Below are 115,343 nucleotides of genomic sequence, written 5' to 3' on the forward strand. Positions count from 1 at the left end.
TAGCTGGGTCAAATTCGACGTTACTTACTTTTCCGACTTCATATGCATTTTTATCTAAAACAATAGTTCCTAAAAAATCTTTGATTTGCATAGTTATCACCCATATTTTTATGTTTAAGTATTAAAGCATTATAATATTTAAATATAACCATATCAATAAATTTAAATATTAAATGTCGAGGTAAAATAATGGAAAAAGCATGCCGAATTATAATCAATGATATTATTAATGGCAAAATATCCACAAGACGCGATCTTGAAGTTGAAAAAAGACAACTTTGCCGTGATTTAAAATTATCAAGATTCATGAGTAATGCTGACATTTTGGAATTTGCAAAGCCTGAAGAAAAGGAAATTGTCTCAGGAATTCTTAAAAAAAAGCCAACAAGAACAATGTCAGGTGTTGCGATTGTTGCTGTGATGTGTCATCCGCACAAATGCCCTCATGGAAGATGTTTCTACTGTCCTGAAAGTGATATTGCACCTCCAAGTTATACTGGTGAAGAGCCTGCTGCACTTAGAGGAAGAATGTATGAATTCCATCCATATATTCAATGTTTCAACAGATTAAAACAACTAAAAAAGATTGGCCACCCAATAGACAAAGTTGAATTAATTATTATGGGAGGAACATTCCCTTCAAGAGATTTATGCTATCAGGAATGGTTTGTATCACAATGTCTCAAAGCAATGACTGATTTTGGTTTAATAATTGAAAATAAACCAACAAACTATGAATATAATCTTGATTATGATGAGATAAGATCCTTTGAAGAAGGTGTTTTAAAAACATACTCTCCTAATGACTATGTTTTAATAGATGATGTTCAAAAGGCTAATGAAAATTCAAAGGTAAGATGTGTTGGAATGACCTTTGAAACACGCCCAGATTACTGTAAAAAAGACCATATCAACAGAATGCTTGATTTTGGTGTTACACGTGTTGAACTTGGCGTTCAGACATTATCCGATGAGTTATATACTAAAATAAAAAGAGGACACAAAATAGCTGACGTTATTGAGTCCAATCAGCTTTTAAGAGATTCTGCAATTAAAGTAGCAATGCATATGATGCCAGGATTATTTGCAGATGAAAAACAGGACTTGAAAATGTTTAAACAGTTATTTAGTGATGAAAACTTCAAGCCAGACATGCTAAAAATCTACCCATGTCTTGTTACTAAAGGAAGCGAACTTTATGATTTATGGGAAAATGGCGAGTATGCACCATATACTGACGAAGAAGCTGTTGAACTCATAGTTAAAATCAAAAAGATTCTTCCAAAATGGGTTAGAACCATGCGTATTCAAAGAGATATTCCATCCACATTAATTGAAGCAGGAGTTAAAAAATCCAATTTAGGAGAGCTTGTATACAACAGACTCGATGAAGAACACATTAACTGTCAGTGTATACGCTGCCGTGAGATTGGACACAAAAAAACAACTCAGGCATACGGATTGGAAGACTTTGAGCTATTTAATGAAAGTTACACCGCATGTGGTGGAGTAGAAAACTTCCTTTCTATTGAAGATTACAATGAAGAAAGTATTGCAGGATTTTTAAGATTACGTTTCCCATCCAAAAATCATTTTAGAGAAGAAATTAGTGATAAAACAGCACTTGTTCGTGAATTGCATGTTTATGGAAATATGATCCAGATTGGAAATAAAAATCCAAAAATCGGTCAGCACACCGGATTTGGAGAAAGACTTCTTATTGAAGCTGAGAATTTAGCTATTGACAATGGAAAAGAAGAAATTGCAATCATAAGTGGAATTGGAAGTAGAAATTACTACCGTAAATTTGGCTATGAAAAAGTTGGTCCATATATGGTTAAAAAAATCATTTAAATACAAATATTTAAATATAATGTTCGTATATATACTAACTAATTGTAGGGTGATATTATGGCATACAATATAAAAAATTCAAAAGAATTAGCAAGCTTAATAAATTACACTAATTTAAACAACATAATTACTGAAAGTGAAATGAAGGAATTTCTTAACAAAGCAAAAGAAATGAACTTCAATTCTGTTGTTGTTTCACCTACTTATGTTAGCTTAGCAAAAGAAATCCTCGAAGGCACTGATATAAAAGTTGGAAGTGTAATCGGATTCCCGTTAGGTTTTGAAGACACAGAAAGTAAAATTGCATCAGCTAAATCATTAAACGAAAAAGGCGTAGATGAATTTGAAGTTGTTCTTAACATAAGCTATCTGAAGGATGAAAAATATGACCTTCTTGAAAATGAAATCAGACAAATAAAAGAAGTCATTGGAGATAAAATTTTAAAAGTTGTAATTGAAACAAAAGCATTAGAAGACTATGAAAAGGCAAATGCTGCAAAAGTAGCTGAAAATTCTGGAGCAGATTATGTAAAAACTGCAACAGGATTTGTATCTCCAAATCATATCTTCGAAAACGTTAATGACATAAACATTATCCAAAAATATGCTCCTAAAATTAAAATTGAAATCTTTGGCGGAATTACAAACTACAAATTCGCTAACCAAATCTTAACTGGTGGAGCAGACATTATTGGCAGTGATCAAGGATACGAAATTGTCAAAAGATACAAAGATTTAAGAGAAAACACCCAAGTAACACCAAAACCTATTACTTTATAGGTTTAAAAAAAACCATCACCTTTTTTTAATATTTACCATAACTTATTTTTTAAAATAGCCTATTAAAACGAAATTATTTAAAAAAAATAGCTATTAAGTAATCTATAAAATGAAAATGTCTAAAAAAATAGTTATAAAAAGTAATGCCATGGGCCGGACTTGAACCAGCGACATCTAGATCTTCAGTCTAGCGTTCTCCCATCTGAACTACCATGGCATATGGACCGAACGAGATTCGAACTCGTGATCTCCTCCACGTCAAAGAGGAATCATACCCCTAGACCACCGGTCCTACACACATCATACTATACTCTGTTAAAAGCAATATATAAATGTTTTGCTTTTTGTAGGACAAGTAGTAAAAATTTTAAAAATAAAAAAAATTGACCAGAAAAATGGCCAATAGATTTTATTAAAAAAGCTCATTAAAAATAACAATTAGTAAATCTATTTGATTGCTAATTTGATATCTTCAGCTTTTACAGTTTTTCTACCAGCGTGGCGTGCGAAATTTACAGCTTTTTGTGCAATTTCGTTACCTTTTTCTTCTAATGCTTCAGCTAATGCAATTTTTGCATCATCACTAATTCTTTGTGCGCCAGCATTTTTTAAGATACGACCGACTGGTGCGATTGGTAATTCACTCATAATGACACCTCCAATTAAAAGATAGTACACAATACTATATAAAGGTATCGGTAATAATGCTTATTTATCGGCTAAATTATAACTTATCACCTATTAGAATAGACTTTTAAATTTAGGAAATAATTATCGGTACTATAAAAAAAATAAGGAAAAAATTAACACTAATATAAAAAATAAGATAAATAAAAAAATTTTAATTTATCAATTCACTTCTAAGATAAGTGGCAGTTGCCTGAGTTATTTTCACATCGACAAAAGATCCTAACTCAGCTTCATCAACAATAACTGGAATATATGAGTCGGTTTTTGCTATAAATCCACCTTTGGAACCTTTTTCAATAACTAAAACTTTTTGGCAAGAACCAACTAATTCTTTATTTTCATCTTCAGTTATTTGTGATTTAATCTCAGATAATAATTTTGATCTTTTTTTCATAACTGCATGAGGGATTTCCTTAAGTGATGAAGAAATTGCACCTTCCCTGTGCTGATATTTTGACAAGTGAATCAAACTAGGTTTTATTTCTTCAAGAAGTTTGACTGTTGCATCAAAATCATCATCATCTTCTGTTGGATATCCTACAATAATATCAACAGCCAAAGTCAAATCTGGAATCTCAGTTTTGAATTTTGATACAATATCAAGGTACTGTTCAACAGTGTGACCTCTTCTCATGTCAGATAAAACTTTGTCACTTCCACTTTGAATAGGTAAATGAATGAAATTATATACCTTAGGATGTTTCATTGCATCAATTATCTCATCAACATCATTTAAAATGTTTTTAGGATGCATCATTCCAACACGAACTCTAAAGTCACCATCTAAATTAGCCACTTCTTTGATTAAATCAGATAGTTTTTCTCCACTGTCACGGCCAAATGCTGCAGTATCCTGAGCAGTGAGTTGAATTTCACAAGCACCATTTTCAATAGCTCTTTTAGCTTCAGCCTTAATATCTTCAATAGGATAACTATTTAAAGGTCCACGAGCAAAACGAGTACAACAGAAAGTGCATGCACCTAAACAGCCTTCACAGATTTGAATAATATGAATTAAACTGTCATCCATTACTTTAGGAACATTGACTTTGGACTCTTTTGAAAATCCAACTTCACGAACAACATCTCCACAGTAAGTTGCTTCAACAACATCAAATGATTTGTTTAACTGATGAGGTCCAATCCATGAAGCTTCAGGAGCAACTTTATTAAGCTTTTCTGGATCAATTTCAACCATACATCCACCGACAATAATCTTTTTGTCAGGAAAATCTTTTTGAAGCTTTTGAATTCTGTATGTGACCTTGTTTTCAGTAGGAAGTTTAACATAACAGGTATTTACAATAACTACATCTGCCTCTTCAATTGAATCGACAAGATCAATACCGTTTTCTTTTAAGTTTCCTGCAATAATCTGACCATCGGCCTTGTTGAATGTGCAGCCATAAGATTCAATATAAACTTTCATTTTACTTCCACACTAGGATGATTTTTTGGTTTTCTTGAAAATATCTTTAGTCAAGTCATAATCAAAGTTGTTGAATCTGACAGGTTTAGAGTATACTCTTTTAATAACTCCTGCTTTTGCAAAACCAGAGGTTAATTTTCTGTCTTTGGTTTTGATAACGTGAACTTTAACAATATGTTTGTCAATTTTTACAACATCACCAGGAGCAATTTCAAAGTCCCTATCCAAATCAATTTTATATGAATCAACTTCACCATGTAAATCTACTGAAAATCCGATACGAGCAGGAATTTCTGTTGAATTAGCCCAGATAGTATTAATGTCAGCGATTTTTGATTTGTTGACTCTTTTATCTCCAACTTCAATACTGGTTACTTCAACCTGACCAAATTCAGAAAGCAACACATCTCCGCTTTTCAATTCGTCACCAGGTAACAAATCGATAGTGGTTTTGTGGGATTTGCCCTGTTCTGAGATGATTAATCTGTAGGTTTCAGGTTTTATGTTTGCTGAAAACATATCTCTAAAGACATGACTACATTCTTCACATCTTAATAAATATTCTTCTATGAGTTTTTTCTTGGATGATTTTTGTTTTGAATTTAAAATTTCAATTTCATCAGAACCACAAATTGGACATTCCATTGTTACACCCCTTATTCAGATTCCTTCATATGGTGATTTACTAATCCACCGTCTTCTAAAATACTTAACATGAAATCTTTGAATGGTTCAAAGGTTTCACTTTCTCCAGTTGTTTCATTAATTATTGTACCTTCAGACAAGTCAATGCTTATAACATCCCCGTCTTTAGCTTCAATATCACTAATAATTACAGGTAAACCTATATTAATTGAATTTCTATAGAAAATTCTTGCAAATGATTTTGCAATGATTGCACTTACACCTGCTGCTTGAATAGCTACTGGTGCTTGTTCTCTTGATGAACCGCAACCAAAATTTTCATCAGCTACTATAATATCTCCTTGTTGAACATTCTTTGTGAAATCTGGCCTTTCTCCTTCCAATACATGTTCAGCCAAATCTTTTGGATTGAATGTTCTTAAATATCTTCCAGGAATAATAATATCAGTATCGATATTTTCCCCGAAAGTCCATGTTTTTCCTTTAATAATATCCATAAATATCACGTAAAATTGAATTAAAAAAATAAGTACTTGGGAATTTACCCAAATACAAAATAAGTTAAGGCGATTGAAAAAAATTAAATTATTCTTCTTTTTTAAAAGGTTTTGCGAATTCTTGCTCAACACTTTGACGATACATTGAATTCATAGTACAGAATGGGATAATTCTACCATCTGGAGTTGCATAATGGATAACACATTTTTTAACTCTGTCTTCATCAAAGTTAAACGGATCCATAAAGTGCATACATGAAATAAGCATTGCATCTTTAGAAAAGTCTCCTAATGCACTGTAAGATCTTTTAGTGAACACATTTAACAAAATCTTTTTAATATCTAAGTGTTCAGGAGTTTTGGAAGTGTGGATTAATTTTGGAATATTTTTAGTAACACTTGCAATAACTTTCTTACGTGCTCCGAATTTACCTTCGCATAACTTATCAGCATATTCATTTAATTTAACAAATAATCCATCAACATCAATGAAATCTGTAATTGGGATTAAGTTATCTTTTCCAGGTCCTTCTGTTTTTTCTCTAAATACATAGGTACCTACACCACAGTGTTGGTGGCAGTTTAAGTTAACTTTAGGATTTTCTTCGCCGTCAAGAGCAGAAATGAATCTTGCAACTGGTTCAACAGCTGACGGAGGATAGAAATCATTAGCTTTAACCTGACCGTTGGTTTGTTCTTCAATAATACCAACAAAGTCGGGAATTGTAATTCTTTGAGCTTCCACTTGATCAGCAGGAGTTCTTCCTGAAAATGACACAGGCTGGAAGTTAACACCATAAATAATGTCATTGTTGTCAAATGCAAACTTGATAATTTCACCGATTTGGTGGTCATTGATTCCTTTAATTAATGTAGGAACAAGAACAACACCTAAACCTGCTTTTCTACAGTTTTCAATAGCTTCCAATTTGAAAGGAAGTAAATCTCTTCCTCTGTTGTTGATATATGGTTCAGGAGTTACGCCATCAAAAGCAAGATATACTGTGTTTAACCCTGCTGCTTTTAATTCTTTAGCCAAGTTTTCTCTTTTAGCTAATCTAATACCGTTAGTAGCTATTTGAACGTGAGTAAAACCTTCTTCTTTTGCCATTTCAACAAGTTCAACTAAATCCTTTCTAACTGTTGGTTCTCCACCAGCATATTGAATAGCAGGAGTTGGATTAGGTTTTAAGTTTCTTAAGTTTTTAAGCATTTGTCTTATTTCATCTTGAGTAGGTTCGTATAAATATCCTGCAACAGCCGCATTTGCAAAACAAACAGGACATCTTAAATTACATCTGTTAGTTACATCAATTAAACCTAAAACAGTTGAAGTTTCATGTTTTGAGCATAATCCGCAGTTACTAGGACAGCTAGCATTATCTTCCACACATGGATTTTCAACAGAACTGTTTGAAGGAATGTAATTATTAGCCCTATTATAAAACTCATCGTCACCCCAGTAAGTGTTAATAAACTCACCATGCTCATCACAGGTTTTTTTGATGAATACTTTGCCATCTTCATCATAAACTTCAGCACTAACAGGTTTACCACACTCTGGGCATAAACTTTTAGTATCTTTAATTTTCAATAAAATCACCTTAATATAATAATCTTATAAATTAATAAGTTAGACTATTATTATATTTAAATGATTGTAATATTTAAACTTAATTAATATATAGTAGTATTAACAAAAGATAAAATTGGAGACAATATAAATGACAATTAATATTCAAATATTGGCAATGACTTGTATTGCAATACTTTATTTTATACTTCCAGCATATTTCTCAAATGGTGCAGGATTAGTATTTGGTGGTGGAACACCAGTAGATTTTGGAAAATCCGATAAAAACGGTAACAGATGGATTGGAGATGGCGTAACCTGGAGAGGTTTAATCGCAGGAACAATCATTGGAACAATAACAGGTATTTTACAAGGATTTTTAGCTCCATACGTAATTGCAAATTTTGGACAATTTATTACAACACCAATCATAACTGACATTCAAAGTGGAATATTAATTGGATTTTTATTAGGTTTTGGAGCATTATTTGGTGATGCAATAGGCAGTTTCTTAAAAAGAAGAGCAAATATTGAACGTGGAAATTCTGCTCCAGTTTTAGATCAACTAGATTTCATAGTCGTTGCATTAATCTTAGTTTCATTAGTTGTAAAAATAGACTTAATGTTTATCATAACCACATGTATACTAACTTTAATTATGCATTTATTAGCAAATACCTGTGCATATTTACTTGGTATAAAAGATGTATGGTACTAATTTTTAAAAAAAGAGATTAAAAGAAGTAAATTCTTTTAATTTAAATATTTATTCATCATTACAGCTGTTCCAACAGCAGGTGCAACAACACATTCTTCATCAGTTAAAATATCTCCCATTGATTTGACATTTAAACCTAAGGATTCTGCTGCTTTTTTATCTAAAATATCTTTTCCAAGACCAGTTGTAACAATTAAATCTAATTCTTGAGTTTCAACAACCTGTTTTAAACCATCAGCAATCTGTTCAACCTGTTTTTTATGAATGTATTTTGACATCTCAACAATATCATCCATACTCAACATTTCCAAATCAGCACAGATTACACGTGCAATTCTCTTAGCACAGTCTGTTTTTGATTTACCTTCTCCGTCAAAGGTATCGCACACATAGTCATCTTGTGTGATTAAATCCAATACAGTGTAGACATCTGCAGTTTGTGCAAATAATTCACTAGCTACACGATATTCTTTTCCGTTTAATTCAACTTTATCAAGAAAACTAGCAAGATTGGTTCTTAAAGTACCAGTATATACCAATTCACCGGTTGCAGATCTGTCAAAGTCAGATTTACCAATTGCACATTCTTTTCCATCTTTAATTGGAATAATATCAGTAGTTGTACTTCCAGTATCAATGAAAATACAGTTATCAGAAATTAAGGTAGCAATTTGAGCTGTTGCAATCCAATTAGCAGCAGCTGCTTTTAGAGGTGTTTTTGTGATTTCTTCTAAAGACAACATTCCGTCAATACCCACATAAGCTATTGGGCAGTCAAATGTGTCTTCACATTTTTTAACAACATCTAAAACTCCGTCTTTTTTGGTATCATATGCATCAACAAGTTCTGCAGTCATTGAAATACCTACAGCATCAATTTCTGAAATTGGACAGATTTTTTCAATTAACTCAACTAAAACATCTGATAAGTCATCGTTGTTACTCCACATTGGAAGATAAGCAAAATCAACTTCAATGTTTTTAATTTCTCCACCATCAAAGTCAATAACTGCTAAATCAGTGTTTGCACCACCTATATCAAATCCTGCTATTTTCATAATTACATTCTCCTAATTTCTAATGAGTCACCAGATTTCTTAAATTCAACTTCACCATCTAAAGAAATCTCTAAATCATCAATACTCATATTATTATCAATTAAATCAATTATTGTTTTACCAATGTTAAAATTAGCTATTTTATTCAAACCAACATAAGGTGTTGTGAATCTGGAGTTGATTTCTAAAAGATAAACTGAGTAAATGTCCTTTTCATCACTGTTTATTAATAAGTCAACACCAACGAAACCTTTCATACCCTCAACAGATTCAACAGCTTTTTTAGCTATTTCAAATGCTTCCTGTTTAAATTCACTTTCGAAAGGCAACATTCCTCCAAGATAAGTTCCTTTATCATTTTTTAATTGAACATATTGTTTGTTTAAGCTTATTGGAACTGCATTGGTACCGTCTGAGATTAAACTAACACTTATATCTGTTCCTTCAATAAATTCCTGAACAATAACTCTTGAACCTGGTTTGAAAATCTTATCTAAATCCAAAGTTAAATCTTCAATTTTTTCAATAACAACTATGTCTTCACAGTCAACACCACTTAACGGTTTTATGATTAATTTAAGTGGAGTGAGTGGATCTTCAGCCTGCCATTTTTCATGCAAGTTTTCAATTGCTCTTTTCCAGTATCCTTTTGGATCTATTTTAAATTTAAATGACCTAGGTTGAGGAATGTCACTTGGAAGAGCTTCGTATGTTTCATATTTATCAGATGCAACTAAACAAGCCTCGGAAGATGAATTATATATTTTTACATCATTTTCTTCAAGGATTTTAGTAATCTTGTAGAGATTGTTATCATTTTCCGCAGAAATGAAAATAGCTTTGTTGAAGTTTCCTGCATTGTCTTTAAGCCATGATACTACATCCTGATTAATTGAAATAGCATTAACGTTATCATAGCCCTCTGCAATATTTTTGTAAGATTCATTGATTACTAAACTGACATCAAATTCTTTTAAATCATCTAAAAGAGAGATAATTAATGCTTCTGCTTCTGATATTATGCATTTGTCATTTTCACCAGATGCAGTGAAATATTCAAATACTAAAATAGAATTATTCTCTTTTGTCATAAGTAAACACCATACCGTTTAAATTAAGGTCATCTGCCGGAAATACCATTTTTTCACCATCATAAACCATGTGAACAAGTGCATTTTCATTTTCTTCAAATTCACTAACTGAAATGTCTTCAGACATTGTCATCATTTTTCTTGAAAATGAATCCATAATATGTTCAGGAGATTCAATATTTAATAGTCCTTTTGAATAATAATCTTCTATTGCATCAACAGTCAATTTTGCAGATTCCCCTTGACCATACGGATTAACAGCATTTCTCATTTTGTTTGCAAACTCTTCATCATCCAAGATTTTGCGAGCATTTTCTAAAATTGCATCCTTATCAGATCCAACGAGAATATTTCCACCTGCAGTTACTGTTTCAGGCCTTTCAGTGTTGTATCTTAAGGTTAAAGCAGGAACATCCAATGTTATTGCTTCTTCTTGAAGACCACCAGAATCTGTTAAGATTAATGTTGAAACAGAAGTTAAGTAAAGGAAATCCAAGTATCCTAACGGTTTTATAATGTGAACATGCTCTAAATTGTTTAATTCTTCAAACAATCCGAATTTTTCCAAAGTGTTTTTAGTTCTTGGATGAATAGGGAAAATAATGTTCATGTCATCCAATTGCTTTAAAGCATCAATAATATTGACTACTCTTTCTTTAACATCAACATTTTCCGCTCTGTGCATTGTTAAAGTTAAAATATTATCCATTTCATCAATATTCAATTCTTTAAGGGACTGTTCACTAATTCCTTTTTCTTTAGCCAATTCCAAATGTCTAAAACATGCATCAACAACAGTGTTTCCTGTTACAAACAAGTTTTTTCTTGAAACTCCTTCAGCTAAAAGATTAATTGCAGATTCAACAGTTGGTACAAAATACATTAAAGAAGATACGTCAGCTACACGACGATTTACCTCTTCAGGCATAGTCATATCAAAAGACCTAAGTCCCGCTTCAACATGACCTATTGGAATATGTAATTTAGACGCTACAAGTGCACCTGCTAAAACTGCATTGGTGTCACCCTGAACTAATACAATATCTGGTTTTTCCTCAAGAAGAACTTCCTCAATACGCTGCATCATCAAACCAGTTTGTTTACCGTGTGTTCCGGAACCAACATGAATATTATAATCTGGAGTTCTGATATCCAAGTCTTTAAAGAAGTTATCAGACATTTCCGCATCATAATGCTGACCTGTGTGTAAAACAATTTGATCAATATCTCTTTTTGAGATTTCATCAATGATAGGAGCCATTTTAATAATCTCAGGCCTGGTTCCTAAAATAGTTGCTATTTTCATAATTATTAATTTATGTCATTAATACTTAAAAAATTTTTTAATTTTTAGGCAAATATAAAATTTAAAAAAAAGATTGGATAAAATTTATTCATCCAAATTATGTAACTCATTTAAGCTTTTTATCATGGATTCTCTTACAGCATATCTTTTTTGTAAATCAGATAAAGAATCAACTAAATCACGCTTAAATCTCTCACATGCATAGTCATCATATCTGAATTTGATTCCATCATATTGAATATCCATTAAAATCAAATAATCAGCTTCCATGACTTTGATATTTGCTCTTGGCTCGCCTTCAGCAGGATTTAATAGCTTTTCTACTTCATCCAAACTCATTTTATCGGTTGCAACATCTACAAATACCCTCATCATTTTTCTTACCATATTCCATAAAAATGATTCTCCATAAATATCAACAAAAATTGGAGATAATGTATCGTGAAGATTTGGGAATTCTTTTTTGTGATAATCAGTTAAATCCGCTTTTGTGATTTTTATATCTTCAATAGTTCTTGTAGTGGTTTTTTGGAATCTTTTAGTGAAGTTAGTGAAATTGTGTGTTCCTTTAAAGACTTCTGCGCATTGTTTTAACTTATCAATATCCAAATCCTGGAAGAGAACATATCGGTATTGCCTCATTTGAGCATACCTTGGTTTAAATGCATATCTAACAGGAGCGCTTGCAAGAATTTGAATATCATCAGGAAGAGAATTATTAATTTCATTTATTCTAACGTCTTTTTCTGACTGAAAACTGATTACATTACCTAAACTGTGAACACCAGCATCAGTTCTGCCAGCTATTCTAAATCTGGACTTTTTTAAATCATCTATGTAATTTAGTTTACGTAAATGGTAAATCAATTCTTCTTCAACAGTCCTTAAATCCGGCTGGCGTTGAAAACCGTGAAAATTAGTTCCAATATATCCTATTTTTAGTGCTGTTCTTTTCATTAATATAATATTTTATAATCAAATAAAATAAATTTTTAGGAAAAAATTAAGCTTTATTAATTTTGATAAGTTTTTTGACAAGATAGTTTGCCCAAAGCATTGTAATATTATTTGAAATTATTTCACCCAATACAATTCCCATCCATGCTCCCCAGACACCATATCCAAGAACAACACCAAATAATACTGCAAAAAGTATTGTAAAACCTGTTTCTCTCATAATTGTTTGAAACATTGCAGTAATTCCTTTTCCAACTCCCTGGAATACATAGGTTGATGCAACTCCAACAGCCATTGTTGGATAATAAAGTACAATCCATGCTAAAAACATTGTAAGTTCACCAGCTATTCTTACACTGCTTGAAGAAGACGCAAATACTGATGCAATATCTCCTGCAAAAACGTTTGTTAGAATAGCTACAATAACTGCAATCACTATTGAGATTTTCATTGCATATCTGTGAGCTATTTGAATATTTTTATAGTTTCTAGCACCATAATTTGCTGCAATAACACTAATTAGTGCTGTTCCAATAGCTAGAAGTGGAGTTGTACCGATTGTTACTATTCTCCAGCCTGTTGAATAAACAGCAACTGAATCAGTAGTTCCGACATATGCAAGAAGAGCAGAAAAAACAGCTGCAAAAAATGCATTGTTTAGAAGCTGAATACTTGCAGGAATTCCTACACGAACAATATCAAGGGAAATATCCTTTTGGAAGTTGAAATTACTTAAATTAGGTTTTAAAAAAGTGTCTTTTTTAACATAAAACCAGAAAAGCAAAATCAAGATGACAAATACAGATGAGATAACTGTAGCTATTGCAGCTCCTTTAACTCCCAAATTTAAAGTATAGATAAAAATTGGATCTAAAATCATATTAATTATTGCAGATGCCCCCATTGCATACATTGGACGAGAAGCATCACCTTCACCTCTAAAAATACCATATAATGCATTAGAACAAATAATAAATACTGATCCAAGAACTATTACAATTCCATAGTCAAGTGCATATGAAATAGTTGCTCCTGCACCCATAATATTCAAGATAGGAGTTAATAACACCCAAAGCAAAACAGTTATGATTAATGAAACAACTATATTAATTAAAATTGAATGAACAGAAGCATTATGTGCTTTTTTAATGTTATTTTCACCAAGGTATTTGGATATTGCAAAAGTAGCACCTGAACCTAATCCATTTCCAAAACCAACTAAAATCATAAATATTGGAGTGAAAAAACCAACACCTGCAAGTGCATCTGCTCCAAGACCAGATACCCAAGCTGCATCAACTAAATTATAAAAACTAGTAATGAACAGTGAAATAATAAGAGGTATTGACATTCTTATTAATGCTCGTTTAGGATTTTCAAGCATCACGTCAAGATTATTCACTGAATCATTTTCTAACATATCTAAATATTAAACATTAATCAAATATAAAATTAATTATCAGAATAGTGAATCTTTCACCATTCCAATTCTAAATGAGTTTAAGATTACAAGCATTGTTAATCCTAAATCTCCAAAACCAACAGACATCATCAAAGTAATGACACCAAGGATTGCAAATATTACACATAACATTTTAACTGCAATAGCAATGGAAATGTCCTGTTTGATAATTCTCATTGTTTTATTGGATAATGAGAACAGATATGGGATTTTTGAGATATCATCCTGCATAAGTGCAATATCTGCTGTTTCAATAGCTACATCAGAACCTGCAGCACCCATTGCAATACCAATATCAGCGCATGCTAAAGCTGGAGCATCATTTACACCATCCCCAACCATTGCAACACTACCGAATTTGTTTCTAATTACTTCAAGGAGATTTAATTTGTCTTCAGGCATTAAATTAGAATAAACATAATCTATTCCAATTTCAGATGCAACACTTTTAGCTGCAATCTTGTTATCTCCTGTAAGCATTATAGTTTGAATATTTTGTTTTTTCAAATCAACAATGATTTCACGTGCATTATCTCTGATTTTATCAGCAACAGTGATAATTGCAAGTAATTTTTCACTATTACCAATAAATACAACTGTTTTACCTTCAGATGCATACTTATTGATTTCATCTCTTGATAAATCAAATGAACTGCCTTCAATTAAGGATTCATTAGCAGCATAATATTGATTTTGCTCAATATTAGCAATAATACCTTTTCCAGGGACATTTTTGAAATCATCAACTTCAACAAGTGAAATATCATTTTCATTTGCATAGTTTACAATAGCCTGAGCTATTGGGTGGGAAGACTTATTTTCGATTGATGCTGCGATTTTTATGATTTCTTCTTTTGAGTAGTTTTCATCTAAAACAACAACATCATTTAAAACCAATTTACCTTCTGTTAAAGTACCAGTTTTATCAAATATCACTGCTTTAACGCCACGCATCTGTTCAATATATGAACTACCTTTAATCAATACACCATTTCTAGTAGCTGAAGTAATAGCAGATACCATTCCTACAGGTGTTGAGATTAAAAATGCACAAGGACATGAAATTACCAAAAGAGAAAGTGCCTTATAAACCCAGTCAGTTAAGTCTTGACCAAAGAATACTGGTGGAATTAAAGCAACACAAAGTGCAGCAACCATCATTATTGGAGTATAGTACTTAGCAATTCTTTCAACCAAAGTTTCGGTTTGGGATTTGTTAACTTGGGAATTTTTAACAAACTCAACAATCTTTGATATGACAGAATCCTTAGCCTGTTTAGAAACCTTAATTTCCAAATACCCATCTTCATTTACAGTACCTGAAAATACTTCATCACCAATTTGCTTTAATACAGGAACACTCTCACCAGTAATAGAAGCTTGATTAATTGATGAAGAACCAAAAATAACTTCCCCGTCCAATGGAACTTTATCACCAGGTTTTACAATGACTACATCACCAATTTTAACATAATCAACATTTCTTATCTCTTCTAAGTCACCTACTTTAACTCTTGCAGTATCAGGAGCCATTTCAACTAATGATTTAATTGAACGTTTAGCACGATGCTCTGCATAATCTTCTAAAAATTCTGCAATAAAGTAAAGGAAAGTTACAGCAGCCCCCTCTTCAGGATGACCAATAATAAAAGATGCAATACAAGCAATAGTTACAAGCATTGCAGGACCAACAGTGTGTTTATTAATCAATGATTTAAATGCTAAAACAGCTATTTCATAACCTGCAAATAGAGCACCAAACATGAAAATTACAGTCACTGCAGTTGGACTAAAAGATAAATATTCCATAATTAAACCAGATACAAAACATAATCCACTTGCAGCAATGATTTGAACTGGCCTATTGTATATTAATGGTTCTCCTTCAGCAAATAATTCTTTATTTTCAGAATCATCACAATCAGAGCAATTACAAAGACTTATATCAACATCATTATGGTCGTGAGAGCAGCATTCATCATGCTCATGTTCATGACTATGAGAATGCTCATGACTATGATCATGAGAACAACAATCATCATGCTCATGTTCATGCTCGTGACTATGATCGTGTTCGTGTTCATGACCATGAGAGTGCTCATGAGCGTGATCATGAGAACAACAATCATCATGCTCATGTTCATGTTCATAAGCATCCAAATCCATATTTTTACGTAAATCTTTTAATAATTGTTTATTATAATGATTGGAATTTGTACATTTAATTTCGTCACAATTTGGATCAAAACATATATAATTATAATGTTTAGGATTAAAACAAGATGTTTGTAGACAATCTGCATCATAACATCTATTTTCCATATTACCACCAATTAAAAATTATTCTAATATATGTTCCAAACCTACTTTGTAAATCATTTCTATATGAAGATCAGTTAGAGAATATCTTGCCATTTTACCTTCTTTTTGATATTTAACAATATTATTTGCACGTAAAATCCTTAATTGATTTGAAACAGTTGTTTGATTCAAATCAAGTGCTTCACAAATATCACAAACACATAAATCCTCTAAACAAAGTAGGGAAATAATTTTTAATCTTGTTGGATTACCAAATATTTTAAAGAAATCTGATAATTGTGAAAATTCATCTTCATCAGGAATACGCCCTTTTATACGGTTTACAACATCCTCATGAGAGTCAAAAACTTCACAAACATCATCATTTTTATCATCAAGATTACAATTTTTCATATTCATCACATATATTATATATTTACATATTATGATATGTTTATGTATTTAAATGTTTTCATATCATGATATTATGATATGTTATTTTTAAATAAATTTATATAATGTAACATAAATAATATAGTTAAGATTTATTCTTAAGACTAAATCTAAACAAATTTAGGATTGTGAATACTATGAAAAGAAGCAAAAAATTAATTATTGCAATCCTTCTTGTAATACTCATTGGGTTATTAACATTTATTGCAGGCACATTATTTATGGGTCCAGATTTATCCCAAGAAAACAAGAACATCTTAGTATTAGCATCTGACAAAGAGGAGCAACCAAACGGTGGTGTAGACATGGCATTTATGGTACACTTAGAGAATGGTTCTCTTAAAAACTTTACTCCAGTTTACCCTGGTGAAATGTCACATCCTTCAAAATCCGCTCCAGGTGGATTATCCGGACCTATGATGCTTCACGACTGTCTTTGGGACGGTTTAAGTCAAGGTATGCAAAATGCAAAGGAAATTGTAGAAGCTCGTACTGGAATGAAAGCTGATGCAGTAGTTGTTGTTTATGATAAAGCTGTAGATAGTGTAATTCAGTCTGTAAGTCCACTTAAAATCAAAGGTGTTGAAACAAACCTTAGTGCAACAGACATCATACGTGAAAATGATGCATATAACGGATATAGTGGAAATGAAAATGTTCCTGGAACTATGTCCAGAGGAGATGCCGTGATGGTATTAGTAAAAGCACTTGCTAATGCTGCTAAAGACCCAGACAAAAAAGCTACTATGGTACAAACAGCAATTAATGAGTATTCCAATGGAAATATTGCAATGGAACCTCAAGGTGCATTTACAAGATTACTTGCAACCAAAGGATTTGAAAGCTTAGCTAAATAAATCTTTAAAGAAATTTTTATTCTTTAAAGATTCTTTTTTTTATTCAACGTCTTTTAACGCCTCAACCATATTCAAATCGCCAATTTTATCTGAAAACATTAAATTTACAAATATTGATATTGTAAATGTTATAAATGCAACTAAAATTATGTTTCCACTTGTCAATTGTGGGACATAATAGAAGGATTCGCTTGTTGCATCAAGCATTAATGTCATGAAATAATATCCTAATGGAATTCCTAAAATAAATCCAATAGATGTAAATATCAAGTTTTGAGTCAATAACAATCTTCTTAGGAAATTAGTTTTAAACCCTAAAACCTTTAAAGTCGCAACTTCCCTTTCCATTTCTGTAAATGACAATAATTGTAAGTTATAAAGAACTAAAAATGCCAATAAACCTGCAACAACAGTTACAACAGACACCATCATCAAAACAGACGAAGACATTTCATTCCAGCTCTCACGCATATCATCACGAGTTGAAACTGATTTAATTGAATTAATATTTTCACCAAACTTCTCCGAAGTCAAAATACTTGTTGGTGTAAAGTTTAATCCTTGGTCTTCTAAAGTATCCGGAGACATTATTAATCCCTGTGAAACAGGTTCTGTGTGGATTTGACCAATTGTAGAGTTAACCCACTTATCACTTCCTACAATGTGCCATTTAATTTTATCCCCAATTGATAAATTGAAGTTTTCAGCCATTTTAGCTGAAATAGAAACAACACCTTCCCCAATTTCAATTGGATTTTTATTGCTGTCAGTGTATGAAATCAAATCTGTATTGTTTGAAGCTAAAAGTAAGCCCGTTTTTTCAACATCACCTTTTCTCATTTCAATTGGCATTTGCATTATAAAACTACCGTTTGTTCCATTAATAGCATAATACAATTCCATTTCAGATGCATTATTAGCAATAGCTAGTTTTGATTCAAAATGAGAGATATTATCATATTCCCATGATTCCAAATCATCAATAGTGTCATGCATACCAAATGCTGCAATTAATAATGAAACACAACCCATAACACCAACAATAGCCATTAATGCTCTGAATTTGTTTCTTTTAGCATCACGCCAATTCCAGCGAACATTAAAACTTAAACGCTTCCAGATTTTAGATTTTTCCAACAATCCATTTGATGAAACACTTGGTGCTTTTGATCTTATAGCATCTGCAGGATTTTCATTGGAAATTTGTCTACAGGACAAATAGGTAACTCCCACTGAAGATATAACAAGCAATGCTGCAACAAATATGAAACTTATATCAAATCCAGGATGCCATGCAGGTAAGGTATACCTAGCAGACATTGCCGGATAAAACATTTGTGGAATAACCATAGGTCCAGTAATTAAACCTAAAACAGATCCAACTAATACTGGTAAAAATCCATAAGAAATGTAGTGTAATATAATCTTAGAATCTTTAAAACCAACAGCCTTTAAAATACCAATTTGTGTTCTTTGAGATGCAACAATCCTTGTCATTGTTGTTAAAAGAGTCAAAAAGGTAACCACCATAAAAAGAACCGGGAAAATGTTACCCATCATCTTGTGTTGAGCCATTTCATCATTGAAATTAGATACACTAACATGGTCATCTTTTTTAACAAAGGACAAATAGCTAATTGAATCATCTAATTTTTGTTTAAATTCTTTATCAGACTGATTGTATTTAACAAGCATCCTATTATACTCTATACTATCAGGATATGCTTTATAAGATAAATATGCAAATCCAATATCCTCAAAGTTTGGAGTAACTGATGTTGGTGAGGATTCATAAACATATTCTGGAGAATAACCAATTCCTTTAATTTCTTTAGTAATGGTCTTGCCATCAAATTCAAAAGAAATATTGTCCCCAACATTTAATTCATGGACATCAGCAAAACGCTTATCAAGCCAAACTCCAGATTCATCATTAATATCAAATTCTTTTCCCTGACTAATGGAGAATTTCGAAATATCTCCTTTTTCAACGAAATGCAGCGTAAAATCAGGATCATTATCAAGACCACCAACAGCCGAAATTACAGCCTGTCTTTCAACTTGTGAGGCAAACTCACTTACTTTATTAAAATCATTACTGTCAAAATTATCTTTATATATCCAGCCGTCAGCAAGATTTGTTTGATTATAAAAATCACCGCTGGTTTGTTCTAAACCATAATATTCACCACAAATACCACAATAAGCAAAAATACCTATAAAAGCCATTAAAAATATTGCAATAAATTGGGCTTTATTGATTTTTATATCTCTCAACATCTTTTTGGATAATGACATGATATAGTATATGAAATAAATATGATTTAAATATATTAGTATTGAAAAAAAGAATTTGGTATTTAACTAAATTTTGTTAAAACTACCATTCCAAATCATCAATCTTTTTTGGATTTTCATTAATTACAATGCTTTCAATTTGCCCATTTTTGATTCTAATTACTTTATCTGCAGCTTCTGCTAAAACTGCATTGTGAGTAACTATAACAACAGTAGTATTTTTATTATTACTCATATCCTGAAGAAGATTCAAAATCAAAACACCAGTATTTGAATCAAGAGCACCAGTTGGTTCATCACACAAAAGCATAGTTGGCTGTTTAGCTACTGCGCGTGCAATAGAAACCCTTTGCTGTTCTCCACCAGACAATTGAGCAGGAAATTGATTGGCACGTTTTTTAAGACCAACAGAATCCAAAACATCTTCACCTTCAATATCAACATCAACAATATCTTTCATAAGTTCAACATTTTCAAGTGCTGTTAAATTAGGAATAAGGTTATAGAATTGGAAGATGAACCCAACATTTTTAGCCCGGTATTCTGTTAGCTGATTATCATCAAAAGATTCAATATTTCTACCATCAACAATAATTTGGCCTGATGTAACAGTATCCATACCACCTAAAAGGTTTAGTAATGTTGATTTACCTGCACCGGACGGCCCAAGGATTATAACAAATTCTCCTTCATCAATTGTAAAACTAATATCATCAATAGCTTTTACAATGTGTTCCCCGGATTGATAGTGTTTATTGACATTTTTAAATTCAATTATTGTGTCCATAATATTTACTTCCAATCAATTAATAATCTCTACTTTAACATATCATTTATTAATTATATATACTATTAAGAAAAACATATAAAAGAACTCAAAACATAATTATATTATAATAAATTATTACAGGAAAAATTGTAAATGTCATTCAAAAAAGATGAAATGTTAATAATGCCCGCAGTTGATATTAAGAATGGAAAATGCGTGCAGCTTGTTCAAGGCGAACCTGGAAGTGAAATGGTTGAAATTGAAAATCCAGAACGTGTTGCAAAACATTGGGAGGATTTAGGAGCTAAAAATATCCACGTTATTGACTTAGATGGAACCATCAACGGAGTCGCTAGTTTCGATGTTATTAAAAAAATATTAGACGAAGTTATTGTACCAATCCAACTTGGTGGTGGAATTAGAAGCCTTGATTATGCTCGCCAATTATTGGATTTGGATATTGAAAGATTGATAATTGGAACCATGGGCATTCAACAACCAGAAACCATTACTCAATTATCCGAAGAATACGGATCTGAGAGAATAATGATTTCCCTTGACAGTAAAGACAACAAAGTAGTTATTAAAGGATGGCAGGAAAAGATTGACAAAAGCCCTGTTGAACTTTCAGCGGAATTTAAAGAACATGGTGCAGGAAGCATTCTTTTTACAAATGTTGATGTAGAAGGACTTCTTGGTGGATTTTACACCGACCCTGTAATTAATCTTAAAAAATCCGTAGACATCCCAATTGTTTATTCAGGTGGAATTACCACAATCGATGATATACAAAAATTAAATGAAAGTGGTGTGGAAGGTATTGTAATAGGTTCTGCACTTTATAAAAATAAAATCGATTTAACTGAAGCTTTAAAATATCAAAAGAGGTAATTTAATGAAAGTAATGGCAACAGGGACATTCGACATACTTCATCCAGGACACGTATTATTCCTTCAAAAAGCTAAGGAATTAGGTGGAGAGGATGCTGTTCTTGCAGTTGTAATAGCTAGGGATTCGACTGTTGAACAAAGAAAAAGAATACCCATAATACCTCAAGAACAAAGGCTTGAAATGATTAAAAGCCTTAAACCTGTTGATGAGGCATATCTTGGACATGATGGAGATATGTTTAAAATTGTCGAAGAAATAAACCCCGACATAATCGCAATAGGTTCAGATCAAGATCATGACGTTATAAAATTACAGTCCGCTCTCGATAAAAGAGGAATAAACGCAAAAGCTATGCGTGTTGAGGATTATATGTTTGGAGAGCTTGACAGTACTTGTAAAATTATTAGAAGAATAAAACATACTGACTTTAAAGATAAAACTGGAGAAATAGATTAGGAGACAATGAAATGAAGAGTGTAGCAATTATAGGAGCAAGTGGATATACTGGTGGAGAACTTTTAAGAATGCTTAGCGTACATCCTGATGTTGAAGTAGTAGAAGTCACATCAAGGAAATTAGACGGCCAGCCTGTTCATAAAACCCACCCACATATAAGAGACAGTGGACTTGTTTTTAAAGACAAAAAACCATCTGATTTAGATGTTGATTTGGTATTTACTGCAACACCTCATGGTGCTTCAATGAAGATTGTTCCTGAACTTTTAGAAACCGGAAATAAAGTAGTTGACTTAAGTGGAGATTACAGATACCGTGACACAGAAGTTTATGAAAAATGGTATGGAATGGAGCACACTGATAAAGAAAACAAAGGAGCATTTGGGCTTCCTGAATTATACAGAGATGAAATTAAAAAATCAGATTTAGTAGCAAATCCAGGATGTTTCCCAACCGGTGCAATCTTATCATCTTACCCATTAGTTAAAAATGATATTGTTGATAGAATAATCATTGATTCAAAAACTGGAGTAAGTGGAGCTGGAGTAAACCCATCTGCAGTTACACATTATCCAAATATTGCAGATAACTCAAATCCATATAAAATAACTACACACAGACACTCATCAGAAATCAAACAGGAATTACACGGTTTTGATGATGTAAAAGTTTCATTTACACCACATTTAGTACCAGTAATTAGAGGAATACAAACTACAAGCCACAGTTTCTTAAAAGAAGAACACGAAGACATTACTGGTGATGAAATTAAAAAATTATACGAAAAAGAATATGGAAAAGAATTCTTCATTAAGCTTATGGATGACGGAGAAATACCTCATTTAAGCTCAGTTAGAGGTTCTAACTTTGTACATATCGGAGGATATGAAATAGACGATACTGGTAGACTCGTAATGTTATCCTGTATTGACAACCTTGTTAAAGGTGCATCAGGTCAAGCTATTCAAAATATGAATATTTTACTTGGCCTTGAGGAAAATGCAGGATTAAGACACTTAGGACTCCATCCTTAAAAAAGAGGAGTGAATAAAATGGCTACATTAGTAATTTATTATTCCCAAACAGGAACAACAGAATTAGTGGCTCATACTTTGGCTAAAAACTTAAGAACCAGCGTATTGGAAGTAAAAGATTTAAAAAATCGTAACGGATTAAAAAATAAACTATTAGCATCAATTAGTGCTTTTAGAGAAAGTAAAACTAAAATATCTCCTGCAAGAGTTGATTTAACAGATTATGACACAATAGTATTTGGAACACCTACATGGTTAGGAAATCCAACACCTGCTATTTTAACAATGATTGACAACTGCAATTTAACCGGAAAGGACGTTATTTTATTTGCTACAATGGATTCCAATGCAGATTCAAATATCGAAAGACTTGAAGAAAAAGTTAAAATGCGTGGAGCAAGAGTAATTGAAAGCTTTACAATTTCAACTAAAAATAAATCAGCAGAAAAGTTAATCAGTGATACTGAAGCTATTATTGAGATGAAAGATTTAAAAATGTATACAAGGTAGATTAAATGGCTAATGACAAATCTGAATTAAAAATTAAAGCAATTGAAAACGGTACTGTAATTGACCACATTACTGCAAACAAAACATTGCACATTCTAAAGATTTTAGGATTACCTGACAATGAAACACAAAATATTACTGTGGCGATGAATGTATCTTCAAAAGAACTTGGTAGAAAAGACATTCTTAAAATTGAAAACAGAGAATTGGATCACGAAGAACTTAATCAGGTTGCTTTAATTGCTCCAAAAGCTACTATTAACATTATCCGTGATTATAAACCTGTTAAAAAGAATAAAATTGTACTACCTAATAAAATTACATCCATTATTAAGTGTACAAATCCAAAATGTATTACTAACTACGAAAATGAGCCAATAACTCCAATTTTTAATGTAGTTACTGAAAACCCACCTGTAGTTAGATGTCATTATTGTGAAAAATTAATAGAAACAGAAGATATTTACAAACAATTTGAATAATCTTCTATTTTTTTAAATAGTCTGCTAATCTTTTAGATAATGCAAGTATTGTTAATATTGGTGGTTTTCCAGGAGATATTGGCAATACACTTGCATCACAGACAAATAAATTTTCAATTTCTGTTTCTAAGTTACTGTCAACTATTTCACCGATTTTTGCAGTTCCACCAGGATGTGCTCCTCTGTAAACAGTTGAACAGATTGTATTTGGGTCAACACCTGCTTTTTGTAAAACAAAACCTGCTGTAGCAACTCCTTCTGCAAGATAGCGAATATCCTGAATTGTATTTATTTTAACAACATCCCCATCGTCAGTCACATACCCTTTACATTCATCAGAGGTTTTTACCATAATACTGAGAATGTCTTTTTCTGTAACTTCTTCATCATCAATGTTTCCTGGAATAAATGAGGAATAATGTGGTGCTAAAACAAAGTTTTTACCAACAATAAGACCAGCCATTTGAACTTCGGTGTTGTAGTTTATGTCTTTGATAAATCCTCCGACACTTACGAAAGGATCAAAGAATATTTCACGACCAGCTTCTTCAAATCCGGATTTTCTTAAAATTAAAGTAGAACCAATAGCTCCAGCAGACAATACAACTTTATCAGCAAATAATGTTTCTTCTTTGCCGTCTTTAATGTATTTAACACCTTTTACCTGACCATTTTCAGATATTACTTCAAAAACATCAGCATCACAGATTAATGTTGCACCATTTTCAACTGCTTCATCAACAAAATCTTTTCCGGTAAATTTAGCATCAACAGGACATCCAAATGCACACTTACCACATTGGATACACTCTTCTTCACGAATAGCTTTAGGCATTTTCATAGTCTGAAGACCAAGTTCATAACCTGCATCCAAAAATGCCTGGGTTCCTTTTCCAATATGAGAATCATCAAGTGGATGAACATTTATTAAATCTTCAACATAATCATATGCATCAGATAAATCAATATCATAATCTAACAACTCATCTGTGAGTGCACGCACCATATTGGACATTGATACTGCTGTTGCACCACCAATACAAGTGGTTGTAAGTAAATCTACATCTTCACTGTATTTATCATAATAGTTAAACGCATCTTTAGGATGTGTATAAGGTCCTTTTTCTAAAATAGTAACATCAATACCTTCCCTAGCAAGTTCACGAGCTAATATTGCTCCACCTGCACCGGTACCTACAATAATAATCATCATATCACCTATTATAAAAATATATCAATTGTTATATTTATATATTTTTTTAAATATAAAAAACTTTTATTTAATATGTAATTCATAACTAATAATGAATAATCTTTTTGAGTGATAAAATGGAAGAATATATCGATTTATTCGAAAAAGTCATTGCAAAAACAAGCTCACAGGTAGACTACATTGATATTAGAGCAGGAGCAGGAAATGCAACCTCAATTTTAATGAAAGATAGTAATGTAGACGAAATTAACACTGGAATGAGCCTTGCTGCAACAGTAAGAGTGTTAAATAATGGAGCATGGGGTTTTGCACATACTACAGATTTATCTAAATTAAATGAAATAACAGATACTGCAATCAAATTTTCAAACTCATTAAAAGGAGACGTTCAATTAAGTGAAACAGACATTATTAAGGACAAAGTAGCAGTTGATGTGAAAATTCCATTTAATGACATTTCTATTGAAGAAAAAAAGGACATAATGAAACAGGCAAATGATGCAGCACTTATTGATAAAGTCAACAGTACAACAGTAAGCTATTCTGACAGCGAAGTTGATTCTATATTTTTAAACAGTGAAGGCAGTGAAATTCAAGTCAAAACCAGTAGAGTAAGAATGGCTCTTAATGCATCTGCAACTGACGGTGAAATTATACAGTTCGGACATGGAAGTCTTGGTGGAGTAAAAGGATTTGAAGCAATAGCTGAAACTGACATAGAACAATTTGGAAGAACCATCGGTGAAAAAGCAGTCAGATTACTTGATGCTAAACCTGCACCATCTGGAAACTTCCCAGTAATAGCTGACCCTGAACTAACTGGTGTTTTAGTTCACGAAGCATTGGGACATGCCGTTGAAGGTGATTTGATTTTACAAAACGATTCTATTCTTAAAGACAAAATGGGATGTAAAATTGCATCAGATATCGTTAACATTTTTGATGATGCAAGTCTCAAAGAAGGATTTGGATACTATCCTTATGACGTAGAAGGAGTTAAAACAGCACCTAATCAATTAGTAAAAGATGGAGAGCTAGTATCACTTTTAAATTCAAGAGAAACAGCATCCAAATTAAATATGAAATCTTCCGGAAATGCAAGATCAGCAATTTCAGACCAACCCATTGTTAGAATGAGTAACACATACTTGCAGCCTGGAGACAACACCTTTGAAGAATTAATAGAAGATATTCCTGACGGAATCTATCTTAAAGGTTCAAGAGGAGGACAAGTGGACACAGGTAAAGGAATATTCCAGTTCAATGCTGCTGAAGGTTATTTAATCAAAGACGGAGAAATTACAACTCCTCTAAGAGACGTTTCATTATCTGGAAACATATTAGAAACATTAAAAAATATTGACGCTATTGGAAATGACTTCAAATTAAGCGTAGGATTTTGTGGAAAAGACGGCCAGACTGCACCAGTAGGTGACGGAGGACCTCACACTAGAATCTTAAATTCACTTGTTGGGGGAATGGGATAAATGATTAGTGACAAAGCAGGACAATATTTGGTTGATTTAGCAAAAGAAGCAATTAAACAATATTTAAAAACTGGTGAAAAAATAGCAAAAGGCGAAGATTATCCTATTGAATTAGATGAAAAATTAGGAGTCTTTGTAACTTTAAACAAAAATGAAGAACTAAGAGGATGTATTGGGTATGCAGAACCAATCATGAGTGCCATTGAAGCAACAATTGATGTAGCTATTGCTGCAAGTGTTAACGATCCAAGATTTCCGAAAGTTGCTTTAGATGAATTGGAAAACATTGATTTGGAAGTAACAGTTCTTACAAAACCAGAAATGATTATTGTTGCACACTACGAACAGTACTTTGATGAAATTGAAATTGGTGAAGATGGCCTAATAATCCAAAAAGGATACTCCAGAGGTTTATTATTACCTCAAGTAGCAACAGAAAACGGATTTAATGTGGAAAACTTTTTAGAACACACATGTATGAAAGCAGGAATAAGTGCAGACAGCTGGATGGATGAAAGTTGTGATGTATACAAATTCCAAGGCCAAATTTTTAAATAATTTAAAATAATAAAAATAAGATAAATTGGTGATTATATGGTAAAATGCAGCGAATGTAATACTGAATTAGAAGAAAAATGCTAAATTTTGTCCAGATTGTGGTGCAAAAGTAGAAATAATTGAAGCAGAAGTAGTAAACGAAGAAACACAAGCAATTAGAGGTACTAAGTTTTGTGAAAACTGTGGTAAAGAAATAGATTATAATGCAGTAATCTGTCCTAAATGTGGAGTTTAAATAGCAAAAACTGCTGAAGAAAAAAATCCATTTTTAGCTTTAATTTTATCATTCTTTATTCCAGGAGTAGGTCAATTCTATAATGGCCAACCAAAAAAAGGAATTATGATTATTATTGCAGGAGCAATATCCGTTTTCTTATGTCTCCTTTTAATCGGAGCACTTTTATACTTAATCGTGTAGTTATACTCATTATATGATGCATACACCACTGCAGAAGCACTCAATAGAGGAGAAATCCTTGAAGACAAACTCTTCTAAATTTTTTTAAAAAAATAGTTTAAATGAAGAAAAATATTAATTATAATATTTTTTTATTTTATTCTATTTCTCTATATTTTAAAACTTCCAAAGCCCTATTTTTTTACTAGAACATTTTTTCATACAAATAATTAATTCTAAAACAGTTTTAACTTCATAAATTTATAGCATTATCCACAAATTTAATTAACTATCCCAATCAAAAACTATTACATAAACGTTCTGAGAAAAACAACATAATTATATTTAAATAGTGATTAAAATGATGATTCCAACAATACCTACACCACAAGAATTACTTGATAAAGGATTTAGTAGGGGTAAAAAACAGGCAGACCTATTGAGAGGTCAAAAAATACCTAAACACTTAAAAGGTAAAAGAATTGAAGAAAGAAGAGTAGTAACCTCATGTCAGGTTATTAAAGATAAATTAAAATCCATTTTGGATGCAGTTCCGGAAATTGAAAGTCTCCACCCATTCTATCAAGACTACATTGATATTACAGTTGGTGTAGATGATATGAAACAGGCATTAGGTGCTCTTAACTGGGCATTTGGTATTATTACCCAGCTTGAAAAAGAATACGGAGCAAAAATTAGAAAAAATCCATCTGAAAGAGCAACCAGCATTCAAAAACAGGCATATGGAAGAATTGCATCTGTTGTAAATAAAATCGAAAAGGATTTAGATTTCCTCGATTTTGCAAAACAAAACTTAAGAAACATGCCAACAATTGATTTTGATGCAACAACTATTGTAATTGCAGGATTCCCGAATGTAGGTAAATCAACATTACTTAGACAAATTACCGGAGCAGATCCTCAAGTTGCAAACTATCCATTTACAACAAAAGGTATTCAAATCGGACATACTGAAAGACACTGGAAAAGCATACAGATTATCGACACTCCAGGTTTACTTGACAGACCTGTTTTAGATATGAATGATATTGAAATGAATGCGATTGTAGCTTTAGAACACTTGGCTGATGCAATTTTATTTATTTTTGATGCTTCAGAAACCTGTGGATTCCACTTGGAAAACCAATACAATCTCTTAAAACAAATCGAAAAGATCTTTTCAGAAATTCCAGTTGTTTACTTATTTAACAAAATGGACTTAATTGAAGATACTGAATATCTTAACGAATACATTGACGATGAAGAAAATTCCATTTTCATATCTGCAATTGAAGGAGAAGGTATTGACAAAATCAATAAAAAATTCGATAAAATTAAAAAAATAGACCGTAGCGTTAAAGAAGATGAAGATGACGACGAATATTATTAAATATTTGTCAAACACCACTTCTTTTAATCCATTACATTAATTTTTTTATAAAAACCATCTCACCACAGATTAAATAATAAATCATTATATATTTTTGATAAAATATTATTAATCAGTGATTATAATGAGAGTAAAATTAGCATTGTTTTTAATAATACTGCTTATTGCCATACCACATATATCTGCAGTCGATACAAGTGATTGGATAGAACTTACAGTAAATAATGTAGACTTTAAAATTCCAGACAAATATTTTAATGAAAGCAAAGGTAAAAATCATATCAAATCATATCGTTATAGTAATCAATTTGCCATTATTTCCTGTGTGGATTATAATACTTTAAAAAAAGAATATGGTTATGACTCAACATCTGAAGGACTTGTTGACATTACCCAAACTTCAGTTTCAGGCCATGATTTGATCCATATTTATGATAATTATAAATCCAGATGGGACTCTACAGGTTTTAATACATCTTATGTGTTTTTTTCAACCGGCACTAAAATATTTAAAATTTCATATAAAGGAGATAAAATAACAAATGAAATAAAAGAAATCATTAAAAATACTCCTAAATCAAATGTCTGAAGAAACATTTATAACTAAATTAGATAATGCTCAAAGAGATTATTTAACAGAAGAATATAATAAAAACCTAGAATTAGATCTAGAAGATTATTACAGAACATATAACGATGAACATGACCGTGGACACTTCTATTATTGGGGAACTAATGGATTTGGTGTTGGTGGAACTCATAGGTACTAACCTATGACCCAATACCCATCTATTTTTTTAAAATCATAATAACAATCAATTTAATCAATTTCGCATTAAAACCCATGAAATAAACTTTTAAATGAGGAAAAATTATGTATGGAACAATTATTATATTTCTTATTATTGCAATTTTTGTATGTTTAATAGCTATTTATTTGAATAGTGCAAAAAAAGAATAATAAAAATAAAAAAACCTTTTAATCACCATATAACATATACAAGTTATCTTAAAAGAGATTCACAATTAGGACATTTTAATTCATCAAACTTAGTATTAATTTCATTACCACAATCAGGACAACATACTTTTTCTAAAGAATATGATTCCGCATCAGATTTATCAATAATTAAATAAATTGAATTTACATATTTATAATAAATTTCCTCATAATGTTTTATTGATTCACCAATATCTCTATAAAATTTAGCTAGAATATATTCTGCTGTTTTTTCATTATTCAAATCAGAATCTGACAAATATAAATAAAATTCATCATAACCCGGAATATGATGATCCAAATTCATTTTTCTCAATTGAGTAATTAGGATTTTGCCTGATTTGTTTTAATTCATCAATTTTTCTTTGATATTTTTTAATATAATTTTTTATCCCTTCTCTAACAATATTACATGAATCAGAAATATTACATTCTTCAATAACATAGACTTTTAGATATTTTTTACATTCACTGCAATAAGTTTCACTAACCTTTCCTTTAATCTTTGATTCAGACCCCCCAATTTGCAGTTATAAAAGTAATAATGAAATCAACTGTCTGATTTAATTCCTCATCATAATAAAAACATCTTCCATCATCATAAAATTTCAAACCGCAATTAGTACATTTATATTCAGTTACAGAAACCATATTATCACACATTTAATATTATCATCAAAATAAAACAATGCACGAATATCTAAAACTTTTTGAATAGGTGAGGTTTTAAATTGGTGAATAAATAAGTTGTTAATAAAATGTTAGTACGTTATACTTTATAAATTTATCCAACATTATTTAAATAAGTATGATACAAAATATCTTTTAAAAAAAGCATTGAATCTTCCTTATTATACTCATATTCCTTTTCTATGCTTTCCAATAATCTATTTATTTCATTAGAATACTTATCTGTGTCCACTTCGTTTTGATAAGTGTCTAAAATATTGTATTTTTTAGCCCACACTTTAGTCCAGTTAACATCTTTATTTTCCATAATAATCCCCATTATATGAAATTATAATATCAACAAAATAATAAATATTTGCAAAATACAATTAGCAAATCCAAAAAACACCCTTTATTAACAAATCAAAATAAAATCCAAATTATCCAAAAATAACAATTTAAAATAGCTAATTTAAAAAAACAACAAAATTAATTCAAAAAATCATAAAATAAAGAATTTATCAAAAGAAAAATAAAATATTAAAGAAAATACTTTTTAATAACCTTTAGTAAATTTAATAGAAAACTTTAAATAGTAACAGAATATAAGCATATATACTCATAAAAAACAAAGGAGTGTGAAAAATATGGTAAACTCAGAAACTATTGAAGCGGAATTTAGCGAAACAAAAGAAAAAATTGAAGAAAAAAGAGAAGAAACCAAAGAAAAAATCGATGAGAAAGAAGAAACCAAAGAAAAGTTAAATGAACAAAAAGAGAAATTTAACGAAAGAAGAGAAAAAGGAAAAAACATTGCTGACAATGTAGTTAACGATTTGTATAAAACCATTGATGAGTTCAAAGAAAACCTCAAAAACATGCAAAAAAATGCAGATCAAAAATATGCAGAATACAAAAAATCAACCGTTCAAACTATTGATGTTGATTTAGTAGAAACCAAAGATACTTACTTCATTAAAGCAGCAGTTCCTGGTGCTAAAAAAGAAGAAATCTCCATTGAAGCAGGAGACAATGATATTACCATCGAAACTACCTTCAAACCATTTATTGAAGAATTCAATGAAGAAGATGAAGCTGAAGTAATTATTTCCGCAATTAAATCCGGAAGATGTGTTAAAACTGTAAGATTCTCCAACAGTATTGACATAGAACAAATTACTGCAAAATTCACAAACGGAATTATTAAAATAACTATTCCAAAATTAATTATACCAAAACATAAAGTAAATGTAGAATAATTTTTCTACATTTTTTCTCTTTTTTAAAAAAAAATTAAAATTTAATATCTGACCTTACCAATGTGTCTTGTTGCACCTGGATCTTCACCATTGAAATGAGCCAAATAATATACAAACCATTCTAATGGAACTACCAAGATGAATGGAGATAATAATTTATCTAGAGTTACATAATAATCCATATCATAGACCATGTAATTTAAATCTAGATTTTTAGAAAATTCAATAGCTTTATCAGTCATTTCATCTGATTCTAAGCCAGATTTTAAAAATATTGCAGGAACATCCTTTTCAGCACGTTCAATTAAACCATGTCTGAATTCAACAGAATATAATGGACAAGCATGTTTAACAGCACCTTCCATAAGCATGGTCATAGCCAATTTATATGCAAGACCGAAATTAGGACCGCTTCCTAAACAGTAGAAAATATCTTCATCTTTGAATTTTTCAGCTAAAGCCTTATTTTCCTCTTCAGTTGTAAGCAACAACTTTTCTAGAATTTCAGGCAAATCATATAATTCAGCTAATAATTCATTTTTATCTTCATAATCACTAGCTGCGAATAAAATTTGATAAAGACAAGCTAATTGTGTAATGTAAGTTTTAGTACCTAAAATTGCAGTTTCAGTTCCACATTGAGTTATAATCGGAGTAATAGCTTCCTTAGTCATGGAACTTTCAGGTTCATTTGAAATAGATACAGTATGAATTCCTAATTCATTACATCTTCTTAAAGATGCTAATGTATCTGCAGTTTCACCAGATTGAGAAGCAAATATTGCAATAGAATTCTCGTTTTCGATTAATTTTTTATTATAGCAGAATTCGTATCCAGTGAATACTTCAATATTAATATTAGTACTAGACATGCGTATTGCATCACGTACACTATAACAGGTTGAAATAGAACTACCGCAACCAATTAAATATACTTTATCCACATCCTCAACCAAATTAGAAACCATTTTTAATTTAGGCATCTCTGATTTGAATGTATTACTAAGAGACTCTGGTTGCTCCATCATTTCATCATACATTTTATAGTTCATAAGTAAACACCTTAAAAATAAATAATATTACTAATATATTGTTAATTAACATATAAATGTTTTATTAAAAAAATAACCGAATGATAGATATGCAAATAGATTTAGCATCAGTTGGAATGGAAAAAGGAAAGCAATATGAGACAATTATTACAACAACTAGCTGTGATGATATTAAAAATGCAGCTCCAATTGGAGTAATTTGTGCAGGCCAGGATAAAGTTTTAAACCGTATCTTTAAGGGAAGTCGAACTTTAGAAAATATCATATCAAAAAGAGAGTTTATTGTAAATATAACTCACAATCCTGAAGTTTTTACACTATCCACTGTTGGAAATCTTCCAGAAGACTATTTTAATGAAGATAATTCACTTAAATGTGCTGATGCTTATTTTAAATGTGAAGTAATAAGTCTTAAAGAGGCTGTAAAGCAAAGTGATCCTGTTAAAAGTAATGGTGAAGCTATTGTAATTAAATCAAAAGTTACTCAATTAGTCATTAATAAACAAACACGTCCAATCAACAGAGGCTTTGGATATGTTATTGAGTCATTATCTAATTTAACACGTGTTGATATTGTTGGTGAAGAGCAAAAAGAAGAGTATTTTGAAAGATTTAGAGAAGCAAATCGTATTGTGACAAAAGTAGGTTATAAACAGGATATTGAAGCTATGCAAAAAATAAAAAAAGAATTAATAAAAAAAGGTTTTAAACCTTAATTTTTAATTACATCAATAAATTCGAATGAATCTCCATCAAAAAGACCCATATCCGATATTTTAATAGATGGGATAACAAGTAGTGCCATAAATGCCATTGTCATAAATGGAGAGTCAAGTTCACATCCTAATTTTTTAGCGCTTTTATGTAAAACAGCTAATTTTTCAGATACTTCAAATGCATCTTCATTACTCATTAAACCTGCAATAGGTAATGATAATGATTCACAGGACTCATCATCAACTATTACGAATCCACCTTTGTTGTCAATGATTTTGTTTACTGCACGAGCCATCAACTCTTCATCACATCCAACAACAATAATGTTGTGTGAGTCATGAGCTACAGATGATGCAATAGCTCCTTTTTTAAGGCCAAATCCTTTAATAAATGCATTTGCAATGTTGTTTTTACCATACCTTTCAACAACAGATATTTTCAATATGTCATTATCCAAATCAGCTTTAACAACACCATCTTCAACTTTAAGATTTGCACTAGCTTTGGAAGTTATTAATTCACCGTTGTAACACTCAATTACATTAACTTCGCACTCATCACCATCATAGTTTATTTCAAAGTCTTTTGATGTCTTTTTGGTTGCATTAATTGAGTTTAACTCGCTGACTTGCGGTGCATCAAATAAGATATTTTCGCCGTCAAATACACATTGTCCGCCAACGTATGTTTTTTGAATATTAAAGTCAACTAAATTGTCAACTACGACAAAGTCTGCTTTTGCACCTCTTACAATAGCTCCTGTTTTCAAGTTATAGTGTGATGCAGGATTTAATGTAACAAGTTTAATAGCTTCAATAATGTCTACTCCCATATCTACAGCTTTTTTAATTGAGCTATTTAAATGGCCTTTAATTAAGTCATCAGGATGTTTATCATCACTTACGATAAAATCAAAGATCGGAGAGTGGATTCTTCTTTGCATGATTTCGCTAGGAACTAATCCAAAACCGTTTTGGTTTTCGAAGAACTTCTTACGTTCGGATAAATCAAAAATAGCTTCCATATTTTTAGCAGATGATCCGTCACGAACCATAATTTTTACACCTTTCCATTTTTTAACAACAGCTTCTGTAAAACTACTGCATTCATGGTCGGTAAATACATACTGCTCGACATATTTATCCAATTCCTTACCAGAAATCAATGGAGCATGACCGTCAATCGGTTTGTTGTATTTTCTGGCAAGTTCAAGTTTTCTTAAAACTTCTTCATCTCCGTTAATAACACCTGGGAAATTCATCATCTCAGCAAGTGCAACGATTTCATCTTTTTTAAGTAAAAATTCTACATCATTTGAATCTAAAATAGCACCAGATGTTTCAAATGGAGTAGCAGGAACACATGAAGGAGCAGCAAAGTAAAAATTAAAAGGAACTTTACTTGCGTTTTCCATCATAAAGTCAATTCCTTCAATTCCACATACATTAGCAATTTCATGAGGATCACATACAACAGAAGTTGTACCGTGCATTACTGCCATTCTTGCAAATTGAGCTGGAGTAAGCATTGAACTTTCAATGTGAATGTGAGCATCAATAAAACCTGGAACCAACAAGCCTTCAATATCTAATTTAGTATCCTTTTCAACTTTAATAGGTTCTATTTCTTTAAATACTCCATCTTCAATTTTAATTCTTGCACCGTAAACTGAATCAGTTAATACATCAAGAATTTGAGCTGTAAATTCCATTTTATTCCTCATGTAAAGCATTATAAAGAAGTGGTAAGAATGTACCGATATCAGTTACAATTCCAACAACCTGTGCACTTCCACGATCAGACAATTTAGTAACTGTTGATGGGTTGATATCTACACAGATACTTTTTACTCTTGAAGGAAGCAAGTTACCTGTTGCAATTGAATGAAGCATAGTTGCAATCATGATTACCATATCAACTTCTTGAGCATAATGTCTCATTAGCTTTTGTGACTCTGCTGTGTCAGTTATTACATCAGGAAGAGGTCCGTCATCACGAATTGAACCTGCAAGAACATATGGAACATCATTTTTAATACATTCATACATAATTCCTCCGGTTAAAGTTCCGTCTTCTACTGCGTTTTTAATTGAACCTGACTGGTTAATTCTGTTGATTGTTCTCATGTGGTGAGTGTGTCCGTGAGCTACAATCTTACCTGTGTCAACTTCAATACCTAAAGAAGTACCATACAAATTGGATTCAATATCGTGAGTTGCAAGTGCATTACCTGCCATAATAACGTCAATATATCCTTCTTTAATAAGTGCAGCCAAGTATTTTCCAGAACCAGTGTGAACAATAGCTGGTCCACCGACAATACCTATTTTTCCACCTTTTGCCTTAATTTCTTTCATTTCTTTTGCAATACCGTTAATTAAGTTCATTAAAGGTTTTTCTGATGATACTTCACTGTTCATGAATTCAAATACTTGTTGTTCGTCTCTTGATCTGTGTGGTGGAGTAACTTTAACTCCGTCAAGACCTACAACAATTTTGTCTCCAGCTTTAACATCAGCAATAGGTTTTACAAAAGCACGTTTTTCATCTTCATCAACAACTACCAAACAGTCCATTTCGATTTCTTCAACAGGAATCCAGTTCCCATCATAGAAAATGTGAGTAGTGTGATTGGATGATGAATAAAAACCTTCAGGAGCAACTTTATCCTTAACAGATGCAACGAGATTAACTTCTTTAATATCATCAATTGCTGCACCAAGTACAGATAATTCATCTAAGATTGATTCTAACAATTCAGGAGAATCTGCTGAAACTTCAATTTTTGCACGACTAACGTCTGATTTTTTACGTCCAACATCAATTTCCAATATATCAAATTCTCCGCCTTTGTCCATAATTATTCCCATTGTCTTAGTTAAAGTCAATGAATCAATAATATGGCCTGAAAGCTCAATAGTTCTTTTATTCATAACAATATGCTCCATTTTTTTAGTTAATATTATAAATTTAGTTTTGGTGATATTTAATGGTATTGTTATAATAAAAGATAATAAAAAAAAGTAATTAACATTATTCAATCAATGTTAAAAAGTCATATATTAATTTAGCAGCTACAACTGCAGTATTATCCCCTAATCTATCACTTGCAGTTTCAACAACATCAAAACCAACAATGTTTTTGTTAGATAATGTTTTAAGCAATGTTTCAACTTCAGAAATGAATAAACCACCAGGGGTTGGGTTTCCAACACTAGGTGCAATAGCTGGGTCAATAACATCCATATCTATGGAAATATAAATCGGACCGTCAATATTTATCAAATAGTATTCAATTGCATCCATATGCTTGTGAACATCATTAATTTTAAATGTCTGAATATTATAGGTTGATTTTACAAATTCCTCTTCTTCATAAGAAGAAGATCTGATTCCGATTTGAACTAAATCAACACCTGCTTCGTGTGCTCTTCTCATAACTGCAGCATGAGAATATTTTTCTCCGATAAATTCAAATGCCAAATCTCTGTGAGCATCAAAATGAACTACAGTTAGATTTTCATACTTTTTGGATAATGCATTGATTGCACCAATTGATGCTGAGTGTTCACCACCAATTATAAGTGGTTTAAGGTTCAAATCAATTAGTTCATTAACTGTATCTTCAATTATTTGACATGTCTTTTCACAGTTTCCAGGAACTACGTTAACATCCCCGAAATCATAAAAAGTAGCATTCAAATCTTTATTAAAATTAGTATTGTATTTTTCAAAACCAAATGAAGCTTCACGTACAACAATTGGTCCTAAACGTGCACCGGCATGATAAGAAGTAGTACTGTCAAATGGAACACCGATTATTCCAAATGAATTTTCACAAATTTCGTCATTTTCACTAGAAAATGCAAATTTCCATGGTTCGTAAGTATTTAAAAGCATAATTAATCTTTAAAAGGAAAAATAAATAAGAGAAAAGAATCTAGTTAGATCCTCTGGTTCTCATTATTTTCATATTTCCTAAAGCTACGATGTATTCTACTTCAACACCTTCAACGATAGAGTCTTTTAAGTCTTCAGGCATTGGTAAATCGATAGTATCGTAGTTTTCCATGTCCATTAATTGAACGTTAGCGCCTTGGATAGAGATAACTTGTCCTAATCTTTTGTCGATAATAGGGATATCTACTTTGTTATCTACAGGTTTAACTAAACTTCTTTTTTGGTTGTCGAAAACACCTACTGCTTCAATTCTTGCTTTTGCAGCTCCGTGTTTACCAGGAGATGAAGTAGTGTAACTGATAATTTTACAAGCTTCTCCACCTAAAACAATGTACTTTCCAACTTTTAATGTTTTAATTTCTACAACTTTTGTTGACATATAATTTTTCCTCCATAAATAAAAACCGGTTTTTAATCTATGTAATAGGAATATTACTAGATTAATATAAACTATCTTTTCCATTTTATATAAACTATTCGAAAAAATATGTAAAATCAACAAATAAAAATTTTTTAAAAAATAATTAACCTAAAAATTATAATCTGTTAATTTATTTAATATAAAATACAAATTTATGAAACAGTGATAAAATGAAAATAGCTATTGTATCTGGAAAAGATGAAGGACCAAGTAAATTAAACGCGTTTGATAATGCCTTAAGCGATGCTGGAATAGGCGACGTTAATCTAATAAAAGTATCAAGTATGCTTGCAGGCAATGCAGAGATTAACACACTACCTAAACTCAAACCAGGAGCTATGGTGAACTGTGTTTTATCAGAAGTAACTTCAGATAAACCAGGTGATGAAATAACTGCAGTTATTGCACTAGCTATTGGTGAAGAATTAGGATGCGTTGTTGAAACATCAGGTATTAACAGAAATCTAGACGAACTAATCGAAGAGGCAAAAATGATGGTCAACTATATGATGGACAAACGTGGAGTTGAAAAAAAACAAGACATTATTGTTGAATATGCAACCACCACTGTTCGTGAAATTGCATCTGTAGTTGCATCAGTTGTTTATTTGAAAGATGAAATCATAGAGTGATAACATGGATGCAAAAGACAAAAAAATCGCAACAGATTTGTCTTATAAGATAATTAGCGAAGTTTCAAGAGCTATTAGACCATATGTTGGAAAACCAGAATCCGGTGAAAAAGTAAAAATGGGTGCTGACGGAACTCCAACATCTCTAATTGATATAATTGCAGAAGAAAAATTAATCAATATTTTAAAAAATGCACCAGTACTCACATACCTTATTAGTGAAGAAATTGGTGAATTAAAACTTGGTCAGGGAACCAAAAGAAGCATAAAACTTACAGATGAACTTAGACGTGACGATTTAGAAGAAGATGAAATTCCAAAATTCATATTTTTAGTTGATCCAATCGACGGAACAAACAATGCAATTAAGGAAATTCCTGCTTTTGGAATTTCAATAGCAATAGCCAGTGTAAATCAGGGACGTCTTGCAACATTAAATGATGTTGAGTTAGGATTTGTAAGTAATTTTGCTAACGGAAACTTTTTTGAAGCTGAAAAAGGAAACGGTTGCTACTTAAACAACAAAAAGGTAAACCCTAGTAAAATTATAAACATAAGCAACATGACCCTTGGAGGTTTTACAAAAAGTGACACCTCACAGGCATCCAAATTAGTAGACAATGCACGTCGTATGAGAGTTTTGGGAAGTGTAGTTTTAGAACTATCTTATGTTGCTAGTGGAAGATATGATGCGTTTTTAGATCTTAGAGGAAGTAGAATCATCGATATTGCAGCATCCAAATTAATTCTCGAAGAAGCAGGATGTATAATTACCGATAAATTCGGCGGAAAACTAAACAACATTTTAAGCATCTATGAAAAGGCAATTATTGTTGCTGCAAACAATGAAATTCTCCACAAACAGATGATTGACATCTTAAACGACAATCAGACAGACTTTATAGGAAAAGTTGGAATAATTTCAAGAATTGATCAATCAAGACCAATATTGTTTTCTGCAAAAATAATTGATTATTTACTAACACAGGGAAGAGAAGTTCAAATTGAACAGTCCCTAGCTTATAAATTAACTGAATTAAAAGAAAATCCTAATTTAGACAATATAATCAAAGAAATCCATGAAAACTACCCTGAGATGAAAGAGGACTTTGAAGATATCAACTTAAATATTGATTTTAATCAGTTATCCAAAAACACATTTGATTTTGACTGTGATATGGCAATGATTCTTGGAGGAGACGGAACACTTCTAAGAGCTCAATCACAGCTAAACCCTGAAATTCCATTACTTGGAATAAATATGGGAACTGTAGGATTTTTAACTGAAATTGAAGCGCCAGACACATTTAAAGTGCTAAACACAATTCTTAAAGGAGATTACTACAAAGAAAAAAGAAGCAAACTTGTTGTTTCACACGAAAACAATAAACACTCCGTAATGAATGAAGTTGTCATAATGACTGACAAACCTGCAAAAATAATGCACTTTGAAATTCAAATTGACGGAGAAGTAATTGAAGAAGTTCGTGCTGACGGATTGATTATTTCAACACCTAGTGGTTCAACAGCTTATGCAATGTCTGCTGGAGGCCCAATTATTGATCCGAAAGTTGCAGGATTTTTAATTATCCCAATTTGCCCATACAAACTTGGAGCAAGACCGTTTGTAGTGTCTGATACTAGTGAAATTACAGTAAGACCTCTTAAAAAAGGTAAAAAAGCAGTGTTTGTTATTGATGGACAAATCAATGAAGAAGCAGAATATGAAGAGGAAATTAAATTTAAAAAATCCGATAAACATGCATACTTCATCCGTACATCAACAAAATACTTCTACAAAAAGGTTAAAGACAAATTGATTGAAGGCGGACTTCCTAAAAACTCAAGGTGCGAATAATGAACAATCTTGTAATTGATTTGACTCACGGCGGAGTTAAAATTGCAATCAGCCTTGCAAAAAAAGGAAAAAATGTTCTTGCATATGATATCTATAACACATTAAATGATATTGATGCAAAAATGCTTGCAATCTACAATGTGGACTTAATACAACTGGATGAACTTTCAGACTTTAGGGGAGATATGAATATTATCTACCCTATCCACATGCCTCTTGATTTTAGTGACATCACCAAAAACAACCCTGATTTAAACTACACATTCCAAACTCATCACGAAGCAATTAAAGAACTTTTAGATGATTGGGCAAGAGATATCCCAAAAATTGAAGTTACTGGTGTTAAAGGAAAAACATCAACTGTTTTTATGTTAAAAGAAATTTTAATTGATGAAAATCCTTTAATTTTATCAAGTCTTGGTGCGATGCTTTTTGAAGATGATAAAAAAATCATGCTTAAAAGAGATATTTCAATAGCACCATCAAACATTAAGGAAACTATTGATCTTGCATACAAAATAGCCAATCCTGTTTGTTTGATTGCTGATGGTGTTGTACAAAGTGAAAACCTAAGAAAATACAATTCAGCTATTTTTGAATCTTCTCTTGGAGTAAGTGGAATCGGAGATGTTGGAGTATTAACAAATATTATTGAAGACTACCCTATTGCAAAATCAAAAAGCAGTGCAAGCGAGGCTAAAAAACAGGTATTTAGATGCAATACTGTTGTATGTCAAAAGGAAGCATATGATAAATTTTACAGTGATATAACACATGATAAAGTCAATACATTCTCACTTACTGATAAATCTGCAAATTTATATCCTGGTGAAATTAATTACTCATTAGATGAAACTACCATTAATCTATCATTTAGAGATGTAAAAACAATTAATGATAATTTAGTTTCAGGAGATATGACATTAACTGTATTTACACCTGGAAAATACAATGTAAGTAATGTTCTTGGAATTGTATTAACTGCAATAAGTCTTGAAATTCCAAAAGAAAAAATCATCCAAGGACTTGAAAACTACAAAGGAATTCCTGGAAGAACAAACAAAAGAAAAATAGAAAACATTACAGTAATTGAAGAAATCAATCCAGGAATAAATACAAAAGCTATTGAAGAGTCAATTAACATGATAAGCAACATGGATGACTATTTAATAGCTATCGGCGGAGATTATGGAATAACCTGTGAAGAAATTGATGAGAAGAAAGTTAGCAAGTATTTGGACAATTTAGAAAGTGAAATCATATTAACAGGAGAAGTTGGAAGTTCAATAAATGAACAAATGAAAAACAAATGTAAAGTTATTGAAAACTACAACGATGTTTATGATATAGCTCTTAAAAACAATAAAAACCTTTTATTTATTTATAGGTCAGATTACCGTAAGTTAAAACAAAGATAACCTATATTAAACAAGTTTTAAAAATACTATATGTAAATTGATTATAAACATTTAATAATTATTACTTACAAAAATTCACAATGTAATAAAATAATATAAGTTATAACTTATAAAATGAACTGGAGATAACAAATGATTGTCGGAACACGTGGAAGTCAATTAGCATTAACCCAAACCAAACAGGTTTGCGGATGGTTAGAAAAAATAACTGGACAAAAAATTGACTTGGAAATAATTAAGACAAAAGGAGATAAAATTACAACATCACAATTGTACAATATGGATTCTAAGGGTTTATTTACTAAAGAATTAGATATTGCGCTTTTAGAAGAGGAAGTTGATTTTACAGTACATAGTTTTAAGGATTTGCCAACAGAACTAAATGAAGATTTAGAGATTGTTGCTGTACCAAAACGTGAATCCCCAAATGAAGTGTTAATCTCAAAAAAATCATGGGCAGAACTTGGACCTGGATCAAAGCTTGGAACAAGTAGCCTTAGAAGAGAAGCATTTTGCAATCATTATGAAAAAGAGTTTGAACTCAAACCAATCAGAGGAAACATTGAAACTAGAATTGACAAAGCACTCAACAGTGACTTGGATGCTACAATTATGGCAGAAGCGGGAATTAAAAGATTAAACCTTGCAAAATACATTAAAGAAGTATTTCCAGTTAATTATATTACCCCACCAGCAGGTCAAGGTGCTCTTGCAATCATTACAAGAAAAGACTCTGATAAAAAAGAAATCATTCAAAAGATAAATGATTACGTTTCAATGCAAGAAGTATTTGCTGAGAAAATGGTTCTAGAAGAACTTGGAGTAGGTTGTCAATGGCCTATCGGAGCTATTGCTCGTATGAATGATAAAGAATTTGAAATTTATTCAATATTATTAACTAAAGAGGGAGAAATCCTCAAAGAGGAAACCCAAAAAGGTTCTATCAGAAATGCAGTTGAACTTGGCAGACGCATTGGAGAACATTTTCAAGATTATGTTTAAATGGAGGAATTTAATTGAAAACTGTTAACGTAGGAGTTATAGGTGTAGGTGCAATGGGTGAAAACCACGTTCGTGTCTATCACAAAATAGAAGAAGCAAATTTGATGGCAGTAAGTGATGTAAGTGAAAAAGCACTTAAAAAAATCGAAAAGAAATATGGTGCTAAAGGATACACCGAATACAGTGCATTACTCGAAAACCCAGAAATTGAAGCTGTAAGTGTATGTGTTCCAACTACATTCCACCACGCAGTAGTAATGGAAGCAATCAAACATGGAAAACATGTTTTAGTTGAAAAACCAATTGCATTCACATTACAAGAAGCAGAAGAAATGATTGCAGCTGCTAAAGAAGCAGGAGTAATCCTTGCAACAGGACACGTTGAAAGATTCAACCCAGCTGTACAAAAAGCTAAAGAACTCGTTGAAGATGGAGTTATCGGAGATATTGTATCTGCATTTGCAAAAAGAGTAGGACCACTCCCACCAAGAATCAAAGACGTTGGTGTATCCATCGATTTAGCTATTCACGATTTAGACATTATGAATTACTTATTTGAAGAAGAAGTTACACAAGTTTACGGTACTATGAACAGTATCTTAGATGACTGTGACTTTGAAGACCATGCAGAAATTATGGTCAGCTTTGATAACGAATCAACCGGTATTATTGAAGTAAACTGGTTAACTCCATACAAACGTAGAGAATTAGAACTTACCGGTACTGCAGGAATCATCTCTGTAGATTACATGAAACAAAGTATCGAAGTTTACGGTAAATTTGCTAAAGATATTCAAATTAAACATGAAGAACCTTTAAAAGGAGAATTAATCTCATTTTTAAACTCAGTAGTCAATGGAACTGAACCAGAAATTACTGGTGAAGATGGATTAAAAGCTCTCAAAATGGTTATTGCTGCAAACAAATCCTCCAAAGAGCATAAACCAATTAGTTTTGATGAATTATACTAGGTGATAATGTGAAACAAAAACTCATCGAAAAAGCACAAGAATTAAGACACCATGGATTTACCACTGGAGAAATTGCTGATGAACTTAACGTAAGTATGGATACAGCAAGATGGTTAACACTTCAAAAAGCAGAAGTAAAAACCGATGCACCAGTAGACTTTGCTATCAACTGGAAAAGCATTGGTGGAAATTCCACTCGTTTAAGCTACGTTTCAGGTGCTTTAAGTGACATGGCATTATCCCATGGAGAAGCAGATACTGTTGTAGGTATTGCAGTTAGTGGAGTTCCATTTGCAACTGTAATGGCTGATTTCATTGAAGATATGACTGGAGTAGATACTTCCTTAGCTATTTTCCACCCAAACAAACACAGAAAAGATCACGATGAAACCGATGACGAAGGTGCAATAAGTACCAACTTCGGTAGTGTTGAAGGAAAAAGAGTTGTTATTGTAGACGACGTTATTACCAGTGGAAAAACAGTAAAAGAAGTAATTCATACAGTAAAAGATTTAGGTGGAGAACCTACCTGTGTTACTGTATTAATTGACAAAGCAGGACTTTCTGAAATTGAAGGAGTGCCTGTTGAATCCTTAATTAAAATTAGTAGATTATAAAAAATCTACTTCTAATCTTTTTTTTAAAAATATTATTGATATAATACATCAACATCATCAAGTGTTAATTTATCATCACAGGAATCTACTTTTTCAGCACAAACCCCTCCGATAACACCAATACTTTGAATATTATTTTTTAAAACAGTTGTAGAAATAATTCCATGACCTTTTGAAGATAAAACAAATAAATCAAGAAATGTTTCATCTTCCCCTACAATAAATGCAGGTTCAATAGACTCACAGGCATTGGTTTGGACTTTGATTAAAACATGTTTCATTTTATCATCATCCTCAATTCCAATTTCACGTCTGATATTCTCATCTAATTTTTTTACTTTTTTACTCCAGTTAATCTGATTGTTCATATTCTCACCTGTTTTTTATAAAATAAACTCAATAGTGTGGTTTTAAAAGAAAATAGCTATTTTAAATAAAAATACACCAAAAAAGTGTAATATATACTATGGATTAATTCATATTTGAAATTTTTGAGAATTAAAAAAAGTTAAAAAATGCAGATATGCAAATAAAAAAAGAAGAAAAAATGTAAAAACAAAAAAATTATTTAATCTTTGAAATACAAGTCAGATGGTCTTCCAATATATTCAAAATCATCTTTATTGTTTAAGTATTTAACACCAATAACTTTTTTGCTTGGGAATAGAGTTACAACACTCATTCCATCATCAACATCAATGTTAATAAATCTTGGATGTTTACCATATTCAGTTTTAATTTTAATTATTTTATCATTTTCAATAAGTTCAGCATGTTCAAATTCATCACTTATATCGGTAGAATACCAATGTTGAGGAAGTTTAACTCTAATATCTAACATATCTAATAACTCTTTAACATGCATTTAAATCACCATATTTAATCAAACTAAAAAATGAATTTTGTTTTTATCAATATCTCCAATATTATGAGGCTCCGGAATATCATCAGAATGACCAATAGCCAAAATGCCGACAATTCTATAATGAGAGTCGACTTTTAGGATATCACGTACAATTTCTTCTGAATTTTTACCATCACGATTTCTCAAATGGACCTGAACCCAACAGCTTCCCAAATCCAATTCTGTTGCCATTAGATGCATATATGTTAGTGCAATAGATGAATCTTCACACCATGTATCAGCAATCATTGTATCTGCTAGAACAACAATAGCTTTATTTGCATTTGCAATCAAATCAGCACCATGATCTTTGCATTTGGAAAGTTCTTCTAAAGTTTCTTTGCGATTGACAACCATAAAGTTACACGGCTTTCTGTTCATGCTTGTTGGAGCAAGAAGTGCTGCTTGTAATATTTTACCAAGCTCTTCTTTTGTAACAGGCTCGTCAGTAAATGTCCTTGTACTTCTTCTTTTAAGCATGGTGTCAATTAACCTCATAATTTAAAGTTTGTATTTCACATATAAAAAATATTTGATATAATTTTAGAAAAAATACTGGCGAAATATGTAAACATTTAATAGAAATATCATACATACATTATTACATTAGGTGAATTTTAATGGATTTAATAGTAGCAAAATTTGGTGGTACCTCTGTTGGAAATGGAGGAAGAATTAAAAAAGCTGCCGAATCAATAGCAAAAGAATATAAAAAAGGAAAACAAGTAGTTGTTGTTGTATCTGCAGTCAACAAAACAACAGATGACTTAATAAAGCTCGCTGATGATGCAATTACTTGTAACCTCACGGACAGACAACATGCTGAAATTGTTGGTATGGGTGAGAGAACCTGCGTTAGATTATTCTCTGCTACTTTAGAATCATTAGGAGTCAAATCAACATATATTGACCCATATTCAGATTTATGGCCAATTATTACCGATTCCAACTACCTTGAAGCAAAAATTGATTTTGATAAGACAAATGAAAAAGTAAATAAACTTAGAAACTTATTAGATCAAGGAATTGTTCCTGTTGTATGTGGATTTCTTGGAAAATCAGGCAATCACATGACCACATTAGGTCGTGGAGGAAGTGACATTACTGCATTTTTAATTGGAGAATGTTTAAATGCAAATGAAGTAATCATTGTAACTGATGTTGATGGAGTTTTATCAACTGATCCAAGAAAAATATCTGATGCAAAGCTTCTTGAAAGCATTACTGTTGATGAGATGAAAACTCTTGCAACACACGGAGCTCAGGTATTGCATCCTAATGCACTTGACTATAAACATCCAAAAATTGATGCTAAGATTATTAACTTTGAGCACGGTGATTTAAGTTCAAAAGGAACCAAAATTATTGGACCTAAAGACTACAAACCAATTGATTTGTATGAAAATCCTGTTGCATCAATAACAATTGTTGGAAAAAGTTTATTAAACAAAGTCGGAATTGTATCCACACTTTCAAATATTCTTTTGGAAAATGGAATCAATCTCTTTAAGATGAATCCTCACCATAACTCAATTACTGTTTTTATTGACAGTAAAGATGCAAATAAAGCATATGAGTTATACCACGATCATGTTATTGAAAATGAAGATTTAAGCTCAATTTCACGTGATAAGGATACTGCAATGTTTAGTATAACAACTCCTGAAATCAATGAAATTACTTTGACACATCTTTTAGTTGAAAATGACATTGAACCTGTCTTAATCAACTATACTAAAACTGAAATTTTATTATTTGTTGAGTGGGAATTCAAGTACGAAGTTTCCAAATTACTCAACACTTACAAAAATTAATTAATTGATGTAGATTACACAATTCTAAAAACTAATTTTTAAAATTTACATCAATATTCTTAACTTTTTAATTCAAATTCTTGAAGAAATAATCTTAAGTTTCATTTTAATTAACCGAAGAATTGATTTAATTAAATGAGAACTCATAGCAAAAAATAAGATAATCTATTTTTTAAAATTTCAAACAAAAAAAGACAGAATTATAAAAAGTTCTATAATGTTGCAGTTTGCAACAATATAGACTTGTACAAAAATTCAAAGTGCGGCAGGCACTTTGAATGGCATTTTTCACGACTTATTATTAGCCATCATTATTTATTAATTTTCTATAATATAAATTAAATGGTTTTGTTCTGAAGGTTTATGAAACCTATAATTTAAAACCAGTACCTACAAACTGAGCAACATCACGACCGACATCATCACTGACATCTACAATAATAATAGAGGATGTTCTTCCGTTTTTACGACAATAAGCCTCAGCAGTTAGTTTATTTCCTTTAGGTGCAGACAAATAATTAATGCTTACTTGTTGAGCAACAGTCGGTTGATGGAGCTGATTAGATAAAACAGCAAATGCAAAATCAGACAATGTGAAGATTACACCACCCATAACACCACCATAAGCATTTTTATGAATATCAGTTATCTCTAGAGAACAAATAGCTTTATCTTCGGTTAATTCATCTAGAGTAACACCAGTTTCAACTGCAAATTTATCCTTATAAAAAAATTCTCTTGCTTCTTCCAATGAATTAAAATTAGCCATAAAACTACCTCAATTTATAAATTAGTAATAGTATTAAATAAAGTATTGCCCAAATATTAACTAAGGAGAAATATTATGTCCAAATTAACATTTAAAATAGCTGAAAGAACAGATTCAAAATTAATTTTAGAATACATTAAAAAGCTTGCAGATTATGAAAAAAGATCAGATGAAGTAATTGCAACCGAAGAGTCTATTGAAAAATGGGTATTTGATGAAAAACAAGCAGAAGTAATATTTGCTCTTGAAGATGATATTCCAATTGGATTTGCATTATATTTCTTAAGTTTTTCAACATATCTCGGTAATGTAAATATGCATTTGGAAGACTTATTTATCGATCCAGAATACCGTGGAAACGGATACGGAAAAGCATTACTCAAAGAACTTGCAAAAATAGTGCTTGAGAGAGGTTACGGTCGTTTTGAATGGACCTGTCTTTCATGGAACCAACCAAGTATTGATTTTTATGAATCAATCGGAGCTAAACAAAAAGACTGGAATGTATTCCACTTTACCGGTGATGAACTTAGAAATTTTGTAGATGAATAAACCCATTTACTTTCTTTTTTTAAACAATTTAATAAAATAAAAAGATATTTAAATCCAGATTAATAAAATTGTTAAGTGAAAGATAATTCTTTCATGAAGAGATAAAATGTGATTTAAATATCTGAAAAATACCCAGATTTTATAACATATCCTAGACAGTTAAAAGGATACACATGGTATAAACCATTATTAACCATAATCCTTGCAGGAATCTTAACTAGTGTCCTTTACAATGATTCTTGTCATTGTTGTTTCAGGAGGAAGCACTTCTGCAATGGCAATGTTAAACGGAGGATATGATGGATTAAACACATACTCTTTCAGAGGTCTTGTATCATTGGCATGTACTGGAATGTTAGTACCTGCAACATTAATAGCTGCAAGACTTGTTGGAGGAAGACCAATTTCTTCATACTTACATTCTAGAGAAAGCTGGAACTGGAAATTGTTTATTTATCCATTGATAATAACAGTATTAGTTCTTATAATCCCGTCAATATATCTTATATACACACATAAGTTAACATTTGACAATCATTTTACAATTGTAACATTATTACTTACTTTGATTCTTGCACCACTACAAACCTGTGGTGAAGAACTCTTATACCGTGGAGTAATAATGCAGACCTTAGGATCCTGGTTTAAAATACCAATTTTAGCAATTATCATACAATCATTGCTTTTCGTAGTTATACACCCATATAACTTAATTGGAATGGTTGACATCTTATTCTATGCTCTTTTCTATGGTATTGTTTCCTGGAAAACAAAAGGTCTTGAAGCTTCAATGGCTATGCACACAGCAAATAACACTTTCTTATTTATCTTGCTTGGTGTAGGATTAAACTTCTTTGGAAAAGATACAAGTATGGAAATTTTCTTATTAAATGCAATATTTACTGGAATTATTACAGTAATTGTATTGTTCTTAAATAAGAAATATAACTGGTCAGAAAATTAAATAAAAGGAAAATATTTACTTTCCCAATTCTTTTTTTATTGAAAGAAACATGTTTTAAAAAATATTACAGGAGAAAACAATAATGGAACACCCAAGGATTTTACATGTTATCTTCAGCAACAATGCTAGAAAGTTTCAGTTATTTTGTATTCGCAGTGATACTAGTACTTTATATGACTGATGTATTGCATTTTACAGATTCATTTTCAACATATTTCTTTGGAATAGCTTATGGTATGACTTATTTATTCCAAATAGTTGGAGGATATCTAAGTGACAGATATTTAGGAAACAGAAAAGTAGTATTGATCGGAATAATTTTAATAGCAATTGCACAGTTGATTTTTACATATGATGCAAGTCCATATCACATATCAGCAAATATGGCAAATCATTCCACATTTTTATACACAAATCAAGAAATATTATTCCTCATTGCAGTAATTGTAATGTCAATTGGAGTGAGCTTTTTTACAGTAAGTATAACTTCATTTATTAGTTTATTTTACAAAGAAGACTCAAAACTTGTTGATTCAGCATTTTCAATATTCTACTTATTCAGAAATATTGGAGGATTTCTTGCACCAGTAGTTGTAAGCAGTGTTGTAGGTATTCACGACCCTAAATTATATCAGTATGGATTTTTATATGGCTTTATTGCAATAATCGCATGTTTAATTCTATTTTTAGCATTTAAAAACAAAACTTTTGTATCTGTTGATGGAAAACCACTTGGAGTTACACCATAATTTAAACTTCAAAAAGAAAATAAGCAAAAAAGTAGTGCTAAATTAAGCAAATCAGAAATCAGTAATTTAAAAGCAATTGCGTTAATATTAATGGCAGTTATTGTATTTTTAATGTTCAGCCAACAGATATTTACAACAATTATTCTTTTTGCAAAACAGCACGTAAACAATATACTTCCAATTATTAATTCACAAATATCCCATTCACTTTATGTATCTATAAATCCACTGTTTATCATAATCCTTACTCCAATTTATCTTAAATTATTCCATAAACTCAGTGAAAAGAATATGGCAGTTAATACATATACAAAAATAGGAATAGGATTGTTATTAACAGGAATTGCATTTTTAGTTCTATTTATTGCAACACATGATTTAAATGCAAATACAAAAATAAACATGGTTTGAATCATATTATTCAGTTTCTTTTTAGATAACGCAGAACTACTTATAATACCAGTTTCTTTAAGTTTAACTTCGAAATTAGCACCAAAAAAATATGCTTCATCAATAATGGGGATATTTTATGTTTCATTCAGTATTGCTTCAATAATTGGATGAGTTCTAGCATCAGCATTCCCGAATAATAGTGCAACAATGCTACTCAATACAATTCCAATTGCAAATATTCAAACATATTTCATGATATTTGCAATAATAGGGCTTCTTTGTGGAGCGTTATGGTTATTATTTAGAAAGAAAATTGAAAACCTTACCACAATATAATAATGGTTAAAGTCAGTGAAACTGGCTTTACAACCATTTCACCATTATAAAACTAAAAAAGAGCTATTCTAAATCAAATAGCTTATCTTCATAGTTTTCAACAAAATATCTTAAATTTTTTCTACCCCTTACAGTAAAAGTGTGGCCTTCTTTTTCAAGCATTTCTTTTTGATATTCTATTCCACCAGGAAACTTCGGATTTAATTCCCCATCTTTTTTAAGAGTTCTCCAGAAAGCTATTTTATTATCATCACGCTCTTCACTAGCTTTTGATGCTAATGATATAAATATTCCTGCGGTAAGTGGGCAAGTAAATTCTGCATTATACTTTTTAGCCAAGTATTCTCTTATTTCAACCATTGTAATTACTTTTCCTTCAGGAATTTTAGACATGATTTCATGATATTCAATTGGTGGTGCAAGAAGCATGTTTTCTCCACCATAACGTTTAATAGACTTTTCATCTTCAATTTTGATTACTTTTGGCATGTCCTTTGAATCATGCAATTTCTCATTAAAACTTTTAAGTGCAATAGTTTTAAATTTCACTTCAAAAGTATAAAATATTATTCTAATAATTGGAATAATGTTAAAAAAAGTAGTTTTAATTGAATGAAGATTATCTTGTTAATTGATAAGATTAAAAATTAGTGTATTTAAGAGGGTGAGAGAAAGATTTTCCCATCACAAAATGTGATGGAGAATTTATCTTCTCAATGATGTTTTCTCTATTTAATTTAAATATGGCTGAATCTATACGATTCCTTGAGCATTCATTGCGTCAACAACTTTTTTGAATCCAGCAATGTTTGCTCCTGCAACATAGTTTTTCTCCATGTCGTATTCTTTAGCAGCTGCGTCAACATTTGCAAAGATGTCTTCCATAATACCTTTGAGTTTTGCGTCAACTTCTTCAAAGGTCCAGGATAATCTTTGGGAGTTTTGAGACATTTCTAATGCGGAAGTAGCTACTCCACCAGCATTGGATGCTTTACCTGGTGCGAATAATACGCCATTTTCTTGTAAGTATTCAGTAGCTTCAATAGTGGTTGGCATGTTTGCTCCTTCAGCAACAGCAGTAACACCATTTTCAACTAAGATTTTTGCATCTTCTAAGAGTAATTCGTTTTGAGTAGCACATGGTAATGCGATGTCACATTTAATGGTCCATACACCTTTACCTTCGTGGTATTCTGCGCTTTCTCTTGCTTCTGCGTATGCAGTTAATCTTTCACGTCTTACTTCTTTTACTTCTTTGAGTAATTCTACATCGATTCCTTCTGGGTCGTAAATCCAACCGGTAGAATCGGAACAGGTTACTGGTTTACCGCCTAATTGTTGAGCTTTTTCAATAGCGTAAATTGCTACGTTTCCAGCTCCGGAAACTGCGATAGTTTTACCAGCAAGATCAATGTCATTTGCTTTTAACATAGCGTTAGTGAAGTATAATAATCCATAACCAGTAGCTTCAGTTCTTGCAAGGGAACCACCGAAGGTTAATCCTTTACCAGTTAATACTCCTTCGTATAAGTTTGTGAGTCTTTTGTATTGACCGAATAAGTATCCTACTTCACGAGCACCTACACCGATATCTCCAGCAGGTACATCAGTGTCAGCACCAATGTGTTTTGCTAATTCAGTCATGAAACTTTGACAGAAAGCCATAACTTCTCTATCAGATTTTCCTTTAGGATCAAAGTCAGATCCACCTTTTCCTCCACCAATTGGAAGTCCGGTTAAGGAGTTTTTGAAGATTTGTTCGAAACCTAAGAATTTAATAATACCAACGTTTACAGAAGGGTGGAAACGTAATCCGCCTTTATAAGGTCCAATAGCACTGTTGAATTGTACACGGTATCCAGTGTTTACTTGTACTTGTCCGTTGTCATCTACCCAAGGAACACGGAACTTGATTTGTCTTTCTGGGTTAGCTAATCTTTCAAGAAGTGCATTTTTTCTGTATTCGTCTTCATTTTCTTCAATTACAACTCTTAAAGATTCCATTACTTCACATAAAGCTTGGTGAAATTCTGGTTCTCCAGGGTTTTGTTCAATAATAGTTTCAATTACTTCATCTACGTATGACATAAATTATTCCTCCAAAATTAAATTTCTAATTTATTTGAGAATATTATTAAATTAAATTTTTTTGCTGACTTTGCAGCAGATTTAACAATATAATTAATTATATGGATGTTCTCATATTTAAATATTATTCAATTTTTAGTAAAATATTAAATCAAATCCCATATATTTTAATAATTATATTAAACAATGTACAATAAAATATAACAAATAATAATTAATTGAACATAACTTTTAAGATAAAAATTTAAAATGTCTAACTAAAATAATCAAAAAATGGACAAAGTCGGAAAATCATTGCCAACCAACAAATTCCGAAGTCATGAAAAATACAAAAACCACATTTTCAAACTAAAAAATCATGAAAATCCGAACAATATATAACAGTATTTTTAAAAAAAATAAACAAAAATATATAGAAAATAAAAAAGCACATTGCTTTATATACCATTATCGACAATATACAATATATCATACACTGAAAATTAAATTTTAGTGTACAAACTAGCAAGGTGATTTAATGAACGGGGACAAAGTAACAAAAACACAATATGATAAATTAAAAAACAGCTATCTTGCAAAAAACAGAACACTACACTCATTGTATGTAGAAATTAACGAGGAAACACCAGTAAACCAACAGTTATTTTTTAAATTAATCAACAAGATCCGCCAAGAAGAAGGATTAAGTGATTATTATACAATAGATAAAAAGAAAAAAAGAGAAGCAATATTATAGAAAAATTTGGAATTTATTCCAAAATTCTATAATTAGTATTCAACATAATATCTTAAAACAGCAGCAATACCACCAAATGCTCTGAAAAGTTGCATACCTTCTTCAGTTTCAGTGGAAATGAATTCTACAACAGTATTCATTTCTTCTGCTTTTTCAACAAATTCATCAGCTAAATCTTTAGACGCTACTTCTTTAAAAGTATCATTACAGTTAGGACATTTTTCATCGAATTTATCTGCTTCAGCCTGAGTTTTAACAGTTGCTTCAATTTGAGTACCACAGTTGGTACATTCAAATGTTTTACGCATGCTGGATAAATCTTCAGAGATAAGTAAAGTGTCTACAGCACCCATAATCAAGTTAGTTCTAACCTGATTTTCACCGTAGGAACATAATCCTTTGTCTTTGGTTAATTCTTTTAAGAATCTTTGAACTTGTTTTTTCTCATGCATTACATCTAAGTTATCTAAGATGTCTGCAGATTTATCAATAACTTCACGAATACCCGGTTCTCCAGTATATGAAGTATCTACTGTTGCAATTATTTTGTCTTTAAGTTCATATTGGAGGTAATCTCCTTGAATGAATTCTTCTTTGGTAAAACCAGGTCCACCAACAATAATTCCTTTTAAATCATCTTTGAGATCTAAAAAGTCATCATTCATATGTTCTCCAACACGTTTTTTAAACTCGTGAGCAGCAAGGTCAATTACACGGTCAAACCTTCTTTGTGATTGTCCCCCAGCCTTGTGCTTACCTGGAACACCACTGGTCAAGTGAGATAAAATATTAACTTTTTTACCTTTTAATGTAGCAATAGTAGCTTCTTTTCTGTCAACTACTGCAAGACCGTAGGTATCTCTTTCTTCAATGATTTCTTCTAAAGGTTCAACGAAAAATTCGTTGTTACATTTATACCAGTAGGTTGTAATTGGTTCAGGTGGTTCTAAAACGAATTTTTCCATCTTTTCAGTACCCGGACCACCTTTAGGAATCATACCTACAAATAAAACTAAACCATTTGCAGGAGGTTGTTTGTATAAACGTATGCTTTGTAAGATTACTTCAATTGCAGATTGTACATTTTTTCTTGTTTGTTTACTCTTAATGTTAGCACTTTGTCCGAGTTCATCTCTCATGTGCTTACCAACATCACTTAATTGTTTATCAGGCGGAATGTAAACGGAAACAAGCTCTGTACCTCTACCTCTTTTTCCAGATAATTCTTTTAAAGTTTTTTTGAATTCATATAATTCTTTTGATGATACTTCAGCCATGTTATCCCTTATAATAATTAAATCAGTATAATAGTATAAATTATCTTTTTTTATATATAAATAATTAATGAAAAAATAGCCTAATTTTGACTAAATCACCAAAAACAATAATATATAATTAAAAGAAATAAGAATGTAATGAAATGGAAAATTGGTAATGTTAAAATAGCAAATCAGATAGTTCTAGCCCCAATGGCAGGAATATGTGACCATGCATTCAGAAGTATAATTAAAACCATGGGTTGTGGTTTAATTGAAACTGAAATGGTTTCAGACAAAGCAATAATGTACAATAACTTCAAAACCCAAGAAATGCTATTTATGAAAGATGAGGAAAGACCTATTTCACAGCAAATCTTTGGCTGCGGCACAGAATCATTTAAAGTAGCTTCACAATACATTTATGAAAATATGAAACCTGACATTATCGATATCAATATGGGATGTCCTGTTAAAAAAGTAGCTATTAAATCAAAGGCAGGAAGTGCTCTTTTAAAAGATCCAGACAAAGCAAGAAAGATTGTTGAGACTGTTGTAGATACAGTTCCAATACCAGTTACTGCTAAAATTAGAAGTGGATGGGATGAAAGTAGCATTAATGCAGTTGAAATGGCTAAATTAATAGAAGATGCAGGTGCATCAGCAATTACTGTTCATCCACGTACCCGCCATCAAAGATATGATGTTCCAGCAGACTGGTCTTTAATCAAAGAAGTTAAAGATAGTGTTTCAATCCCAGTTATTGGAAATGGAGATGTTCGCTCCTGCTATGATGCTAAAAGAATGCTTGATGAAACTGGCTGTGATGCGGTAATGATTGGAAGAGCAACTCTTGGAAATCCATGGCTTATAAAACAATGTATTGACTATATTGACCATAATATTGAGCCTGAGAGAATTTCAGTTGAAGAAAAAATAAAAATGGCAAAAAGACATGCAGATATTCTTGAAAAGACACTGCCTGAAAAATTAGCAATTTCAAGAATGAGAACCCAGACTGCATATTATATGAAAGGAATGTATAGAACTGTTGATATAAAGCCAAGATTATTCAAAATGAACACAAAAGAAGAAATATTTGATTTATTGGATGAATATTTATCAACCCATAAAGATGATTTTGTAAGAATGTTCTAATTAAAAAACTTTATAAGACATTATAAGTTAATTATTAAAGTAAGTGATAGTATGGTTTTAAGAAGATGCCCACAATGTGGTTCAACAAGTGACGACCAATATGGTTTTTGTATTAAATGTGGTTATGAATTTCCAAAAATAGACCCAACAAAAAAACAATGTCCGTTATGTGGAGTAGAAAATCCTGACGAAGCAGAATTTTGTGTTAAATGTGGAACACCATTAGTATTGAATAATTTTAATGCTCAAGGAAAAATAAATCCAATTATAATTAATAAAAATGCTGGAGCACCTGTTTCAGCACCAGCCCAAGGAAAATGGACTAGATTGATTATCATATTTGGATATGTTTTCTCAATTTTAGGTGGTCTTATAGGATTAATCCTTGCACTTTATTTAGTTACAAGAAAAGACCCAAGCCTAAGAAAACACGGAATTATCCAGCTTGCAATATTCGGATTCTATGTTGTAGTAATTGCTGCACTATACGCAAGTGGAATGATACCGCCTGAATTAATAACTAACTATACTCAACTACTCGCTGGAAACTTTACCCGCTAAAGGTAAATACATAACAATAGCACCATCACCATTTGAATAATACTTAGGAACAACCCTATCCTGTTTAAAATTAAATTTTTTGTAAAATTCAATAGCTCCAGTATTGTTTTCATTAACTTCAAGAAAAATTGTATCTAAATTAAGTAAGGACAATATTGAGATCGCCTTAACCAAAAGCTGGGTTCCAGCTCCCAAACGTCTGTATTTTTCATCAACAGCTATTGAAATAATATGTCCGTTAAACTCATATTTAACCCAAAACATTACATAACCAATTACATACCCTTCATGTTCAGCTACTAGAAATCCTATACCCATTTCATATAACTGCTGAAACATTTTCATCCCGTATGATTGGTCAAAAGATGAATTTTCTATTTCAAAAACTCTTTTTAAATCATTTGGATTAAATTTTCGTATAATCATAATCAATAACTATAAAAAACAATGTATTTAATACTTTGGTTATATTAATATTCTATTGAGGATTAAATTATGTGGCAAGATTTTGGAGATTATATTTTAAGTCAAGCTGGAGATAAACCAGTCAAAATTGCAGAAATAGGTGTTGGAAAGTTTGATCAGATTTCAAACCTTTTATCTGAAAAGGAAAATGTAACAATAATAAAAACAGACATCATTCCTAAAGATGAAAGTGTAATAAAAGACGATGTTACAAACCCAAATTTAGAATTATATGATAGTGTAAGCATTATCTATTCAATCAGACCTCCAAGTGAGCTTCAGCCCCACATAATAAATCTTGCACAAAAAATCAATGCACAGCTAATCATAAAGCCACTTACAAATGAAGATTTGAATACTGGCAGAGTAAAAATGAAATTAAAGAATCATAAAAAAGCTAGTTTTTATATTCTAAAATAATAAAAAACTTACAACTCATGTAGATTAAACAATATAAATCAAATTATTTCAAATAAATATACAATATAAATGATTTTAGAATGAATTAAATATATGAGTTTAATACAAAGTGCAATAATTTTTAATGATAAAACAAAGAATTTTATATTTAGAAAATCCCTGAAAAGTGATAAAATGAAAATCCTGTTACTTGGCGGTACAAAAGACTCCATCAACATCATAGAGTTTATCAAAAAAAACTATGATGCATACATTCTAACAACAACCACAACCGAATACGGAGCAAAACTTGCAAATGAAGGTGGAAGTGATGCTACAATTGCACGCCCAATTCCAAAAGATGAGTTAATTGAAATAATAAAAAATGAAAACATTGATTTACTTATTGATGCAACCCATCCATTTGCAAAACACATAACTCAAACCAGCACAAGTATTGCAAAAGAGTTAAAATTACATTATATGCGCTTTGAAAGACCTACCACCAACTTAGAAAACATTGATACAAGTAACGTGCATTATGTAAATTCATTTGAAGATGCAGGAAAACTAATTGCAAAAGAGTATAGCAAAGGAAATGTATTACATTTTGCAGGAGCAAACACCATGGAAGACATTCTAAAAAATGTTTCTACAGACAGATTCTACCCAAGAATTTTAAAAGTGGAAAAATCTATTGAAAAATGCAAACAGTTAAATGTAAATCCTAATCACATAATTCCAATGAATGGCGCTGCAAGCACCCAAGAAAATATTGATCTAATTGAAAAATATGATGCAAAAGTAATGATTACAAAAGAAAGTGGTGAAATTGGGGGCGTAATTAATAAAATCGAAGCAGCAAATGCAAAAGATATTGCAATAGTAATGATTCAAAGACCACAAATTGAAGGATTAAATAAAAACGATATTGTATCTAATTTAGATGAATTAGATGCAAAATTAAAAAACTTTTTTTAAAATTATTAACGCCGAGACTGGGATTTGAACCCAGGCGGAGAGACTCCACAGGATTTCAAGTCCTGCGCCTTACCAGACTAGACTATCTCGGCATACATGAAAAAGAATATTAAAAAATAATTGTTTAAAAAATATTTATAAAAAATAGATATAAAATAACGCCGAGACTGGGATTTGAACCCAGGCGGAGAGACTCCACAGGATTTCAAGTCCTGCGCCTTACCAGACTAGACTATCTCGGCATATATGAAAAGGAATATTTAGAAAAAATCTAAATATCTATCCTTTAAGTTCAATTTCAATACTTACATTATCAGGAACGTTAATTTTCATAACTTGTCTCATAGCACGTTCGTCAGCCCCAATACCGATTAAACGTTTATGAATTCTAAGTTCCCATTTTTCCCAAGAAGCTTTTCCTTCTCCATCTGGAGATTTTCTTGTAGGTACTACTAATTTTTTAGTAGGTAATGGGATAGGACCAGACAAGTCAACACCAGTTCTTTCAGCAATTTTTTTGAGTTGATCACAAACGTATGCTAATTTTTCTGGGTCTGTTCCTGTAAGCTTAATTCTTGCTTGATTCATTTAGTATCCTCCAATAAAACAAAAAGAAAAGAAAGTAAAAGATTACTTTCTAATTATTGTTTACAAACTTATTTTGCTGGGGTAACGTTGAGACATAATCCAGCTGCAACAGTTTGACCCATATCTCTGATAGCAAATCTACCCATTTGTGGGATTTCTTTTGCGTTTTCGAGACACATTGGTTTGGTAGGTTTAATTTTAACGATAGCTGCGTTACCAGTTTTTAAGAAGTCTGGGTTTTCTTCGTCAACAGCACCGGTAGCAGGGTTTAATTTTTTAGATAATTCTAAGAAAGTACATGCTACTTGGGAAGTGTGACAGTGGAATACAGGAGTGTATCCAACGGTGATTACACCAGGGTGTTGTAAAACAACAACTTGTGCGTCGAATTCTTTAGCAACGGTAGGTGCGTTGTCAACGTGTCCAGCTACGTCTCCTCTTCTGATATCGTTTTTACCAACACCTCTTACGTTGAATCCGATGTTGTCACCAGGTTCAGCGAGATCGAATACTTCGTGGTGCATTTCGATAGATTTAACTTCTCCGGAAGCTCCAGCAGGTTCAAAGATAACGTTTTCACCTTTTCTCATGATACCGGTTTCAACTCTTCCTACAGGTACGGTTCCTACACCAGTGATGGAGTAAACGTCTTGAATAGGTACTCTTAAAGGTAAGTCGGTAGGTTTTTCAGGTGGGGTTAATTTGTCTAAAGCGTCAATTAAGGAGTCACCTTTGTACCAGGAAGTGTTTTCACTAGCTTCTTTAATGTTGTCTCCTTCAAATGCGGATAATGGGATGAAAGGTACTTCATCAGGTTTGAATCCTACGGTTTTGATTAAGTTGGAAACTTCTTCTTTTAATTCGTTGAATTTGTCTTCGGAGTAGTCTACAACATCGATTTTGTTAATTGCAACGATTAATTGGTTAATACCTAAAGTTTTGGATAAGAATACGTGTTCTTTGGTTTGAGGCATTACACCGTCGTCTGCAGCAACTACTAATACACCAGCGTCAGCTTGGGAAGCACCAGTAATCATGTTTTTAACGAAGTCTCTGTGTCCAGGACAGTCTACTACAGTGTAGTCGTATTTTTTGGTGGAGAATTTTTGGTGAGCTAAGTCGATAGTTACTCCTCTTTCTCTTTCTTCTCCTAATTTGTCCATAACAAATCTGAATTTGTTTTCTCCGTCGTCTAATTGTTGTTCAGCGATTGCACCAGCTTTTAATAATAAGTGTCCAACTAAAGTGGATTTTCCGTGGTCAACGTGTCCAATAAATGCTAAGTTAAGATGTTCTTTTTCTTTTGCCATTATAATAACCTCTTTGTAATATTAACAAACAATATCTATAAGCTTAAATGATAGCTTAAATGTACATTTATAATTCAACATATAAATAGATAATGTTTTTTTATGAATTTTAATAAAAAAATATAAAAATTAAAAAATTTTAATTTTATAAATCTCCTAAGTAGTGGCTTGCAGGGAATGGTTCTGCAGATAAGCCTTTTCTTTGTCTGATTTCTCTTACGATTTGATTTTGCATCTCACGTGGGAGTGGTTCAAATCCAGCGATTTCAGTAGACCATAAACATCTACCTTCAGCAGCAGATCTGATATCTCCAGCGAAACCGAACATTTCAGCTACAGGAACTTTGGATTCGATTCTAGCCATATCACCAGTTTCTTGACCCATGTTTACGATTTGACCTCTTCTGTTTTGGATCTCACGAGTACAGGAACCCATGTAATCGTTAGGAGTGTCAATAACTACTTTTTGCATTGGTTCAAGTAAAGCTGGTTCAGCGAGCATCATGGAACCTAAAACTGCGTTTCTGATAGCAGGTAATACTTGAGCAGGTCCTCTGTGAACTGCGTCTTCGTGAAGTTTTGCATCGTGGAGTTTGAATTTTAATCCCATAGCGATTTCGTTACCTAAAGGACCGTTTTCTAAAGCGGATTCAAATCCTTCGATTAAGAGTTCTTTAACTTCGTCTAAGTATTGGATACCACGAGTCATGTTAAGGAAGATACTTCTGTTGTGAACAGCCCATACTCTTCTAGCTTCTTCTTTATCTAAACCGAATTCCATGAAGTCAGCAGCAGATTCTTTACCTTTAACTTTACCTTCTTTTAAGTCACCATTTTGGATAGCATCGAATAATTCTTGTTCGATAGGTTCAACGGTAAGGTAGAATCTGTTGTGTTTGTTAGGGGATTTACCTTCAACTTGTGGAGATAATTGTCTTACAGTTTCTCTGTATACAACAATAGGTTCGGAAGTAGTAATGTCTACACCTTTTTCTCCAATTCTGTAACCGATAACTTCTAAGTGAAGTTCTCCCATACCTGATACTAAGTGTTCACCAGTTTCTTCGTTAATATCGATTTTAACGGTAGGGTCTTCTTTACCTACTTGTCTTAAAACTTCAATTAATTTTGGTAAATCTTTAGTGTTTTTAGCTTCTACAGCAACAGTAACTACAGGTTCGGAAATGTGTTCTAATCCTTCGAATTCAACAATTTTGTGTTCAGGATCACATAAAGTTTCACCAGCAATAGCTCCTTTTGCACCAGCTACATATACAATGTTACCAGCAGGAACTTTGTCAGTGTTAACTCTTTCAGGTCCGAAGTAGACACCTACTTGTTGTACTCTGGATTTTCCGTGAGAACCAACGAGGTATACTTCTGAACCTTTTTCGATAGCTCCTCCGTAAACCCTACCAGTTGCAATTTCACCAGCATGTTTATCTACAGATACGTTGGTAACCATTACAGCTAAAGGTCCGTCAGGGGAAGTGGAAACCATACATTCACCAGCAGGTGATTCGATGTCTCCGTCCCATATGTTAGGTACTCTGTAAACTTGTGCTTCTTTAGGAGAAGGTAAGTGTTCTACTACCATACCCAATAATACATCGGATAAAGGTACTTTTTGTGCTAACTCTTTTTGTTTTTCATCGTTACAGTATTGGATGATGTCGTTGAAGTTAACACCGGTTTCTTGCATAGTTGGTACGTTAATCGCCCAGTTGTGGTATGCTGAACCGAAAGCTACACTACCATCAGTGAAATCTAAAGACCATTCTTCTTTTTTATCTTCAGGAGCCATGTTTTTGATTAACTTGTTAGCTTCCATGTAGATGTTGATGAATCTTTTTTGTAATTCTTCTGGTTCTAATTTTAACTCGTTGATTAATCTGTCAACTTTGTTAATGAATAAAACAGGTTTTACGTTTTCTTTTAAAGCTTGTCTGAATACAGTTTCAGTTTGAGGCATGATACCTTCTACAGCACAAACTACTACTACTGCACCGTCTACAGCCCTCATAGCACGAGTTACGTCCCCACCGAAGTCAACGTGACCTGGAGTATCGATTAAGTTGATTAAGTATTCTTTTTCTTTGTAATCGTGTACCATAGATACGTTAGCTGCATCAATAGTAATTCCACGAGCTTGTTCTTGTTCGTCGAAATCTAAGAATCTTTGGTCACCAGCAAGTTCTTCGGAAATCATTCCTGCACCTGCAAGTAAGTTATCAGATAAAGTGGTTTTACCGTGATCAATGTGAGCACAGATACCAATGTTTCTGATTTGTTCTGGTTCATACATTAATTCTTTGATTTTTGCAATCATTTTGTCTCTTCTACTCAAAATAACCACCTAAAAAACATTAAATATGATTAGTGTGCTGCTTTAGCAACTCTTTCTTTCTCTTCAGCTTTTCTTAAAGCAAAGCTTCTTGAATCTTCTTCAGATGCAAGGATTAATTCATCAGCTAAACATTCTGCAACAGATTTTCTATTTTTGAATGAAGATTGTAAAGTACCTCTGGTTAAGAAACCTAAGGAAAGGTCAACTCTTCTTTGTGGAGAAATATCTACAGCTACTTGGTATCCAATACCACCGTATTTTACACGAGTGATTTCTTCACGAGGTGCGGTATTTTCAACAGCTTTAACTAAAACTTGAACAGGGTTTTGTTTAGTTCTTCTGTTGATGATTTCTAAAGCTTCTTTAACGATTAAGTAAGCTTTATTTTTCTTACCGGAGTTGAGATGGGTTCTCATGATTTTGTTCATTAATCTTTCAACAATAGAAATTTTAGATTTTGCAAATTGTCTTTTTACGTGTCTACCAGAAGTATGTGGAACTAAAGTTTCATCTAAGCAGATATATTTTACTAAACCTAAGTCCTCAACTTTTACTTCATCGAGATCCCATTTATCGAATAATTTACTCATAAAAATAACCACCTTATCTTACAGGTTTTTCAATTTTTCCACTTACCATTTCGGATAAAGCAACGTTGTTTACTTTGGAAACTTTCCAACGAACTCCAGGAATATCTCCCATAGATCTTCCGGATGGTCCACCGATTCCTTCAATCATTACTTCATCGTGTTCATCGATAAATCCAATAGCTCCGTCACCTGGTGCGAAAGCAGTTAATTGTTTACCGTTTTTAATTAATTGAACACGTACACATTTACGAATAGCAGAGTTAGGTTGTTTTGCTTCTATCCCTACTTTCTCGATTACAATACCTCTAGCTTGAGGAGCTCCTTCGAGAGGATCTGCTTTAACATCTAATCTTAAAGCTCTTCTTTTGTAATCTACATCTTTCCACTTAAAATTTTGTCTATTTTTTTTAAGTTTTTTTGCAGCAAAAAGTCCTGGCATATTTTTTTCCTCGAATTTTGTCTTAAAAACATATCTAAGAATCCACCGCTGCGATTTATACTATAAACTATAGTACAATCTAAATTCTAAGATATAAATCAGTAATAATAAAAGTTAGATAAAAAAATTTATCTAAAAAAGATATCATGAAATAATATTAAAAACATTGACAAAAAGCACACATAGTCAAGTTATAACCAGTACAGATATCTTATGGTAATTTATATATTTTAACCTTTATAAAGGTATGTATTTAGTTAATTAATAAATAAAAAAAAGTAATTTATAAAAAAAATAAATTAAAATAAAATAGCTAAAAAAGCTATTTTAAAATAATATTATCAATATCGTGTTGTCTATTAGCTAATAATTTAGCTCTTTCGATATTAATTCCGTTTTTACCGATAGCAATACGTTTGTTGGTATTGTCTGCTGTGACAATAGCTATTTTTTCACCTGACTGTTTTTGACTTATTTTAACAAACTGTAACTTTGCAGGGGATAAAACATTTTTGATAAATTGTGCTGGGTCATCGTTTAATTCAATGATTTCAACACTTTTATCTACTGCTCTTTGAACTTTAGAAACGGAACTTCCACCTTTACCGATAGCGAGTCCCATGTCACCATTTTTCACAATGAAAGTGACTTTTCCATGTTCATCATCGATAATGCAATCTTTAACCATTGCTCCAGTCATACTTTCGAAAAGAGCTATGAATCTTATTTCATTTGCACTAAGTTTAATAGACACGTAAATCTACCTCAAATCGTCTAATATTGTAGAATCTCCTGGATCGTTAACGATTAATGTAGCAACTGTGAAAGGTTTACCACAAACAGACCCTAAATCTACACTAGTTCCATCATATACGATAGATGGGATTTCGGAAAGATTTGCATAATATTCAACATCTTCAATAATTTCTTTAGGAGCGTTAGCAGCAACAACAACGAGTTGGCCTTTTCCTAATTTTAAAGATTGAATTGATTTTTCAGAACCTAAAGTTACATCACCAGTATCGACAGCTACTCTGATTCCTCTATCTACGTCCATCATCTAGCCTCCTATTCTTTTTTATAATCCATTTTGACACCGATAGAACCGGTACCAAGAGGTATTGGTTGTCCAATAATAATATTTTCGATGATACCTGTTAACTCATCTACTTCACCACGAATACTTGCGTGAAGTAAATGTTTACCAGTTTCTTCAAAAGCTGCACGAGCTAAAACACTTGATTTTTCACCACTAATACCATGTCTTCCAATAGATTTTACAACACCTTCGGAAGTCATAATATCTGCAACTAACATAATGTGTCTTACATCCACACTAAGACCTTGTTCGGAAAGGGTCTTTTGAGCTTCGTTAATAATTGATCTACGAGCTGCTTCAATACCCAAAACTTGGCCAATTTCGTGAATATTATTGGTAGTAGTTCTTACTTGGTCAATACCATCCATAGAAAGAACTTCTTTAAGATTTGATCCTTCAGTGTGGATAATCCACTCATCATCACGACGGATGATAACTCTTCCAATATTTTTAATACCACTAATTTGTAAATCACGGAATTTGTCTGCTAAGAGACGAAGTTCTCTGATAATAAAATCAGAATCTTCTGCATTGCTAGATAAGACAATGTGGTCACCATTAATGACCGCTTTTTTAAAGGTTTTTAAGATTTTCTTATCAATCTCTTCCCTATCAAGTCTTTTTTCAGCAATCTTTTTATTATCTAAAACTGCTTCTACTTCCATGGTTCCGTAGTTTAAATTGAAATCTGAAAGGATATCGTTAATAGTACTTTTACCAATCTTGTTAGCTAAAGTTCTAACAAACTCTTCATCATCACGTTTGTCTTCAGTGAAATAAATATCCATAGTTGGAGTTTTAATTTTTTCTCTAGCGTCCACAATTTCAATAAGTCTCGGAAGACCTAATGTTACGTTTAACTCAGTTACCCCTGCATAGTGAAAAGTACGCATAGTCATCTGAGTACCCGGTTCACCTACAGATTGTGCAGCTACTGTTCCAACAGCCTCTCCAGCTTCAACATAAGCTCGGTCATAGGCCTGTTTAAGTTTAATGATGAGTTTGCGTAATTCATCATCAGTTAATTCTCTACTGACATAATGTTTAGCTAAATCTTCGATATAACTATCTGCAAAATCAATACCAAGACCTTCACTTTCATTAATCTCAGCAATCATTTCTCTAATTTTAGTTATAATTTCATCCATAGTTACACCTACTTACCTTCCATTCTAATTTCATCTATAAGAGTATCTAAGTTTGCTGGTTTACCAAAGTCAGATTTCGCTGGATCTACACCGTCTTCACCAAACATAGTTTGGATAACGTTACCTTGGTTGTCAGTAACAAGACCAGTAGATTTAACTTGTAAATCTTGTAAAGCGTTAACAAGTCTTCTTTGCATGTAACCGGATTGAGCGGTACGAATCGCTGTATCTACAAGACCTTCTCTACCCCCCATAGCGTGGAAGAAGAATTCAATTGGGTCAAGTCCAGATTTGTAACTTGAGTGAACAAATCCTTTCGCTTTTGCCCCTAACTCTCCTTTCTTGAAGTGAGGTAAGGTTCTGTTAATGTATCCTCTTTCGATACGTCCACCCCTAACTGCTTGTTGTCCTACACAAGCAGTAATCTGAGTAAGGTTCAACATAGATGCCCTAGCACCAGTACGTGCCATTACTACAGAGTGGTTTTCTACAGCCATTACATGATCGTAAGGGTCATCAGGATATTGTTTACCCATATTGAGGTAATGTTCTGCAATTTGACCAGACATATCCCTAGCTTCCCCGAGAACTTGCATGATTTTCATCTCTAAAGTTTCTTTGAGACTTCTACCAGGTAAAGCTTCAAGATAACCTTCTTCGTAAGCTTCAACAAGCTTATCTACTTCAGCCATCTTGTTTTGTAAGTGCTCATTAATACGATCTTGAGCTTCTTCAGGAATTTCTTCATCGTTTAAGGAAGTGGTAATTCCTGTTTTCATAATTCCACAGATAGCAAGGTCAGTAGACCTGTCTAAGAATTCTTTAGCTCTTCCAGGACCGTATTCTTTAACAATTTTATCCAAAATTTGACCTGAGAAAGAACCGTATGCACTTTCGTCAATAGCACCTTGTACAAGAATACCGTTTTTAATTACAACTTCAGCATCTTCAGGTGGGTAAACTACAGGACATTTGGAAATTTCAGCACTGTAAGCTAAGTTTAAGTCATTAGGTAATAATAAAGAGAATAACTCTTTACCAGTCCATTTTTCACCTTTGTCTTTGTAGATGAATGACTCTTCACTTTCATCAGGATCATATTTTAAAATCCACTGATTAGATTTGAATTTAGGGATTTTAAGGTGTGATTTTCTGATAATTTGTAAAGCTTGTTCTTCACTAAATTCAACACCATCACGTGTTAAGAGATAAGCACCACTAATGTGGTCGTGAATAGCACCGATAATAGGTCCACCAAACCTTGGAGATAAAATGTGTTCTTGTACACGCATTAATGATTTAGCCTCAGCACGAGACTCATCAGTTTGGAAAACGTGCATGTTCATTTCGTCCCCATCGAAATCTGCGTTGTATGGAGGACAGACACATAAGTTTAACCTGAAAGTTTTATATGGTAAAACTCTTACTTCGTGTGCCATCATACTCATTCTGTGAAGGGAAGGCTGACGATTGAATAAAACCATATCTCCATCTTTCAAATGTCTTTCAATAATAACACCTGGTTCTAAAGTTTCAAGGATGTATTCTTTAGTATCATCAGTAACTCTTCTTTTCCTACCGTTACTGATTACATAGTTTGCACCAGGGTGTATTTCAGGACCATTTTCGATGTATTGTTTCATTTCATCCATGTTCCATTCGTTAACGTAAGCAGGTACAGTAACTTCTTTTGCAATCATTTCTGGAACACCAACTTCGTTAATACTGATGTTAGGGTCCGGAGAGATTACGGTACGAGCAGAGAAGTTAACCCTTTTACCGGAAAGGTTGGATCTGAACCTTCCTTCTTTTCCTTTTAACCTTTGAGTTAAGGTTTTAAGTGGTCTACCTGATCTGTGTCTTGCAGGTGGAACACCACTAGCTTCGTTATCAAAGTAAGTGGTTACGTGATATTGTAATAACTCCCATAAATCTTCAACGATTAATTGTGGAGCACCTGCTTCCATGTTTTCAAGTAAACGTTGGTTAATACGTAAGATATCAACGAGTTTGTGAGTTAAATCGTCTTCTGAACGTTCACCAGTATCTAAGATAATAGATGGTCTTACAGTTACTGGAGGAACTGGAAGAACAGTTAAAACTAACCATTCAGGTCTAGCTACTTCAGGGTTTACACCCAATACGAAAGAGTCTTCATCAGAAATTCTTTCGAGTCTTTCACGAACTTCAGATGCAGTTAACTTGTAATCTTCATTTAAATTGTTTTCTTTGATAGCGTTTTTAAAGATGTTGTTTAAACGAGTGTTGTTTAATTCGTAAGAGCCATCAACATCATCATCTAAGTCAAATACTCTTTTTGCAAGTTTGCATAAGTAATCAACATCAACTAATTTTTCGCATAAACGTTCTAAGAGATTACTGTTAATTAAAAGCTTGTTTTGGAAGTATACCTCTTTTCCTTCAACAATGCTTTCTGCGATAGGTCCAATTTCTTCAATTGAAATGGAATCTGAACCGTAAACTTCATTGAATACTTTTTTGAACTCGAAAAGTGGGTCAATACGTTGAACGATTGAAACTGGTTTATCTAAAACAATTTTGTCTTGGATAGTACCACAGTGAGGACATTCTTCCCCATCTTTTTTAGCAACTTCGTAAATCTTTTTGAGAATGTCACTAATGCTCTCATTTTGAGCTTTGAGTTCCATAATTTTAGTAGTGTACTCTTCGATTTCTTCATCAGTTAAAAGAGCACGACCACATTCGTTACAAGTTGAACGTAAAATTTTATGAATAACTTCCCCAAAACCAACATGAATAACTGGTCTAGCTAATTCAATACTACCGAAGTGTCCTTGACAAACTCCACCTTTAGAACCACAGGTTCTACAAACTAAACTAGGATCAATAATACCTAAATGAGGGTCCATTAACCCTTTGTCAATAGGAAAACCATCATCACCGTAAGTATCAGGATATTCAACAGTAACAACAGACATTTTACGAATATCCTCAGGAGACATTAAACCAAAGTTAATTTTTTCAATTTTTTTAATAAATGCTTTCATGTTTTTTGCTCCTTATGCTTTGTCTCCTAAAACTAATTTAGGGAAAATACATAAACTCTTAAGTTCGTCTAATAATAATTTGAATGCATATGAAATTTCAACAGGATATGTTTCTACATCTCCACAGATAGGACAATACTTTTTGTGTTTACTAGTATCTTCTACTGCTAACATACCACAGTTTTCACATACAACAGCTTCATACTTGTCAGATTCATCAAGTAATCTTTCTTTTAATGTTAATGCTGCACCGTGAGCAATAAGACAGTCTCTTTCCATTTCTCCAAATCTTAAACCACCTTCACGTGCTCTACCTTCGGTAGGTTGACGTGTGAGAACTTGTACTGGTCCTCTGGAACGAGCGTAAACTTTATCAGTAGTCATGTGGTGTAATTTTTGGTAGTATGCAACACCAACGAAAATTTCAGCATCGATTCTTTCACCAGTTACTCCGCTGTATAAGGATTCACATCCTGCAGATTCAAATCCGTTATCAAGGAGTAATTGTTGAATTTCTGCTTCGAGAGTTTGGTTGAATGGAGTAGCATCGACTCTTTCACCTTCGAGACATCCTGCTTTACCTGCAACCATCTCAAGTACCTGTCCGATAGACATCCTGGATGGAATCGCGTGAGGGTTAACAATTAAATCTGGCACTACACCAAATTCAGTGAATGGTATGTCTTCAGGAGATAAGATTAAACCAATAACCCCTTTCTGACCGTGCCTGGACGCAAATTTGTCCCCAAATTCAGGTTGTCTTGTATCTCTTACTCTGATTTTAGCTAATTTGGAACCTTCAACAGTTTCAGATAAAAGAACTGCATCAACGATACCTTTTTCACCGTGTCTTACAGTAACAGAAGTTTCTCTTCTTCTATCTGCAACACTTCCGAAGTTTTCTTCTAAGAATCTTGGAGGTGAAGTTTTACCTATTAATACATCACCGGAAGTTACATATGATTCAGGGTTTACAACACCGTCACTGTCTAAGTTTCTGTAAGCTTCTTCAGATCTGTAACCTTTGACGTTCTTATCAGGAACTTCAAATTTGTCAACTTGACCACCAGCATATTTCTTTTCAGAAGTATCGTATGCTCTGAAGAATGAAGATCTTGCAAGACCTCTTTCTAAAGCACCTTTGTTAATAACCATTGCGTCTTCCATGTTATATCCTTCGTAAGACATCAATGCAACAACAAAGTTTTGACCGGAGGGTCTTAAGTCGTAATTGGTTGAATCAATAATACGTGTTTTAACAATAGGAGTTTGAGGGTGGTGTAACAAGTGTGCTCTGGTATCAGTACGTAATGCGTAGTTAGATACATATAAACCTAAAGCCTGTTTTGTCATACCTGCTTCCATTGTGTTCCTTGGAGAGGAGTTGTGATCGGAGAATGGAATAATTCCTGCACAAATACCTAACATGGTAGCTGGGTCAATTTCTAAATGAGTGTGTTCTTCACTTAAATCAGCTAAACTCATTGCAATATATGCATTTTCTTCTTCTTCAGCATCTAAGTATTCAATAAGACCATCATTAATTAAATTATCCCAGGTTAATTTACCGTTAGCAACCTTATTCATGTGATCATCAGTTAAAAGAGGAACTCCGTTTTTAACGATGATTAAAGGTCTTCTTGCTCTTCCAGGATCGTTGAATATGTAAATCTCATCATTTTCTTCATAGTAAGTAATGTTCATTTCATGAGAAATTACACCATTTCTTCTTTTTTCTCTCATTTCTTGAGTGAAGCTAATAGGGTCTTCACAAAAACCTAAGAGTTTTCCGTTAATATAGATTTTAGTTTGAGGATGTTGGTTGTTAAATACAGGAGGTTGTTCATTAGTTTTAGTTTCAACAACATCTTCAACGATTTCTTCCACAGTTTCAGTCTCTTCAATAGTTTCAACAGTTTCTTCTTCAACAAACTCGATTTCTTCAACTTCTTCAACTGCTTCTTCAACAGTTTCAGTTAAATCTACTTGAGGGAAATCTTTTTTGTATGATTCCCATTTAGCTCTACGTTTGTCTTTTTTAAATGGAACATTTAAACTATCATCTGCTTTTAATTCCTCATCATCGAAATAAGATTCGATAAATTCTGCATGAGTATTAATTTTTTCTAATGCTTCTTCATCACCAGCAAGTTCTTCTTTTAATTGGTTGATTACTGCATCAACTTCACTAAAAGGAGCTAATCTTTCAAAACCAAAGTAGAAGAATGCTTTTTTCTCATCAGTTTCAGGTTTTTTATAATCAGACAAACATTTCACCTCCTTATTTCAATTCCGTCCATTTGTTCAATGACATCGATAATTTCTTGATCGTCAGAACCTTCTGAAATATTACATAATAATGCTAAGTTCTTTACCAAACCACAGTTAGGTCCCTCTGGAGTTTCGTTTGGACATATTTTACCAAATTGAGTTGGGTGCAAATCTCTTGCTTCGAAGTGAGGTTGACTTCTGGTTAAAGGAGATACAACACGTCTTAAATGAGAAAGGGTTCCCATGTAACTTGTTCTATCTAATAACTGACTAACCCCAGCTCTTCCACCTACCCAATTACCGGTAGCAATAGCATGTTTAATATTTTCAGTTAAAACATCACTACGAACAGCTTGTTTAATAGAAAGTTCTTTACCACGTGAAAGACTTCTTTCAAGTTGATAACTCATATCTCTGGTTAAGTTAGTAAAAGCAACTCTGAATAAATCTTCCATTAAGTCACCAGATACTCTAAGTCTTTTGTTAGTGTAGTGGTCCTTATCGTGTGGATCTCTTTTTTCTTCGATAACTTCTAATAACATTTCAGTCATTTCAGCAAGATAAATCGCTTTATCGTGACATTTATCTTCCTCAATACCCATGTGAGGTAATAAATAACGATTGATTACGTCTTTAGCACGTTTATAACGGTAATCTTTAGGCATGTTTTTAGCTACTCTGTTACCGATGTATTTGATAGCAGCATCTTGTAAGTGTTGTCTTACTTCATCTTTATCCCCATTTCTAATGATGGATTGGTCAATGAAGTTATTCAATTCTTCAGAAGAAACTTGAATATCATCCGCAATCATCATTTGGAAGTTATTATCATCGGAAATAGCAGTAATTATTTCTTGATCAGTGGATAAACCAAGTGCTCTTAACAAAATAACTAATGGAATTTCTCCAGGAAGGTATGGGAATGAAATTCTTAAAAACGCTTTGTTTTTACGTGGTTTTTTGTATTCTAAAGTAATTCTAGCTTTGAAACCACTTTTAATAGAAGTTACAACAGCTTTTGCATGTCTGTCTTCAACTTCACCAATACGTTCAAGAATAATTTTATTCGGTGCAATTTCTTCCATAGTAACAACAGCTCTTTCAGAACCGTTTACAATGAAATATCCTCCTAAATCTTGAGGGTCTTCGTGTTTTTTAATTAATTCTTCATCACTAAGACCATTAAGATGACAAATATCAGATTTAAGCATAACTGGTAATTCACCAATGTATACTTCTTCTAACGGATTATCTTCTCCTTCTTCATTTAATGCCATTTCAAGATACATATCTGCAGAATAATTTAAATTCCTAAGTCTTGCTTCAGTAGGGTCAATAATGCTTCTAGAACCATCAGCTTCTTTGTTAGATGGTTTTTCAATGCGTATTTTCCCAGTCTTTAAAGTGTATTTACCATCATCTAAGGAAATAGGGTCAGTAATATCAATAATATTTTGAATCCTATTATTTACAAAATCATTGTAGGATTTTATATGATGGTCGACTAAATCATATTTATCGAAAAATGCATCAACTAATTTCCAATTATTCACTGTCATGAACATCCTCCAATTATATAAACGCAATAAAAATAATAAACTAAATAAAAATAAATAAAAAGGAAAACCTAATAACTAAATCATTTAATCATTATTCTTAATTTACTCCTAACTATCTCTTTTAAGATAATTCCTCTCAAACTAAGTTCAAATTTATTATAAATGAATTTCTAAAAAACAAAAAAAATACAGAAATTAAATATATAAACTTCACTAATTCTAATCTATATTATTGTTCAACAATCCTATAAGTGACAAAAACACCCGCAGTTTGACTTTCACGAGTTATTCTTAAAACATCACCAGGTCTTGCACCAATTGAATCTGCAACAGGATCATCAACTTTAATTTTAGGAAGATTCTTAAAATTATAATCAACATCACCAAATTCAGTTAAAATCTCATCTTCAGTCATGATTTCATGCTTTGGTACAAGCATATGTTTTTGAATATCAAATTCACTCAAAATAATTTCCTCCAGATAGAAAAGTTAAAATATAAAATTAGAAACAGGCCTGACGGGAATTGAACCCGCGGCCGCTTGGTTAAAAGCCAAGCGCTCTGCCAGACTGAGCTACAGGCCTATGAGATAAGTTAACACCATTTAAGTTTCAGGAGCGCCCTGGCCGGGATTTGAACCCGAGTCGCGGGCTCGACAGGCCCACATGATAGCCCCTACACCACCAGGGCATAGAATCTCAAACAGTATAACAGTACACTATTCAATTATTATGTTTCTCATCATATATAAAGGTTTCGGAAAAACATATTTTTTTCCAAAATTTTAATATGATTTCAAATTAATAACTGAAAAATCCCGCCTGCCGGACTTGAACCAGCAACATTTGGATCTACAGTCCAACGCTCTGCCAAATTGAGCTAAGGCGGGTAAATGGGTCCGCCCGGATTTGAACCGGAGTCTCAGGCTCCCAAAGCCCAAAGGATCGACCAAGCTACCCTACGGACCCACACACATAATAATGTATGCAGATAACATACTAATTATAAGTATATACGAAGTAGTATATAAAGGTTTTGGTTTTTCACCATATAGATGAAAAAATTTTGTCAACAATATAAAATTGAAGCCCCGGACGGGAATTGAACCCGCGACCACGAGATTACAAGTCTCGCGCTCTACCAGACTGAGCCACCGAGGCAATAATCCTACATTATAGAACAAAATTAAATATGTTAAAAGTCACTTAAATAGTTTACTATAAAACAAATAAATTCTCAATAAAATTTAAATAACAAAAATTTTATAATTAATAATCATGACAAATAACGAAACTGAATTATTAAATAATATTGAAAAAAATTTAACAAAAATCAAACAAAAAAATGCATTAACTCATTGTATCACTAATTCAGTTACAATTAATGATTGTGCTAATGCTATTCTTGCAATTGGAGGTTCACCATTCATGGCAGAAGATGCAGAAGAACTAGAAGAAGTTGTAAGTATAAGTGACACATTAGTAATTAATATTGGAAAATTAAGCAAAACCCAAATTGAAGCTATGGAAATAAGCTGTGAAACTGCAAATAAAACCAACACTCCAATTATTTTAGATCCTGTAGGAGTAGGAGTAACACAGCTAAGAAATAAAGTAACAATGGATTTAATTGAAAAATATAATATTTCTGCAATTAGAGGAAACATCAGCGAAATCAAAGCAATTGCAAAATTAGCAAATGTTTTAGATGAAAGTAATGCTGCTAAAGGTGTTGATGTAAACGAAGCAGATATCATTACACCAGAAAATTTAAAAGCAAATGGAGAAATAATTTGCGCATTAGCTTCAAAATTAAATACCACAATACTAGCTAGTGGACCAATTGACATTTTAAGCGATGGAAAACTAACAATAGCTATTGACAATGGAGATGAAATGATGCCATTAATAACAGGTAGTGGATGTATGTTATCCTCAATTGTTGGTACCTGTATTGGAAGTACAACACCTCTTGAAGGTTGTTTAGTTGCAATTTTAGCAATGAATATTGCTGGTGAAAAAGCAAGAGCAAAAGTAGACGAAAAAGATGAAGGTACAGGATCATTTAGAGCATACTTAATTGATTACTTATACCAAACAAATAGCACTAGCTTAATTAATAAAGCAAATATCAAGATATTATGAATTCTATAGATTTATCCCTTTACCTTGTAACAGACAACAGTGATGATGTTGAAAAATTCCTAAAAACAATAGAAGATGGTATAAAAGGTGGAGTTAGTGTAGTTCAACTTAGAGAAAAAACTGCAAACACACTTGACTTTTATAATTTAGCTTTGAGAGTTAAGGAAATTACATCAAAATATAATGTACCTCTAATTATTAACGACAGAATTGATATAGCACTAGCTATTGATGCAGATGGCGTGCACGTTGGTCAAAGTGACATGCCATGTGATGTTGCAAGAAAATTAATTGGTAAAGATAAAATTTTAGGAATATCTGCATCAACAATTCCAGAAGCACAAAAAGCACAAAAAGATGGTGCAGATTATATTGGAACCGGCGCTGTATTTCCAACTACCACCAAAGATGATGCTCCATCAGTTACAAAACAGGAATTAAAAGAAATTGTTGATTCAATTGACATACCAGTTGTTGCAATTGGTGGAATAACAATTGAAAATGCGTCAGAATTAATTGATACTGGAATTTCAGGATTATCTGTCGTAAGTGCAATAATGAGTGCTAAAAATCCAAAAAAAGCATCACAAGATCTATTAAATATTTTTAATAACTGATTTTATTTTTTTAAAAAAAAGAAAAAGTAAAAAAGTTATTTTTTACTGTTTTTAAGTGCTTCTACAGCAGCTAACTTTTTACCAGCTAACATACTGATACAAGCTCCACCACCACTACTTACATGACTCATTTGGTCTTCACAACCAAGTCCAGCGGTAGCAGCCGCAATATGTCCACCACCAATAATTGAAAAACCATCAGATTTTGCAATTGCATTAATTAAGTCTTCAGTTCCCATTGCAAATTGAGGATCTTCAAATACACCAGCAGGACCGTTAGCAAAGATTGTTTTTGCATCTCTGATTTCTTTTGCGTAATATGAGATTGTTTTTACACCAATATCGAAAATAGCTTCATTTGGGATTTCATCAGAGGCAATATCTACTCTTTTACCATCAATTTCACAAGCAACATCAATAGGATATTTGACTTTGTCTCCAAATCTTTCAATTAAATCTTTGGATTTTTCAACCATATCTTCATATCCTCTGCTTATAATGAAATCTCTGTTAACCTGACCAATATCCGCACCAGATGCCCATAAAACAATATTACCAACAATACCTGTTGTTAAAATAGAATCTGCAGTTCCATTGCTTAATACATTTTCCATTACATCAATAGAATCATCAGGTTTCATTCCACCAAGTAAGAATACACATGGGTGTTCCACATTATCTAAAGCATCTTGAATTACAGTTAATTCTTTTTCCATTACACGACCTGCTGCAGATGGAGTGTTAACAGTAAAACCAACTAAGGATGCCTGAGATCTGTGAGCTGCAGCAAATGCATCATTTACAAAGTAGTCAATTAATGGAGACAAATGTCTTACAAGCAATGTTTTTGACTGTTCTTCAGGAGTTCTTGAAAGTGATTCTTCTGAAAAGAAACGTGCATTTTCAAGTAAAAGAATTTCATGAGGTTTTAAATCACGAATAGCTTCTTTTGCAGCACTTGAGAATAATGAATCAATGTATTTGACTCTTAAGTTTAAAATGTCTGATAAAGCATCCGCATGTTGAGATAATGTTGTGAAATCCTTTTTACCCGGACGGCTTTGGTGTGCAAGAAGCACAACTTTAGCACCTCTTTTGGATAATTCCTTAATTGTTTGTGCGTGTAATTTTAATCTAGTATCATCTAAAATAATTCCAGTACTTGGGTCAACAGGAGAGTTAATATCAACTCTTACAAGAACTGTTTTTTCTTCAATATCAAAATCATCAATTGTTTTAAATTCAGCCATTTTCTCACTCTATAATTTACTTACCAAATCAAGTAAAGCATCTTTTGGACTTTCTGCTTTAATAATACCTGAAGCAAGTAATACTCCATCAGCGCCTAAATCCATAGCTGCTTTCATATCATCACCAGTAGTGATTCCCGCACCACATAAAACTTTAATGTCTTTGTTTATTGCTTTAACTTCGTTAACAGTGTCTTCAACAACTTCAGGTTGAGCCTGAGATACTGGAATTCCAGTTCCAATAAGTTCAGGAGGTTCAACTGCTACAGCAACAGGGTTAAGAGCAGCAACTGCTTTGGAAGTTTCAATATTGTTGGTACATACACAGGATTCAATATTATGTTCCACACACATTTTTACAACTTCAGCAATATCTGCTAATTTCATTCTATTTTCAGAATGGTTAATTAAAGTTCCACTGATACCTGCTTCAACTAATGTTTCAATCAAATTGGAACCAGTGTGTCCACCAGGTAAGATAGAATCAATATGTTGAGCAAAAATAGGAAGTGAAGTTTCTTGTTTTATTCTGTAAATATCAGCTGCTTGTGGAGATGCAACCATAGTAATTCCAGTTTCACTAGCAACACTTTCCAAGTCCTTTGCAAGGTCTAAAGCTTTCTTACCGCTTGATTCTAAATAAGTTTTATAGTTTAATATCACAATTGGTGTATCCATAATAATCCCATATAATTAATTAGTTATTATTAATATTTGATTAACACCATTAATAAATTTTGATTAAAAATTCTAGATAAACACAAAAATTTTAATGAATATCCAAATAATTAAATAGAAAATATTTCAAAGTAAAAATTGTTTTAAATTAAAGTGGAGAACAAAAATGAATACAACATTAACAAAAAATTTAGATATAAAAATAATGAATAGAAATCATTTAAAATATTTAGTTATTGTATTAATGTTTTTAGACCATTTTTCGTATTTTTCCCACCTACTAACCCACTGGTGTTTCCAATTGCGTTTTTTCCAGATTAACCGCACCAGTTATGGCATTTTTTATTGCAGAAGGATACTATTACACCAGAGATGTTAAAAAATATATGAAAAGATTACTGATTTTTGCCGTGATTTCATATATCCCATACATATATTATCGTTGCGGACATATTTTCCCCATTGAACTCATAAAATCCACTATTATCCCAGCCGTATTCCAACGTCCAAATTTAGCACTATATACTGAACCGAGCATATATTTACATTCATTAAACTCAGTTTTAGTTATTCACGAAACAAGTATTATTTTTACATTGTTTTTAGGTTTAATAAGCATATACCTCTGGGACAAAGTCAACATATCCAAATGGATAAAAGCATTAATAACACTTGGAATTCTATACTTAGCAGCATTTGCAAACTACCACTTCATTATTGTATTATTATGTTTAATACTACTTCCTAAAAGAAAAACCATTATATAAATGGTTATGCTTCTCAATTGTAGGATTATTATACGCATTTGATGTTAGATTACTTGCAAATCCGTTCTATTTAAGTTTTACATGGAATTTCATCATGTTTAGATTAGGAATCTTCTTAGTACCATTTTCATTACTATTCTACAATGGAAAACCTGGAAGTAAAGCTAGCATACATAAATGGTTCTTTTACATATTCTACCCAACACATTTAATATTCATTGGAATTTTAGGTTTTGTATTCCACATAGGAATGTATTTTACCTAAAAATCCAATTTTTTATTTTTTAAATCATCACACAATACAATTATTAAAAAAAGTTTTGAAATAAAATGTATATATAATCAAAACTAAAAATAAAACTGATTTTATGTCTTTTAATGAAAACCAAATTGCGAAATTAGAAAAAAGTGGATATAGATTTGTAGGTAAACACGGACATGCTGCAGTTAAAACTTGCCACTGGACTCGTCAAAGTATTGTTGATAAAGGAGTCTGTTATAAGGAAAAATTCTATGGAATCAAATCACATAGATGTCTTCAGATGTCTCCTGCAGTTCCAAATTGCCAACAGGAATGTGAATTTTGTTGGAGGGATTTAACATACACCCAGACAGAATGGGAAGATGAAATGTATGATGATCCAAAAACAATCATTGATGAAGCTATTGAAGCTCAAAATAATTTATTATGTGGTTATTATGGAAATGACAAAGCAAACAAAAAGAAATTGGAAGAACTCAAAAAACCAACCAATGCTGCAATATCTCTTGCTGGAGAACCAACACTTTACCCAAAAATTGATGAATTGATTGGTGAGTTTAACCGTAGAAATTTCACAACATTTATTGTAAGTAACGGTCAGTGTACAGACAGATTGGCAAATCTTGAAAACGATCCTTACCAATTATATCTTTCCTTGGATGCACCTAACGAGAAAATATTCAATGAGGTTTGCAGACCTAGAATAAGTGATGCTTGGAGCAATTTAAATGAGTCTCTTGAGATATTATCTAGTTTTAAGTCAAGGACATGTATAAGAAATACCTGTGTTAAAGGAAGAAACATGCAATACGTGGAAGAATATGCTAAATTAATCGAAAAAGCAAATCCTGATTATGTAGAAATAAAAGCATATATGTGCGTTGGCTCATCACGTGACCGCTTAACTTTAGATAATATGCCAACATTTGATGAAGTTAAATCATTTGCTAAAAAAATAGGAGATGAATGCGGTAAAGAATTAGTAAATGAATCTGAAATTAGTCGAGTAGTTTTACTTGAATAATTTCAAATCATCAATTCTTTTTTTTACATTCAAATAAATTTATTTTAATTCGTTACAAAGCTCAACAGCTTTTTTAGCAGCTTTTTCCATTGAAGTTTCATATGGAATGCCTGCTTCTTCTAAAAGCTTGTGACCTTCTTCTTCATTAGTACCAGTTAATCTGATAACGATAGGAACTTCACGTTCTACTTCGTTTAATACATTAATTACTCCGCGAGCAACATCATCTGCTTTAGTAATACCACCTAAAACATTTAAGAATACTACTTTAACTGGATCATAGTTTAATACTATGTTTAAAGCTTTATTGATTATTTGCTCTGAAGCACCTCCACCAATATCTAAGAAAGTTGCAGGTTCTCCACCATTGAGTTTAATCATATCCATTGCAGTTAAAGTTAAACCTGCACCGTTACCAATAACAGCGATATCACCATCTAACTTAACAAAGTCAACAGTTTTTTGTTTGTAACGTAATCTTTCGACTAAATCTTGGTGTCTGAATAATGAATCGTTTTCAACAACTAATTTAGCATCAGCAGCGATTAAACCATTAGGAGTGAGAACTAATGGGTTTATTTCTGCAGTATCACAGTCATATGTAGTAAATACATTGTATAATTTCCAGATTATGTCTCCAAGTGGAGAAATTAAATCGGAAGGTACATCCATTTTACGTGCAATTTCACGTGCTTCATATGGTAAGAATTCAATTAAAGGATTTGGGTAGTATTTAATGAGTTTTTCAGGGTTAGTTTTAGCTAAGTTTTCAATTTCAACCCCACCCTCTTTACTTACAATAATAACAGGTCTTCTAGCACCTCTGTCTACAGAAACAGTGACGAAGAATTCATGGAGAATATCTGCTTTTTCTTCAATTAATAAATGTTTTACAGTTTCGCCTTTAATTTCCATTCCTAAAATTTCATTAGCTATTTTAAAAGCTTCTCCAGGGTTTTTAGCAAATTTAACACCACCAGCTTTACCTCTACCACCAGTTAAAACTTGTGCTTTAATAACAACTGGGAATCCCATATCTGATGAAATAGACATAGCTTCTTCTGGAGAGTAAGCAACATGTCCTTCTAAAATTGGTATTCCACCATCACGGAAAATTTGTTTTGCTATATTTTCAAAAAATCTCATTATAACACCTATTCCACTAGAGCATATCCTGCTTCAAAAGCACTTACATTCTTCTTTTCAGTTCCCTTAGGAACACTATCTTCAATTGCATCAATAGCTGCTTGTTTAGATATTACTCCAGTAATTTTTGTAATAGCTCCAACCATAACAATATTTGCTACAATTTTAAGTCCAATTTCGTCAGTAGCGGTTTTAGTAGCAGGAGCTTCGTAAACATTAATATTATGTTCTTCAATATAATCTTTAACATCCTCAACATCAGTTGTGTCAGGATCAACAATTAAAGTCCCATTATCTTTTAAATCAACAATGTACTTGATTAAAGCTTCATTAGACATTGCAACTAAAATATCTGGGCTTTCAACTTTAGGATAATCAACTGTATCATCACTAATAACAACTTCACATTTAGAAGCTCCTCCACGAGCTTCAGGACCATAAGATTGAGTTTGAACAGCTTCTTTGTTATCAAAAAGACTTGCAGACTTACCTAAGATAATACCTGCAAGAATAACTCCCTGACCTCCGAAACCACAAATTCTAATTTCAGTTCTCATATTATCCACCTATAACTCTGTTTCATATGCAGAATTGATAATAGTTTTATTACCAGATTTTTCTACACTTAATTTTTCAATATTTTCAGTAAATTCACTTCTGGAAGTGTTTGCAAATTCTCCAACAACAATTTTTCCTTCCAATTCTTTTGGTCTCATCCTATCTGCAGCAGATTTAAATATGGTATTTGCTTTCATAACAGCAGCCATTGCAGTAGGAGTTCTAAGTTTGTTTTTACGTCCATAATAAGTTGGACATTGAGTTACAACCTCAATAAATGAAAAACCAGGATTTTTCAATCCGTCTTTAATGGAAGTTACTAAGTTTTCCATTTGTACAGTAGTCCATCTTGCAGAGTAAGTTGCACCAGCAGCTGCAACGAGTTCTGCTAAGTTAAATGGAGTATCTTGATTACCGTAAGGAGCAGTAGTTCCAAAACTACCTTTAGGAGATGTAGGACTGATTTGACCTCCAGTCATACCGTAAATATTGTTGTTGATACAAATTACGGTTAAATTAATATTTCTTCTAGCTGCATGGATTAAATGATTACCACCAATTGAAGCAGCATCTCCGTCACCAGTAAATACAACAACATCTAAACCTTTGTTTGCTGTTTTTAAACCGGTAGCGAAACTTAATGCTCTTCCATGAGTAGTGTGTAAAGAATCACATTTTAAGTATCCTGGAATTCTTGAAGAACATCCAATTCCAGAAACCATTGCAACATTATCAAAGTCAACATCTGCTTTTTCCATAGCTGCAAGAAATGCGTTAATAATAGCTCCATTTCCACAACCTGGGCAGAAAATGTGAGGTAATCTGTCTTCTCTTAAGTATGGGAGAAATCTATTTTGTTTTTCTTGAGACATTTTAGTTTCCTCCTATTTTATCAATTTCATCTAATATTTCATCAGGAGTAGGTAATAATCCACCGATTTTTCCTAATAAATGAACATTTTTATCGTTAATTACACGGTCAACTTCATAATACATTTGACCTAAATTCATCTCAACAACTAACACATCACTTGCATTAGCAGTTAATTCTTGGATTTGTTCAACAGGGAACGGCCATGGAGTATCAATTTTGATGTAACCTACTTTTTTGTCTGTTTTACCGACTGCTTCAACAACAGATCTAACAGGTGCACCGTATGAAATAATTACAACATCTGCATCTTCACAGTTTTTACTTTGTACAGAGCAGATTTTATCCCTATTCATTAAAACTTTATTACAAATTCTTTTTATAAGAGTTTCATGAGTTTCAGGAGTATTTGTATCTGGATATCCTCTCTCATCGTGAGTAAGACCAGTTATGTGAACATCAAATCCATCACCAAATGCTGGCATTGGAGTTGTTCCATTTTCAACATGTTTGAATGGTAAATAATCATCAGTTTTCTCAGGTCTGGTTCTTGCAACAATTTCAATTTCATCTGGAATTGTTATTTTTTCTCTCATATGTCCAATAACTTCATCAGCCATTACGAAAACTGGAACTCTATATTCTTCAGCCAAATTAAATGCTTTGATTGTGAAATCAAAGAACTCTTGAACGCTTGAAGGAGATAATGCGATAGGTTCATAATCACCATGTGAACCCCAACGAGCTTGCATCATATCAGCCTGTGCAGCCATTGTTGGTTGAGCAGTAGATGGAGAACCTCTTTGAACATTAACAATAACCATAGGTGTTTCAGTCATGAAAGCATAACCGATATTTTCCTGCATTAATGAAATACCAGGACCAGAAGTAGCAGTCATTGATTTTGCTCCACCCCAGGAAGCACCAATAATTGCACCTGCTGAAGCAATTTCATCTTCCATTTGAACAAATGATCCACCGACTTTTGGCAATTCAATAGATAAATTTTCAGCAATTTCAGTAGATGGAGTAATAGGATAACCTGCAAAGAATCTGCAACCTGCAGCTATTGCTCCTTTAGCACATGCTTCATTTCCTTGAACAAAAAATTCTTCAGCCATTTCTAACACCCACTTTTTCCTTTTGTGAATTTAGGATTAAAATTATGATTATTGTCATCATTCATCCACCAGTTTTCAGGCAAATCTACAGTAATAGCCTGATCAGGACATGCAACTTCACAAGTACCGCACTTGTTACATCTTTCTTCAAATTTAACGAAAGGTAATTGCACTCCTTTTTTATTAATTTCTGAGGATATTGCATATACATTTGCATGACACATGAATAAGCAAAGATGACATCCTTTACACAAATTTTCATCTATAATAATCAATCTTGAATCTCCTAATAAATTATATAAATAAATTTATAATGTAATATATGTTTGTAAATAAACATTTAAATATATTATGTAAAATTATGATAAATTAATGAAAAAAATTAAAATATACTCTTTTTATGAAGAGAAATGACAATATTAACTTCACCATGGATTTTTTTAACATCCAATTTGATACAATTCAAACCCATTTTGAATTATCTTTTTATTGTAAATGTTTCTACCATCAAAAATAATTTTTTGATTTAAATCATTACCTAAATCTTCAAAATTAGGATTTCTGAATTCTTCCCATTCAGTAATTAATATTAATGCATCACAACCACTTGCACAATCATGTCTGTTATCACAAAACTCAATTGAATCCAAATATTTATCATCAATTGTCTTTTTAAATTCATCAGATGCTTTTGGATCATATGCTTTAATTTTTCCGCCTTTTTCAATAATATCCCTAACTACAACAAGTGATGTAGCTTCACGCACATCATCAGTACCAGGTTTGAATGAAAGACCCCAAATACTGAAAGTAAGGCCGGATAAATCCGCACCAAATCTATCAATTACCTTGTTTACAATGATGCTTTTTTGAGCATTATTAACCTCTTCAACACTAGGTAATATCCTTGGATTATATCCATTCAATTTGGATGTTTGGATTAAAGCACGTACATCTTTTGGAAAGCAAGACCCTCCATAGCCACAGCCAGCATAGATAAAATCAAAACCGATTCTGCTGTCACTGCCAATACCCAAACGCACATCCTTAACATTAGCATCAACACGTTCACAGATATTAGCTATTTCATTCATAAATGATATTTTAGTAGCAAGCATTGCATTTGCAACATATTTAGTCATTTCAGAACTTCTAATATCCATTGTTACAAAACGGTCATGGTTTAAAACAAATGGAGAATACAATTCTTTTAAAATAGCAATGCTTTCATCATTATCTGCACCAATAACAACCCTATCAGGATGTAAACAGTCTTCAATAGCTTTTCCCTCTTTTAAAAATTCAGGATTAGATGCAATAGCTATTTTAATATTTGAGTTATTTTCTCTTAAAATACTCATAATATGTTTCCTAACTGCTTCACATGTACCAACAGGAACAGTAGACTTTATTACAACAAGTGAATCTCCTGACAGATTATTTGCAATATCTGATGCTGCAGAGAATATGTAATCTAAATTAGCACTGCCATCTTCAGCCATAGGAGTACCAACAGCGATAAAAATAATATTAGAATCATTTAATGCTTCACGAATATCAGTTGTAAAAATTAAATCGTTTTTCTCTTGGGATTCTCTTACGATAGTCTCCAGATGAGGTTCAAATATTGGCAAAACATTATTTTTAAGCCCATTAATCTTTTGCTCATCAATATCTACACAATAAACCTTATTACCCATTTTAGAAAAACATGCTCCAGTTACAAGGCCAACATATCCAGTTCCAATTACAGTAATATTCATATTATCCACATTTTAATTGATTAATCACGAAACTTCTTTAACACAGTTTTAGGTTTTCTAAATACTCCAGTTAACTTCCAGCTTGTTGAATTTAAAATTTCTTTATTTAGTTTTTGAGCTTTTTTAAGATCTTTTTTAAGTTTTTTATTCTTTTTAGTTAACTTCTTAATCTTTTTAGTTAACTTCTTATTCTTTTTAGATAATTTTTTGTTCTTTTCAGACAATTTAATATTCCTTTCAGCAAAATCTTTAATCATATCTGATGATTTTTTATTAAAACTTCTCAAATCATCAACAGTACTTTTTAAATCATCAATTTGAAGTTTATAATCCTCAAATTCATATTCTTTAACTGAATTAGCTTTTAATACTAAATTATATCTGTTTAATTTAATACCACTGACAAGTTCGTTATCCTCTAAATTCAAATTAGAGAATACTTCTTTTGCTCTAGTGAGATATTCCTCTGAATTAGTGGAAACCATATATGCAATAATATGTGAAATGGTAAACAATTCAAATTCATTTTTAAAATCTGAAGTGCAGTTTTCTTTTTTTAATATGTTTTCTACAATATCTATAATTCTAAAAATATCCTTACCATTAGATGCAGTGTTATTTACTGAGTTTGGATTATATTTATACTCGTATAAATGTTCTGGAACATAAGATATTTTATTTGCCCTTAACATGGATTTAATATGGAAAGGAACATCATCAAATGCAATTCCTAAATCAAACAAGAAATCATCATATGAATCTAAAAACTCTTTTTTATAAAGTTTGTTCCAAGGTGCAAAATAACTGTTTAATACATCTTTTTTAACGTCCATGCAATTAAAAACAAATCTATTGAAATTAACATCATCAAACATTGTTTCAAAATAAAAACTGCAATCAATGTTATAATTTGAGTCTCCAGTATCTGATACCTTCTTAAAATTACATATTACCAAATCAGAACCGTTAGTTATAATGTTTCTATAAAGCATTTCAAGAGCATTAGGTAAAATATAATCATCAGGATCAAAGAAGTAAATATAATCTCCTTTAGCTTCTGTTATTGCACGGTTTCTTGCAGATCCACAACCACCATTTTCTTTATTGATTATTTTAACACGAGAGTCCTTAGAAGCAAAATCTTCTAAAATAGCTAAAGAATTATCTGGTGATCCGTCATTAACACAAATAAGCTCAATATCATCAAAGGTTTGATTTAAAACACTTGGAATAGATTCATCAAGGAATTTTTCCGCATTATAAACTGGAATAAGAACAGAAATTCTAGGTTTATCTGGGATTTTATTAAGTTTCATAGAGCCATTATCAAAATCAAGATAATCATCACTTTCAAAATCAAATGAATCTATTAAATCCTGATTATCTTTATATTTAAAGTAGAAATATTCTTCAGCAGCTCTTAAATTATCAGGATCATCTGCAAAAACTTCCCTATATGCAGTTAACATGTCACTTGCACTATCAATACCCATCATATCAATAAAACCAAGCATTGCATATCTGAATTCATGGCGAATATCATCAAATTTAGAATCATTTAGATAATTAAAAACCATCTTATAATGCATTACTGTGTCTCTGCGTTTTCTGTAGGTATTGCACTGTTTAGCCCCATTAATATAAAAATATGCGTAAACATCAGCAGGTGCCGTATAAACCCTATTAACCTTGGATAACACTTCAGCTAAAAATACAGGGTCTTGACCTCTTAATAAATCCGGGAAAATAATATTATTGTCTTTTAAGAAGCTTTTTTTGAAAATATTTTTATAAAAAGACCATGGAATACCGTATTCTTCAGGTAAAATAGATCCGAATTCTTCAAAGTAATCGAATTTTTCAAATGGTGATAGTTCATCATTTTCATTGACTAGTTTAATATTTCCTGAAACCATATCTGCATTATTTTCACTAGCTGCAAAATATAATTTTTCTAGTGCATCATCATCAATGAAAAAGTCATCAGCATCAAGAAAACCTATGTATTCTCCTTCAGCACACTCAATACCATAATTTCTTGCCTTACCAGAACCCTGATTTGTTTGAGAATAAACTTTAATAAACTCATATTTTTCACAATAACTTTCTAAAATCTCCAAACTATTATCTGTGGAACCATCATTAACACAAACAAGCTCAATATCATCTAAAGTCTGGCTTAAAACACTATTAATAGATTTATCCAAACGATCAGCATCATTATAAACCGGCATAATAACTGAAATTTTAACCATATGCATCCCAATAAAAAATAACTTCTTAATGAATAATTATGATTTCACAAATATTTAAATATTGATAAATAATTATAAGATATTTTTGAATTTTATTCAATAATTCAATTTAACGTTAAGGCAATATTTTCTTCATTAAAGGAATTTTACGCAATAAATGAATTATTAAAACACAAACTCCAAATATTAAAAATGGAGCAGAAATCCTGTAAATAATTGACTTTGTATTTAATGAAAAAACTTTAACAATAATTCTTAAGACATACCAGTGAATCAAGTAAATACCAAATGTATAATTTCTTAAGAAATTAACCAGATTATTTACTTTTAAATTACCCATAATTTTATTTAAATCATATTTTATAAATGTAAAAATACCAACAGAGTATAAAACAGCAGGTAAATTTGCATATCCTTTATATAAATAGCTTATTTCACCAGCAGCCATTGATGCATAGTATGTTCCAGCAAAATGCATAATTAATCCAATTACTGCAAATAAATATAGGAAATATCTTTTTTGTTTGGAGATTTCATAATTATGCAATAAATATCCTACTAATGTATAAAACAATAAATTAGAAACAACACCTAGAGATATAGAATAAGAAAGACCAATATTAAATACATTATTTAAAAAAGGAACTGCTACATTAATAATAAATCCCAATACAACAATATAAGTGAAAATATCTTTTCTTTTTTCAGTTGGAATTAATGCAAATAAAGGTATTGTCAGATATGCGCAAAATAAAGGAATGAAAAACCAATAAACATTAACCAGATTACCATTTAATAATCCATTAAGAATATATGTGATATTGACATTAGATGGTAAAACAGATTGTAAATACCATATTTGAAATGCTAAACCTAAAAAACTCCATACAATATAAGGAATAAGTGTCTTATTAATTCTTTTGGTAAAATATTCTCTTAGCGAATATTTTTTATTAAAATCAATTAGCATTGCTCCAGAAATCATGAAAAATACTGGAACAGCAAAATAAAAAACACATTCAATCATATTAGCTGTAATCCAATATCTTCCAGTTGAACTAAATTGCCAAAAACAATCGTTCACATGAAGAAAAACAACTGCCAGTGCAGATATCACACTTGCCAAACTAATATAATCAATTGTTTTATTTGAATTAATAATATCACCATTAGAGTTTAAAATGTAACTTTAGTTAATAAATATGTAATAATGAAATATAAATAAAATCCTATTTTCATACTAAAAAATTTATTAAAAAAATAATACAATAAAATTAATTATGAAACATTTAACAACACCAATTAGCGAAGAAGACATTTCATCACTTAATGTAGGTGATAAAGTCACTATTTCTGGAACAATTTATACAGGACGTGACGCTGCACTTCCACAGTTAGTTAATCTAATTAAAGAAGATAAAGTACCATTTGATTTGAATGGAAGTGTTATAATGCATACTGCTTTTAGTGATGCTGGAATTGCTCCAACAACAAGTAGTAAAGTAGAAATTGAATCCACAATACCTTTTTTAAGTGAAAACGGCGTTAAAATACATATTGGAAAAGGAATGTTAAATGATAATACAATAAAAGAGCTTGATAAAAACAATTCTATTTTTGTAATTACTCCACCAGTTGCTGCACTTCTTACAAGCAAGGTTTTAGAAAAAAAATGTGTTCTTTTTGAAAACGAAGGAATGGAAGCTATGTTTGAGTTAAAAGTAGAAAAAATTCCTGGAATTGTAGCTATTAATAATGGTTTAAAGATTTAAAAAAAAAGTGAATTGAGAAGAATAGAATTATTCTTCTTCAGCTTCTTCGTCAGCTTCTTCTTTTTTCTCGAATTCGTCAACGAAGTTAACTTTAGTAATTTCATCAATGTTATCCCAGATGTCTTTAGCAATTCTGAATCTTGCAAATGTAACATCCATGTAGGATTTTTGATCGAATTTAGCCATTTCATCTAATTTGATGTTTGCTACACCATCAACGATGTCAATTTCGGTTTTTTCGATGTCCATGTTAGGGTTGGAGTAGTGTAATTCAATCATACTTTTGATTTTTTCTTCTTCATCAGCAATGATTTCAGTTACTTCAACATCGTAAACTAAGTCTTTTCCTGCTAATTCGTGGTTGAAATCAACTTTTACTCTTCCACCATTTACGGTTAAGATTTTTCCAGTGGTTCCTTCGGATTGGATTTTCATACCTGGGAAAGGAGTCATACCTTGTTTTTTGAATTCTTTCATAGGTACTAATTGAACCATTTTAGGATCTCTAGGACCAAATGCGTTGTCAGCATCTACTTCAACGTGTTTGGTTTCTCCTTCTTCTAATCCGATGATTGCTTCTTCGATAGCAGGTAATAAGTGGTTTCCACCTACAACAATTGGGATTGGTTTATAAGTTTTGTTTTCATCAAAAAGTCCAACTTCTTGTGCAACTTCATCATAAGTAGTGTCGAATACTTCTTCAGTGTCTTTAACTTTACCGGTAAAATTTACTCTTACAAAATCTCCGTTATCTACAGCCATAGTAAATACGCTCCTTAATAATTTTGATTAAATAATCTTATTAATAAATATAACATAGCATCAAGTGAAATATTAAATAACTTTTCCCTTCACACTAGAATATACAACAAATAATTATATTTTTTTTACTTTATATATTATACTGTTGAAAATTAAAAATTGGACAATTAATTCATAAATTAATTAAAATTAATCCAATCATACAAGTAACAATACCTAATATCTCTCGAAGAGAAACATTTTCTTTGTATAAAAAGTATCCAACAACAATCAATACACATGCAAGTCCAATATTAGCTACAACAGTTGCATTACTTACCTGCCAACCAGCACGATATACAAAAACATAACCTACTTCCAAACCAACAAGAGCAAATGCCAAAATAATAGATGTCCAGTTTACTTTGGATAATTCAGAAGCGACATTCTCAGGCCTTGCCATGAATACAAAAATAATAGCTGAAACAATTGCAGAAATAATATATGTTACCATCAATGCAGCAAATGGATTAACATCAGCAGGTGTTGATTTCATACAAATATTATAAAAAGTATTAGATGCAATAACAACTAAAATTGGCCAAATCAAATTCCACTCCATATTTTCCCCCCATATTAAATCAATACACGATTTTTAAAACTACAAATTCAAAATAATGCAGTATTGAGCAATATAATAATTTTCTTTTAACTAGTATATTAATATAATTTTTAAATAATTTAGGCATACCAAAATATTATATATGTTGGATTACAATATATTGGTAGAGGCAAATTGATGAATTATAAGAACTTAAAATTTTTATTATTAATCGGAATTGTATCACTTATACTAGGAGCAACCTGTGTAAGTGCCACAGAAATAACAAACAGTAGCGACATTCCAAGTGCTGAACCAATAAAAGTGCCTGGAAGTTTTGATGAATTAAATAAAGATATTTCCAACCTCAAAACTGGTGATACTTACAAAATAACAAAGATTATGTTTTTAATCAAACCAAAGAACCCTCAGTAAATCCTGCAATAAAAATTACCGCAGATAATGTAACCATTGATGGTAATTATCATTCCATAACTCTTAAAGGAAAAACAAAGGAATTTAGGATTTTTGAAGTAAGTGGAAACAATGTTACAATAAAAAACTTTTGTTTCATTAATGATCCATCAAACAATAAAAAATACAATGACCACGATAATCCAGATATTGCAAGAATCATTAAAAACAATAAGCAAAGTCCAATCACATGGACTGGAAATAATGGACATCTTTCAGATTGTACATTCGATTCAACAAAAGCATATATCGGAGGTGCAATAAACTGGAGCGGTTCAAATGGGACACTAGAATACAATAAGTTCTCAAACGTCCAGGCTTTAGGAGTTGGAGGTTCAATATATTTAAGAAGTGCAAATACAACATTAAACAACTGTTATTTTGTTAACTCAACATCAAAATTAAGTAACGAAGAAATATACGTTGACAGAAACCACAAAAATATCTTAATTAAAGATTGCGGGTTTATATCACCAACAAATACCCATATTATTAATGGAAATGTTACCAACATCGATATAAATAATATACTCGACGCAGCATTTTCAAAAATGGGCAATAAAACCATTGATTTAGTTCCAATGATTTATAAAAGTATAACAGTAGGTGGAAAAAACACCCTTGAAAATAATATTTCATACTATGCAACAGTAAATGGCAATGAATTTATATTATGCACATCAAAAAAACCTTAAAAATGATGTTACCTACATGAAAGATTATCATTTTAAAAATATAACTAGCTGTGATGATATTTACTCAAAACTATTCAATGACAAATATTCAAATGACTATCAATTAATAGCAAATGTTTACGTCAACAATACTAGCGATTATGAAACCATTGCCAATACTAACTACGGAAGTAGAATTAAATCAAATGAAGACATTTTAAAAGCAGATATTGGCAGTTTAAACAAAATAAAATATACAACAGCATTAAATGTTGAGTTTTTAAGACAAATGAAAATAAAATCCATAAAAACAATTACAAAAAGTAATATGAATTTTGATATAATCAACATTAGAGGTCATAACTCAACAATAGAAGGTTCATATGATACCAGTAACACTGATATATGGGCAAAAATAGACCAAAAAATATTCTTGGCATCAAATCTAAATATTTTAGGATTTAATAATGCTGTTGAAAACAATGGTGGAAATTGTATATTCAATAACATAACCTTTAAAGACAATAAAATGAATTACCTCATTAAAAGAGACTGGGGAGCAGCAATTTTAAACACTGGATGTGTTGCATGTAATAACTGTTCATTTATAGGAAACTATGCTAAAAATAAAGGAGCAATATTCAGCCAGGGACTATTAATAAACAACAACTGTACATTCGTACATAATGTTGCATACGGACAAGGAGACGACATCTGTATTGGAGATGGAGGAAAACTCATAATCAATGGTGAAAACATTACTGAAATGAACAGGCCAAGTGCTGTTCGCTTTGCAGAAAGTATAAGTAATGCAGGATATGAAGCAATAAAATGGGTATCATTTGGTTCAAGTTTCATTGTAGGATGTATTGTAGGTGCTGTAACAGTAAATCCATTAATTGGAACTGTTGCAGGAATGGGTACCGGAGCACTAATTGGAAGTATTGCTTCATCATATGTTATTTCAAAAACATATGATGCAAACTTTAACAGAGCAAGAGTATGTGCAATTTTAATTGGAGGATCAACTGCAGCAGGAGCTATTGGAGGAGCAACTGGTGGTATAATTTCACACTTACTCCATTGTACACGTATCGACAGTAATGGTTTATGGTATTTACACTAAATTCATAGTTAAGTCTGTAAAAATTTTTACAGACTTTTAAAAACTATTCTTCTTCAGAAATATCACATGGTTTTACCCAATCTTCACCGTCGACAAGTGTTTCAATTGCATCAACAATACAGTGAGGATTCCAACCAACTACAGCATCAGATATTTCTTCTAATTCTTTTAAAACATATTCCATACCAAAGAAACGAATCAAAAGTAATGGAACATTGTACTGTTTTGATTTAGCTATTAACTCTTTAAATAACTCTTTATTGTCATTGAAAAGACCAAATAATAATACAACAACATCAACCTTTTCAAACAACTCTTCAGTCAATTCATTTTCTATTGTATTGTATTCATTGTATAAAAAATCTCTTTGACTGTCTATTCTTTCTTTATAAAATTCATATTGATTGTCTGGGTCAATCCCACGAGTAATCAAAAGATTATAAACTTTACCTTCACTCATTTAACTCACCATTATAATTTTCTAATATTATCAAATGCTTTTTGAATCTCGCTTTCCTGATCCATATCCTTACAAGCTTGTTTTACATCTTCCAACACAGCATGAGTCATAGGATATCTTGGAACTGCACTACAACCACCGTCATCAAGTTTTGAGATTTCAAACGTACCTATTTTAATTGCAATTTCAGTTATTTCTTCTTTATCTAGACCAATTAAAGGTGAGAGAATTGGAATATCAACACCATAACGAGTAGCCAAGATATTTGGTAATGTTTGTGATGCAACCTGACCTATACTGCTTCCGTCAACTATTGCATCAGCACCTAATTTTTGAGCTAATTTCTCAGCAATTCTATACATTCCAGATTTACATAAAACACAGGTCATTTTTTCAGGAGCTTTTTGTTTTGCAACAGTTAAATACTCACCATAATCAATGACTCTTCTTTTAATTGCAGAACCGTTTGCATATTCATCGAGTCTGTCAATTAATAGATTGAAGTTTTCTGTAACTTTAGGTCCTGAAAATGGGTCATTATTACAGTGAAGGGCAATAACTTCACATCCTCTTTTCATCATCAAGTATGCTGCAACAGGAGAATCAATTCCACTTGAAATCAAACATACAACTTTTCCCTGTGTTCCTAATGGAAGTCCACCAGGTCCTTTGATTTTTTCATGGAAAATATATGCATCATCATCTCTTACTTCAACAAATATTGTTAAATCTGGATTTGATAAATCAACAGGTGCATCTACAACATTTTTAACAACAGATCCACAATATGCTGCAATTTCCTGTGAAGATACATCATGGGTCCCTACACGGCGACATTTAATAGCAAATTTGGTGTTTATATCCAAAACATTTTCAGATATTAACTGTTCAACATAAGATGTTAATGTTTCATTGAGTTTATCAAAAGTAAATTGTGTTGAAACAGCAGGAGAATAAGATACAACACCAAATACCATATTTAATTTTTCAATACCTTCATCGAACTGTTTTGGATAAATGTATATTCTTCCCTGATTTCTATCAACACTACAATCAAAAGTAGCTTTAATATTTTTTACTAATCTTTTTTCAAATTGTGATCTTACACCAGAACTTTTTACTCCAATTTCTCCGTATCTTGCAATAATTAAATCATAATTCATTTTTTCACATCCTTAACCTTCTAATCATCCACCATAAATAATCTGAACTAATTGAATTTCATCACCATCATTAATTACACTATCCTCTATTGTAAGCTCACCATTTTTCTTTGAAATAATATTTTGAGAGGATAATTTCAATTCATCTAATAAATTTTTTATAGTAAAATCTTCTTTTAATTGTCTTATTTCATTAATATCGTTAAATTTTAATTTATATTCCATAAATATCACTTCTATTTAAGCAGTGAATTTTGTAACTTTAAAAATCGGCATTAATGTAGAAAAACATGTATTCAATTTTATTTTACATATCCCACAATATCTGCTAAAAAATAGCTATTAAAATTTATTTTAGAAAGTTTTACGCCATTATAATTTTTATCATGTTATCAAGTTTTCCCTGCATATTATTCGCCCGAGCATGAGAAAAACCTAAATTGTTAAAAATATAACAATCGTTATTTATCCATATGGAAAATTAGAATATTCTAATATATAAATATTTAGTAAAAATCATCAGACAAATACTTTCCAAATGCTCTATCTAAAAAAGCAATATTATATAATTACATATTTATAATCAATGCAAAGAAAAGGAACTGTTAATTTACCTCTCCACGGAGGACATCCGCCAAAATGGCTATTTCAAAGAATGGTAGACTTATCAGGTGCACTAGCTTCAGTTATTATTGAAGAATATAGTCCATCTGAGTTTTTAAACAGAATATCCAATCCTTACTGGTTTCAGGCATTTTCATGTGTTTTAGGATTTGACTGGCACTCTTCAGGAACAACAACAACCACATTAGGTGCTCTAAAAGCATCACTTAGCCCAGAAGAACATGGAATTTATTTAAGTGGAGGGAAAGGCGCAAAATCAAGAAAAACTCCACAGGGAATTGAACATGCTGGAGAAATATTCAATTTAAAAACAAAAACGGTTGAAAAATTAGTTGATACAAGTAGATTATCTGCTAAAATTGACAACTCATGCATTCAGGATGGATACACATTATACCAGCATAATTTCTTTGTTACAGAAAAAGGAGACTGGGCAGTAGTTCAACAGGGCTTAAATACAGCAGACAAATATGCAAGACGTTATCACTGGTTAGGTTCAGAAGTTGAAGAACTGTTAAATGAACCACATAGTGGAATTTCATGTGATAAACCAACACCAGAAACTCTAAATATGTCTTCAAAAGACAGCAAAAATGCTCAAAAAATAAGTGTTGATTTAATAAATGACAATCCAAGTCATTTAAGACAATATTTTAAAAGAAAAGACAATCAGATGTTACTTGAAGATTTTACAATGCCAAGACATCACCCCGTACTTGATATGGATATTTCCGATAGAGAATTTGAGATTTTAACAAGAGCTTATGAAATTCAGCCTGAAAACTATGAAGAATTAATTTTATTACAGGGAATTGGTCCTAAAAAAATAAGAGCACTAGCTTTAATCTCTGATTTAATTTATGGAGAACCTGCAAGCTGGAAAGACCCAGTAAAATACAGTTTCACCCACGGAGGAAAAGACGGTTTCCCATATCCAGTAGACAGAGAAGTTTATGATAATTCAATTCAAACAATAAGAGATGCCATTGATCAGGCAAGAATAAAAAAAGATGAAAAATTAAAAGCCATTAAAAGATTGGATGATTATATCTCTTAACGGTTTTCATTGTGAATATTAACATTTTTTCCATGAGCTGTTGGAATAACTTCCAATACAGGATTTTCAAATTCCAAATCAAACTCTTTACCATCCATTAACAAGTGTTGGAACACTGCAAGAGATGATACTTCAGAGTGAGGTTGAGTTGTAACAGATACATTCCAGTCAGCTGCTTTATAAACACTTCCCGGAACTTTAGAACCACCAACAACGATTAAAATGTCAGAACCATCTTCTCTTACTTCAGGTGCAACTTCATGAGCCTGTGAACCGTACATAGTAAGATGGACTACTTTACCACCATCTGCTTTCCATTTTTTAATTATGCTCATGTATCCTTCAGCATATTCTATTTCAAAGTTTCCTCCGAATCTTGATGCAGTATCTCTTACATTTTCCATGAGTTTAGTGTCTTTTTCACCTGCAAGATAGATTTTACTTGCTCCAAATGCACGAGCAGTTAAACAAACATGAGTAGTAATACGAGTATCCCTTTTTAATCTGTGGTCTAATCTTAAAACATTAACATTCATAATTATCAGCTAGTCAAATAAATTGTAAAAATAATATTTAATATTTTATTTTAAAAATATATAATAATTTGCTTGGTAAATTTGATGAAGTTATCACTTAGATGCAATTGCGAGAAACATGTGCTGAAAAGATATTATTGGAAACGGAGGTGAACCATATAAGCGATAACTCATCAAAAAGTATTATAGGAATTTAAATTTATAAATTAATCGCTTATTTCACCTAACTATTGATTTAAACAAAAAATAATGCAATTACCATGAATAATAAAGCAAATAGACGTCCAACTTCATTACTCATTCCGAGAACATCCCCATTTGCATAAACAAAATTACGTTTTGCAATTTTTGCAATGATACTTCCACCTACAATAGCTCCTAAAACACCAATAATACCAACAAATCCGCACAATAAAAATGCAATAGCTCCAACTAAAACAGTTGAAATCAAATACTTGGTAGTATTAGTTTCTTTAATAAAATAGCTTCCAATTCCAGGAGTTAAAGGCTTGGATAAAAGTGCAGTAGTTATTAAAGAGGTTTTTGCAGCCATTTCACAAACTACAATTCCCAATATTAAATTATAATCTAAAAGATTGTTTAAACCTGCAATTGTAAGGCTTGCTACTAAAAATAATGATGCAACACCACCTGCACCAACAGAAGAGTCTTTCATTACACTTATTTTGCGCTCAGCATCCCCATGAACCATGACTCCATCAGACATGTCCATTACACCATCCAAATGATTATAACCAGTAATTAGCATTAGGAATGCATAAACAATTACAGCTGTGAAAAATACATTTAGATGTAAAAATTCCAGTGAAACATATCCGCAAATTGCTGCTAAAATTCCAACGAAAATATGTAAAAACGGCCAGCACCAGGTTAATTTTGTCATATACTCAATTGAAGTATAAACATTAATCGGCAAGATTGTTGAAAATGTTAAAAGGCCCAAAAGAGACCTCATTATTGAGAATTCCTCATCTTCAAAATAGCTATCGTCTTCCATGACTATTCCTCAAATATTTTTGACATACAACCTGCAATCAAACCTGCGAAAATATCATCAAGCATTGGAGGTAATCCACCAATAATACCAGGTTTTGCTTCATCATATCTTTTAAAGTTAAAAGTAGCTTTTGTACCTGCAATCTGGTTTGAAATAGCAAGACCCAATACTTCATCTGTGTATAGATAAGCTGGATCATCACTTACATCAATTTCTCTTATACGATTGCCTGTTAAGTCCTGTTCTGTTCTCATTGCTGCAACTAAAAGAGCAATAACATTGATATCACATAAAGATTTTAGAATTTGTGCTTCCATTTTGTCTCTAAGATCTTGAGTAACTTCAACACCGGCTAAAAGTTCCATACCAGCATCAATTAAATCCCCAATGAGAATTCCTTCAGATACAAGATAATCAAGAATACCAAAAGTTAAATCAAGACGTTCAAATGCATCTTCAAGACTAATTTGAACTGCATCTTCAATTCTTATTTTTAACTCATCCCAATTGATTTCATCATATTGTGCATTATTAATATCCAAATCCTCATTTTCAGATACATTAACATTTGCCAATACAGCTAAAAAATCATCAGTGTTAAGTATATTTTGTATATGAACAGGTAAACACATATTTGCCAAGACTTTTGCTTTAATATTGGTCACTATTTTAAATATTTTAAGCAAATCTTTTGGAGAAATAATTTTGTCAATGTAAATCACATGACTTAAATTGATTCTTGCATCAACAAAGCCTTTTGGTGAGTTTGCTACTTTCAAATACTCAGTGAAATCTTCAATGACTACATCATTTGACATGAATGTTAAAACACTTAAATCACCGTAAGTATTTTGAAAATAGTCAAGAGAATCTACAGCCTGTGCAATATATGCTCCCTGAGACTGATTAAATGTCTCTGCTTTTTTTGCAGTAGCCTTAAATTCATTTTTAGCTTTTACAATATTGACATTTTCAATAATGTCAATTCCATCACTTACAGTAAAATCACTGAATGCTAAAAAGCAATTTGGATTATTAATACAAATCCCATAATCTTTTTTGATGATATTCAATTCCATGTAGATAATATATATTAATTATTTAATTTAAATTTATATAATAACATAAAAAGGACTTAGGATTATGACAATTATTATCGACCCACAAGGAAGTGGAATTGCTGGAAATATGTTAATAGGAGCATTTGTGGACCTTGGAGCAGATGCAAGTAAAATAAAAGAGATCATGGAAGAATCCGCAAAAGAATTCGGAAAAGTGGAAGTGACTTTTGACAAGATAAATAAAAAAGGCATTTCATCAACTTACTGTGATGTTAAAATGCTTGAAAACAATCCTCCTATTAACTATCCTGATTTTATTGAAAAAATAAAGCAATTAGATTTAGATAACAATGTCAAACAAACATCCATAAACATATTTGAAAGAATAGCCATTGGTGAGAGTGAAGTTCATGGAAAATCATTAGATGAAATCCATTTTCATGAAGTTGGTGCAAGTGATGCTGTAGCAGACGTAATTGGAAGTGTTTATGCTTATTATAATTTAAATTATGGCAATGAAAAAATAATTGGTCTTCCAATAGCTGTTGGTGGTGGCAGAGTTAAAACTGCTCATGGAATTCTTCCTGTTCCTGCCCCTGCAGTTGTTGAAATCCTAAAAGATGCCCAAATGATTGGAGGGCCTGTTGAAAGCGAACTTGCAACACCAACAGGCGCTGCAATCTATATGGAATTATGTGATGAAATACATGATTTCATTCCTCAAACAAAAGCAAATAAAGTCGGATATGGTGCTGGTAAAAAAGATTTCGACCATCCAAATGTTTTAAGAATCATTGAAAGTTCAAATGAAACCAAAAGTGATGAAATAGATGTTATTGAAACAAATATGGATCATTTGACTGGTGAAGAAATTGGATACTTATTTAACAAGCTTTTGGATAGTGGAGCAAGAGATGTTTCAATTACACCAATAATAATGAAAAAGAACCGTCCTGGAAGTTTACTTAAAGTAATTTCCAAAAAGAAAAATAGAGATGTAATTATTGACACTATTTTTAAGGAAACAGGAAGTTTGGGAATTAGAATTGCACCAAACATTCACAGAGGAATAGCTAAAAGAGAGTTTGTTAAGAAAACATTTAATATTGATGAAAAAGAATATGAAGTAACATTTAAAATAGGTTATGTAAATGGTGAAATAATATCCGAGCGTCCAGAATATGATGATTTGGAAAAAATAGCTAAAGATACTGGATTAGCACTTAGAAAAGTAAAGGAGATGATTAGATGAAAAAAGCAATTTCTGTTTTATCAGGAGGTCTTGACTGTACTGTTGCAACAAGCATGTTTGCCAAAGACTACGAAATTTTAGCAATTACTTTTAATTATGGTCAAAAAGCTTTTAAAAGAGAACTTCAAGCATCCAAAGAGATTTGTGAAAAAATGAATTGGACTCATGAAGTAATTGACCTTCCATGGTTATCCAAAATCAGTAATTCAACCTTAAATACTGATGATGATGTTCCTGAACTTAAAGATGAAGATTTGGATGATTTTGAAAAAAGTAGTGAAAGTGCAAGTAGTGTCTGGGTTCCTGCAAGAAACACCGTATTTACTTCAATAGCTCTTTCATATGCTGAAAGTATGGGTGCTAGTGCAATTATTGTTGGATGGAATGGTGAGGAAGGTGCAACATTCCCAGATAACTCAAAAGGATATTTGGAAAAATTCAATCAGTTAATTGAAGAAGGCTCACCAGATGAAATTAAAATTGAAGCACCATTAATTGATTTAAACAAAGAAGAAATTGTTGAAATGGGAATTAAATATGATGCTCCAATGGAACTAAGTTATTCATGTTACAAAGGCAGAAAAAAACAGTGCGGCGTTTGTGAAAGCTGTATGAGAAGAAAACGTGCATTTGAAAACTTAGGTCTAGAAGATAAAAGCGAATATGAGAATTAAACACGACCTAACCATCATCTAAAGTTTATTTCCACAGTTCATACAAAACTTATCACCATCTCCAATAGCATGTCCACAATTAGAACATTTTAATTGTGTTTCAAGTTTAAAACCACAATTTGTACAGAAATTATCATTTACACCAACAGGAGATCCACAATTAGAACAAAAACTGTCTGGTGAATTATTATTAGCAGATGTTAAATGAAGCCCTTCACGATTTTCAATTTCTCCAATTAATTGCCTCATTACAGCTATTCTTTTTGAATCTGCAGGATGTGTTGAGAAAAAATCATGATTATTGGCATTTTGTCTAGACATATCCTGCCAGAATGCTGGAATTTGAGATATATCATAACCTGCCCAGTGAATTATCATCATACCCAAACGGTCGGCTTCAAGTTCCTGGTCTCTTCCCCAGGGATTTAAAAGGAAATATTGAGAACCAACACTTGCAACATTTGTAGCAGCTCTTGTTACACTGCCAAGTTCACCTAATCCAACCAAATCCATTGCAATACTGCCAATCCATGCAGCAGAAGCTAAAGTATTATGGGCATTTTGAGCACTGATTCTGGTTCTAGTATGATCAAGAAGTGCATGTGCCATTTCATGACCTAAAATAAAAGCAACTTTTTCTTCAGTATTTGCAACTGAAAGAATTCCCGAAAACATTACAATCTTACCACCAGGCATGCAAAATGCATTTACAGTATTATCTGCAACCAAATGAATATCCCAGTCATAATAATCCTCAACATAATCCAACCTGCCAATTTCAGCAAGGTAATTGTTAACAGCATTAATCAGTTTTACACCAACATCCCTGACAATCTGACCATTATGAGTATTGTCTAAAAGTTGAGACTGGTTAATGACTTTATAATATTCATTATAGGACTCCTGTAGAAATTTATCATCATTAACCAAATCAAGATGCTTTTTTCCAGTAAATGGATTTAGAGCACTTCTATCATTTTTTGCCATATTAAATATTATATTACAACAATTATATAAAAGTTGTATATAAGATGTTTTCCAAACATTTGCGATTGCCGGCAATTAAAATTTTTTTAAAACAAAAAAATTATTCTTTTTATTAATCCTTAAACAATCAAACAACATTCCACAATACCTCACCATAGAAAAAATTAAAAAATATTTTCAAAATCGAATAATATTCAAAAATACATCACACAATTAGAAAAATAGTGAAGAATATTCATTTAATTTTCCACCATAACTTTTTTGGTTTATCCAAAATGTTTATATACTAATACAATCTAAGTAATTAGTAGGAAGGAAGTTTCCTTCCGACGATGTATTTAATTAAATATCATTAAGTTAACGATTACAATATTATTCAACCCGAATAGTAAATTCAAAAAAAGATGTGAAAATATGTCAGAAAGAGATAAAAAAATAGACCAAATTATTAATACAATCGAAAAAAACGATGTAAAATTCTTAAAACTAGAATTATCAGACATCCACGGACTTCCAAAAAGTATGGCAGTACCTCTTAAAAGAGCAAGTGATGTTGAAGATATCGTAAATGACGGATTATTATTTGACGGATCCTCAATTGCAGGATTAGCTTCAATTAATGACAGTGATTTACTTGCAAAACCAGATATCGACACTTTCTCTACTATCCCATGGAGACCTGAATCCAAAGGTACTGGAAGATTCATTTGTGACATCTTCACAACCGAAGGAAACCCATACGAAGGAGATCCAAGAGGATTACTCAAAAGAACTTTAAAAGCAGCCGAAAAAAGAGGATACCAATTCAACATGGGTCCTGAACCAGAGTTCTTCATTATCAAAAAAGATGAAAACGGAAATTACATCCCTGCTGATGAAGCTGAATACTTTGATGTTGAACCATTAGACCAAGGTACTGACATTAGAAGAGAAATTGTATTTGGTCTTGAAAAATTAGACTTTGATGTTGAAGTAAGTCACCACGAAGTAGCAGCAGGACAACATGAAGTTGACTTCAAATACGCAGATGCACTTAAAACCGCAGACGCAGTAATTACCTTCAAAGAAGCAGTAAAAGCAGTAGTTAACAACTTAGGATACAAAGCAACATTCATGCCAAAACCATTCTTAGGAATTAACGGTAGTGGAATGCACTGTAACCAAAGTTTATTCAAAGATGGTAAAAACATCTTCTATGACCCAGATACTGAAACTCAAATATCTCAAGAAGCATTATACTTCATTGGAGGATTATTAAAACATGCACCTGCATTATCTTCAATCTTATCTCCAACAGTCAATTCATACAAACGTTTAGTACCAGGTTACGAAGCTCCATGTTACATTGCATACGGTTTCAAAAACAGATCAACATTATTAAGAATTCCTGCATCCCGTGGATTAGGAACCCGAGTTGAATGTAGATCTGCTGACCCTTCATGTAACCCATACTTAGCATTTGCAGTATTACTTGAAGCTGGATTAGACGGTATGGACAATAAAATTGACCCTGGTGAACCAACTGAAGAAAACTTATTCGCATTAACTGAAGATGAAATTAATGCAAGAGGAATCAACAGCTTACCAACAAGCTTATGGGAAGCATATCACTCTTTAGAACAAGACGATGTTGTTAAAAACACTCTTGGACCACAAATATTCAATCAATTCTACAATATTAAAAGAGCTGAATGGGATTCCTACAGAATTCAAGTATTTGACTACGAAAGAGATGAATACTTAAATGTATAAGCATAATTAGACGGTAGTTAATCTATTTAACTACCAAAATCACCTTTTTTGGAGGTTTAAAAAATTAAAATTAACTTAAAAAAATGAATATATGTATGAAGTTTGTTTTTTGAAATTTTAGAATTAAATTAAAGGCATATGAAGTAATTTTAAAATTATTTATACAAATCAATTATGATCATTATTTTATCAGGTAAATTTAGTACAGGCATATAACGAATTAAAAGCTAAAAATACCTACTTAAAATAAAATAAACTCAAGTTAAAACTTAAAATACGTGTATTCGCCGATTATTTTATGGAGGAATAAAAATGTGTGGAATAGCAGGTGTAATATACAAAGATAAAAAAACTCATCCCGTAGGAGAAGCATTAACTTCAATGTTAGAATCATTACAACACAGAGGCCCAGATTCTGCAGGTTATTCAATCTACGGTAGCTTAAACTATCCTGAAAATAATTACCAATTAAATATTGAAGTACAAAGAAAAAAAGGCGTACTTGACAACTTAAAATCATTATTAACTCAAATCAGCCCAATCTTTGAAGAAGAATTAGTAAAATCCGTCGGAGACTCAGACGTATACAAATGTAAAATTGCTCTAGACGAATATTCACTTTTAAAACCATGTATTAACGAAATCGATGAATTAGAAAACGTTAGAGTCATCAACGGTTCACACTCATTTGAAATGATAAAAGATGTTGGAGAAGTAAAAGACATCGCAAAAAGATTTGATGTTGCAAACAGAATGGGAACTCACGGAATTGGACATACCCGTTTTGCAACTGAAAGTAGTGTTGATCGTTATCACGCACATCCATATCAAAGCTACATTATACCAGATATTACAGTAGTCCACAATGGACAAATTACCAACTACTGGAAAATTAGAGACTCCTTAGAACGTAAAGGACATAAATTCGAATCTTTTAACGATACCGAATGTATTGTTCATTACATGGCAGACAAACTTGACCAAGGATACAAATTAGAAGAAGCACTCGATCAAGCAGTAATCGATTTAGATGGTCCTTTTTCAATTTTAGTAGGAACACCTAATGGTATCGGTATTGCAAAAGACAAACTTGGTTTAAGACCAGGAGTAATGGTTGAAACTGATGAAATCTTTGCAGTTGCATCAGAAGAAATGGCATTACACAGTGTAATTGAATCTAATCAAATAGAACAAATTGCACCTGGAGAAACAAGAGCTTACACTATCTAAAGGGGTTTTATCAATGAAAGAATATGTAATTGATGCAAAAAATATGGAAGAAAAAGAATTAAATCGTACTATCAAAGAACAGGCTGTATATCACGATAAAATCATTATTAACAATCCAGAATCAAAACACGACATCTGTGCAGGATTAATTGAAGATGTAGACGTAGAAATAAACGGTTCTGCAGGTTATTTTGTTGGAACAATGATAAACAAACCAAAAATCCACATCAACGGAAATGCAGGTTGGTTTGCTGGAGACAACATGACCAAAGGTGAATTGATTATTGAAGGTACTGCAGGAGATGGTGCAGGACAAGGAATCTATGGTGGAACAGTAATTGTAAAAGGAAATGCTGGATCAAGAACTGGAGAAATCATGAAAGGTGGAACAGTCATCATTGGTGGAAACAGCGGATACATGACAGGGTTACTTATGATGGGTGGAAAACTCATTATCCTCGGTGATGTAACTGATGACGTTGGTGAATCCATTATGAGAGGAACAATCTATGTTCTTGGAGACGTCAAAAGCTTAGGAAAAAATGCTGTTATGAAAAAAACAACTCTTGAAGATCAAAAAGAGTTAAAAGAAATTTTAACAAAATACGGATTTGAACTAACTGATATTGATTATACAAACTTTAAAAAAATCGTTAATGAACAATAGGAGCTAATAAAATGAGTGAACACAAAATAGCTATGGTTGGAACACCATGTGAAATAATGGCTGCATCAAAATTAGAGGAATATGCAGATAGCCCTATTGCTGTTAAACTGGGCTTATTTTGTATGGAAAACTTTTCATACAAATACTTTGGAAATCTCTTAAAAGAATATGACTTAACAATGAACGATATTGAAAAATTCCAAATTGAAAAAGGATTTGTTTCATTATTACTTAAAACAAAAGAAACCGTTAAAATACCTCTTTACAAAGCTAAAAGCATAATCAGAAAAAATTGTAACATATGTGTCGAATTAACCTCTGAAACTTCTGACATTTCAATTGGGTCTATCGGTTCAGATAACGGATGGTCAACCTTAATAATCAGAACCAAAAAAGGAGAAGAGATTGTTAATAACGCAATTAAAGAAAAATACATCAAAGCTAAAGATCTTACCGAATCTCAATTTAAATTATTAAACAGGATTGCAGAAAATAAAATAAACAAAAACCTCGAGTATATTGAAGAAAGAGAATTCTTTGCAAGACCTGTATTATACCAAAGAGAAAGATTAGACAACGAAATAGCTAAAGAAATCTCTGAATCCCAATTCATAGATTTAAAATCTAACGTTATTGATGTTGGAGCATGCGTACTTTGTGGAGCATGTGAATACATTTGTCCTGATAATTTAATCACAATTGATGATACAAAACCAAGAATGAACAGCGAATGTGTAGAAGACTGTCATGCATGTTTTGCAGTATGTCCAAGGACTTTTATTCCTGAAAACTTAAGAAATGACAACACAAAAGCACTTGGTGAGTACATTAAAATATTATCAGTCAAATCAGTAAAACACAGACATGGTCAAGACGGATCAATTGTTACTACATTACTTGACTACTTATTAACCAACGATATCATAACAGAAGCACTTATCGTAGATAAAGAAGACCATTTAGCTTGGAAACCTTATGCAAAAATAACAGATGACATTGATGAAGTTGTTAAAGCTGGAGGAACAAAATACTCTGTTTGTCCTGTATTTAAACCGTTAAGAGATATAAAAGAGGAGGTGAACTAAATGCCATTTACTGTTGAGAGAAAACAAGAAATTTGTAAACAGAATAACGGCAGACCAGGTTGTTGCTGGTACTTATGTGACAATCCTAAAAGATCATCATGTAAAAACTGTTACAGCTGCTATTCAAATTGTCCTCACAACGTATATGAAGTAATTAATGACGAACCACAGCCTATACATCAGGAAAATTGTGTAGGATGTAAAATCTGTGAAGAAATGTGTCCAACACATGCAATATACGTCAAACCACTCCCAGACGAAGGTAGAGGAATCTGGTCCAATTCAACAATGGTTGAAATCAAACGTAAAAGTCAAACCGGATCATACAAAATGCGTGGTTGTGGATTAACAAGAAAAGTACCAACATTTGATGATTTAAGCATATTACCTGCACAGGTTTCAAGACCTCCTATTGATTCTTACAGAGAAAACTGTGACACCTCAGTAGTATTAGGAGACAGATTTGCAGAAAATCCAATTAAAATTGATACCCCAATTATGATTGGAGCAATGTCCTTTGGTGCATTAAGTAAAGAAGCTAAAATTGCACTTGCTATTGGAAGTAGTAAAGCAGGAACCATAGCAAACACCGGTGAAGGAGGAATGCTTCCTGAAGAAAGACATTATGCAGATAAATTAATTGCACAATATGCATCAGGACGTTTCGGAGTTTCAGCTAGCTATTTAAACAATGCAGAAGCTGTTGAGATAAAAATTGGTCAAGGAGCAAAATCAGGAATGGGTGGACACTTATTAGGACATAAAGTAACTGCAGAAGTTGCTAAAGTAAGAAACATTCCTGAAGGAACTGCTGCTTTAAGTCCCGCAAGACACATGGATATTGTCGGACCTGAAGACTTAAGTATGAAAATCAATCAGTTAAGAGAAATTACTGACTGGAAAATACCAATTATCGTAAAATTCGCAGCAGGTAGAGTAGAACAAGATGTAAAAATTGCTGCAAAAGCTGGTGCTGATATAATTGTAGTTGACGGTATGCAAGGAGGAACTGGTGCTGCACCAGAAGTAATCACAGAACACGCAGGTATTCCCACCATTGAAGCAATTGTAAAAGCTGACGATGCTCTTAAAGAAGTTAATTTAAGAAATGAAGTAAGCCTTGTTGCTGCTGGTGGAATTAGATCTGGAGCAGATGTAGCAAAAGCAATAGCTTTAGGTGCTGATGCAGTATACATCGCAACCTCTGCATTAATCTCAATTGGATGTAAAGTCTGTCAAACCTGTTCTAAAGGAACCTGTGCAAAAGGAATTGCAACACAAGAAAGAGTCCTTAGAAGAAGATTAGATCCAATTAGAAAAGGTCAGCAAGTTGCAAACTACATAGAAGCAATGACTCAAGAGGTAAAATCATTAACACAACAAGCAGGTAACACTGATGTTAAAAAACTTGAACGTCAAGACCTTGTTTCCTTAACTATGGAAGCAGAACAATTAACTGGAGTACCAATGGTTAGTAAAAAATACTAAATAGCTTAATAGGAGAATGTGATTATGGCTGCATTTGATAGGGTTAAATCTGGAATCCATGGGCTTGATAAAGCTTTAGACAATATCCGTTTAGGAGATAATGTCGTATGGAATGTTACAAATTTAAATGAATTTTCATACTTTGTAAATCCATATGTAAAGCAAGCTAAAGAGGATAATAGAAACTTAATCTATATCAGATTTGCTAAACATCCTCCATTAATTGAAATGAGCAAAAAAGACTTTGAATTGCTTGAAGCTGAACAGAACAATCCTGATACAGAATTCTGCATGATAGAACGTGACGGGATTAAAATATATCAGGTAAATCCATATAATCAGTTTGAAACATTTACTTTAGAAGTTCATAGAATTATTGAAAAAGAAGGCTTTGATGCTTTTTATGTTTTTGACTGTTTAAGTGATCTTCAGGCAGTCTGGTCAACAGATTTAATGATGAGTAACTTCTTTAAAGTTACCTGTCCATTTTTATTTGAGCTTGATACTGTAGCATTTTTCCCAATTATTCGTGGAAGACATTCATATGATGCAATAGCTAAAATTCGTGAAACTACACAGTTATTCCTAAATGTGTACTCAAATTCACCAGAAGAAGTTTATGTATCCCCTCTAAAAGTTTGGAACAGATATTCTCAGACAATGTTTTTAGGACATAAATACAACTCAAAAACTGGAATTCTTAAAGTTTTACAGGAAGGTCAGGAAGTTAGTAAGTATTATAAAACTATCAACGATTCTGACAAACATCAAAACGGACAAACCTTAGATAGCTGGGAGAGATACATGCTTCAGGTTAGAATGAAGTATGAAAAAGGAGAAAACGTTGATGACGAATGTGATAAATTATGTGAACTCATGATGACAAAAGATGAGCAAATGCTTTCAAAAATTAAGGAATACTTTACTTTTGAAGATTACACAACAATTTATGACCGTAGAGTTGGAAGCGGATTAGTAGGTGGTAAAGCCTGCGGAATGTTACTTGCAAGAAAAATTATTGAAAAAAACTGTCCAGAGATATATGAAAATAATCTTGAACCTGATGATTCCTTTTATATCGGTTCTGATTTGTTTTACACCTACATTGTCTCAAATGACTTATGGGATCTTAGAGTAAAACAGAGAACCGAAGAAGGATACTACAAATATGGAAAAGAGTTAGAAGAAGGTCTTAAAAATGGTACTTTCTCAGATGAAATTAAAAAAGCATTCATAAACATCCTTGATTATTTTGGTCAAAGCCCAATTATTGTCCGTTCAAGTAGTTTTCTTGAGGATGGTTATGGAAATGCATTTGCTGGAAAATATGAGTCAGTATTTTGTGCGAATCAGGGAAGTCTTGAAGACCGTCTAGCAGCTTTTGAAGATGCAGTAAAAGTTGTATATTCAAGTACAATGAACATTTCCGCTTTAGAATACAGGAAATTAAACAACTTAGATGATACTGATGAACAAATGGGTCTTTTAGTTCAAAGAGTTTCCGGATCATATCATGGAAACTACCTATTCCCAACTGCTGCAGGAGTAGGATTTTCCTACAGTCCATATTCACCTCTTCCAGATATGGACAACAGCAAAGGGATGCTAAGACTTGTAATGGGTCTTGGTACAAAAGCAGTAGACAGAACCAAAAAGGACTATCCTAGAATCATTAACCTCGATAAGCCTGAAGTAACTCTAATGAAAGATGTAAAAGAAAAGCACAAATATTCCCAGCATTATTTGGATGTTATTGATTTAAAAAACGTCAGTTTACATGACATTCCAATTAGTGAAGGTTTAGATATAATTCCAAGATATGCAAAAAAAGTGTTAGTTGAACATGACAAAGAAGCAGAAAGAATGTTTCGTGACCGTGGCCAAAAAAGAGAAATCGTATTTGCCAACTGTGAAGGAATTGTGAAAAACAGTGATTTCATAGACAAAATGAAAACTATCTTGAAAACCTTGGAAACTGCATATGACTATCCTGTTGATATTGAATATACTTTAAACATTGGAGAGGATAATTCGTTTAATATAAACCTATTACAATGCCGACCTCTTCAAGTTTCAACAAGTACGGAAGATATTGAAATGCCTGAAAATAAAAATGTGTTCTTCCACATTAAACAATCTTCAATGGGAATGTCTAGGAAAAATACAATAGATACAATCTGTTATGTTGATCCACACAAATATTACGAATACCCATACGCACAAAAAGGTTCAATCTCCAGAGTTATTAGTAATGTAAATAGCTATTGTAAGCAAAATGAAAAAAGAGCTATTTTAATTGTTCCTGGAAGAATTGGAACCTCCTCTCCAGAATTAGGTATTCCAGTAGTATTTGCAGACATTAGTCATTTCTCAGCAATCCTTGAAGAATCATACAGTAAAGTTGGTTATATGCCCGAGTTATCTTTTGGAAGCCACATGTTCCAAGATTTGGTAGAAGCAGAAATATATTACGGAGCATTGTTTGAAAATGAAAAGAAAATCGAATTCAATAAAGAAATGATATTTAAACATCAAAATATCTTAAAAGACATAAATCCAAACTTAAATGAAGACATATACAATATGGTGCAAGTAATAGACTTTGATAAAAATAAAGCAGAATTATATCATGACATGAATAAAGACGAAACATTGTGCATTTTTAAATAAAATATAATGAAAAGAATTTTTCATTATGGCAGGGTGGGCGGGACTATATGCCTTTTTATTTGCAACAATTTTTGAAAAAAAATTTCAAATAAAAGCAACGTATGACATAAAATTATGTGAAAATGACCCAATTGAGTTTTTTGAGTTTATTTTCCCAATAGGGTTTATTTTCACATTTTTTCAAATCACTTATTTTATAACAATTACATTAATTTTAATGATATTTAACAAAGACGCCTATCACATAATTACATCAAAAATCATTGAAAATAAAGAATTATGCAAAAATGGTAATAATGAGTTAATTAGTGTAGATATGAAAATAAAAAAAGATAGTTTTAAAACTAGTCACAATGACTAGAATTTAAAACAAGTACTGGTTTTTTTAGAATAGCAGTTATTACAGCTATGACAAATAGCTACTCCTTTTCCATTTTTCTTCCAATCAGCCAACAAATCAGGTTGTGCAACAAATGGTTTTGACATTGAAACAAAATCAACAGTTGAGCTATTTAATATTTCATTAATTAAATCCATATCTCTAAATGATCCTCCTAAAACAACAGGAATATCAATAGCATCAATCAATTTTTCAACATAAACCAAAAATGGATGTTTTTCACCTTTATCATAAATTTGTGAAATTGTACGTGCTGTAAGTTGAATACTGTCAGCACCTGCTTTTTCAAGTTCTTTTGCAATTGCAATACTTTCATCAGCAGTCATTCCACCTTTTCTTGCATCCCAAGGATTTAATCTGCAGCTTACATGAATATCCATTGTCTTTTTAATGACTTTAATGATTTCAGTAGAAATTCTTGCACGATTTTCTGTGTTTCCACCATATTTATCATCTCTTTGGTTGAAATATGGATTCATGAATCTCGCAAGGTAAAAATTATTCCCCATATTAATTTGAATTCCATCAAAACCTGCAAATGAAAACTTTTTAGCAGCCATTATCACTTCAGATTGTAATTTTCTTATACCTTCTTCAGTAATTTCATTAGCTTCCACTTTTTGATTTTCCCCGTCATCATAATAGAAAAATGCCAATTGACCTAAAATTGGAACATCATATTTGTGAACAATATCACTAACCATCTGATAGTCTTTAATAAAACCTCTGTAATTCATATTAGTTGAATAAGGGAAAAATCTGTCTTTAGGATCAAGTGCAAATATTTCAGAAACAATTAAACCGGTTCCACTACTTGCAATTTTTTCATATCTATCATAAACATCAGGAGTTAAAAAACCACCTTCAGCAGTTTCAGTTTCCCAAGTTCCAGTTCTAACAATACGACTGTTAAGTTTTAAATCAGCAAATTGAACTTCATCAAAAATGTTTTTCATAATATCACAACTAATTATTAATTTATGTTTAGTGATATTTAATAATTACAATATACAATAAACAGAATTATTCGTAATTTATTAAATAAAATCTAAAGTTTTATATGTATAAAAATAGAATTTATAATTAACTGATTTAAATGTAGGAAAATAATATGGCAAACGCAATTCTTGGAGCAGTATTATCCTTTTTAATCCCAGGATTAGGACAAGCATATGCTGGAGACATTAAAAAAGGTGTAATCTTTTTCGCAATCGCTATTGTTTTAGGTATTCTTGTAACCTACGTAATAAACTTAGGCAATATTGGTATGATAATAAGCCTTGCTTACGGAGTTTACGCTGCTTACGACGCATACAAAATGATTGAATAAACATAAACATTAACTTTTTTTATTTTTTTTATTTTTTTAAAAAAAATAGCTATTTTTCAATGTAAAATTTTAATTTTAAGAGTATTTAAAAAAAAGTAGAAAAAAGGTAATCTATTTGATTACCATTAAAGTGTCACCAGCACTAACTGCATCTCCAGGTTCTACGAAAATTTCTTCTACAACACCATCAACTTCAGATTGGATATCGTTTTCCATTTTCATAGCTTCGATAACACAGATAGTAGATCCTTTTGTGACTTTATCTCCAACATTAACGTTGAGTTTAATTACCATACCTTGCATTGAAGAGGTAACTCCTCCTTCAACAGGGTGGAAATTACCGTCGCCTGCTTCTTCAATTTCCATAAATCCAGTAGGCATGATTTTAACTTCAAACATGTCCCCATCAACTTCAACATTATATTGAGTTGGAATTCCAATAGTTTCATCTTCACTAAGGGAGTGGGGTGGTTTGATTTCTTCTTCAACTGCTTCTCCTTTGAGGAATTTAGGAGCAATTGAAGGATATAATGCATAGGTTAATGCATCTTCATCAGTTTTAACGAATCCTTTTTCCATACCTTCAGATTTGAATTTATCGAATTCAGGTTCGAGTAAGTCTGCAGGTCTGCAGGTAATAACTTCTTCATCACCAATGATTTTTTTAGAGATTTCTTCATCAACAGGTGCAGGAGGTTTACCATACATTCCTTTCATGTAATCTTTAACTTCGTTAGATACTGTTTTGTATCTTTCTCCACCTAAAACATTCATTACAGATTGAATACCAACAATTTGGCTTGTTGGAGTTACAAGAGGTGGGTATCCCATATCTTTTCTAACACGAGGCATTTCATCTAATACATCATTGTATCTGTCAAGTGCATTTTGTTCTTTAAGTTGGGAAATAAGATTTGAGAGCATTCCTCCAGGAATTTGATATAATAATACATCAGCATCAATACTTGTGGAAATTGGATCTAAAATTCCTAAATATTTCTTTTTAATATCTTTGAAGTATTCTTTAATAGAAGTTAATAATTTTAAATCAAGACCAGTGTCAAATTCAGTTCCTTGAAGAGCAGCAACCATACTTTCTGTAGGTGGTTGACTTGTTCCCCATGCAAGAGGTGAAATGGAAGTATCTAATATATCAACTCCAGCTTGACAAGCAGCATAATAACTGATTGGAGTCATACCACTGGTACAATGACAGTGTAAATCTACAAGTAAATCAGTTTCTTCTTTTAATTTTGATACTAATTCATAAGCAGCTGCAGGAGTGATTAAACCAGCCATATCTTTAATTGCAACAGAATCACAATCAAGAGCTTCTAATTCTTTAGCTAAATCAACAAAATCATCAATAGTGTGTACAGGACTTATAGTGTAACTTAATGTACCTTGTACATGAGCTCCTTGATCTTTAGCAACTTTAATTGCTTTTTCCATATTTCTGATATCGTTTAAAGCATCAAATACTCTGAATATATCGACACCATTTTCATATGATTTTTCTACGAATTTTGTTACAACATCATCTGGATAGTGTTTGTAACCAACTAAGTTTTGTCCTCTCAAAAGCATTTGAATAGGAGTTTTATTAAATTCGGATTTTAATTGTCTTAATCTTTCCCATGGGTCTTCATTTAAATATCTAATACAAGTATCAAAAGTAGCTCCACCCCAAGCTTCTACTGAAAAATAACCGACTTTATCCATTTCTTCAGCGATAGGAATCATGTCTCTGGTTCTCATCCTTGTTGCAAGTAGAGATTGGTGAGCGTCACGAAGTGCTGTTTCTGTAAATCTCAATTTCGCCATTATTTACACCTCTTTAAAATTATTTATAAATAACTATAAAATATACCATTATACATTTATATTATTTGTATTATATAAAAATATGCAAAATTAATGAATTTTTTAAAAAAAAATGACAGTTGTGAAAAAAATAAAAAAAGTAAAAATTGAAAAATTATCTTTCCAAATCACCGGAAATGAATTTTTCAACATTTTCAAATGCTTCATCATCAGTGTATTGAATTGGAGGGTGTTTCATAGTGTATGATGAAATAGAAGTTAACTGTCCACCAATACCTCTTTCTAAACCAATTTTACAACATCTGACTGCATCAATTACACAACCTGCAGAGTTTGGAGAGTCTTCTACACTTAATCTGAGTTCAATTTCCATTGGAACATCACCAAATGTACGTCCTTCCATTCTGAGGAAACATAATTTGTTATCTTTTTGCCATGGGACATAATCACTAGGACCAATGTGAATATCCCTGTCATCCATTCTTTCTTTTAAAACAGACTGAACTGCTTCGGTTTTGGATTCTTTTTTAGAGTCTAATCTTTCACGGTTAAGCATGTTTAAAAAGTCAGTGTTTCCACCTGTATTGATTTGATAGGTTCTGTCTAATTTTACACCCCTATCCATGAATAAACTAGCTAGTGTTCTGTGAGTAATAGTAGCTCCGATTTGAGCTTTAATATCGTCACCTACAATAGGAATTCCTTTAGCTTTGAATTTAGCATCCCATTCATCATCACTTACAATAAATACAGGCATACAGTTAACATATGCAACACCAGCATCAAGAGCACATTGAGCATAATATCTTGCAGCTTCTTCTGAACCTACAGGCAAGTAGTTAACTAAAATTTCTGCACCACTTTCTTTTAAGACTTCAACAACATCAACAGGCTCTTCATCACTTACAACAAAAGTGTATTCATCATCATAATTAGCCATATGAGGTGCAACACCATCTAAAATATGACCCATACATACTTTA

115 protein-coding genes, 9 tRNA genes and 2 pseudogenes (2 of these 126 running past the window's edge) are annotated in these 115,343 nt (G+C 31.9%); 51 read left to right on the top strand and 75 right to left on the bottom strand.

The features are described 5' to 3' along the window. Positions 1–91 carry the beginning of a PRC-barrel domain-containing protein gene (locus PUD86_02200; protein ID MDD6776097.1) on the bottom strand. Its footprint begins 185 nt before the window's first position, so the window shows 91 of its 276 coding nt (coding positions 1–91); its start codon is at positions 89–91; the stop codon falls past the left edge of the window. A gap of 98 nt (positions 92–189) precedes the next feature. Here PUD86_02200 and PUD86_02205 point away from each other — a divergent pair, with 98 nt between their 5' ends. Next, positions 190–1,854 (top strand): tRNA uridine(34) 5-carboxymethylaminomethyl modification radical SAM/GNAT enzyme Elp3, encoded by a 1,665-nt coding sequence (locus tag PUD86_02205; protein MDD6776098.1) that lies wholly within the window; start codon positions 190–192, stop codon positions 1,852–1,854. Positions 1,855–1,911: 57 nt separating this feature from the next. Next, positions 1,912–2,634 (top strand): deoxyribose-phosphate aldolase, encoded by a 723-nt coding sequence (gene deoC, locus PUD86_02210; GenBank protein MDD6776099.1) that lies wholly within the window; start codon positions 1,912–1,914, stop codon positions 2,632–2,634. 144 nt (positions 2,635–2,778) lie between these two features. Here deoC and PUD86_02215 read toward each other — a convergent pair. The 7 genes from PUD86_02215 to PUD86_02245 form a co-directional block, all read right to left on the bottom strand. Further along, positions 2,779–2,851 (bottom strand) — tRNA-Phe (locus PUD86_02215). A 3-nt stretch (positions 2,852–2,854) separates the two neighbouring features. Next, positions 2,855–2,926, bottom strand: a tRNA-Val gene (locus tag PUD86_02220). A gap of 155 nt (positions 2,927–3,081) precedes the next feature. Then, positions 3,082–3,282 (bottom strand): histone family protein, encoded by a 201-nt coding sequence (locus PUD86_02225; protein MDD6776100.1) that lies wholly within the window; start codon positions 3,280–3,282, stop codon positions 3,082–3,084. A 193-nt stretch (positions 3,283–3,475) separates the two neighbouring features. Next, positions 3,476–4,753 carry a tRNA (N(6)-L-threonylcarbamoyladenosine(37)-C(2))-methylthiotransferase gene (locus tag PUD86_02230; GenBank protein MDD6776101.1) on the bottom strand — a complete coding sequence of 426 codons (1,278 nt, stop codon included), beginning with the start codon at positions 4,751–4,753 and terminating at the stop codon, positions 3,476–3,478. A 12-nt stretch (positions 4,754–4,765) separates the two neighbouring features. Then, positions 4,766–5,398: an HVO_0476 family zinc finger protein gene (locus PUD86_02235; protein ID MDD6776102.1), complete on the bottom strand. Its 633-nt coding sequence runs from the start codon at positions 5,396–5,398 to the stop codon at positions 4,766–4,768. 11 nt (positions 5,399–5,409) lie between these two features. Then, complete coding sequence (hacB, locus tag PUD86_02240; protein ID MDD6776103.1) at positions 5,410–5,895, bottom strand: homoaconitase small subunit; 486 nt, start codon at positions 5,893–5,895, stop codon at positions 5,410–5,412. Between the two features lie 88 nt (positions 5,896–5,983). Next, positions 5,984–7,489 (bottom strand): radical SAM protein, encoded by a 1,506-nt coding sequence (locus PUD86_02245; protein ID MDD6776104.1) that lies wholly within the window; start codon positions 7,487–7,489, stop codon positions 5,984–5,986. Positions 7,490–7,619: 130 nt separating this feature from the next. On the opposite strand from PUD86_02245, the gene PUD86_02250 reads away from it, so the two are divergent. Next, complete coding sequence (locus PUD86_02250; protein ID MDD6776105.1) at positions 7,620–8,186, top strand: CDP-2,3-bis-(O-geranylgeranyl)-sn-glycerol synthase; 567 nt, start codon at positions 7,620–7,622, stop codon at positions 8,184–8,186. Positions 8,187–8,221: 35 nt separating this feature from the next. Here PUD86_02250 and PUD86_02255 read toward each other — a convergent pair whose 3' ends face one another. The 7 genes from PUD86_02255 to PUD86_02285 all read right to left on the bottom strand — a co-directional run bounded on the left by PUD86_02255 (position 8,222) and on the right by PUD86_02285 (position 16,775). After that, positions 8,222–9,244, bottom strand: coding sequence for a hydantoinase/oxoprolinase family protein (locus PUD86_02255; GenBank protein ID MDD6776106.1), 1,023 nt, complete (start codon positions 9,242–9,244; stop codon positions 8,222–8,224). Positions 9,245–9,246: 2 nt separating this feature from the next. Next, the gene (locus PUD86_02260) at positions 9,247–10,335 is read right to left on the bottom strand and encodes an ATP-grasp domain-containing protein (protein ID MDD6776107.1); all 1,089 of its coding nucleotides are present in this window, start codon (positions 10,333–10,335) and stop codon (positions 9,247–9,249) included. Beyond that, entirely contained in the window at positions 10,319–11,641 is a 1,323-nt protein-coding gene (gene wecB, locus PUD86_02265; protein MDD6776108.1) for a UDP-N-acetylglucosamine 2-epimerase (non-hydrolyzing), read from the bottom strand. The genes PUD86_02260 and wecB overlap by 17 nt, the downstream gene beginning before the upstream one ends. An 84-nt stretch (positions 11,642–11,725) precedes the next feature. Continuing rightward, positions 11,726–12,598: a tRNA pseudouridine(38-40) synthase TruA gene (truA, locus tag PUD86_02270; protein MDD6776109.1), complete on the bottom strand. Its 873-nt coding sequence runs from the start codon at positions 12,596–12,598 to the stop codon at positions 11,726–11,728. A 46-nt stretch (positions 12,599–12,644) separates the two neighbouring features. Further along, on the bottom strand, positions 12,645–14,018 hold the full coding sequence (locus PUD86_02275; GenBank protein MDD6776110.1) for an MATE family efflux transporter: 1,374 nt from the start codon (positions 14,016–14,018) through the stop codon (positions 12,645–12,647). A gap of 39 nt (positions 14,019–14,057) precedes the next feature. Beyond that, complete coding sequence (locus PUD86_02280) at positions 14,058–16,382, bottom strand: cation-translocating P-type ATPase (protein ID MDD6776111.1); 2,325 nt, start codon at positions 16,380–16,382, stop codon at positions 14,058–14,060. 18 nt (positions 16,383–16,400) lie between these two features. Continuing rightward, on the bottom strand, positions 16,401–16,775 hold the full coding sequence (locus PUD86_02285) for a metalloregulator ArsR/SmtB family transcription factor (protein MDD6776112.1): 375 nt from the start codon (positions 16,773–16,775) through the stop codon (positions 16,401–16,403). Between the two features lie 176 nt (positions 16,776–16,951). Between PUD86_02285 and PUD86_02290 the strand changes: the two genes are divergently transcribed. Continuing rightward, positions 16,952–17,671, top strand: a complete 720-nt coding sequence (locus PUD86_02290) for a DUF4012 domain-containing protein (GenBank protein ID MDD6776113.1) — start codon at positions 16,952–16,954, stop codon at positions 17,669–17,671. A 39-nt stretch (positions 17,672–17,710) separates the two neighbouring features. Here PUD86_02290 and PUD86_02295 read toward each other — a convergent pair whose 3' ends face one another. Both PUD86_02295 and PUD86_02300 read right to left on the bottom strand, forming a co-directional pair. Beyond that, positions 17,711–19,900: an ABC transporter permease gene (locus PUD86_02295; GenBank protein MDD6776114.1), complete on the bottom strand. Its 2,190-nt coding sequence runs from the start codon at positions 19,898–19,900 to the stop codon at positions 17,711–17,713. 151 nt (positions 19,901–20,051) lie between these two features. Beyond that, on the bottom strand, positions 20,052–20,756 hold the full coding sequence (locus PUD86_02300; GenBank protein ID MDD6776115.1) for an ABC transporter ATP-binding protein: 705 nt from the start codon (positions 20,754–20,756) through the stop codon (positions 20,052–20,054). 135 nt (positions 20,757–20,891) lie between these two features. On the opposite strand from PUD86_02300, the gene hisA reads away from it, so the two are divergent. The 5 genes from hisA to pyrI are packed head-to-tail and all read left to right on the top strand — an operon-like array spanning position 20,892 to position 24,112. After that, a complete protein-coding gene (gene hisA / locus PUD86_02305) occupies positions 20,892–21,629 on the top strand; it encodes a 1-(5-phosphoribosyl)-5-[(5-phosphoribosylamino)methylideneamino]imidazole-4-carboxamide isomerase (GenBank protein MDD6776116.1) in 738 nt (245 codons plus the stop codon). A gap of 4 nt (positions 21,630–21,633) precedes the next feature. After that, a complete protein-coding gene (locus PUD86_02310; protein MDD6776117.1) occupies positions 21,634–22,086 on the top strand; it encodes an FAD synthase in 453 nt (150 codons plus the stop codon). Between the two features lie 11 nt (positions 22,087–22,097). Then, complete coding sequence (argC, locus tag PUD86_02315; protein ID MDD6776118.1) at positions 22,098–23,120, top strand: N-acetyl-gamma-glutamyl-phosphate reductase; 1,023 nt, start codon at positions 22,098–22,100, stop codon at positions 23,118–23,120. 18 nt (positions 23,121–23,138) lie between these two features. Beyond that, positions 23,139–23,630, top strand: coding sequence for a flavodoxin domain-containing protein (locus PUD86_02320; protein ID MDD6776119.1), 492 nt, complete (start codon positions 23,139–23,141; stop codon positions 23,628–23,630). Between the two features lie 5 nt (positions 23,631–23,635). Further along, positions 23,636–24,112, top strand: a complete 477-nt coding sequence (pyrI, locus tag PUD86_02325; protein ID MDD6776120.1) for an aspartate carbamoyltransferase regulatory subunit — start codon at positions 23,636–23,638, stop codon at positions 24,110–24,112. A 4-nt stretch (positions 24,113–24,116) separates the two neighbouring features. Here the strand turns inward: pyrI and PUD86_02330 are convergent, their stop codons facing one another. Continuing rightward, positions 24,117–25,322 carry a GMC family oxidoreductase N-terminal domain-containing protein gene (locus PUD86_02330; protein MDD6776121.1) on the bottom strand — a complete coding sequence of 402 codons (1,206 nt, stop codon included), beginning with the start codon at positions 25,320–25,322 and terminating at the stop codon, positions 24,117–24,119. A 119-nt stretch (positions 25,323–25,441) separates the two neighbouring features. Between PUD86_02330 and PUD86_02335 the strand changes: the two genes are divergently transcribed. The 5 genes from PUD86_02335 to PUD86_02355 all read left to right on the top strand — a co-directional run bounded on the left by PUD86_02335 (position 25,442) and on the right by PUD86_02355 (position 29,927). Continuing rightward, positions 25,442–26,812 (top strand): TldD/PmbA family protein, encoded by a 1,371-nt coding sequence (locus tag PUD86_02335; protein MDD6776122.1) that lies wholly within the window; start codon positions 25,442–25,444, stop codon positions 26,810–26,812. Then, entirely contained in the window at positions 26,813–27,370 is a 558-nt protein-coding gene (locus PUD86_02340) for a TIGR00296 family protein (GenBank protein MDD6776123.1), read from the top strand. A 758-nt stretch (positions 27,371–28,128) separates the two neighbouring features. Then, entirely contained in the window at positions 28,129–29,157 is a 1,029-nt protein-coding gene (locus PUD86_02345; protein MDD6776124.1) for an NOG1 family protein, read from the top strand. 124 nt (positions 29,158–29,281) lie between these two features. Further along, entirely contained in the window at positions 29,282–29,746 is a 465-nt protein-coding gene (locus PUD86_02350; protein MDD6776125.1) for a hypothetical protein, read from the top strand. Continuing rightward, positions 29,739–29,927, top strand: coding sequence for a hypothetical protein (locus PUD86_02355; protein MDD6776126.1), 189 nt, complete (start codon positions 29,739–29,741; stop codon positions 29,925–29,927). Before PUD86_02350 ends, PUD86_02355 begins: the two co-directional genes overlap by 8 nt. A 234-nt stretch (positions 29,928–30,161) precedes the next feature. Here PUD86_02355 and PUD86_02360 read toward each other — a convergent pair whose 3' ends face one another. From PUD86_02360 to PUD86_02370, 3 genes are all read right to left on the bottom strand, one after another. Next, on the bottom strand, positions 30,162–30,464 hold the full coding sequence (locus PUD86_02360; GenBank protein MDD6776127.1) for a hypothetical protein: 303 nt from the start codon (positions 30,462–30,464) through the stop codon (positions 30,162–30,164). A 203-nt stretch (positions 30,465–30,667) separates the two neighbouring features. Beyond that, the gene (locus tag PUD86_02365; GenBank protein MDD6776128.1) at positions 30,668–30,808 is read right to left on the bottom strand and encodes a hypothetical protein; all 141 of its coding nucleotides are present in this window, start codon (positions 30,806–30,808) and stop codon (positions 30,668–30,670) included. A gap of 133 nt (positions 30,809–30,941) precedes the next feature. Further along, the gene (locus PUD86_02370; protein MDD6776129.1) at positions 30,942–31,154 is read right to left on the bottom strand and encodes a hypothetical protein; all 213 of its coding nucleotides are present in this window, start codon (positions 31,152–31,154) and stop codon (positions 30,942–30,944) included. Positions 31,155–31,473: 319 nt separating this feature from the next. Here PUD86_02370 and PUD86_02375 point away from each other — a divergent pair, with 319 nt between their 5' ends. Next, positions 31,474–32,085, top strand: coding sequence for an Hsp20/alpha crystallin family protein (locus PUD86_02375; protein MDD6776130.1), 612 nt, complete (start codon positions 31,474–31,476; stop codon positions 32,083–32,085). Positions 32,086–32,126: 41 nt separating this feature from the next. Here the strand turns inward: PUD86_02375 and PUD86_02380 are convergent, their stop codons facing one another. Further along, positions 32,127–33,137, bottom strand: a complete 1,011-nt coding sequence (locus PUD86_02380; protein MDD6776131.1) for an SIS domain-containing protein — start codon at positions 33,135–33,137, stop codon at positions 32,127–32,129. 89 nt (positions 33,138–33,226) lie between these two features. On the opposite strand from PUD86_02380, the gene PUD86_02385 reads away from it, so the two are divergent. After that, entirely contained in the window at positions 33,227–33,853 is a 627-nt protein-coding gene (locus PUD86_02385; protein MDD6776132.1) for a DUF447 family protein, read from the top strand. Here PUD86_02385 and ade read toward each other — a convergent pair. From ade to PUD86_02405, 4 genes are all read right to left on the bottom strand, one after another. Further along, entirely contained in the window at positions 33,850–35,565 is a 1,716-nt protein-coding gene (gene ade / locus PUD86_02390; protein ID MDD6776133.1) for an adenine deaminase, read from the bottom strand. The two genes, PUD86_02385 and ade, sit on opposite strands and share 4 nt — an antisense overlap. A gap of 1 nt (position 35,566) precedes the next feature. Beyond that, positions 35,567–36,787 carry a TIGR00300 family protein gene (locus PUD86_02395; protein MDD6776134.1) on the bottom strand — a complete coding sequence of 407 codons (1,221 nt, stop codon included), beginning with the start codon at positions 36,785–36,787 and terminating at the stop codon, positions 35,567–35,569. Positions 36,788–36,887: 100 nt separating this feature from the next. Beyond that, on the bottom strand, positions 36,888–37,754 hold the full coding sequence (gene speB, locus PUD86_02400; protein MDD6776135.1) for an agmatinase: 867 nt from the start codon (positions 37,752–37,754) through the stop codon (positions 36,888–36,890). Between the two features lie 40 nt (positions 37,755–37,794). After that, complete coding sequence (locus tag PUD86_02405) at positions 37,795–38,193, bottom strand: translation initiation factor IF-5A (GenBank protein MDD6776136.1); 399 nt, start codon at positions 38,191–38,193, stop codon at positions 37,795–37,797. A gap of 212 nt (positions 38,194–38,405) precedes the next feature. On the opposite strand from PUD86_02405, the gene PUD86_02410 reads away from it, so the two are divergent. The 6 genes from PUD86_02410 to PUD86_02435 all read left to right on the top strand — a co-directional run bounded on the left by PUD86_02410 (position 38,406) and on the right by PUD86_02435 (position 44,733). Further along, positions 38,406–38,867, top strand: coding sequence for an arginine decarboxylase, pyruvoyl-dependent (locus tag PUD86_02410; GenBank protein MDD6776137.1), 462 nt, complete (start codon positions 38,406–38,408; stop codon positions 38,865–38,867). A gap of 4 nt (positions 38,868–38,871) precedes the next feature. Beyond that, positions 38,872–40,725 (top strand): bifunctional NADP phosphatase/NAD kinase, encoded by a 1,854-nt coding sequence (locus PUD86_02415; protein MDD6776138.1) that lies wholly within the window; start codon positions 38,872–38,874, stop codon positions 40,723–40,725. After that, positions 40,725–42,143, top strand: coding sequence for a coenzyme F430 synthase (gene cfbE, locus PUD86_02420; GenBank protein MDD6776139.1), 1,419 nt, complete (start codon positions 40,725–40,727; stop codon positions 42,141–42,143). The genes PUD86_02415 and cfbE overlap by 1 nt, the downstream gene beginning before the upstream one ends. 132 nt (positions 42,144–42,275) lie before the next feature. Beyond that, complete coding sequence (gene hemC, locus PUD86_02425) at positions 42,276–43,145, top strand: hydroxymethylbilane synthase (GenBank protein ID MDD6776140.1); 870 nt, start codon at positions 42,276–42,278, stop codon at positions 43,143–43,145. Between the two features lie 14 nt (positions 43,146–43,159). After that, positions 43,160–44,116, top strand: coding sequence for a Gfo/Idh/MocA family oxidoreductase (locus PUD86_02430; protein ID MDD6776141.1), 957 nt, complete (start codon positions 43,160–43,162; stop codon positions 44,114–44,116). An 8-nt stretch (positions 44,117–44,124) separates the two neighbouring features. Continuing rightward, positions 44,125–44,733, top strand: coding sequence for an orotate phosphoribosyltransferase-like protein (locus PUD86_02435; GenBank protein MDD6776142.1), 609 nt, complete (start codon positions 44,125–44,127; stop codon positions 44,731–44,733). 32 nt (positions 44,734–44,765) lie between these two features. Here PUD86_02435 and PUD86_02440 read toward each other — a convergent pair whose 3' ends face one another. The 3 genes from PUD86_02440 to PUD86_02450 form a co-directional block, all read right to left on the bottom strand. After that, positions 44,766–45,101: a hypothetical protein gene (locus PUD86_02440; GenBank protein MDD6776143.1), complete on the bottom strand. Its 336-nt coding sequence runs from the start codon at positions 45,099–45,101 to the stop codon at positions 44,766–44,768. 200 nt (positions 45,102–45,301) lie between these two features. Continuing rightward, positions 45,302–45,598, bottom strand: a complete 297-nt coding sequence (locus tag PUD86_02445; protein MDD6776144.1) for a hypothetical protein — start codon at positions 45,596–45,598, stop codon at positions 45,302–45,304. An 18-nt stretch (positions 45,599–45,616) separates the two neighbouring features. Continuing rightward, the gene (locus PUD86_02450) at positions 45,617–46,135 is read right to left on the bottom strand and encodes a nitroreductase family protein (protein MDD6776145.1); all 519 of its coding nucleotides are present in this window, start codon (positions 46,133–46,135) and stop codon (positions 45,617–45,619) included. Positions 46,136–46,257: 122 nt separating this feature from the next. On the opposite strand from PUD86_02450, the gene PUD86_02455 reads away from it, so the two are divergent. Then, the gene (locus PUD86_02455) at positions 46,258–47,451 is read left to right on the top strand and encodes an aspartate kinase (protein MDD6776146.1); all 1,194 of its coding nucleotides are present in this window, start codon (positions 46,258–46,260) and stop codon (positions 47,449–47,451) included. A 370-nt stretch (positions 47,452–47,821) separates the two neighbouring features. On the opposite strand, the gene PUD86_02460 is transcribed toward PUD86_02455, so the two are convergent. Continuing rightward, positions 47,822–48,220, bottom strand: a complete 399-nt coding sequence (locus tag PUD86_02460; GenBank protein MDD6776147.1) for a PaaI family thioesterase — start codon at positions 48,218–48,220, stop codon at positions 47,822–47,824. Positions 48,221–48,295: 75 nt separating this feature from the next. On the opposite strand from PUD86_02460, the gene PUD86_02465 reads away from it, so the two are divergent. The 4 genes and pseudogenes from PUD86_02465 to PUD86_02480 all read left to right on the top strand — a co-directional run bounded on the left by PUD86_02465 (position 48,296) and on the right by PUD86_02480 (position 50,896). Then, entirely contained in the window at positions 48,296–48,772 is a 477-nt protein-coding gene (locus PUD86_02465; GenBank protein MDD6776148.1) for a GNAT family N-acetyltransferase, read from the top strand. A 232-nt stretch (positions 48,773–49,004) separates the two neighbouring features. Continuing rightward, entirely contained in the window at positions 49,005–49,736 is a 732-nt protein-coding gene (locus tag PUD86_02470) for a type II CAAX endopeptidase family protein (protein MDD6776149.1), read from the top strand. A gap of 104 nt (positions 49,737–49,840) precedes the next feature. Further along, positions 49,841–50,485: an MFS transporter gene (locus PUD86_02475; GenBank protein MDD6776150.1), complete on the top strand. Its 645-nt coding sequence runs from the start codon at positions 49,841–49,843 to the stop codon at positions 50,483–50,485. Between the two features lie 45 nt (positions 50,486–50,530). After that, positions 50,531–50,896 (top strand): annotated as a pseudogene (locus PUD86_02480) (hypothetical protein). 381 nt (positions 50,897–51,277) lie between these two features. Here PUD86_02480 and PUD86_02485 read toward each other — a convergent pair. Beyond that, on the bottom strand, positions 51,278–51,763 hold the full coding sequence (locus tag PUD86_02485) for an MGMT family protein (protein ID MDD6776151.1): 486 nt from the start codon (positions 51,761–51,763) through the stop codon (positions 51,278–51,280). A gap of 204 nt (positions 51,764–51,967) precedes the next feature. Beyond that, complete coding sequence (gdhA, locus tag PUD86_02490; protein ID MDD6776152.1) at positions 51,968–53,302, bottom strand: NADP-specific glutamate dehydrogenase; 1,335 nt, start codon at positions 53,300–53,302, stop codon at positions 51,968–51,970. A 517-nt stretch (positions 53,303–53,819) separates the two neighbouring features. Between gdhA and PUD86_02495 the strand changes: the two genes are divergently transcribed. Beyond that, positions 53,820–54,038 carry a hypothetical protein gene (locus tag PUD86_02495; GenBank protein ID MDD6776153.1) on the top strand — a complete coding sequence of 73 codons (219 nt, stop codon included), beginning with the start codon at positions 53,820–53,822 and terminating at the stop codon, positions 54,036–54,038. Positions 54,039–54,070: 32 nt separating this feature from the next. On the opposite strand, the gene prf1 is transcribed toward PUD86_02495, so the two are convergent. Beyond that, positions 54,071–55,315 carry a peptide chain release factor aRF-1 gene (gene prf1, locus PUD86_02500; protein MDD6776154.1) on the bottom strand — a complete coding sequence of 415 codons (1,245 nt, stop codon included), beginning with the start codon at positions 55,313–55,315 and terminating at the stop codon, positions 54,071–54,073. 138 nt (positions 55,316–55,453) lie between these two features. Here prf1 and dusB point away from each other — a divergent pair, with 138 nt between their 5' ends. Together dusB and PUD86_02510 are read left to right on the top strand one after the other, a co-directional pair. Beyond that, complete coding sequence (gene dusB / locus PUD86_02505; protein ID MDD6776155.1) at positions 55,454–56,452, top strand: tRNA dihydrouridine synthase DusB; 999 nt, start codon at positions 55,454–55,456, stop codon at positions 56,450–56,452. Between the two features lie 51 nt (positions 56,453–56,503). Beyond that, positions 56,504–57,013, top strand: coding sequence for a zinc ribbon domain-containing protein (locus PUD86_02510; protein MDD6776156.1), 510 nt, complete (start codon positions 56,504–56,506; stop codon positions 57,011–57,013). Here the strand turns inward: PUD86_02510 and rimI are convergent. Beyond that, positions 56,987–57,439, bottom strand: a complete 453-nt coding sequence (gene rimI / locus PUD86_02515) for a ribosomal protein S18-alanine N-acetyltransferase (protein ID MDD6776157.1) — start codon at positions 57,437–57,439, stop codon at positions 56,987–56,989. The two genes, PUD86_02510 and rimI, sit on opposite strands and share 27 nt — an antisense overlap. A 69-nt stretch (positions 57,440–57,508) precedes the next feature. Between rimI and PUD86_02520 the strand changes: the two genes are divergently transcribed. Next, a complete protein-coding gene (locus PUD86_02520) occupies positions 57,509–57,898 on the top strand; it encodes a UPF0146 family protein (GenBank protein MDD6776158.1) in 390 nt (129 codons plus the stop codon). Between the two features lie 174 nt (positions 57,899–58,072). Beyond that, positions 58,073–58,858, top strand: a complete 786-nt coding sequence (cobK, locus tag PUD86_02525; protein MDD6776159.1) for a precorrin-6A reductase — start codon at positions 58,073–58,075, stop codon at positions 58,856–58,858. A gap of 9 nt (positions 58,859–58,867) precedes the next feature. Here the strand turns inward: cobK and PUD86_02530 are convergent. The 19 genes from PUD86_02530 to PUD86_02620 all read right to left on the bottom strand — a co-directional run bounded on the left by PUD86_02530 (position 58,868) and on the right by PUD86_02620 (position 74,398). Next, positions 58,868–58,950 (bottom strand) — tRNA-Ser (locus tag PUD86_02530). A gap of 67 nt (positions 58,951–59,017) precedes the next feature. After that, positions 59,018–59,100: transfer RNA gene (locus PUD86_02535), tRNA-Ser, on the bottom strand. A 37-nt stretch (positions 59,101–59,137) separates the two neighbouring features. Next, complete coding sequence (gene rpsJ, locus PUD86_02540) at positions 59,138–59,446, bottom strand: 30S ribosomal protein S10 (GenBank protein ID MDD6776160.1); 309 nt, start codon at positions 59,444–59,446, stop codon at positions 59,138–59,140. A gap of 68 nt (positions 59,447–59,514) precedes the next feature. Beyond that, a complete protein-coding gene (gene tuf / locus PUD86_02545; GenBank protein ID MDD6776161.1) occupies positions 59,515–60,756 on the bottom strand; it encodes a translation elongation factor EF-1 subunit alpha in 1,242 nt (413 codons plus the stop codon). A gap of 145 nt (positions 60,757–60,901) precedes the next feature. Beyond that, positions 60,902–63,103 carry an elongation factor EF-2 gene (locus PUD86_02550; protein MDD6776162.1) on the bottom strand — a complete coding sequence of 734 codons (2,202 nt, stop codon included), beginning with the start codon at positions 63,101–63,103 and terminating at the stop codon, positions 60,902–60,904. Positions 63,104–63,132: 29 nt separating this feature from the next. Further along, on the bottom strand, positions 63,133–63,693 hold the full coding sequence (locus tag PUD86_02555; GenBank protein MDD6776163.1) for a 30S ribosomal protein S7: 561 nt from the start codon (positions 63,691–63,693) through the stop codon (positions 63,133–63,135). A gap of 13 nt (positions 63,694–63,706) precedes the next feature. Continuing rightward, complete coding sequence (locus PUD86_02560) at positions 63,707–64,132, bottom strand: 30S ribosomal protein S12 (GenBank protein MDD6776164.1); 426 nt, start codon at positions 64,130–64,132, stop codon at positions 63,707–63,709. Between the two features lie 322 nt (positions 64,133–64,454). Then, complete coding sequence (locus PUD86_02565; protein MDD6776165.1) at positions 64,455–64,886, bottom strand: NusA-like transcription termination signal-binding factor; 432 nt, start codon at positions 64,884–64,886, stop codon at positions 64,455–64,457. Between the two features lie 6 nt (positions 64,887–64,892). Then, complete coding sequence (locus tag PUD86_02570; protein MDD6776166.1) at positions 64,893–65,192, bottom strand: 50S ribosomal protein L30e; 300 nt, start codon at positions 65,190–65,192, stop codon at positions 64,893–64,895. Positions 65,193–65,200: 8 nt separating this feature from the next. Then, on the bottom strand, positions 65,201–66,379 hold the full coding sequence (gene rpoA2 / locus PUD86_02575) for a DNA-directed RNA polymerase subunit A'' (protein MDD6776167.1): 1,179 nt from the start codon (positions 66,377–66,379) through the stop codon (positions 65,201–65,203). Between the two features lie 8 nt (positions 66,380–66,387). Next, positions 66,388–69,408 carry a DNA-directed RNA polymerase subunit A' gene (locus PUD86_02580; GenBank protein ID MDD6776168.1) on the bottom strand — a complete coding sequence of 1,007 codons (3,021 nt, stop codon included), beginning with the start codon at positions 69,406–69,408 and terminating at the stop codon, positions 66,388–66,390. Positions 69,409–69,420: 12 nt separating this feature from the next. Further along, positions 69,421–71,211: a DNA-directed RNA polymerase subunit B gene (gene rpoB / locus PUD86_02585; GenBank protein MDD6776169.1), complete on the bottom strand. Its 1,791-nt coding sequence runs from the start codon at positions 71,209–71,211 to the stop codon at positions 69,421–69,423. Positions 71,212–71,681: 470 nt separating this feature from the next. After that, positions 71,682–73,238 carry a DNA-directed RNA polymerase subunit B'' gene (locus PUD86_02590; protein ID MDD6776170.1) on the bottom strand — a complete coding sequence of 519 codons (1,557 nt, stop codon included), beginning with the start codon at positions 73,236–73,238 and terminating at the stop codon, positions 71,682–71,684. A 229-nt stretch (positions 73,239–73,467) separates the two neighbouring features. After that, positions 73,468–73,704 (bottom strand): DNA-directed RNA polymerase subunit H, encoded by a 237-nt coding sequence (locus PUD86_02595; protein ID MDD6776171.1) that lies wholly within the window; start codon positions 73,702–73,704, stop codon positions 73,468–73,470. A 44-nt stretch (positions 73,705–73,748) separates the two neighbouring features. Next, positions 73,749–73,822: transfer RNA gene (locus PUD86_02600), tRNA-Lys, on the bottom strand. Between the two features lie 34 nt (positions 73,823–73,856). Then, positions 73,857–73,928 (bottom strand) — tRNA-Asp (locus PUD86_02605). A gap of 125 nt (positions 73,929–74,053) precedes the next feature. Continuing rightward, positions 74,054–74,127, bottom strand: a tRNA-Tyr gene (locus tag PUD86_02610). 4 nt (positions 74,128–74,131) lie between these two features. Beyond that, positions 74,132–74,206 (bottom strand) — tRNA-Pro (locus PUD86_02615). A gap of 118 nt (positions 74,207–74,324) precedes the next feature. Continuing rightward, positions 74,325–74,398, bottom strand: a tRNA-Thr gene (locus tag PUD86_02620). A 117-nt stretch (positions 74,399–74,515) separates the two neighbouring features. Here PUD86_02620 and thiM point away from each other — a divergent pair. Together thiM and thiE are read left to right on the top strand one after the other, a co-directional pair. Further along, a complete protein-coding gene (gene thiM, locus PUD86_02625; protein MDD6776172.1) occupies positions 74,516–75,382 on the top strand; it encodes a hydroxyethylthiazole kinase in 867 nt (288 codons plus the stop codon). Continuing rightward, positions 75,379–75,999 (top strand): thiamine phosphate synthase, encoded by a 621-nt coding sequence (thiE, locus tag PUD86_02630; protein MDD6776173.1) that lies wholly within the window; start codon positions 75,379–75,381, stop codon positions 75,997–75,999. The genes thiM and thiE overlap by 4 nt, the downstream gene beginning before the upstream one ends. 35 nt (positions 76,000–76,034) lie before the next feature. On the opposite strand, the gene PUD86_02635 is transcribed toward thiE, so the two are convergent. Together PUD86_02635 and tpiA are read right to left on the bottom strand one after the other, a co-directional pair. Beyond that, a complete protein-coding gene (locus tag PUD86_02635; GenBank protein MDD6776174.1) occupies positions 76,035–77,249 on the bottom strand; it encodes a phosphoglycerate kinase in 1,215 nt (404 codons plus the stop codon). Positions 77,250–77,258: 9 nt separating this feature from the next. Next, positions 77,259–77,927: a triose-phosphate isomerase gene (tpiA, locus tag PUD86_02640; protein ID MDD6776175.1), complete on the bottom strand. Its 669-nt coding sequence runs from the start codon at positions 77,925–77,927 to the stop codon at positions 77,259–77,261. Positions 77,928–78,253: 326 nt separating this feature from the next. Between tpiA and PUD86_02645 the strand changes: the two are divergent. The 3 genes and pseudogenes from PUD86_02645 to twy1 all read left to right on the top strand — a co-directional run bounded on the left by PUD86_02645 (position 78,254) and on the right by twy1 (position 79,980). Next, positions 78,254–78,694, top strand: a pseudogene (locus PUD86_02645) (TraX family protein). Positions 78,695–78,788: 94 nt separating this feature from the next. After that, complete coding sequence (locus PUD86_02650; GenBank protein ID MDD6776176.1) at positions 78,789–78,959, top strand: hypothetical protein; 171 nt, start codon at positions 78,789–78,791, stop codon at positions 78,957–78,959. Between the two features lie 103 nt (positions 78,960–79,062). Continuing rightward, positions 79,063–79,980, top strand: a complete 918-nt coding sequence (twy1, locus tag PUD86_02655; protein MDD6776177.1) for a 4-demethylwyosine synthase TYW1 — start codon at positions 79,063–79,065, stop codon at positions 79,978–79,980. 39 nt (positions 79,981–80,019) lie between these two features. Here the strand turns inward: twy1 and sucC are convergent, their stop codons facing one another. The 8 genes from sucC to PUD86_02695 all read right to left on the bottom strand — a co-directional run bounded on the left by sucC (position 80,020) and on the right by PUD86_02695 (position 88,820). After that, positions 80,020–81,126, bottom strand: a complete 1,107-nt coding sequence (gene sucC / locus PUD86_02660) for an ADP-forming succinate--CoA ligase subunit beta (protein MDD6776178.1) — start codon at positions 81,124–81,126, stop codon at positions 80,020–80,022. Between the two features lie 8 nt (positions 81,127–81,134). Then, positions 81,135–81,683: a 2-oxoacid:ferredoxin oxidoreductase subunit gamma gene (locus PUD86_02665; protein ID MDD6776179.1), complete on the bottom strand. Its 549-nt coding sequence runs from the start codon at positions 81,681–81,683 to the stop codon at positions 81,135–81,137. A gap of 9 nt (positions 81,684–81,692) precedes the next feature. Further along, the gene (locus PUD86_02670) at positions 81,693–82,556 is read right to left on the bottom strand and encodes a 2-oxoacid:ferredoxin oxidoreductase subunit beta (GenBank protein ID MDD6776180.1); all 864 of its coding nucleotides are present in this window, start codon (positions 82,554–82,556) and stop codon (positions 81,693–81,695) included. A 1-nt stretch (position 82,557) separates the two neighbouring features. Further along, complete coding sequence (locus PUD86_02675; GenBank protein ID MDD6776181.1) at positions 82,558–83,676, bottom strand: 2-oxoacid:acceptor oxidoreductase subunit alpha; 1,119 nt, start codon at positions 83,674–83,676, stop codon at positions 82,558–82,560. 2 nt (positions 83,677–83,678) lie between these two features. Then, positions 83,679–83,951 (bottom strand): 4Fe-4S binding protein, encoded by a 273-nt coding sequence (locus PUD86_02680; GenBank protein ID MDD6776182.1) that lies wholly within the window; start codon positions 83,949–83,951, stop codon positions 83,679–83,681. Positions 83,952–84,116: 165 nt separating this feature from the next. Further along, on the bottom strand, positions 84,117–85,439 hold the full coding sequence (locus tag PUD86_02685) for a UDP-glucose/GDP-mannose dehydrogenase family protein (protein ID MDD6776183.1): 1,323 nt from the start codon (positions 85,437–85,439) through the stop codon (positions 84,117–84,119). A gap of 20 nt (positions 85,440–85,459) precedes the next feature. Next, the gene (locus PUD86_02690; GenBank protein MDD6776184.1) at positions 85,460–87,694 is read right to left on the bottom strand and encodes a glycosyltransferase; all 2,235 of its coding nucleotides are present in this window, start codon (positions 87,692–87,694) and stop codon (positions 85,460–85,462) included. A gap of 115 nt (positions 87,695–87,809) precedes the next feature. Continuing rightward, on the bottom strand, positions 87,810–88,820 hold the full coding sequence (locus PUD86_02695) for an acyltransferase family protein (GenBank protein ID MDD6776185.1): 1,011 nt from the start codon (positions 88,818–88,820) through the stop codon (positions 87,810–87,812). 154 nt (positions 88,821–88,974) lie between these two features. On the opposite strand from PUD86_02695, the gene PUD86_02700 reads away from it, so the two are divergent. Continuing rightward, complete coding sequence (locus PUD86_02700; GenBank protein MDD6776186.1) at positions 88,975–89,466, top strand: fumarate hydratase C-terminal domain-containing protein; 492 nt, start codon at positions 88,975–88,977, stop codon at positions 89,464–89,466. A gap of 27 nt (positions 89,467–89,493) precedes the next feature. Here the strand turns inward: PUD86_02700 and PUD86_02705 are convergent, their stop codons facing one another. Together PUD86_02705 and PUD86_02710 are read right to left on the bottom strand one after the other, a co-directional pair. Further along, positions 89,494–90,228, bottom strand: coding sequence for a peptidylprolyl isomerase (locus PUD86_02705; protein MDD6776187.1), 735 nt, complete (start codon positions 90,226–90,228; stop codon positions 89,494–89,496). A 172-nt stretch (positions 90,229–90,400) separates the two neighbouring features. Then, positions 90,401–90,829, bottom strand: a complete 429-nt coding sequence (locus tag PUD86_02710; protein ID MDD6776188.1) for an EamA family transporter — start codon at positions 90,827–90,829, stop codon at positions 90,401–90,403. A gap of 177 nt (positions 90,830–91,006) precedes the next feature. On the opposite strand from PUD86_02710, the gene PUD86_02715 reads away from it, so the two are divergent. Together PUD86_02715 and PUD86_02720 are read left to right on the top strand one after the other, a co-directional pair. Continuing rightward, positions 91,007–91,243 (top strand): hypothetical protein, encoded by a 237-nt coding sequence (locus tag PUD86_02715; GenBank protein ID MDD6776189.1) that lies wholly within the window; start codon positions 91,007–91,009, stop codon positions 91,241–91,243. 699 nt (positions 91,244–91,942) lie between these two features. Beyond that, on the top strand, positions 91,943–93,082 hold the full coding sequence (locus tag PUD86_02720) for a hypothetical protein (protein ID MDD6776190.1): 1,140 nt from the start codon (positions 91,943–91,945) through the stop codon (positions 93,080–93,082). Between the two features lie 43 nt (positions 93,083–93,125). Here the strand turns inward: PUD86_02720 and PUD86_02725 are convergent, their stop codons facing one another. Genes PUD86_02725 through PUD86_02735 form a run of 3 tightly spaced genes read right to left on the bottom strand, consistent with a single transcriptional unit; the run spans position 93,126 to position 94,930 of the window. Further along, positions 93,126–93,542, bottom strand: coding sequence for a nuclease (locus tag PUD86_02725; GenBank protein ID MDD6776191.1), 417 nt, complete (start codon positions 93,540–93,542; stop codon positions 93,126–93,128). Positions 93,543–93,553: 11 nt separating this feature from the next. After that, the gene (gene thiI, locus PUD86_02730) at positions 93,554–94,705 is read right to left on the bottom strand and encodes a tRNA 4-thiouridine(8) synthase ThiI (GenBank protein MDD6776192.1); all 1,152 of its coding nucleotides are present in this window, start codon (positions 94,703–94,705) and stop codon (positions 93,554–93,556) included. Positions 94,706–94,729: 24 nt separating this feature from the next. Continuing rightward, on the bottom strand, positions 94,730–94,930 hold the full coding sequence (locus PUD86_02735) for a MoaD/ThiS family protein (GenBank protein MDD6776193.1): 201 nt from the start codon (positions 94,928–94,930) through the stop codon (positions 94,730–94,732). A 361-nt stretch (positions 94,931–95,291) separates the two neighbouring features. Here PUD86_02735 and PUD86_02740 point away from each other — a divergent pair, with 361 nt between their 5' ends. Continuing rightward, complete coding sequence (locus PUD86_02740; protein MDD6776194.1) at positions 95,292–96,386, top strand: DUF763 domain-containing protein; 1,095 nt, start codon at positions 95,292–95,294, stop codon at positions 96,384–96,386. Here PUD86_02740 and PUD86_02745 read toward each other — a convergent pair. From PUD86_02745 to PUD86_02755, 3 genes are all read right to left on the bottom strand, one after another. Next, positions 96,383–96,925, bottom strand: coding sequence for a tRNA (cytidine(56)-2'-O)-methyltransferase (locus PUD86_02745; GenBank protein MDD6776195.1), 543 nt, complete (start codon positions 96,923–96,925; stop codon positions 96,383–96,385). The two genes, PUD86_02740 and PUD86_02745, sit on opposite strands and share 4 nt — an antisense overlap. 232 nt (positions 96,926–97,157) lie before the next feature. Further along, on the bottom strand, positions 97,158–97,940 hold the full coding sequence (gene cobS / locus PUD86_02750; GenBank protein MDD6776196.1) for an adenosylcobinamide-GDP ribazoletransferase: 783 nt from the start codon (positions 97,938–97,940) through the stop codon (positions 97,158–97,160). A gap of 2 nt (positions 97,941–97,942) precedes the next feature. Further along, positions 97,943–99,019 carry a phosphatidylglycerophosphatase A gene (locus PUD86_02755; GenBank protein MDD6776197.1) on the bottom strand — a complete coding sequence of 359 codons (1,077 nt, stop codon included), beginning with the start codon at positions 99,017–99,019 and terminating at the stop codon, positions 97,943–97,945. A gap of 64 nt (positions 99,020–99,083) precedes the next feature. On the opposite strand from PUD86_02755, the gene larC reads away from it, so the two are divergent. Both larC and queC read left to right on the top strand, forming a co-directional pair. Continuing rightward, positions 99,084–100,253: a nickel pincer cofactor biosynthesis protein LarC gene (gene larC, locus PUD86_02760; GenBank protein ID MDD6776198.1), complete on the top strand. Its 1,170-nt coding sequence runs from the start codon at positions 99,084–99,086 to the stop codon at positions 100,251–100,253. Then, entirely contained in the window at positions 100,250–100,927 is a 678-nt protein-coding gene (gene queC, locus PUD86_02765) for a 7-cyano-7-deazaguanine synthase QueC (protein MDD6776199.1), read from the top strand. The genes larC and queC overlap by 4 nt, the downstream gene beginning before the upstream one ends. Positions 100,928–100,945: 18 nt before the next feature. On the opposite strand, the gene PUD86_02770 is transcribed toward queC, so the two are convergent. Further along, complete coding sequence (locus tag PUD86_02770; protein MDD6776200.1) at positions 100,946–101,914, bottom strand: M48 family metallopeptidase; 969 nt, start codon at positions 101,912–101,914, stop codon at positions 100,946–100,948. Between the two features lie 414 nt (positions 101,915–102,328). Here PUD86_02770 and glnA point away from each other — a divergent pair, with 414 nt between their 5' ends. From glnA to PUD86_02805, 7 genes are all read left to right on the top strand, one after another. Next, positions 102,329–103,666: a type I glutamate--ammonia ligase gene (gene glnA, locus PUD86_02775; GenBank protein ID MDD6776201.1), complete on the top strand. Its 1,338-nt coding sequence runs from the start codon at positions 102,329–102,331 to the stop codon at positions 103,664–103,666. A 312-nt stretch (positions 103,667–103,978) separates the two neighbouring features. Continuing rightward, positions 103,979–104,896: a glutamine amidotransferase gene (locus PUD86_02780; protein ID MDD6776202.1), complete on the top strand. Its 918-nt coding sequence runs from the start codon at positions 103,979–103,981 to the stop codon at positions 104,894–104,896. Positions 104,897–104,909: 13 nt separating this feature from the next. Then, positions 104,910–105,563, top strand: coding sequence for a tributyrin esterase (locus PUD86_02785; GenBank protein ID MDD6776203.1), 654 nt, complete (start codon positions 104,910–104,912; stop codon positions 105,561–105,563). Positions 105,564–105,574: 11 nt separating this feature from the next. Beyond that, the gene (locus PUD86_02790) at positions 105,575–106,648 is read left to right on the top strand and encodes a Coenzyme F420 hydrogenase/dehydrogenase, beta subunit C-terminal domain (protein MDD6776204.1); all 1,074 of its coding nucleotides are present in this window, start codon (positions 105,575–105,577) and stop codon (positions 106,646–106,648) included. Next, on the top strand, positions 106,649–108,136 hold the full coding sequence (locus PUD86_02795) for a glutamate synthase-related protein (GenBank protein MDD6776205.1): 1,488 nt from the start codon (positions 106,649–106,651) through the stop codon (positions 108,134–108,136). Between the two features lie 24 nt (positions 108,137–108,160). Then, positions 108,161–110,806: a PEP/pyruvate-binding domain-containing protein gene (locus PUD86_02800; protein ID MDD6776206.1), complete on the top strand. Its 2,646-nt coding sequence runs from the start codon at positions 108,161–108,163 to the stop codon at positions 110,804–110,806. Between the two features lie 25 nt (positions 110,807–110,831). Further along, positions 110,832–111,167 (top strand): hypothetical protein, encoded by a 336-nt coding sequence (locus tag PUD86_02805; protein ID MDD6776207.1) that lies wholly within the window; start codon positions 110,832–110,834, stop codon positions 111,165–111,167. Here the strand turns inward: PUD86_02805 and PUD86_02810 are convergent. Beyond that, positions 111,164–112,162: a tRNA-dihydrouridine synthase gene (locus PUD86_02810; protein MDD6776208.1), complete on the bottom strand. Its 999-nt coding sequence runs from the start codon at positions 112,160–112,162 to the stop codon at positions 111,164–111,166. The genes PUD86_02805 and PUD86_02810 overlap by 4 nt on opposite strands. A gap of 155 nt (positions 112,163–112,317) precedes the next feature. Between PUD86_02810 and PUD86_02815 the strand changes: the two genes are divergently transcribed. Next, entirely contained in the window at positions 112,318–112,536 is a 219-nt protein-coding gene (locus tag PUD86_02815) for a hypothetical protein (GenBank protein ID MDD6776209.1), read from the top strand. A gap of 111 nt (positions 112,537–112,647) precedes the next feature. Here the strand turns inward: PUD86_02815 and oadA are convergent, their stop codons facing one another. Both oadA and PUD86_02825 read right to left on the bottom strand, forming a co-directional pair. Next, positions 112,648–114,360 (bottom strand): sodium-extruding oxaloacetate decarboxylase subunit alpha, encoded by a 1,713-nt coding sequence (gene oadA, locus PUD86_02820; protein ID MDD6776210.1) that lies wholly within the window; start codon positions 114,358–114,360, stop codon positions 112,648–112,650. Between the two features lie 154 nt (positions 114,361–114,514). Beyond that, positions 114,515–115,343 carry the 3' portion of an inositol-3-phosphate synthase gene (locus PUD86_02825; GenBank protein MDD6776211.1) on the bottom strand. Its footprint extends 266 nt past the window's final position, so 829 of the gene's 1,095 nt are visible here — the last part of the coding sequence; its start codon lies off the right edge, out of view; it ends in the stop codon at positions 114,515–114,517.

The organism is Methanobacteriaceae archaeon (genome assembly GCA_029219465.1).
Classification (GTDB): Archaea; Methanobacteriota; Methanobacteria; order Methanobacteriales; family Methanobacteriaceae; genus Methanocatella.

Excerpts from the sequence above, each read along its gene's own strand:
- PUD86_02295 (MDD6776114.1), bottom strand. The coding sequence starts at position 19,900 with ATGGCTTTTATAGGTATTTTTGCTTATTGTGGTATTTGTGGTGAATAT.
- PUD86_02470 (MDD6776149.1), top strand. The coding sequence starts at position 49,005 with ATGATTCTTGTCATTGTTGTTTCAGGAGGAAGCACTTCTGCAATGGCA.
- wecB (MDD6776108.1), bottom strand. The coding sequence starts at position 11,641 with ATGAAAATAGCAACTATTTTAGGAACCAGGCCTGAGATTATTAAAATG.
- PUD86_02335 (MDD6776122.1), top strand. The coding sequence starts at position 25,442 with ATGGAAGAATATATCGATTTATTCGAAAAAGTCATTGCAAAAACAAGC.
- PUD86_02445 (MDD6776144.1), bottom strand. The coding sequence starts at position 45,598 with ATGCATGTTAAAGAGTTATTAGATATGTTAGATATTAGAGTTAAACTT.
- hacB (MDD6776103.1), bottom strand. The coding sequence starts at position 5,895 with ATGGATATTATTAAAGGAAAAACATGGACTTTCGGGGAAAATATCGAT.
- gdhA (MDD6776152.1), bottom strand. The coding sequence starts at position 53,302 with ATGTCATACGTAGATGAAGTAATTGAAACTATTATTGAACAAAACCCT.
- PUD86_02350 (MDD6776125.1), top strand. The coding sequence starts at position 29,282 with ATGAGAGTAAAATTAGCATTGTTTTTAATAATACTGCTTATTGCCATA.
- PUD86_02330 (MDD6776121.1), bottom strand. The coding sequence starts at position 25,322 with ATGATTATTATTGTAGGTACCGGTGCAGGTGGAGCAATATTAGCTCGT.
- PUD86_02285 (MDD6776112.1), bottom strand. The coding sequence starts at position 16,775 with ATGAAAAATTGTAATCTTGATGATAAAAATGATGATGTTTGTGAAGTT.
- PUD86_02280 (MDD6776111.1), bottom strand. The coding sequence starts at position 16,382 with ATGGAAAATAGATGTTATGATGCAGATTGTCTACAAACATCTTGTTTT.
- queC (MDD6776199.1), top strand. The coding sequence starts at position 100,250 with ATGAAAAAAGCAATTTCTGTTTTATCAGGAGGTCTTGACTGTACTGTT.
- twy1 (MDD6776177.1), top strand. The coding sequence starts at position 79,063 with ATGTCTTTTAATGAAAACCAAATTGCGAAATTAGAAAAAAGTGGATAT.
- rimI (MDD6776157.1), bottom strand. The coding sequence starts at position 57,439 with ATGATTATACGAAAATTTAATCCAAATGATTTAAAAAGAGTTTTTGAA.
- PUD86_02740 (MDD6776194.1), top strand. The coding sequence starts at position 95,292 with ATGCAAAGAAAAGGAACTGTTAATTTACCTCTCCACGGAGGACATCCG.
- rpsJ (MDD6776160.1), bottom strand. The coding sequence starts at position 59,446 with ATGAATCAAGCAAGAATTAAGCTTACAGGAACAGACCCAGAAAAATTA.
- PUD86_02735 (MDD6776193.1), bottom strand. The coding sequence starts at position 94,930 with ATGGAATATAAATTAAAATTTAACGATATTAATGAAATAAGACAATTA.
- prf1 (MDD6776154.1), bottom strand. The coding sequence starts at position 55,315 with ATGGCTGAAGTATCATCAAAAGAATTATATGAATTCAAAAAAACTTTA.
- PUD86_02235 (MDD6776102.1), bottom strand. The coding sequence starts at position 5,398 with ATGGAATGTCCAATTTGTGGTTCTGATGAAATTGAAATTTTAAATTCA.
- glnA (MDD6776201.1), top strand. The coding sequence starts at position 102,329 with ATGTCAGAAAGAGATAAAAAAATAGACCAAATTATTAATACAATCGAA.
- PUD86_02355 (MDD6776126.1), top strand. The coding sequence starts at position 29,739 with ATGTCTGAAGAAACATTTATAACTAAATTAGATAATGCTCAAAGAGAT.
- PUD86_02770 (MDD6776200.1), bottom strand. The coding sequence starts at position 101,914 with ATGGCAAAAAATGATAGAAGTGCTCTAAATCCATTTACTGGAAAAAAG.
- deoC (MDD6776099.1), top strand. The coding sequence starts at position 1,912 with ATGGCATACAATATAAAAAATTCAAAAGAATTAGCAAGCTTAATAAAT.
- thiM (MDD6776172.1), top strand. The coding sequence starts at position 74,516 with ATGACAAATAACGAAACTGAATTATTAAATAATATTGAAAAAAATTTA.
- PUD86_02785 (MDD6776203.1), top strand. The coding sequence starts at position 104,910 with ATGAAAGAATATGTAATTGATGCAAAAAATATGGAAGAAAAAGAATTA.
- PUD86_02665 (MDD6776179.1), bottom strand. The coding sequence starts at position 81,683 with ATGAGAACTGAAATTAGAATTTGTGGTTTCGGAGGTCAGGGAGTTATT.
- argC (MDD6776118.1), top strand. The coding sequence starts at position 22,098 with ATGAAGAGTGTAGCAATTATAGGAGCAAGTGGATATACTGGTGGAGAA.
- cobS (MDD6776196.1), bottom strand. The coding sequence starts at position 97,940 with ATGGAAGACGATAGCTATTTTGAAGATGAGGAATTCTCAATAATGAGG.
- PUD86_02395 (MDD6776134.1), bottom strand. The coding sequence starts at position 36,787 with ATGAATAAAAGAACTATTGAGCTTTCAGGCCATATTATTGATTCATTG.
- PUD86_02455 (MDD6776146.1), top strand. The coding sequence starts at position 46,258 with ATGGATTTAATAGTAGCAAAATTTGGTGGTACCTCTGTTGGAAATGGA.
- pyrI (MDD6776120.1), top strand. The coding sequence starts at position 23,636 with ATGGCTAATGACAAATCTGAATTAAAAATTAAAGCAATTGAAAACGGT.
- PUD86_02685 (MDD6776183.1), bottom strand. The coding sequence starts at position 85,439 with ATGAATATTACTGTAATTGGAACTGGATATGTTGGCCTTGTAACTGGA.
- PUD86_02555 (MDD6776163.1), bottom strand. The coding sequence starts at position 63,693 with ATGAGTAAATTATTCGATAAATGGGATCTCGATGAAGTAAAAGTTGAG.
- PUD86_02800 (MDD6776206.1), top strand. The coding sequence starts at position 108,161 with ATGGCTGCATTTGATAGGGTTAAATCTGGAATCCATGGGCTTGATAAA.
- PUD86_02415 (MDD6776138.1), top strand. The coding sequence starts at position 38,872 with ATGGATGCAAAAGACAAAAAAATCGCAACAGATTTGTCTTATAAGATA.
- PUD86_02410 (MDD6776137.1), top strand. The coding sequence starts at position 38,406 with ATGAAAATAGCTATTGTATCTGGAAAAGATGAAGGACCAAGTAAATTA.
- sucC (MDD6776178.1), bottom strand. The coding sequence starts at position 81,126 with ATGAGATTTTTTGAAAATATAGCAAAACAAATTTTCCGTGATGGTGGA.
- PUD86_02205 (MDD6776098.1), top strand. The coding sequence starts at position 190 with ATGGAAAAAGCATGCCGAATTATAATCAATGATATTATTAATGGCAAA.
- PUD86_02360 (MDD6776127.1), bottom strand. The coding sequence starts at position 30,464 with ATGAATTTGGATCATCATATTCCGGGTTATGATGAATTTTATTTATAT.
- PUD86_02380 (MDD6776131.1), bottom strand. The coding sequence starts at position 33,137 with ATGAACTATAAAATGTATGATGAAATGATGGAGCAACCAGAGTCTCTT.
- PUD86_02590 (MDD6776170.1), bottom strand. The coding sequence starts at position 73,238 with ATGACAGTGAATAATTGGAAATTAGTTGATGCATTTTTCGATAAATAT.
- speB (MDD6776135.1), bottom strand. The coding sequence starts at position 37,754 with ATGCTTTTAAATACTTACGAACCATGGAAATTTGCATTTTCTAGTGAA.
- PUD86_02700 (MDD6776186.1), top strand. The coding sequence starts at position 88,975 with ATGAAACATTTAACAACACCAATTAGCGAAGAAGACATTTCATCACTT.
- PUD86_02710 (MDD6776188.1), bottom strand. The coding sequence starts at position 90,829 with ATGGAGTGGAATTTGATTTGGCCAATTTTAGTTGTTATTGCATCTAAT.
- PUD86_02375 (MDD6776130.1), top strand. The coding sequence starts at position 31,474 with ATGGTAAACTCAGAAACTATTGAAGCGGAATTTAGCGAAACAAAAGAA.
- PUD86_02365 (MDD6776128.1), bottom strand. The coding sequence starts at position 30,808 with ATGGTTTCTGTAACTGAATATAAATGTACTAATTGCGGTTTGAAATTT.
- PUD86_02290 (MDD6776113.1), top strand. The coding sequence starts at position 16,952 with ATGAAAAGAAGCAAAAAATTAATTATTGCAATCCTTCTTGTAATACTC.
- tuf (MDD6776161.1), bottom strand. The coding sequence starts at position 60,756 with ATGGCAAAAGAAAAAGAACATCTTAACTTAGCATTTATTGGACACGTT.
- dusB (MDD6776155.1), top strand. The coding sequence starts at position 55,454 with ATGAAATGGAAAATTGGTAATGTTAAAATAGCAAATCAGATAGTTCTA.
- PUD86_02810 (MDD6776208.1), bottom strand. The coding sequence starts at position 112,162 with ATGAAAAACATTTTTGATGAAGTTCAATTTGCTGATTTAAAACTTAAC.
- PUD86_02495 (MDD6776153.1), top strand. The coding sequence starts at position 53,820 with ATGAACGGGGACAAAGTAACAAAAACACAATATGATAAATTAAAAAAC.
- PUD86_02690 (MDD6776184.1), bottom strand. The coding sequence starts at position 87,694 with ATGGTTAAAATTTCAGTTATTATGCCGGTTTATAATGATGCTGATCGT.
- PUD86_02345 (MDD6776124.1), top strand. The coding sequence starts at position 28,129 with ATGATGATTCCAACAATACCTACACCACAAGAATTACTTGATAAAGGA.
- PUD86_02300 (MDD6776115.1), bottom strand. The coding sequence starts at position 20,756 with ATGGACACAATAATTGAATTTAAAAATGTCAATAAACACTATCAATCC.
- PUD86_02635 (MDD6776174.1), bottom strand. The coding sequence starts at position 77,249 with ATGGCTGAATTTAAAACAATTGATGATTTTGATATTGAAGAAAAAACA.
- PUD86_02675 (MDD6776181.1), bottom strand. The coding sequence starts at position 83,676 with ATGGCTGAAGAATTTTTTGTTCAAGGAAATGAAGCATGTGCTAAAGGA.
- PUD86_02440 (MDD6776143.1), bottom strand. The coding sequence starts at position 45,101 with ATGAACAATCAGATTAACTGGAGTAAAAAAGTAAAAAAATTAGATGAG.
- PUD86_02340 (MDD6776123.1), top strand. The coding sequence starts at position 26,813 with ATGATTAGTGACAAAGCAGGACAATATTTGGTTGATTTAGCAAAAGAA.
- PUD86_02460 (MDD6776147.1), bottom strand. The coding sequence starts at position 48,220 with ATGGCTAATTTTAATTCATTGGAAGAAGCAAGAGAATTTTTTTATAAG.
- PUD86_02275 (MDD6776110.1), bottom strand. The coding sequence starts at position 14,018 with ATGTTAGAAAATGATTCAGTGAATAATCTTGACGTGATGCTTGAAAAT.
- cfbE (MDD6776139.1), top strand. The coding sequence starts at position 40,725 with ATGAACAATCTTGTAATTGATTTGACTCACGGCGGAGTTAAAATTGCA.
- PUD86_02225 (MDD6776100.1), bottom strand. The coding sequence starts at position 3,282 with ATGAGTGAATTACCAATCGCACCAGTCGGTCGTATCTTAAAAAATGCT.
- larC (MDD6776198.1), top strand. The coding sequence starts at position 99,084 with ATGACAATTATTATCGACCCACAAGGAAGTGGAATTGCTGGAAATATG.
- PUD86_02250 (MDD6776105.1), top strand. The coding sequence starts at position 7,620 with ATGACAATTAATATTCAAATATTGGCAATGACTTGTATTGCAATACTT.
- PUD86_02230 (MDD6776101.1), bottom strand. The coding sequence starts at position 4,753 with ATGAAAGTTTATATTGAATCTTATGGCTGCACATTCAACAAGGCCGAT.
- PUD86_02805 (MDD6776207.1), top strand. The coding sequence starts at position 110,832 with ATGGCAGGGTGGGCGGGACTATATGCCTTTTTATTTGCAACAATTTTT.
- PUD86_02755 (MDD6776197.1), bottom strand. The coding sequence starts at position 99,019 with ATGGAATTGAATATCATCAAAAAAGATTATGGGATTTGTATTAATAAT.
- cobK (MDD6776159.1), top strand. The coding sequence starts at position 58,073 with ATGAAAATCCTGTTACTTGGCGGTACAAAAGACTCCATCAACATCATA.
- PUD86_02370 (MDD6776129.1), bottom strand. The coding sequence starts at position 31,154 with ATGGAAAATAAAGATGTTAACTGGACTAAAGTGTGGGCTAAAAAATAC.
- hemC (MDD6776140.1), top strand. The coding sequence starts at position 42,276 with ATGATTGTCGGAACACGTGGAAGTCAATTAGCATTAACCCAAACCAAA.
- PUD86_02570 (MDD6776166.1), bottom strand. The coding sequence starts at position 65,192 with ATGATGGACGTAGATAGAGGAATCAGAGTAGCTGTCGATACTGGTGAT.
- PUD86_02650 (MDD6776176.1), top strand. The coding sequence starts at position 78,789 with ATGTTTAGATTAGGAATCTTCTTAGTACCATTTTCATTACTATTCTAC.
- truA (MDD6776109.1), bottom strand. The coding sequence starts at position 12,598 with ATGAAAAGAACAGCACTAAAAATAGGATATATTGGAACTAATTTTCAC.
- PUD86_02580 (MDD6776168.1), bottom strand. The coding sequence starts at position 69,408 with ATGAAAGCATTTATTAAAAAAATTGAAAAAATTAACTTTGGTTTAATG.
- PUD86_02385 (MDD6776132.1), top strand. The coding sequence starts at position 33,227 with ATGCAAATAGATTTAGCATCAGTTGGAATGGAAAAAGGAAAGCAATAT.
- PUD86_02790 (MDD6776204.1), top strand. The coding sequence starts at position 105,575 with ATGAGTGAACACAAAATAGCTATGGTTGGAACACCATGTGAAATAATG.
- PUD86_02465 (MDD6776148.1), top strand. The coding sequence starts at position 48,296 with ATGTCCAAATTAACATTTAAAATAGCTGAAAGAACAGATTCAAAATTA.
- PUD86_02725 (MDD6776191.1), bottom strand. The coding sequence starts at position 93,542 with ATGAGTGAAGGTAAAGTTTATAATCTTTTGATTACTCGTGGGATTGAC.
- PUD86_02255 (MDD6776106.1), bottom strand. The coding sequence starts at position 9,244 with ATGAAAATAGCAGGATTTGATATAGGTGGTGCAAACACTGATTTAGCA.
- PUD86_02475 (MDD6776150.1), top strand. The coding sequence starts at position 49,841 with ATGTTATCTTCAGCAACAATGCTAGAAAGTTTCAGTTATTTTGTATTC.
- PUD86_02705 (MDD6776187.1), bottom strand. The coding sequence starts at position 90,228 with ATGGCTGTAGATAACGGAGATTTTGTAAGAGTAAATTTTACCGGTAAA.
- PUD86_02520 (MDD6776158.1), top strand. The coding sequence starts at position 57,509 with ATGTGGCAAGATTTTGGAGATTATATTTTAAGTCAAGCTGGAGATAAA.
- PUD86_02260 (MDD6776107.1), bottom strand. The coding sequence starts at position 10,335 with ATGACAAAAGAGAATAATTCTATTTTAGTATTTGAATATTTCACTGCA.
- oadA (MDD6776210.1), bottom strand. The coding sequence starts at position 114,360 with ATGGCGAAATTGAGATTTACAGAAACAGCACTTCGTGACGCTCACCAA.
- PUD86_02560 (MDD6776164.1), bottom strand. The coding sequence starts at position 64,132 with ATGCCAGGACTTTTTGCTGCAAAAAAACTTAAAAAAAATAGACAAAAT.
- tpiA (MDD6776175.1), bottom strand. The coding sequence starts at position 77,927 with ATGGATACACCAATTGTGATATTAAACTATAAAACTTATTTAGAATCA.
- PUD86_02795 (MDD6776205.1), top strand. The coding sequence starts at position 106,649 with ATGCCATTTACTGTTGAGAGAAAACAAGAAATTTGTAAACAGAATAAC.
- PUD86_02310 (MDD6776117.1), top strand. The coding sequence starts at position 21,634 with ATGAAAGTAATGGCAACAGGGACATTCGACATACTTCATCCAGGACAC.
- PUD86_02715 (MDD6776189.1), top strand. The coding sequence starts at position 91,007 with ATGAATTATAAGAACTTAAAATTTTTATTATTAATCGGAATTGTATCA.
- thiE (MDD6776173.1), top strand. The coding sequence starts at position 75,379 with ATGAATTCTATAGATTTATCCCTTTACCTTGTAACAGACAACAGTGAT.
- PUD86_02510 (MDD6776156.1), top strand. The coding sequence starts at position 56,504 with ATGGTTTTAAGAAGATGCCCACAATGTGGTTCAACAAGTGACGACCAA.
- PUD86_02720 (MDD6776190.1), top strand. The coding sequence starts at position 91,943 with ATGAATTTATATTATGCACATCAAAAAAACCTTAAAAATGATGTTACC.
- PUD86_02450 (MDD6776145.1), bottom strand. The coding sequence starts at position 46,135 with ATGAGGTTAATTGACACCATGCTTAAAAGAAGAAGTACAAGGACATTT.
- PUD86_02405 (MDD6776136.1), bottom strand. The coding sequence starts at position 38,193 with ATGTCAACAAAAGTTGTAGAAATTAAAACATTAAAAGTTGGAAAGTAC.
- thiI (MDD6776192.1), bottom strand. The coding sequence starts at position 94,705 with ATGAATTATGATTTAATTATTGCAAGATACGGAGAAATTGGAGTAAAA.
- PUD86_02780 (MDD6776202.1), top strand. The coding sequence starts at position 103,979 with ATGTGTGGAATAGCAGGTGTAATATACAAAGATAAAAAAACTCATCCC.
- rpoA2 (MDD6776167.1), bottom strand. The coding sequence starts at position 66,379 with ATGGATGAAATTATAACTAAAATTAGAGAAATGATTGCTGAGATTAAT.
- PUD86_02815 (MDD6776209.1), top strand. The coding sequence starts at position 112,318 with ATGGCAAACGCAATTCTTGGAGCAGTATTATCCTTTTTAATCCCAGGA.
- hisA (MDD6776116.1), top strand. The coding sequence starts at position 20,892 with ATGTCATTCAAAAAAGATGAAATGTTAATAATGCCCGCAGTTGATATT.
- PUD86_02670 (MDD6776180.1), bottom strand. The coding sequence starts at position 82,556 with ATGTCTCAAGAAAAACAAAATAGATTTCTCCCATACTTAAGAGAAGAC.
- PUD86_02320 (MDD6776119.1), top strand. The coding sequence starts at position 23,139 with ATGGCTACATTAGTAATTTATTATTCCCAAACAGGAACAACAGAATTA.
- ade (MDD6776133.1), bottom strand. The coding sequence starts at position 35,565 with ATGGAATTTACAGCTCAAATTCTTGATGTATTAACTGATTCAGTTTAC.